The organism is Undibacterium sp. Ren11W, assembly GCF_049340485.1.
Classification (GTDB): domain Bacteria; phylum Pseudomonadota; class Gammaproteobacteria; order Burkholderiales; family Burkholderiaceae_D; genus Undibacterium.
Window position 1 is genome coordinate 57,672 of the sequence record NZ_JBMPPB010000010.1, and the last position, 115,343, is coordinate 173,014.

Annotated in this window: 109 protein-coding genes and 1 pseudogene (1 of these 110 only partly in view); 51 read left to right on the forward strand and 59 right to left on the reverse strand. The window is 48.8% G+C overall.

Annotated features, from left to right (window positions below; all coding sequences use genetic code 11):
- Window positions 1–262: 262 nt before the first annotated feature.
- Window positions 263–1,036, forward strand: a complete 774-nt coding sequence (locus tag ACO0K8_RS18955) for a choice-of-anchor L domain-containing protein (protein ID WP_422948211.1) — start codon at window positions 263–265, stop codon at window positions 1,034–1,036.
- Window positions 1,037–1,104: 68 nt separating this feature from the next.
- Here the strand turns inward: ACO0K8_RS18955 and ACO0K8_RS18960 are convergent, their stop codons facing one another.
- The 8 genes from ACO0K8_RS18960 to ACO0K8_RS18995 form a co-directional block, all read right to left on the reverse strand.
- Window positions 1,105–2,028 carry an MBL fold metallo-hydrolase gene (locus tag ACO0K8_RS18960; protein WP_422948212.1) on the reverse strand — a complete coding sequence of 308 codons (924 nt, stop codon included), beginning with the start codon at window positions 2,026–2,028 and terminating at the stop codon, window positions 1,105–1,107.
- Between the two features lie 44 nt (window positions 2,029–2,072).
- Window positions 2,073–2,297 (reverse strand): DUF1289 domain-containing protein, encoded by a 225-nt coding sequence (locus ACO0K8_RS18965; protein ID WP_422948213.1) that lies wholly within the window; start codon window positions 2,295–2,297, stop codon window positions 2,073–2,075.
- Window positions 2,294–2,812 carry a YbaK/EbsC family protein gene (locus ACO0K8_RS18970; RefSeq protein WP_422948214.1) on the reverse strand — a complete coding sequence of 173 codons (519 nt, stop codon included), beginning with the start codon at window positions 2,810–2,812 and terminating at the stop codon, window positions 2,294–2,296. Before ACO0K8_RS18970 ends, ACO0K8_RS18965 begins: the two co-directional genes overlap by 4 nt.
- 73 nt (window positions 2,813–2,885) lie before the next feature.
- Window positions 2,886–3,230, reverse strand: a complete 345-nt coding sequence (locus ACO0K8_RS18975) for a PilZ domain-containing protein (protein WP_422948215.1) — start codon at window positions 3,228–3,230, stop codon at window positions 2,886–2,888.
- An 82-nt stretch (window positions 3,231–3,312) separates the two neighbouring features.
- Complete coding sequence (locus ACO0K8_RS18980) at window positions 3,313–4,554, reverse strand: TIGR03862 family flavoprotein (protein ID WP_422948216.1); 1,242 nt, start codon at window positions 4,552–4,554, stop codon at window positions 3,313–3,315.
- Window positions 4,555–4,671: 117 nt separating this feature from the next.
- Window positions 4,672–6,081 (reverse strand): heavy metal sensor histidine kinase, encoded by a 1,410-nt coding sequence (locus ACO0K8_RS18985; RefSeq protein WP_422948217.1) that lies wholly within the window; start codon window positions 6,079–6,081, stop codon window positions 4,672–4,674.
- 52 nt (window positions 6,082–6,133) lie between these two features.
- Window positions 6,134–6,568, reverse strand: coding sequence for a YybH family protein (locus tag ACO0K8_RS18990; protein ID WP_422948218.1), 435 nt, complete (start codon window positions 6,566–6,568; stop codon window positions 6,134–6,136).
- Between the two features lie 56 nt (window positions 6,569–6,624).
- On the reverse strand, window positions 6,625–7,305 hold the full coding sequence (locus tag ACO0K8_RS18995) for a heavy metal response regulator transcription factor (RefSeq protein WP_422948219.1): 681 nt from the start codon (window positions 7,303–7,305) through the stop codon (window positions 6,625–6,627).
- Between the two features lie 146 nt (window positions 7,306–7,451).
- On the opposite strand from ACO0K8_RS18995, the gene ACO0K8_RS19000 reads away from it, so the two are divergent.
- From ACO0K8_RS19000 to ACO0K8_RS19025, 6 genes are all read left to right on the forward strand, one after another.
- Window positions 7,452–8,723 carry a TolC family protein gene (locus ACO0K8_RS19000; RefSeq protein WP_422948220.1) on the forward strand — a complete coding sequence of 424 codons (1,272 nt, stop codon included), beginning with the start codon at window positions 7,452–7,454 and terminating at the stop codon, window positions 8,721–8,723.
- Window positions 8,720–9,250, forward strand: a complete 531-nt coding sequence (locus ACO0K8_RS19005; RefSeq protein ID WP_422948221.1) for a hypothetical protein — start codon at window positions 8,720–8,722, stop codon at window positions 9,248–9,250. Before ACO0K8_RS19000 ends, ACO0K8_RS19005 begins: the two co-directional genes overlap by 4 nt.
- A 2-nt stretch (window positions 9,251–9,252) precedes the next feature.
- The gene (locus ACO0K8_RS19010; RefSeq protein WP_422948222.1) at window positions 9,253–10,416 is read left to right on the forward strand and encodes an efflux RND transporter periplasmic adaptor subunit; all 1,164 of its coding nucleotides are present in this window, start codon (window positions 9,253–9,255) and stop codon (window positions 10,414–10,416) included.
- A gap of 1 nt (window position 10,417) precedes the next feature.
- Entirely contained in the window at window positions 10,418–13,522 is a 3,105-nt protein-coding gene (locus tag ACO0K8_RS19015; RefSeq protein WP_422948223.1) for an efflux RND transporter permease subunit, read from the forward strand.
- A gap of 60 nt (window positions 13,523–13,582) precedes the next feature.
- Window positions 13,583–14,059, forward strand: coding sequence for a hypothetical protein (locus tag ACO0K8_RS19020; protein WP_422948224.1), 477 nt, complete (start codon window positions 13,583–13,585; stop codon window positions 14,057–14,059).
- 215 nt (window positions 14,060–14,274) lie between these two features.
- Window positions 14,275–14,847, forward strand: coding sequence for a hypothetical protein (locus tag ACO0K8_RS19025; RefSeq protein ID WP_422948225.1), 573 nt, complete (start codon window positions 14,275–14,277; stop codon window positions 14,845–14,847).
- Between the two features lie 106 nt (window positions 14,848–14,953).
- On the opposite strand, the gene ACO0K8_RS19030 is transcribed toward ACO0K8_RS19025, so the two are convergent.
- From ACO0K8_RS19030 to ACO0K8_RS19075, 10 genes are all read right to left on the reverse strand, one after another.
- A complete protein-coding gene (locus ACO0K8_RS19030; protein WP_422948226.1) occupies window positions 14,954–16,060 on the reverse strand; it encodes a substrate-binding domain-containing protein in 1,107 nt (368 codons plus the stop codon).
- Between the two features lie 270 nt (window positions 16,061–16,330).
- Window positions 16,331–17,128, reverse strand: coding sequence for a head GIN domain-containing protein (locus tag ACO0K8_RS19035; RefSeq protein ID WP_422948227.1), 798 nt, complete (start codon window positions 17,126–17,128; stop codon window positions 16,331–16,333).
- Between the two features lie 35 nt (window positions 17,129–17,163).
- Window positions 17,164–17,931 (reverse strand): DUF1700 domain-containing protein, encoded by a 768-nt coding sequence (locus ACO0K8_RS19040; RefSeq protein ID WP_422948228.1) that lies wholly within the window; start codon window positions 17,929–17,931, stop codon window positions 17,164–17,166.
- Window positions 17,932–18,093: 162 nt separating this feature from the next.
- Window positions 18,094–18,363: a hypothetical protein gene (locus ACO0K8_RS19045; protein ID WP_422948349.1), complete on the reverse strand. Its 270-nt coding sequence runs from the start codon at window positions 18,361–18,363 to the stop codon at window positions 18,094–18,096.
- 613 nt (window positions 18,364–18,976) lie between these two features.
- Entirely contained in the window at window positions 18,977–20,581 is a 1,605-nt protein-coding gene (locus ACO0K8_RS19050; RefSeq protein WP_422948229.1) for a tetratricopeptide repeat-containing diguanylate cyclase, read from the reverse strand.
- A 45-nt stretch (window positions 20,582–20,626) separates the two neighbouring features.
- The gene (locus ACO0K8_RS19055) at window positions 20,627–21,133 is read right to left on the reverse strand and encodes a hypothetical protein (protein WP_422948230.1); all 507 of its coding nucleotides are present in this window, start codon (window positions 21,131–21,133) and stop codon (window positions 20,627–20,629) included.
- Window positions 21,134–21,353: 220 nt separating this feature from the next.
- The gene (locus tag ACO0K8_RS19060) at window positions 21,354–21,866 is read right to left on the reverse strand and encodes a DUF1269 domain-containing protein (protein WP_422948231.1); all 513 of its coding nucleotides are present in this window, start codon (window positions 21,864–21,866) and stop codon (window positions 21,354–21,356) included.
- Between the two features lie 221 nt (window positions 21,867–22,087).
- Complete coding sequence (gene ald / locus ACO0K8_RS19065) at window positions 22,088–23,203, reverse strand: alanine dehydrogenase (RefSeq protein WP_422948232.1); 1,116 nt, start codon at window positions 23,201–23,203, stop codon at window positions 22,088–22,090.
- A gap of 165 nt (window positions 23,204–23,368) precedes the next feature.
- Window positions 23,369–23,761, reverse strand: a complete 393-nt coding sequence (locus ACO0K8_RS19070; RefSeq protein WP_422948233.1) for a VOC family protein — start codon at window positions 23,759–23,761, stop codon at window positions 23,369–23,371.
- Window positions 23,762–23,775: 14 nt separating this feature from the next.
- On the reverse strand, window positions 23,776–24,225 hold the full coding sequence (locus ACO0K8_RS19075) for a hypothetical protein (protein ID WP_422948234.1): 450 nt from the start codon (window positions 24,223–24,225) through the stop codon (window positions 23,776–23,778).
- A gap of 592 nt (window positions 24,226–24,817) precedes the next feature.
- On the opposite strand from ACO0K8_RS19075, the gene ACO0K8_RS19080 reads away from it, so the two are divergent.
- Both ACO0K8_RS19080 and ACO0K8_RS19085 read left to right on the forward strand, forming a co-directional pair.
- On the forward strand, window positions 24,818–26,485 hold the full coding sequence (locus ACO0K8_RS19080; protein ID WP_422948235.1) for a methyl-accepting chemotaxis protein: 1,668 nt from the start codon (window positions 24,818–24,820) through the stop codon (window positions 26,483–26,485).
- Between the two features lie 62 nt (window positions 26,486–26,547).
- Complete coding sequence (locus ACO0K8_RS19085; RefSeq protein WP_422948236.1) at window positions 26,548–27,402, forward strand: HDOD domain-containing protein; 855 nt, start codon at window positions 26,548–26,550, stop codon at window positions 27,400–27,402.
- Window positions 27,403–27,419: 17 nt separating this feature from the next.
- On the opposite strand, the gene ACO0K8_RS19090 is transcribed toward ACO0K8_RS19085, so the two are convergent.
- The 7 genes from ACO0K8_RS19090 to ACO0K8_RS19120 form a co-directional block, all read right to left on the reverse strand.
- A complete protein-coding gene (locus ACO0K8_RS19090) occupies window positions 27,420–27,632 on the reverse strand; it encodes a SlyX family protein (RefSeq protein ID WP_422948237.1) in 213 nt (70 codons plus the stop codon).
- A gap of 103 nt (window positions 27,633–27,735) precedes the next feature.
- Complete coding sequence (locus ACO0K8_RS19095; RefSeq protein WP_422948238.1) at window positions 27,736–28,575, reverse strand: PEP-CTERM/exosortase system-associated acyltransferase; 840 nt, start codon at window positions 28,573–28,575, stop codon at window positions 27,736–27,738.
- Window positions 28,576–28,585: 10 nt separating this feature from the next.
- Window positions 28,586–29,518, reverse strand: coding sequence for a transglycosylase SLT domain-containing protein (locus tag ACO0K8_RS19100; RefSeq protein ID WP_422948239.1), 933 nt, complete (start codon window positions 29,516–29,518; stop codon window positions 28,586–28,588).
- Between the two features lie 36 nt (window positions 29,519–29,554).
- A complete protein-coding gene (locus ACO0K8_RS19105; protein WP_422948240.1) occupies window positions 29,555–30,673 on the reverse strand; it encodes a nucleotidyltransferase domain-containing protein in 1,119 nt (372 codons plus the stop codon).
- A gap of 3 nt (window positions 30,674–30,676) precedes the next feature.
- Window positions 30,677–31,585: an HprK-related kinase A gene (locus tag ACO0K8_RS19110; protein WP_422948241.1), complete on the reverse strand. Its 909-nt coding sequence runs from the start codon at window positions 31,583–31,585 to the stop codon at window positions 30,677–30,679.
- Window positions 31,582–31,902: an HPr-rel-A system PqqD family peptide chaperone gene (locus ACO0K8_RS19115; RefSeq protein ID WP_422948242.1), complete on the reverse strand. Its 321-nt coding sequence runs from the start codon at window positions 31,900–31,902 to the stop codon at window positions 31,582–31,584. The genes ACO0K8_RS19110 and ACO0K8_RS19115 overlap by 4 nt, the downstream gene beginning before the upstream one ends.
- Before the next feature lie 3 nt (window positions 31,903–31,905).
- Window positions 31,906–32,613 carry a hypothetical protein gene (locus ACO0K8_RS19120; protein WP_422948243.1) on the reverse strand — a complete coding sequence of 236 codons (708 nt, stop codon included), beginning with the start codon at window positions 32,611–32,613 and terminating at the stop codon, window positions 31,906–31,908.
- A 436-nt stretch (window positions 32,614–33,049) separates the two neighbouring features.
- Between ACO0K8_RS19120 and ACO0K8_RS19125 the strand changes: the two genes are divergently transcribed.
- The 5 genes from ACO0K8_RS19125 (at window position 33,050) to gshA (ending at window position 38,266) form a co-directional block, all read left to right on the forward strand.
- On the forward strand, window positions 33,050–33,298 hold the full coding sequence (locus ACO0K8_RS19125; RefSeq protein ID WP_422948244.1) for an acyl carrier protein: 249 nt from the start codon (window positions 33,050–33,052) through the stop codon (window positions 33,296–33,298).
- On the forward strand, window positions 33,298–34,137 hold the full coding sequence (locus tag ACO0K8_RS19130; RefSeq protein WP_422948245.1) for a hydrolase 2, exosortase A system-associated: 840 nt from the start codon (window positions 33,298–33,300) through the stop codon (window positions 34,135–34,137). Before ACO0K8_RS19125 ends, ACO0K8_RS19130 begins: the two co-directional genes overlap by 1 nt.
- Complete coding sequence (locus tag ACO0K8_RS19135; RefSeq protein ID WP_422948246.1) at window positions 34,138–35,001, forward strand: hydrolase 1, exosortase A system-associated; 864 nt, start codon at window positions 34,138–34,140, stop codon at window positions 34,999–35,001. It begins immediately after the preceding gene.
- Window positions 35,002–35,202: 201 nt separating this feature from the next.
- Window positions 35,203–36,462, forward strand: a complete 1,260-nt coding sequence (locus tag ACO0K8_RS19140) for a tetratricopeptide repeat protein (protein WP_422948247.1) — start codon at window positions 35,203–35,205, stop codon at window positions 36,460–36,462.
- Window positions 36,463–36,661: 199 nt separating this feature from the next.
- Window positions 36,662–38,266 (forward strand): glutamate--cysteine ligase, encoded by a 1,605-nt coding sequence (gshA, locus tag ACO0K8_RS19145; protein WP_422948248.1) that lies wholly within the window; start codon window positions 36,662–36,664, stop codon window positions 38,264–38,266.
- A 67-nt stretch (window positions 38,267–38,333) separates the two neighbouring features.
- Here the strand turns inward: gshA and ACO0K8_RS19150 are convergent, their stop codons facing one another.
- Window positions 38,334–38,960: a DUF4124 domain-containing protein gene (locus tag ACO0K8_RS19150; RefSeq protein ID WP_422948249.1), complete on the reverse strand. Its 627-nt coding sequence runs from the start codon at window positions 38,958–38,960 to the stop codon at window positions 38,334–38,336.
- 337 nt (window positions 38,961–39,297) lie between these two features.
- Here ACO0K8_RS19150 and ACO0K8_RS19155 point away from each other — a divergent pair, with 337 nt between their 5' ends.
- Both ACO0K8_RS19155 and ACO0K8_RS19160 read left to right on the forward strand, forming a co-directional pair.
- Window positions 39,298–40,842 carry a serine/threonine protein kinase gene (locus ACO0K8_RS19155; RefSeq protein WP_422948250.1) on the forward strand — a complete coding sequence of 515 codons (1,545 nt, stop codon included), beginning with the start codon at window positions 39,298–39,300 and terminating at the stop codon, window positions 40,840–40,842.
- The gene (locus ACO0K8_RS19160; RefSeq protein ID WP_422948251.1) at window positions 40,826–41,227 is read left to right on the forward strand and encodes a TssQ family T6SS-associated lipoprotein; all 402 of its coding nucleotides are present in this window, start codon (window positions 40,826–40,828) and stop codon (window positions 41,225–41,227) included. Before ACO0K8_RS19155 ends, ACO0K8_RS19160 begins: the two co-directional genes overlap by 17 nt.
- Window position 41,228: 1 nt before the next feature.
- Here ACO0K8_RS19160 and ACO0K8_RS19165 read toward each other — a convergent pair whose 3' ends face one another.
- The 6 genes from ACO0K8_RS19165 to ACO0K8_RS19190 all read right to left on the reverse strand — a co-directional run bounded on the left by ACO0K8_RS19165 (window position 41,229) and on the right by ACO0K8_RS19190 (window position 48,150).
- Window positions 41,229–41,858, reverse strand: coding sequence for a class I SAM-dependent methyltransferase (locus ACO0K8_RS19165; RefSeq protein WP_422948252.1), 630 nt, complete (start codon window positions 41,856–41,858; stop codon window positions 41,229–41,231).
- A gap of 177 nt (window positions 41,859–42,035) precedes the next feature.
- On the reverse strand, window positions 42,036–43,631 hold the full coding sequence (locus ACO0K8_RS19170; protein WP_422948253.1) for an oleate hydratase: 1,596 nt from the start codon (window positions 43,629–43,631) through the stop codon (window positions 42,036–42,038).
- Between the two features lie 214 nt (window positions 43,632–43,845).
- Entirely contained in the window at window positions 43,846–44,175 is a 330-nt protein-coding gene (locus ACO0K8_RS19175) for a DMT family transporter (protein WP_422948254.1), read from the reverse strand.
- Between the two features lie 161 nt (window positions 44,176–44,336).
- Complete coding sequence (locus ACO0K8_RS19180; protein ID WP_422948255.1) at window positions 44,337–44,717, reverse strand: tautomerase family protein; 381 nt, start codon at window positions 44,715–44,717, stop codon at window positions 44,337–44,339.
- A 288-nt stretch (window positions 44,718–45,005) separates the two neighbouring features.
- On the reverse strand, window positions 45,006–46,625 hold the full coding sequence (locus tag ACO0K8_RS19185; RefSeq protein WP_422948256.1) for an NAD(P)-binding protein: 1,620 nt from the start codon (window positions 46,623–46,625) through the stop codon (window positions 45,006–45,008).
- A 13-nt stretch (window positions 46,626–46,638) separates the two neighbouring features.
- The gene (locus tag ACO0K8_RS19190) at window positions 46,639–48,150 is read right to left on the reverse strand and encodes a polyamine aminopropyltransferase (protein WP_422948257.1); all 1,512 of its coding nucleotides are present in this window, start codon (window positions 48,148–48,150) and stop codon (window positions 46,639–46,641) included.
- A gap of 88 nt (window positions 48,151–48,238) precedes the next feature.
- Between ACO0K8_RS19190 and ACO0K8_RS19195 the strand changes: the two genes are divergently transcribed.
- From ACO0K8_RS19195 to speD, 5 genes are all read left to right on the forward strand, one after another.
- Window positions 48,239–48,625 (forward strand): DUF350 domain-containing protein, encoded by a 387-nt coding sequence (locus tag ACO0K8_RS19195; protein WP_422948258.1) that lies wholly within the window; start codon window positions 48,239–48,241, stop codon window positions 48,623–48,625.
- An 81-nt stretch (window positions 48,626–48,706) separates the two neighbouring features.
- Complete coding sequence (locus tag ACO0K8_RS19200; RefSeq protein ID WP_422948259.1) at window positions 48,707–49,780, forward strand: SPFH domain-containing protein; 1,074 nt, start codon at window positions 48,707–48,709, stop codon at window positions 49,778–49,780.
- A gap of 12 nt (window positions 49,781–49,792) precedes the next feature.
- Window positions 49,793–51,280 carry a DUF4178 domain-containing protein gene (locus tag ACO0K8_RS19205; RefSeq protein WP_422948260.1) on the forward strand — a complete coding sequence of 496 codons (1,488 nt, stop codon included), beginning with the start codon at window positions 49,793–49,795 and terminating at the stop codon, window positions 51,278–51,280.
- Between the two features lie 9 nt (window positions 51,281–51,289).
- Window positions 51,290–51,469 carry a hypothetical protein gene (locus tag ACO0K8_RS19210; protein ID WP_422948261.1) on the forward strand — a complete coding sequence of 60 codons (180 nt, stop codon included), beginning with the start codon at window positions 51,290–51,292 and terminating at the stop codon, window positions 51,467–51,469.
- A complete protein-coding gene (speD, locus tag ACO0K8_RS19215; protein ID WP_422948262.1) occupies window positions 51,466–51,849 on the forward strand; it encodes an adenosylmethionine decarboxylase in 384 nt (127 codons plus the stop codon). The genes ACO0K8_RS19210 and speD overlap by 4 nt, the downstream gene beginning before the upstream one ends.
- 243 nt (window positions 51,850–52,092) lie before the next feature.
- Here the strand turns inward: speD and ACO0K8_RS19220 are convergent, their stop codons facing one another.
- On the reverse strand, window positions 52,093–53,454 hold the full coding sequence (locus ACO0K8_RS19220) for an energy transducer TonB (RefSeq protein WP_422948263.1): 1,362 nt from the start codon (window positions 53,452–53,454) through the stop codon (window positions 52,093–52,095).
- Between the two features lie 707 nt (window positions 53,455–54,161).
- Between ACO0K8_RS19220 and ACO0K8_RS19225 the strand changes: the two genes are divergently transcribed.
- Window positions 54,162–54,383: a helix-turn-helix domain-containing protein gene (locus ACO0K8_RS19225; protein WP_422948264.1), complete on the forward strand. Its 222-nt coding sequence runs from the start codon at window positions 54,162–54,164 to the stop codon at window positions 54,381–54,383.
- Window positions 54,384–56,366: a DUF2075 domain-containing protein gene (locus ACO0K8_RS19230; RefSeq protein ID WP_422948265.1), complete on the forward strand. Its 1,983-nt coding sequence runs from the start codon at window positions 54,384–54,386 to the stop codon at window positions 56,364–56,366.
- Window positions 56,367–56,459: 93 nt separating this feature from the next.
- Here ACO0K8_RS19230 and ACO0K8_RS19235 read toward each other — a convergent pair.
- The 4 genes and pseudogenes from ACO0K8_RS19235 to ACO0K8_RS19250 form a co-directional block, all read right to left on the reverse strand.
- A pseudogene (locus ACO0K8_RS19235) lies at window positions 56,460–57,152 on the reverse strand (nucleotidyl transferase AbiEii/AbiGii toxin family protein); the annotation flags it as partial.
- A gap of 12 nt (window positions 57,153–57,164) precedes the next feature.
- Window positions 57,165–57,323 (reverse strand): hypothetical protein, encoded by a 159-nt coding sequence (locus tag ACO0K8_RS19240; protein ID WP_422948266.1) that lies wholly within the window; start codon window positions 57,321–57,323, stop codon window positions 57,165–57,167.
- Complete coding sequence (locus tag ACO0K8_RS19245) at window positions 57,310–58,386, reverse strand: type IV toxin-antitoxin system AbiEi family antitoxin (protein WP_422948267.1); 1,077 nt, start codon at window positions 58,384–58,386, stop codon at window positions 57,310–57,312. The genes ACO0K8_RS19240 and ACO0K8_RS19245 overlap by 14 nt, the downstream gene beginning before the upstream one ends.
- A gap of 337 nt (window positions 58,387–58,723) precedes the next feature.
- Window positions 58,724–59,422: a DUF3334 family protein gene (locus tag ACO0K8_RS19250; protein WP_422948268.1), complete on the reverse strand. Its 699-nt coding sequence runs from the start codon at window positions 59,420–59,422 to the stop codon at window positions 58,724–58,726.
- A gap of 820 nt (window positions 59,423–60,242) precedes the next feature.
- Between ACO0K8_RS19250 and ACO0K8_RS19255 the strand changes: the two genes are divergently transcribed.
- Together ACO0K8_RS19255 and ACO0K8_RS19260 are read left to right on the forward strand one after the other, a co-directional pair.
- Window positions 60,243–60,656, forward strand: a complete 414-nt coding sequence (locus ACO0K8_RS19255) for a hypothetical protein (protein WP_422948269.1) — start codon at window positions 60,243–60,245, stop codon at window positions 60,654–60,656.
- A 432-nt stretch (window positions 60,657–61,088) separates the two neighbouring features.
- Window positions 61,089–62,141, forward strand: coding sequence for a porin (locus tag ACO0K8_RS19260; protein WP_422948270.1), 1,053 nt, complete (start codon window positions 61,089–61,091; stop codon window positions 62,139–62,141).
- A 54-nt stretch (window positions 62,142–62,195) separates the two neighbouring features.
- On the opposite strand, the gene ACO0K8_RS19265 is transcribed toward ACO0K8_RS19260, so the two are convergent.
- On the reverse strand, window positions 62,196–62,492 hold the full coding sequence (locus tag ACO0K8_RS19265; RefSeq protein ID WP_422948271.1) for a YciI family protein: 297 nt from the start codon (window positions 62,490–62,492) through the stop codon (window positions 62,196–62,198).
- 119 nt (window positions 62,493–62,611) lie between these two features.
- On the opposite strand from ACO0K8_RS19265, the gene ACO0K8_RS19270 reads away from it, so the two are divergent.
- From ACO0K8_RS19270 to ACO0K8_RS19280, 3 genes are all read left to right on the forward strand, one after another.
- Window positions 62,612–63,391 carry a class II glutamine amidotransferase gene (locus tag ACO0K8_RS19270; RefSeq protein WP_422948272.1) on the forward strand — a complete coding sequence of 260 codons (780 nt, stop codon included), beginning with the start codon at window positions 62,612–62,614 and terminating at the stop codon, window positions 63,389–63,391.
- On the forward strand, window positions 63,388–64,317 hold the full coding sequence (locus tag ACO0K8_RS19275) for a LysR family transcriptional regulator (protein WP_422948273.1): 930 nt from the start codon (window positions 63,388–63,390) through the stop codon (window positions 64,315–64,317). Before ACO0K8_RS19270 ends, ACO0K8_RS19275 begins: the two co-directional genes overlap by 4 nt.
- Before the next feature lie 377 nt (window positions 64,318–64,694).
- Window positions 64,695–66,890 carry a PAS domain-containing sensor histidine kinase gene (locus ACO0K8_RS19280; RefSeq protein WP_422948274.1) on the forward strand — a complete coding sequence of 732 codons (2,196 nt, stop codon included), beginning with the start codon at window positions 64,695–64,697 and terminating at the stop codon, window positions 66,888–66,890.
- A 59-nt stretch (window positions 66,891–66,949) separates the two neighbouring features.
- On the opposite strand, the gene ACO0K8_RS19285 is transcribed toward ACO0K8_RS19280, so the two are convergent.
- Both ACO0K8_RS19285 and putA read right to left on the reverse strand, forming a co-directional pair.
- A complete protein-coding gene (locus ACO0K8_RS19285) occupies window positions 66,950–67,630 on the reverse strand; it encodes a putative metalloprotease CJM1_0395 family protein (protein ID WP_422948275.1) in 681 nt (226 codons plus the stop codon).
- A gap of 155 nt (window positions 67,631–67,785) precedes the next feature.
- A complete protein-coding gene (putA, locus tag ACO0K8_RS19290) occupies window positions 67,786–71,433 on the reverse strand; it encodes a trifunctional transcriptional regulator/proline dehydrogenase/L-glutamate gamma-semialdehyde dehydrogenase (protein WP_422948276.1) in 3,648 nt (1,215 codons plus the stop codon).
- A 176-nt stretch (window positions 71,434–71,609) separates the two neighbouring features.
- Between putA and ACO0K8_RS19295 the strand changes: the two genes are divergently transcribed.
- Together ACO0K8_RS19295 and ACO0K8_RS19300 are read left to right on the forward strand one after the other, a co-directional pair.
- Window positions 71,610–72,068, forward strand: coding sequence for an Lrp/AsnC ligand binding domain-containing protein (locus ACO0K8_RS19295; protein ID WP_126127544.1), 459 nt, complete (start codon window positions 71,610–71,612; stop codon window positions 72,066–72,068).
- Between the two features lie 54 nt (window positions 72,069–72,122).
- Window positions 72,123–74,054, forward strand: a complete 1,932-nt coding sequence (locus tag ACO0K8_RS19300) for a GAF domain-containing protein (protein WP_422948277.1) — start codon at window positions 72,123–72,125, stop codon at window positions 74,052–74,054.
- A gap of 21 nt (window positions 74,055–74,075) precedes the next feature.
- Here the strand turns inward: ACO0K8_RS19300 and ACO0K8_RS19305 are convergent, their stop codons facing one another.
- The 3 genes from ACO0K8_RS19305 to ACO0K8_RS19315 form a co-directional block, all read right to left on the reverse strand.
- Window positions 74,076–75,590, reverse strand: coding sequence for a DUF3369 domain-containing protein (locus ACO0K8_RS19305; protein ID WP_422948278.1), 1,515 nt, complete (start codon window positions 75,588–75,590; stop codon window positions 74,076–74,078).
- Between the two features lie 102 nt (window positions 75,591–75,692).
- Complete coding sequence (locus ACO0K8_RS19310; RefSeq protein WP_422948279.1) at window positions 75,693–76,337, reverse strand: LysE family translocator; 645 nt, start codon at window positions 76,335–76,337, stop codon at window positions 75,693–75,695.
- 315 nt (window positions 76,338–76,652) lie between these two features.
- Window positions 76,653–77,225 carry an outer membrane beta-barrel protein gene (locus tag ACO0K8_RS19315; protein ID WP_422948280.1) on the reverse strand — a complete coding sequence of 191 codons (573 nt, stop codon included), beginning with the start codon at window positions 77,223–77,225 and terminating at the stop codon, window positions 76,653–76,655.
- A gap of 195 nt (window positions 77,226–77,420) precedes the next feature.
- Between ACO0K8_RS19315 and ACO0K8_RS19320 the strand changes: the two genes are divergently transcribed.
- The 4 genes from ACO0K8_RS19320 to ACO0K8_RS19335 all read left to right on the forward strand — a co-directional run bounded on the left by ACO0K8_RS19320 (window position 77,421) and on the right by ACO0K8_RS19335 (window position 81,423).
- The gene (locus ACO0K8_RS19320) at window positions 77,421–77,885 is read left to right on the forward strand and encodes a GFA family protein (protein ID WP_422948281.1); all 465 of its coding nucleotides are present in this window, start codon (window positions 77,421–77,423) and stop codon (window positions 77,883–77,885) included.
- A 5-nt stretch (window positions 77,886–77,890) separates the two neighbouring features.
- A complete protein-coding gene (gene chrA / locus ACO0K8_RS19325) occupies window positions 77,891–79,234 on the forward strand; it encodes a chromate efflux transporter (protein WP_422948282.1) in 1,344 nt (447 codons plus the stop codon).
- Window positions 79,235–79,356: 122 nt separating this feature from the next.
- A complete protein-coding gene (locus ACO0K8_RS19330) occupies window positions 79,357–79,743 on the forward strand; it encodes a carboxymuconolactone decarboxylase family protein (protein ID WP_422948283.1) in 387 nt (128 codons plus the stop codon).
- 195 nt (window positions 79,744–79,938) lie between these two features.
- Window positions 79,939–81,423, forward strand: a complete 1,485-nt coding sequence (locus tag ACO0K8_RS19335) for a M28 family peptidase (protein ID WP_422948284.1) — start codon at window positions 79,939–79,941, stop codon at window positions 81,421–81,423.
- An 89-nt stretch (window positions 81,424–81,512) separates the two neighbouring features.
- On the opposite strand, the gene ACO0K8_RS19340 is transcribed toward ACO0K8_RS19335, so the two are convergent.
- Both ACO0K8_RS19340 and ACO0K8_RS19345 read right to left on the reverse strand, forming a co-directional pair.
- Complete coding sequence (locus ACO0K8_RS19340) at window positions 81,513–82,217, reverse strand: riboflavin synthase subunit alpha (RefSeq protein ID WP_422948285.1); 705 nt, start codon at window positions 82,215–82,217, stop codon at window positions 81,513–81,515.
- Between the two features lie 73 nt (window positions 82,218–82,290).
- Window positions 82,291–83,265: a LysR family transcriptional regulator gene (locus ACO0K8_RS19345; RefSeq protein WP_422948286.1), complete on the reverse strand. Its 975-nt coding sequence runs from the start codon at window positions 83,263–83,265 to the stop codon at window positions 82,291–82,293.
- A gap of 133 nt (window positions 83,266–83,398) precedes the next feature.
- On the opposite strand from ACO0K8_RS19345, the gene ACO0K8_RS19350 reads away from it, so the two are divergent.
- Window positions 83,399–83,716, forward strand: coding sequence for a hypothetical protein (locus tag ACO0K8_RS19350; protein WP_422948287.1), 318 nt, complete (start codon window positions 83,399–83,401; stop codon window positions 83,714–83,716).
- A 27-nt stretch (window positions 83,717–83,743) separates the two neighbouring features.
- Entirely contained in the window at window positions 83,744–84,145 is a 402-nt protein-coding gene (locus ACO0K8_RS19355) for a DUF2798 domain-containing protein (protein WP_422948288.1), read from the forward strand.
- Between the two features lie 175 nt (window positions 84,146–84,320).
- Here ACO0K8_RS19355 and ACO0K8_RS19360 read toward each other — a convergent pair whose 3' ends face one another.
- The gene (locus tag ACO0K8_RS19360) at window positions 84,321–86,177 is read right to left on the reverse strand and encodes a phosphoenolpyruvate carboxykinase (GTP) (RefSeq protein ID WP_422948289.1); all 1,857 of its coding nucleotides are present in this window, start codon (window positions 86,175–86,177) and stop codon (window positions 84,321–84,323) included.
- 344 nt (window positions 86,178–86,521) lie between these two features.
- Between ACO0K8_RS19360 and ACO0K8_RS19365 the strand changes: the two genes are divergently transcribed.
- Window positions 86,522–87,499, forward strand: a complete 978-nt coding sequence (locus ACO0K8_RS19365) for a D-2-hydroxyacid dehydrogenase family protein (protein ID WP_422948290.1) — start codon at window positions 86,522–86,524, stop codon at window positions 87,497–87,499.
- Window positions 87,500–87,508: 9 nt separating this feature from the next.
- Here the strand turns inward: ACO0K8_RS19365 and ACO0K8_RS19370 are convergent, their stop codons facing one another.
- The 12 genes from ACO0K8_RS19370 to ACO0K8_RS19425 form a co-directional block, all read right to left on the reverse strand.
- Window positions 87,509–88,336, reverse strand: a complete 828-nt coding sequence (locus tag ACO0K8_RS19370; RefSeq protein WP_422948291.1) for a substrate-binding periplasmic protein — start codon at window positions 88,334–88,336, stop codon at window positions 87,509–87,511.
- Between the two features lie 85 nt (window positions 88,337–88,421).
- Window positions 88,422–88,940 carry a DUF2059 domain-containing protein gene (locus tag ACO0K8_RS19375; RefSeq protein WP_422948292.1) on the reverse strand — a complete coding sequence of 173 codons (519 nt, stop codon included), beginning with the start codon at window positions 88,938–88,940 and terminating at the stop codon, window positions 88,422–88,424.
- A 1,121-nt stretch (window positions 88,941–90,061) separates the two neighbouring features.
- Window positions 90,062–91,186 (reverse strand): hypothetical protein, encoded by a 1,125-nt coding sequence (locus tag ACO0K8_RS19380; RefSeq protein ID WP_422948293.1) that lies wholly within the window; start codon window positions 91,184–91,186, stop codon window positions 90,062–90,064.
- Complete coding sequence (locus ACO0K8_RS19385; protein WP_422948294.1) at window positions 91,183–92,415, reverse strand: DUF3419 family protein; 1,233 nt, start codon at window positions 92,413–92,415, stop codon at window positions 91,183–91,185. The genes ACO0K8_RS19380 and ACO0K8_RS19385 overlap by 4 nt, the downstream gene beginning before the upstream one ends.
- Before the next feature lie 195 nt (window positions 92,416–92,610).
- On the reverse strand, window positions 92,611–93,147 hold the full coding sequence (locus tag ACO0K8_RS19390) for a PEP-CTERM sorting domain-containing protein (protein WP_422948295.1): 537 nt from the start codon (window positions 93,145–93,147) through the stop codon (window positions 92,611–92,613).
- 179 nt (window positions 93,148–93,326) lie between these two features.
- Window positions 93,327–93,857 carry an SRPBCC family protein gene (locus ACO0K8_RS19395; RefSeq protein ID WP_422948296.1) on the reverse strand — a complete coding sequence of 177 codons (531 nt, stop codon included), beginning with the start codon at window positions 93,855–93,857 and terminating at the stop codon, window positions 93,327–93,329.
- A gap of 52 nt (window positions 93,858–93,909) precedes the next feature.
- Window positions 93,910–95,379: a glycerol kinase GlpK gene (glpK, locus tag ACO0K8_RS19400; protein ID WP_422948297.1), complete on the reverse strand. Its 1,470-nt coding sequence runs from the start codon at window positions 95,377–95,379 to the stop codon at window positions 93,910–93,912.
- 83 nt (window positions 95,380–95,462) lie between these two features.
- Complete coding sequence (locus tag ACO0K8_RS19405) at window positions 95,463–95,993, reverse strand: M48 family metallopeptidase (RefSeq protein ID WP_422948298.1); 531 nt, start codon at window positions 95,991–95,993, stop codon at window positions 95,463–95,465.
- Window positions 95,994–96,443 carry an FKBP-type peptidyl-prolyl cis-trans isomerase gene (locus tag ACO0K8_RS19410; protein ID WP_422948299.1) on the reverse strand — a complete coding sequence of 150 codons (450 nt, stop codon included), beginning with the start codon at window positions 96,441–96,443 and terminating at the stop codon, window positions 95,994–95,996.
- A gap of 78 nt (window positions 96,444–96,521) precedes the next feature.
- The gene (locus tag ACO0K8_RS19415; RefSeq protein WP_422948300.1) at window positions 96,522–96,794 is read right to left on the reverse strand and encodes a hypothetical protein; all 273 of its coding nucleotides are present in this window, start codon (window positions 96,792–96,794) and stop codon (window positions 96,522–96,524) included.
- Window positions 96,794–97,537, reverse strand: a complete 744-nt coding sequence (locus tag ACO0K8_RS19420; protein WP_422948301.1) for a substrate-binding periplasmic protein — start codon at window positions 97,535–97,537, stop codon at window positions 96,794–96,796. Before ACO0K8_RS19420 ends, ACO0K8_RS19415 begins: the two co-directional genes overlap by 1 nt.
- Window positions 97,538–97,647: 110 nt before the next feature.
- Window positions 97,648–99,189 carry a methyl-accepting chemotaxis protein gene (locus ACO0K8_RS19425; RefSeq protein WP_422948302.1) on the reverse strand — a complete coding sequence of 514 codons (1,542 nt, stop codon included), beginning with the start codon at window positions 99,187–99,189 and terminating at the stop codon, window positions 97,648–97,650.
- A 407-nt stretch (window positions 99,190–99,596) separates the two neighbouring features.
- On the opposite strand from ACO0K8_RS19425, the gene ACO0K8_RS19430 reads away from it, so the two are divergent.
- The 8 genes from ACO0K8_RS19430 (at window position 99,597) to ACO0K8_RS19465 (ending at window position 108,226) form a co-directional block, all read left to right on the forward strand.
- A complete protein-coding gene (locus tag ACO0K8_RS19430) occupies window positions 99,597–100,631 on the forward strand; it encodes an NAD(P)H-dependent flavin oxidoreductase (protein WP_422948303.1) in 1,035 nt (344 codons plus the stop codon).
- A 135-nt stretch (window positions 100,632–100,766) separates the two neighbouring features.
- Window positions 100,767–102,392 carry a GMC family oxidoreductase gene (locus ACO0K8_RS19435; RefSeq protein ID WP_422948304.1) on the forward strand — a complete coding sequence of 542 codons (1,626 nt, stop codon included), beginning with the start codon at window positions 100,767–100,769 and terminating at the stop codon, window positions 102,390–102,392.
- A gap of 282 nt (window positions 102,393–102,674) precedes the next feature.
- Window positions 102,675–103,448, forward strand: a complete 774-nt coding sequence (locus tag ACO0K8_RS19440) for an ABC transporter ATP-binding protein (protein ID WP_422948305.1) — start codon at window positions 102,675–102,677, stop codon at window positions 103,446–103,448.
- Window positions 103,445–104,161: an ABC transporter ATP-binding protein gene (locus ACO0K8_RS19445; RefSeq protein WP_422948306.1), complete on the forward strand. Its 717-nt coding sequence runs from the start codon at window positions 103,445–103,447 to the stop codon at window positions 104,159–104,161. Before ACO0K8_RS19440 ends, ACO0K8_RS19445 begins: the two co-directional genes overlap by 4 nt.
- Window positions 104,162–104,289: 128 nt before the next feature.
- Window positions 104,290–105,501 carry an ABC transporter substrate-binding protein gene (locus ACO0K8_RS19450; RefSeq protein WP_422948307.1) on the forward strand — a complete coding sequence of 404 codons (1,212 nt, stop codon included), beginning with the start codon at window positions 104,290–104,292 and terminating at the stop codon, window positions 105,499–105,501.
- A 102-nt stretch (window positions 105,502–105,603) separates the two neighbouring features.
- Window positions 105,604–106,488: a branched-chain amino acid ABC transporter permease gene (locus ACO0K8_RS19455; protein WP_422948308.1), complete on the forward strand. Its 885-nt coding sequence runs from the start codon at window positions 105,604–105,606 to the stop codon at window positions 106,486–106,488.
- A gap of 24 nt (window positions 106,489–106,512) precedes the next feature.
- On the forward strand, window positions 106,513–107,481 hold the full coding sequence (locus ACO0K8_RS19460) for a branched-chain amino acid ABC transporter permease (RefSeq protein WP_422948309.1): 969 nt from the start codon (window positions 106,513–106,515) through the stop codon (window positions 107,479–107,481).
- A 238-nt stretch (window positions 107,482–107,719) separates the two neighbouring features.
- Entirely contained in the window at window positions 107,720–108,226 is a 507-nt protein-coding gene (locus ACO0K8_RS19465) for a DinB family protein (RefSeq protein WP_422948310.1), read from the forward strand.
- Window positions 108,227–108,406: 180 nt separating this feature from the next.
- Here the strand turns inward: ACO0K8_RS19465 and ACO0K8_RS19470 are convergent, their stop codons facing one another.
- Window positions 108,407–109,564, reverse strand: a complete 1,158-nt coding sequence (locus tag ACO0K8_RS19470; RefSeq protein WP_422948311.1) for an iron-containing alcohol dehydrogenase — start codon at window positions 109,562–109,564, stop codon at window positions 108,407–108,409.
- 79 nt (window positions 109,565–109,643) lie between these two features.
- On the opposite strand from ACO0K8_RS19470, the gene ACO0K8_RS19475 reads away from it, so the two are divergent.
- The 6 genes from ACO0K8_RS19475 to ACO0K8_RS19500 all read left to right on the forward strand — a co-directional run.
- On the forward strand, window positions 109,644–110,402 hold the full coding sequence (locus ACO0K8_RS19475; protein WP_422948312.1) for a TSUP family transporter: 759 nt from the start codon (window positions 109,644–109,646) through the stop codon (window positions 110,400–110,402).
- Window positions 110,403–110,564: 162 nt separating this feature from the next.
- Window positions 110,565–112,520 (forward strand): tRNA uridine-5-carboxymethylaminomethyl(34) synthesis enzyme MnmG, encoded by a 1,956-nt coding sequence (mnmG, locus tag ACO0K8_RS19480; protein WP_422948313.1) that lies wholly within the window; start codon window positions 110,565–110,567, stop codon window positions 112,518–112,520.
- Window positions 112,517–113,161 (forward strand): 16S rRNA (guanine(527)-N(7))-methyltransferase RsmG, encoded by a 645-nt coding sequence (gene rsmG, locus ACO0K8_RS19485; protein WP_422948314.1) that lies wholly within the window; start codon window positions 112,517–112,519, stop codon window positions 113,159–113,161. The genes mnmG and rsmG overlap by 4 nt, the downstream gene beginning before the upstream one ends.
- Window positions 113,162–113,235: 74 nt before the next feature.
- A complete protein-coding gene (locus tag ACO0K8_RS19490; protein ID WP_422948315.1) occupies window positions 113,236–114,015 on the forward strand; it encodes a ParA family protein in 780 nt (259 codons plus the stop codon).
- Window positions 114,015–114,908 (forward strand): ParB/RepB/Spo0J family partition protein, encoded by an 894-nt coding sequence (locus ACO0K8_RS19495; RefSeq protein WP_422948316.1) that lies wholly within the window; start codon window positions 114,015–114,017, stop codon window positions 114,906–114,908. Before ACO0K8_RS19490 ends, ACO0K8_RS19495 begins: the two co-directional genes overlap by 1 nt.
- 11 nt (window positions 114,909–114,919) lie before the next feature.
- Window positions 114,920–115,343, forward strand: the 5' portion of a protein-coding gene (locus ACO0K8_RS19500) for an RBBP9/YdeN family alpha/beta hydrolase (protein WP_422948317.1). The gene runs 143 nt beyond the window's last position; the window shows 424 of its 567 coding nt (coding positions 1–424); the start codon lies at window positions 114,920–114,922; its stop codon lies beyond the right edge, outside the window.

Sequence of the window (115,343 nt, forward strand, 5' to 3'; positions counted from 1 at the left end):
TATCAGCACTCTCTACAATTTAAGTTAAGTGACAAAAATTCTTGCCGATTTAAAAAAATCTAACAAAAATGTAAAGGTCTAAAATACAGTAGGAACTGTCGAATTTTTTTACACTTCAAATTATTTCGACGCACAATTTTTATTAAGTAATTGATTTAAAACAAATAAATGCTTAGGCATACTTTATGCTTTATCGTGTTGAACAGCAGTGTTTTACAATTGCTTTAAAAAAATTTAATTCATCGACTAACATGGAATGAAAATGAAATTATCTACCCTTAACGCGACTTTAGCCGCCTTAGCGCTGACCTTTACAGCAAGCACTGCAAGTGCTTTACAAGTTACTAGCAACAATAATGCAAGTCAATTAGCCAGTGCATTGGCTGGCACTGGTGTTAGCATCAGTAATGCAGCATTATCAACTGCCGGCGCCACTGCAGCCGGCACATTTGCTGGTGCGGCAGGCGCTATCGGCTTTGACAAAGGTGTATTGCTGACCACAGGTACCGTCAACTGCGCACCAGGTCCAAATAATCAAACAGGTTGCTCAGACACTAGCGGTAACACAACTTCTTTGAAATTTGATTTCACCAGTGATACCGGTAACATTTTCTTCAATTATGTTTTCGCGTCAGAAGAATATAATGAATACGTTGGATCAAACTTCAATGACTTATTTGAATTACGTTTGAATGGCGTGAACATTGCGATATTGCCAGGCAATGCAGGCGTAGTGTCTATTAATAACGTCAATAAAACGAATAATTCAGCTTACTATCGTGACAACGCTGTTTTACATCTTGATACGCAATATGATGGATTGACGACTATCCTGACATCAAGCGCAACTGGTTTAAAAGGCGTAAACCACTTTGAATTTTTAATTAAAGATCAAGGCGATAACGCTTTGGATTCTGGCGTGTTTATTCAAGCCGGTACGTTTTCCAGTACGACGACAGTTCCAGAACCAGGCAGCGTCGCCCTGCTAGGCTTGGGTTTGATAGGTTTATTGACATATAGCCGTAAAAAAGCCTAATATTTAACCAATTTAGCAATAAAAAAGCGACTATATAGTCGCTTTTTTATTTTGCTACGCACTATATATCAACGTACATTTTGTAAAAATTCACCCTCTAAGCTGGCGACACCGGCGCTGACTAACTCGCCGGCTAGTTGCTGGATTAGTAGTTCAATAGGAGTCGCTAGCTGTGCCGCAGCGGCGGCCATTAATCGGCTGGCGCGTAGTTGTTGCTCTATCGCTTGCAAGGAAAAGCGTTGCCTGTCTAGCAGCAGAAAAGCGATCAAAACCTTCAAAGCATGGCGAGCATTTCTGCTGCTATCGGTCGATAAATAAGTTAGCCTGTTACGCGCCCGGTCTAAGGCCGCTGCCACCCCAGTAAAAGGCGCACCGTGCCCGGGGATGACCAGACGTAGATCTAACTCTGAAATCAATTGCAATACCGCTGCCTGCTCGGCAAAACCAGATTTGCCTTCTAGCTCAGGAAAAATCACCCCAAAACCATGCTCCCATAAGGCATCTGCGGAAATCAGTATTCCCTCTTTGGCGCAATACAGCATCATGGAATGCGGGTCATGCCCTGGCGCTGCCAGCACCTGCCATTCTAAATTTGCCAACCTGAAAGTATCGCCGGGCGAGATACTTCCATCTTGTCGAAAGCGCTCGCAACTTTGACCAGTGGCGACAAAACTCAGCTGTTGTTGATCCCAATTCTCGACTGCAGCTAGCTCAGCCACCGGGATCAGAGTGCGACAGGCATACACGCTTTGCAGTAAGGCATTGCCGCCACAATGATCCGAATGCAGGTGGGTGTTGATCAGCATCGTTAGCTCCCGTCCCTGCAGCGCGGCTTGTACCAGCGCCAGCGTTTGCTCCGCATGATTCAGGTAACCACTGTCGACCAGCGCGGCGTTGTCCTCATCGATCAACAGTATATTATTGGAAGACAGCCAACCACGCTCAAACACATGCATGCCGGCTGGTAAGCTAATCGATGGGCTAATTGTCATCGCTTATTTTTACTCATAAAGTTTGACTCAATAAGATGGACTTACTATACGACGTTGACAAACATACGTTGCTTGATTTCTCGCCATACGGCACGCTTACTGTCGGCGGTGGCGGTACTCCAGGCGCTGAGTTCGGGAATAGAACGAAAACATCCGGAACACCATTTACGCTCGTCATCCATTTTGCAAATGCCTATGCAGGGCGACGGCACCTCGGAAGTGCTGATCGCCTGCGGGCTATCAGGATCGTACTCATACAAGATACTCATACTAAGCCCTTTGTTTCTTGCTTCTGTTCCAGTTTTTCAGCGATGTCGGCCAGCGCCGCACCTGTCATAGACAGTAATTGGCTTGGACTTAGCTGAAACACCGCATGTGGATGCCCCGCCGCCGCCCACACCGTAGAATATTGCATAAGATCTCTATCGATTAGCATTACGGTTTTTTCTAGGTGGCCAATCGGACAAACCCCTCCAATGGCGTAACCAATTTTTTCTTTCACAAATTTGGCATCCGCCTTGCCGAGTGGTCCGACGATGGCGGCAACTTTTTGCTCATCGACACGATTAATCCCACTCGCTACGATCATCACGGCAGCATTGTCGGAAAGACGACGAAACACGATAGATTTGGCGATTTCAGCGACATCGCAGCCCAAACCAGCGGCGGCCTCAGCCGAGGTCTTACCTGTTTCCGGTAATAGGACAATAGGGTAGGGATGACGCATGGAGTGCAACAATGCAGCGACCCGCTGCGCACTTTCAGGAAGAGTGTGATTAGTCATAATAGCCAAGAAAAATGATAGCCATTTATAACACAGCGGCATATCCCGTGCTGAACTTGGGATTTGCGCCGACTTAAGCAGCCAGAGCGACCTTACCGCCCCAACTTTCTAATAATTCTTTATGTTGCGCTGGAACTTCAAAATACTTCATTCCTGCGCGATATTCATCACCACTTAATAAGGCATACAAGCAAGTGGCTTTACAGACGACTTGAGTGCGCAACGAAGCATCTCGTTGATCCGGAACTTCCATCATCATTTGATAAGTCTGACCATCTTTCAACAGGCGTGGAGATTGGAGTTGTATCCCGCCACCAGAAAAATTGATGATTTTTGCCGCTACGATATTGCCTTCCGAAACCAAAATTGCTGCACGCCAAGAGACATTAGAACGGGGTTTAGAACGATACTCACTCATAGCCAAAATACAATCGCAAAATTATTTAAAAAAATTCATACCATTGTATCAATTTTTCCGTACAACAATTTAATTAGATTGATTATTTTGTGTGCGCCAACCAGTTCAAGACGCCAGAACCTGCTTGCATCCCAGTGGCGAAACAGGCGTTAAGCAGGTAGCCACCAGTCGGTGCTTCCCATTCCATCATTTCGCCGGCGATAAATACACCGGGCACAGCCTTGAGCATGAGGTGTTGATCCAGGCTAGCAAAACTGACGCCGCCCGCAGTGCTGATCGCTTCAACAATCGGGCGGGTGGCGTGCACCGTGATCGGTAAGGCCTTGATCATCGCGGCCAGAGTGCCTGGATGTCCAAATTGTTCCTTAGTCAATAATTCGCGCAACAGCGCCGCCTTAACACCAGAAATACCCACGCGACCTTGTAAATGGCTAGACAGCGAGCGCGATCCCCGTGGATGACTCACTTCCGTCAAGACGCGCTCCGCATCGCGTCCTGGCGCCAGATCCAGCGTAAACGTGGCGCTACCGCGCTGATTAATGGTTTCGCGCAAGCGCTGTGAAAACGCATAGATCAAACTGCCTTCCATGCCATCTGCACTCAATAGCATTTCACCCAGACGTGTCTCGCTGCGCCCCTGTAGGTCGGTGAAGCTCAGTCCCACCGATTTAATCTGAGCTCCGGCATATCTATCCTGTAAATGCGTACTCCAAGTTGTCTCAAAGCCGCAATTTGCACTTTGCAAAGGCGCAATGCTGACAGTTTTAGCCTGCAGATAGGGCAACCAGGTAGCATCCGAACCCAACTGTGGCCAGCTTGCGCCGCCCAAGGCGAGAACCGTAGCTTGCGGATGGATCGTGATCTCGGCGTCCCGGTTCGCCAGACGCAAGCCACCATCGTCGCTCCAACCCAGCCAGCGATGACGAACATGCAGGCGCACGCCCGCACTGCGCAATCTATGTAACCAAGCGCGCAGCAAAGGCGCAGCCTTCATCTCGGTTGGAAAAACCCGTCCCGAACTACCTACAAATGTATCGATGCCCAAGCCATGCACCCAGGCACGCAGAACAGTTGGCGGCAACTGGTCAAGTGCAGCTTGTAGCTGTGCCTGATGCGCGCCATACCGGGTGCAGAATGTGTCATAGGCTTCGCTATGGGTAATATTCATACCCCCGACACCCGCTTGTAAAAATTTTCGTCCCAAGGAAGGCATGGAATCATAGAGATCGACCTGCACACCTGCACCACTGAGTACCTCGGCGGCCATAAGCCCAGCGGGACCGCCACCAATAATAGCTACTTGCGGCGTGAGGGTGACTGACATAGTAGGGAAAGTATAAATTTGGAAAGGCGCTTATTTTAAGCCCTCTGCAGTGCTTGTGCCAAACCTGCGCAGGCGCTGGCAATGCAGAAAACTCTTGTTGCCAGGCAATCTAGGTGCTTATTTCAGATGGATCTCAAAACAAACGCCATCAAGTCCTGATTCCACAAAAATTTCGCCGCCGTGCGCCAGAACTATCGACCGCGTTATCGATAAGCCAAGGCCAGCCCCTTCGCCGTTGCTATGGCGCGATGGATCTGCGCGGTAAAACCGATCAAAAATATGGGAGATATGCTCGGCTGGAATAGCTTGGCCTTGGTTCCGAATTCGAATAATGGTCTGCTCGCCTGCCGTCTCTATTGTAAACTGTATGCTACCCGCTATAGGGGAATGACGAATTGCATTTGATAAGAGATTCGCCAGAGCCCTGCGCAGCATCAGTTTGTCGCCATAATAGTGTCCTGACCCCACCAATGACAGCCGCAATTGCTGCTCGTCCGCAAGCGCATCAAAAAAATCGAATAATTTTTCTATCTCTTTTGCCAGATCGATCGACTCCCGATTGAGCACGATCAAACCATTTTCGGCCTGCGCCAAAAATAACATATCGGCGATCATTCGCGCCAGACGTTCATATTCTTCCACGTTCGAAGCCAACACTTCACGGTATTCGTCCTCGCTGCGGGTGCGCGTCAAAGCGACCTGGGTTTGCGTCATCAAATTGCTGATAGGCGTACGTAACTCGTGCGCCAGATCAGTGGAAAAATCTTTTAATCGCTGAAACGATTCTTCCAGTCGGGCCAACATATTGTTCAGACTATCTGCCAGGTCCGCTAGCTCGACTGGTATCGCTTCCATCTCCAAGCGGTAATTGAGACTATCCGCAGTCACTCCGGCCGCGCCCTGACGCATCGCCTGTAACGGGGCTAAACCGTGTTTCACCATCGCCCAGCCGAGAATACTCACCACGAAGGCGGCGATACCGACTGCAAACCAGAGCGTTTTCCTGAAGGAGGCCATGAAATGCTCGTGGTGACTGATGTCCACGGCGAGCGCTACCAGCAAGGGTGCGCTGCCGGCAATACCTGAGGGCAGCAGGGCCGATATGCCTCGCATAGGGACTCGCTGTGAGGAACCCGTTTGCTGCCAAGTTACCGGAGCGGGATTTTTTTGAATTAGTTTTCTATCCAATAAACTAGCTGGAAATTGTGCATCAGCAGTAGTAAACAGAGTCCTACCATCTGGCTGCAATAGCACCACCGATAAGCCATGGTGTCCAACCAAGGAATCGTTGAGAAGGCCGACCAATGAATCAAGATCCAATCGATCCCGAGATTTATCGAGCAGATGCGCGACCAAATCTAATTTACCACTCATCAACTCCATATCTTGCTCAATAAAATGCTCTTCTTCCGACGCGCCAACTAATAGACCGAGCATGAGCAATACGGTGGTTGAGAGGCACGCGAAGAGTATCGTCAGGCGTAAGGTAATTGAATTTTTTCGGAATTTTCGAGTATTTTTGGTCATCATCTGCTAAACGTTCGGATTTTTTCGATTTCTATAAATAATCCTAGGAAGATTATTTAGGTTTCCGCGATGACCAATGTAAATGCACAATGCGCCATTGATCGTCAATTTTTTGCAGTATGGTAGTTTCTGTACCAAAGATTTTGACATTTTTACCTTTGATTTTAGTCTTGGTCTCTGTCTCTTCCCAGATAAAGGCAAAGTTTTCGTTTTGTCTTTCAGTGTGTTGTAGCACGTTACGGCTTGATGCTTTGGCGAAGGCGATATCTTCGGGTAAATGATGAGCAGAGTATTCAGCGCGTGATCGCTCTACATAGCCAGACTCATAGATAGTGATCTCTGTAGATAATAATTCGCTAGCCCTGGCAGCATCTCCCTTAGCCATGGCACGATAAAACTCGCTAACAACTTCGCTAGGTTCACTGGCGTAGACATGCGCAGTGATGCTGTAGAACGCACATGCTAAGGCTAAACACAGCTGATTCATCATCTTGCTCTCACAATAAAAAATTTAAAATGCAGCTCATCAATTGAAGGTCAGACTCATTCATCGTTTTCATCAAAAACATAGCCCATGCCTCTGACTGTACGTATCAATTTGCGTTGAAAATCGTCATCGACCTTAGCGCGCAAGCGGCGCACCGCCACCTCTATGACGTTACTGTCGCTATCAAAATTCATGTCCCAAATCTGCGAAGCGATCAACGAGCGTGGTAAAACTTCACCACGTCGACGCAAGAGTAATTCAAGTAAGGCAAATTCTTTGGCAGTAAGATCAATGCGTTTTCCAGCCCTTGTGACGCGGCGTTTGAGTAAATCCAACTCCAGATCAGCGACCCGTATTTGTTCCAGTTCCAGTGTACGATTACCACGCCGAAGGACAGTTCTTACGCGTGCCAGCAGTTCTGAAAAAGCAAAGGGTTTAACCAGATAATCGTCCGCTCCAAGTTCTAATCCCTTTACTCTGTCCTCGACCTGATCACGAGCGGTCAGGAATAAAACGGGAGTTTCGCAAGCAGCTTCGCGCATCCCGGCCAGCACCTGCCAGCCATTTAATTTTGGCAGCATGACATCTAAAATCGCCAGCGCATAGTCGCCACTCTTCGCCAGATGAAGTCCGTCTAGCCCATCACGCGCCAGATCGACAACAAAACCTGCCTCAAGCAATCCTTGCCTAAGGTAGTCACCGGTTTTTTGTTCATCTTCAACGACCAGAATTTTCATTACACATCCAAAAAATTGATGGGACTGATTATGCACCTGACATATGCAAACAATTCAAAGATAACAAAAATGTAATCTGAGCGTCATCTTGCCGTATGTGCCGCCTCACCATAATGAACAGGTTTCGTTCCTCGAAGAAGTTTGTCATGAAATCACCTGGCTTGTTAGTATTTTTAGATCGTCACAAATATCTGTTAGCGACGCTCATCACTGGTGCGAGTGTCAGTCTGTCTGCTTTAGCTGCCGGGGAGGCGATTGTCGCGCCAGATCTGCGTATCGCCAGCGAATTTGCCTGGAAACTGCATCCAGAAGCGGCAGCATTAGATGCTCGAGAAACACAAGCGCATGCGGCGCAAGAACTTGCTGCCAATTGGACACCTGAGCCTGGTGCAATTAGCGTGAGCAGTCGCAATGATAAACACAACAACAATCTTGGCCAGCAAGAATATGAAATCGAATTAGCAACGCCATTATGGCTACCAGGACAAAGAGCCGCCCGTAGCGCGGAAGCGACGACACGTGTCGATGAGGCACTGAGCAAACGTGCTGCCTTGCGCTGGGAAATAAGCGGCAACGTACGTGAAGCCTGGTGGAGTCTGGCCGCGGCACGCAATATGCAGGCACTCGCTGCGCGCCAGCTAGATACCGCCCGCGCACTCGATAGCGACATACAACGTCGCTACAAGATCGGAGATGTATCCCGCATCGACAGCAATCTGGCACGCACTGAGGTGCATGCAGCACAGGCTGAATTAATAGAAGCTGAAACAACATTACTCCAGGCAGAACAAGCATTCATCGCACTGACCGGAGCGAACCCGCCTTCAATTCTGAATCAAGAACAACTAACGACGCGCTCGAATCAGCGTAGCTTAGCCGATGCGCCATTGTCGCATCCGCTGCTTGCCAGGGCGGCCGGCGCTGTCAGCAGCGCGCTGGCGCGCGCCAGGGTGGCAGAGCAATCGCAACGAGCCGCACCCGAATTAGCCCTAAGAATGCAGCGAGAACGAAGTACCGCTGACCAACCTTATGCCAATAGTGTCGGAATTCGTATAAAAATTCGTTTTTCTTCCTCTGCCCAGAACCGTGAACAGAACGCTGTATCACTAGCGGAAAGCATGCAAGCTGAAGCCGAAATGTTGCAACTTAAAACTAAAGTGCAGCTCAACCTGGAACAACTTTTCAGACAACAGCAATCACAACAGCGCCAACTAGCCATCGCCGAACAAAGCCATGCTTTATCTCTGGACAATCTGCAACTGGCCGACAAAGCGTTTCAATTGGGTGAAACTGACTTGAGCAGCTTACTGCGCATACGCGCCGCCGCCTACCAGGCAGAAGCGCAACTACAACGCCAGCGTCTGGCAGACGCTGCTCTAATCTCAAAATTGAATCAAGCAATGGGAGTTTTACCATGAAGCAGATGTTCGCTATTTGTTTGCTTTGCCTGTCTTTGACCGTTTACGCGCATGGAGATGAGGATCACGCTGCCAAAGTGCCAGTGCTGACGCAAAGCGTCGCAACAAGGACATTTGCTGTCACCGAGGAATTTGAAGTGGTGGCGGTACTAGAAGAGAAAAAACTGATGATTTATCTCGATCGCTATGCTAGCAACGAGCCGGTACTCAAGGCGAAACTGGAAGTCGAAGGCGCGGGAGTGAAAGCCTATGCGAGCGAAACTAGCCCAGGGACGTATGTGCTTGATATGCCGCTACTGGCAGCCGGCAAGTATCCACTGACGATCACGCTAGAGGCTGGCGATATCAGCGATTTGTTAAGCCTTAATCTCGAGATTGCAACACCAGCCAATAGTGCCAGTCACGACAGTGGCTGGCACTATTGGCGAGTAGGGGGCGTCTGGGCGGCCTGGCTCAGCACCGTCTTACTACTGGCATGGATAGGCGTATTCGTCGCCCGCCGTCGAAAAAAAATTCTGGGAAGATAAACATGCAAAAAATTCAGCCTTCATTACGCCTCTTTCTGCTTGCACTGAATGCAATGTGCGCGTTGAGCTTGGTCGCAGTCCAGGCCAGCGCGCACGGTGACGAGGATCATAGTCAGGACAGCAAAAAAACTGTGGCCGCGGTTTCTGTTTCCAATAACTCTGACGCGATTTTGACGGCACCGCAAAGGCTGGCTGACAGTAGCCTGTTTATTCCGAAACAGGTACAGCGTCAGTTAGGCTTACGTACACAGGTGATCAGCATCAGCGCACTGGCGGCAACGCAAGAGCTGAACGGCAAAGTGATTGCCGATCCCGATACCGGCGGGCGAGTGCAGGCGGTGTCTGCTGGCAGCATTATGCCAGCGCCAAAAGGTATGCCATTATTGGGTCGAAAAGTCACCAAGGGCGAGCTATTGGCATATTTGCGTCCGATAGGCAGTGCCATTGAGCGCGGCAATCAACAAGCGCAACAGGCCGAGTTGGAGGCGCAGTTGAGCATCGCCAACCGCAAGCTGGCGCGCTACGAACAGCTAACCGGGGCGGTGCCACAAAAAGAAATCGAGGCGGCTCGCATAGAACGTGATGCCTACCAAAAGCGCCGTAACTTTGTCAGTGCCAGCATCCATGGTAATGAGCCCTTGCTGGCACCGGCCAGCGGCGTGATCAGCGTCAGTAATGTGGTGGCCGGCCAGGTGGTCGACGCCAGGGAAATTTTGTTTGAGATCGTCGATAGCAGCCGCTTGGCGGTAGAGGCGCTGGCCTACGATGCCAGTATTCCGGCAAACCTTATCTCCGCCACCGGATTGGCCGGCACCACCGTGCTGGAACTGAAATTTATAGGCAGCGGCGGCCAGTTGCGTGAGCAGGCCTTGCCAATGCTGTTTCGCATCCGCAGTACGCCAGCCATGGTGGCGGTTGGCCAGCCGCTTAAGATCATTGTCGCTACCGCGCAAGGCATCAAGGGTGCAGCATTGCCGCGTGCGGCACTGGTAAAAAATGCCGCGGGTGAAAACATGGTGTGGGTACATAGCGAGGCTGAACGTTTTGTTGCACGACGGGTACGTCAGCAATCTCTAGATGCTAGCCATATCGCCGTAACCGATGGCCTGCATGAAGGCGATCGCGTGGTAATTGCCGCTGCCAGTCTGCTCTCCGAGGTGCGTTGAGATGTTTGATTTCATTATCTATAGCAGTCTCAGGCAGCGCCTATTAGTTTTGGGCGTAGCGCTGTTCCTGATCATCTATGGTGTATTCACGGTACGTCAAATGCCGGTGGATGTGTTTCCTGATCTGAATAAACCGACGGTCACACTGATGACGGAAACTGGTGGCATGGCACCCGAAGAAGTCGAACAACTGATCACGTTTCCGATAGAAACTAGCATGAACGGCATGCCAGGTGTCAGTCGCGTGCGCTCAGTCTCAGGTGTCGGCTTGTCCATCGTGTATGTGGAGTTTGAGTGGAATTCGGATATTTATCGCAACCGTCAGCAAATCGCCGAGCGCCTCAATCTAGTGCGCGAAGCTCTGCCGCCCGGTATCGTACCGCAGCTCGGGCCTATTTCGTCCATCATGGGCGAGATACTACTGATCGCCTTGCCGGCAGATCCGGACAAAGTAAGCCCGATGGCGGTACGCGAATACGCTGACTGGGTGGTGCGACCAAGACTGCTGACCATTCCCGGTGTGGCACAGGTGATCGCAATCGGTGGCGAAGTGCGACAATATCGTGTGGAACTGCGTCCTGAGCAATTGCAAAGTCTGGGAGTCGAGCGCGAGAAGTTAGAAGCGGCTTTACGCGATTTCGGCGCCAACACCAGCGGCGGTTTTCTGGAGGCGCAGGGCCGTGAATACCTGATACGCCAAATCGGTCGTAGCTCCCGCATAGAAGATTTGCAGAACCTGGTCGTAACCGTGAAACACGGCCAGCCCATACTGTTAAAGCAGGTGGCCGATGTTAAGATTGCGGCGGCGATCAAGCGTGGTGACGGCAGCTATAACGGCAAGCCGGCAGTCGTCTTGTCGGTCCAAAAACAGCCTTCCGGAGATAGCGTGAAGATCACGCGTGAGGTCGAAAAAGCAATCGCAGAGTTAGATAAGAGCCGCCCCAAGGACATGGAAAAACCGTCCTTCCTGTTCAAGCAGGCCGATTTTATTGAGCATTCGATCAACAACGTAGTGGAAGCCTTGCGTGATGGCGGCATCCTGGTCGCAGTGATTTTATTTCTATTCTTGTTAAACGTGCGCACTACTCTGATTTCCTTGATGGCGATACCCTTATCTCTGCTGGCTACAGCGCTGGTATTTCGCTATTTCGGTTTATCCATCAATACCATGACGTTGGGAGGATTGGCGATCGCGATCGGTGAACTAGTCGATGATGCGGTGGTCGGTGTAGAAAATGTCTTACGTAGATTGACACTGAATCGTCAGCAGGAGCAACCACTTCCGGTACTTGAGGTGATTGCCAAAGCAACGCTGGAAGTGCGTTCAGCCATTGTATATGCCACCATGATCATCGTTCTGGTGTTTGTGCCGCTGTTTGTCTTGCCCGGCATAGAAGGTCGCTTGTTCACTCCGCTGGGTCTTGCATACATCGTCTCGATTCTCGCTAGCATGATCGTTTCAGTAACAGTCACGCCAGTGATGGCGTATTTCCTGTTACCACAGATGAAGCAATTGCACGGCGGCGATAGTCCGTTGGTGGTCTACCTGAAACGTTGGGACACACGCTTGCTGCAATGGTCGTTTCCTCATGCCCGCCGCTTATTTACCGTAGCTGTGTTACTAGTTGTACTAGTCGCTGCCAGCGTGCCTTTCTTTCCACGAGCATTTTTACCGCCTTTTAATGAAGGCACGCTGACAATAAGCATCTTGCTCAATCCTGGCACCTCACTGACAGAATCCAACCGTATCGGCACACTGGCAGAACAACTGATAGCGCAAGTACCCGAGGTTATCCATCTAGGCCGGCGTACCGGTCGTGCCGAGCTCGATGAGCATGCCGAAGGCGTACATTCAACCGAAATGGATGTGGATCTGAAAGCCTCACAACGTAGCCGTGAAGATATCCTTAGTGACATCCGGCAGCGCCTTGCGACCTTGCCTGCGGTTTCCAATGTTGGGCAACCCATCTCACATAGACTCGATCATTTGCTGTCCGGTGTCAGAGCCCAGATAGCTCTAAAAATCTATGGCGACGACCTTGATACTCTGCGCGGTTTGTCGACAGATCTGCGCGATCGCCTGGCAAAAATACCTGGCGTGACTGACCTGCAAATTGAGAAACAAGTCTTGATACCGCAAATAAAAATTCGCCTAGACTATGAGCAGGCCGCACGGTACGGCGTAGCACCCGGCAATCTATTGCGCGGTCTGGAACAAATGATAGACGGCGAGCGCATTACTCAAATCATCGAGGGCAACCGTCGCTTTGATCTGCTGTTGCGTCTGCCAGAACAAGCGCGCAGCCCGCAAGCGTTGGCGAATTTACTGATAGAAACGCCGGGGGGATATGTACCACTTTCCAAAGTGGCCAGCATAGAAGAGAGCGAGGGGCCAAATCAGGTCAGCCGCGAAAATTCGCGCCGCCGCATCGTGCTATCGGCCAATACAGACGGTCGTGATATGTCGAAAGTGATCGCCGATATCCGTGCAGAACTGGCCGCCCAGCCTTTGCCGCAAGGCTATTTCAGTGCACTGGAAGGGCAGTTTCAGGCGCAGGAACAGTCGGCCCGCCTGATTGCCTTGCTGACGTTGATTTCGCTGACGATGATTTTTATGGTGCTGTACAGCCGTTACCGCTCGATGGCGCTAAGCTTCATTATTATGGGAAACATCCCGCTAGCGCTAGTAGGTAGCGTGATCGCGCTGTGGATTTCCGGCCAGCCGCTATCGGTAGCGGCTCTGGTAGGCTTCATTACCCTGACCGGTATTGCTACCCGTAACGGCATACTCAAGATCAGCCACTACATCAATCTGTGCGCCTTCGAAGGTGAAACTTTCGGACAAAAGATGATAGTGCGCGGTTCCTTGGAACGCCTGACGCCAGTCTTGATGACGGCACTGGTGGCGGCTTTTGCCTTGCTACCGTTATTGATGGCGGCAGATGCGCCGGGTAAGGAAGTCTTGCATCCGGTAGCTGTGGTAATTTTTGGTGGTTTGGTCAGTTCTACCTTACTTGATACTTTGCTCACACCACTGATGTTTTGGCTGTGGGGTGAAAAACCTTTGCAGCAATTGTTAGTTAACCGCAGTATCGAGAGTTTTTAAAATCTGTTTATAGTTAAAACGTTTACTCCGATAATCGAAATTTTTTCTAGAGGACGCAACATGACTTCACTCGCAAAATCGCTGACTAAAGTATTTAGTCTCTCCGCTGTCGCGCTTACACTTATCACCAACGTAACGCCGGTATTGGCGCACGACGACGCCTACCTTGATACCTTGAAATCTGCCAACGGCGGTCAACTACGTATGGCCGGCATCTATCATTTTGAATTAGTGATGGTGAAGGACAGTAAAGAAGTGAAAGACAATCAAATTTTGGTCTATGTAACCGATCATGGCGGCACAAAAATCACCACCACGGGGGCGACTGCAACTGCCACTATCCTAGCTGGTAAAGTCAAGACCACAGCAAACCTGGTAGCCGATGGCGAAAACCGCTTGAAGGGAGTGGCAAAATACGCATCCGGGGCAGACGCAAAAGTAGTGTTGTCAGTCAATATGGCCGGAAAAAGTACGGAGCAGGCGCGCTTTACACCGTTTACGTTACCGAAAGACGAACATGTGGATCACAAACATTAAAGTATCGCCTTCTTCTCACGCTGTCCTTGAGCTACCAAGAAGGTGTAGTGCGAAAATGTGCGTGCGATTTTGAATCTGGATTGTGTAAAAATTCAGCGTAGAAAATGCTACTGCACTGTTCAAAAACGTTAGCATCTTTATTCTTTGAGCTTGATTGTATTCACCGATTCTTACCCTAAAATGAAATAGGGATTTCCTTAATTTTAGAGTGCGTCATGAACACTTTCCGGTTTCAATTTTTTACTCTCTTCCTAATGGCGCTGATCTGCACGGGATGTAGCTCACTGTTGCCACGCTCTACGCAAACCAATGAGCTGCCCTGGAGTAGCTATGAACAAGCACAACAAATTTTTGACAGTATTACGCCAGAAAAAACGACCTTAGACGAATTACATCAATTAGGGATACGTCCTGAGCGCACGCCAAATGTCTCTTTGCTCAATCACACCGATGTCATGCGCCGACTCGCCATCACCGCCAATCTAGATTTACAGTTTTTACCGCCACAAGTACGAAAATGCATAGCGTCGCATCACAGTTGCCACGCTTACGAAATCGAGCAAAAGCATCTGTATCACGAGAGACATGGCAACTTCTGGATGGATTTTTTGAACTTTCGACGTCAGACCAATACCGTAGGCTGGCAATTTGACGCTTTGATTATTATGCAAGATGAGCTGGTGGTCTACAAACTTTGGAGTGGCAAACCAAATATCCTGCAGCAAGAAGAAGAACGTAGCCCTTTAGGGCCCTTACAAGGGGTGGGAACGACACAATGGAGGCGTTGAAACAGGATTTAGTCTTTATTGTTCGAAGTTTCCCTTAGTCCCTTAGAATAAAAAAAAGCGTACCGTTTTGAGCAATACGCTTTATATATTCATAGTTCAAAAGAACTTATTTCATCCAAATTTTTTGATACTGTCCGCGAAAATCATTGGTGGGATCGAAGACATTTTTAGGTCCGCCATCGTAAGCAATATTTTGGTTTGTCACCAAATGTACTGGTGTCACATAGCCGCTGGGCTGAGCTCCGGAGAGTGCACGATTCATTTCATCGACCAATTGCCAGCCATGCATAAACAGCGGCTCCGGTACTGTGCCTATCTGCAAAGAGTTGGCACGTATCCGTTTATACGCGGTATTCGAGCCATCCCCGGCGGACAAGCCTTGCACCTTATTATTGGCGATGATGGCAGCGATTTCTGGCTTTTCCATCAAATCAAAATAGATATCATTGATACCGATCGCATGCGTCCATTTAGCACCATGGCGTTTCGCTAAAGACTCAACCACTTGATGCATTTTTTTGTAAGCTTCGGCAACCGGCACGTCCTCCACGCTCAACAAACGGCAACTTTCACATTGCTTAATCACTTCTACAATCGCATTTGATTTGGCGGTTGAATAGGGATTGGATGAATCGGTAAATACCACGATACCGGCTTTGCTATTCGATTCAACCACACCATACAGCGCCGCAATTTGTGCCGCTTCTTTGGGATTACTAGTGACGTTCGTGAACAAACCATCGACTGCGCCAGACTTAATGCTAGCGTGCCAACCAATGACGGGCACTTTAGCGGCAGCGGCAGCGGCCAAACCCTTGGCTTGGCTGACAGCATCAACGCCCGCCAGGATAATGCCGTTAGGTTTCATCTCCAACGCCTGACTGACAATCGCTGCACCCTGATTGCATCTGCCACGACAATCGATAAATAAGACTTCCCATCCGGCACCGGCGGTTGCCTCCTTGACGCCATTAAAAATCCCATAAATTCCCGCATCACTCATATCGGATGCGATATACACCAATTTCTTATTTTTCAGTAATTTAGGGCCCTCAACAGGTCCCTCCCAGCGCGTCTTGACTGCCGCTGCCTTCGCCACTTTGGCATTGGCGCGACTGAGGAATTGCATAGAATTCTCTTGAGCAATCGCGCTACCGACTAAACTAGACAAAATTAACAACACTGTTATGCACTTACCTGTAATAGCAGTCATGATTCCGGTTCTTCAGAGTGAAAATTTAGCGTATTGCACAAAAATGCTGCAGATACCCCCTAAGAATATGTAACTTTTTTTACATATTCGAAAATGATTATCACCGAAAATTGCCACGTGAAAATTAAAGTTTCATCCTCCCCCGTAAATCAACAAATATAATTCGAAATTGCGAACGAACACACGACTAAAAAATAGAAATAAGAATAAAATACAATCGAATATTTTGTTTTTAGTGGCAATCTTACGACATTACCGTATTTTATTTGACTATTTCCAGCTCACCTCACCCGAACCATGACGCTCTATACTGCGCTTGGCAGGATTGCCGTAAATAGTGGTATCACCGCTACCCATTGCTTTTACTTTAATCTCCTGTTCGGCAAACACACTGACATCGGACGACCCATACGCAAAGATGCCGACCTGTTGCGCCTTCAGGCCCTTCGCATCAAGATCACCAGACCCGGACAATTTGGCATTGAAGGTATTGACCTGTCCTTGTATGCGCGCATCACCTGAGCCTTGCTGATTAAGATCCAGCGTATTTCCCTTTTTAAGCACTAATACCAGGTCACCACTGCCACTAGTACGTGCCAGTAATTGCTGGAACTCGCCATCAAAACTTAAATTTCCAGAAGCATTCGAAGATAATTCAAGGCGGTTTCCACGAAAGCCCTTGACCTGGCTATCGCCGCTACCCTGCATTTGTAGTTTCTCCAAGGCAGGTAGGTTCAACTCAACCACCAAGGGTTGGCGAATCGAAATCACGATTCCACGCGTGCCCAAATACAGGGTGTTGCCTTCAACTCTAGAGGTAATATGCGCCAGCATCGAGGCATCTCCCTTCACCATCATTTGCGGTGAAGGCGACTGGTTTAAGTCGAGGTTAATCGCTCCGCTCAAGACAACGTTGACCACTTCAGCCGATATAGGCCGATGTTCACTGCTCGCTACCACGCCGGTATTCAATTGAGCCGCGTGGGCACGCATGAACAGCGCGCTTGCTGCGATAAGGATAATCGCCAAAATCAGCATGGCGGCGCCGCAACGAATGATGTTCTTCATGTCTATCTCCTAAAAATCGAGGAATCCCATTAAGCCTAGACCGCTCTAGGCAACTGCAATAGAGAAATATTCCATCGCAAATAATTCTTAAAACCGATGAAGCTGTACTTGGTCATGAGCAGACATAACATCCATAAGCAAATGCCTCCCAAAAGCCAGCCTATACCAGGTAGTAGCTGCGCCTGATTGAGATGGTTGCCTATACCTACATGCAATATCGAGTCCTCATCACGGTTGCCCGCAGCGATGTTCAGCTTGCCTAAGTCAGTTTCAAGATTGAGGTCATCCACCACGATACCCGCCGGGGAAATATCAACTAGGACACCAGATCTGTGCTGAGTATCGCCCTCAGTTAACTCTCCGGATAGAGCGAAGTGACGAGGAGTGGCGATGTCGAAGTTTATTTGCGGGGCACCAGATAAACTCGCTGCTGTGATGGCGATACCAGCCACGTACATGACCAGCGATCCGATATACGCAGAGAACAAGAGTGAGCTATAGATAATGGCGGGCAGTAGCAACAAAAAATTGAATACCAGAACACCCAGCAAGGCCACTAACAGGCTGGCAAGATTGCTAGGTCTGACGTTTTCTTTGAGAGCTTGATAGCGTAGTGCAGAACGTTTTTGCGCAGCAATCAAATGGGGCTTGGGCAAACTAGCGACGATCTCATTCTCGTCACGACCAGCGACCATGGCATCGACGAATTTAGCTTCATAGGACCAGAGAGTGTCTTCGATTACCTCTGAAGGTAGGCCTGACAGCTCTTGTTTGAGCATATTCATGTACTCAGTTTTGTTCATTTTGTCCCCTCATTGCCTGTGGGCGATGCCAAGTTGTATCGCATGTAGACACTGTAGATTTTTATGCGCAGGGAAACCAGTGCCAAGAGACAATGCGTAATTTACTGGGAATGGATGGCAAAAACGGAGGATGAACGACAGACTGACGGAGCGACTTAATCGTTAATCACTCAATACTGAGTCGATGCTAAGCGTTGATTGAGGTAGCACCTGTGGCAATACAATATGGATACTGAATACGGGTTGCATACCGCGCTTCGCTGAGGAGATCAAACAGCCACCGAGTGCCTCAGAGACCAAGGTATTCACAATATTCATGTCTAAACCGGAAGCAAGCTGGCCCAGTTTGGTGGTAAAAAATGGATCGAAGACTAGTGCCAGGTTGGCCTCTAAAATTCCCATAGCATTGTCTTTAAAATCCAGGCGGACCATATCTCCCAATGCGCGAACGAGGCTCGGGCGCAAATAGTGCTGGCATCCAAGCACAGTCTATTGCGGTAAGCCGGACGGCTATAAGTTTGCATCTTTCGCTGACCATGATTACTTGATGTTCGCGCACTCTTAAAAATCGAGCTTAAAATGCATACTCCTACCCAGTATTTTTGTATTGCGCATTATCTATATGCGTAATTGGCTACAAATTTACTAAATAATGGGGAGTATATCTATGTATCGATATCCGTCGGGGACGCAGCGAGAAAAATTGAGCCTCACGAGGCTATGCAAACTGCTTAGCTTTTCCAGCCTTCTATGTCAGCAATTGCGACTCATAAGCAATGCTCTCAGCTTTGGGGTTTTATCAGCATGCCGCGTCAATTACGGTGACGGATATCCGAGTCAGGTATACACAGAGACCCATCGTGAGCAGGCTGAAAAAAATTCTCTTTGAGCGTTATTTCAATTTTTTGTCGTGGCCTTTAGTGTCGCCAAAGAGTTGCCAAAAATCGCCAAACGCAGACATGAGTTGCCGTCCAACGTAAATTATTTGTGCCTCGTTTTATGTCCACCGAAAAAACCTGGACAGCGCCCTTCTCTAAACCCAGGCCTAGGCTTTTTCTATACGGTTACGTCCATTTTGTTTAGCACGATATAGGGCGCCATCGGCCCTCGTCATCATGCTTTTCAGGTCGTCACTGGCATGTACATGGGTAAGTCCAAAACTGGCGGTGACATGTAAATTTGGTGCCAGCGCATTCCAGTCGTAGCTTTGGATGGCTTTGCGTAGACGTTCACACACATCGATAGAACGACTGCCGCGCGCACGATCAAGTACCAAGGCAAACTCTTCACCACCGATACGTGCGGCCATATCGCCGGAACGCAGGCAAGTGCGGAATAATTTGCCAAAATGACGCAGCACTTCATCACCGATCAAATGCGAAAACGTATCGTTGACGTGCTTGAAATAATCGATGTCGATCAGGGCAAAAGTAATGATGCCGATATGCGTTACCGCCAATATTTCTAAGTGTTCGTCCAGCGCGCGTCGATTCGGTAAGCCAGTCAGACTATCCTCTCTCACCTGTACATTTAAGCTGCGATTATAGTTTTCTAGCTGATTGACTCTGGATTTATGGGTTTCGCTCTCTCTTTGCAACTTATCTAAATCGAGTTTAGCGGCAAAAATTTGTGCACTAATTTGCGCGCGCTGATCGCGCGACTTTAAAGTAACAAGGTGAAATTCTTTATGGATAGTCAGAGCAGTGGCGAAATTGCCTGCAACTTCATGCGCGGTCGATAGCGTCCTCAAAAGATCTGCCAGATGCGGATAATTGCCCAGTTGCCGCGCCAGCTCATACGCTTTACTGAGTCGCGCTATGGCAGGATTAAATTGATTGAGCTGCAATTCCAGAGCGCCCAGACGTACCTGTATATCTAATTCTTCCTTAATAAAACCATGCCCGCCTAACTTGGACATACCAAGCTCGAGTTCCTCCAATGCTACCGCAAACATCCCGCGCACTTCCATGGCATGCGCCAGCGTCTCTATGATGAGTAATTGTAAGCGGAATAATTTGTACTCTTCCGCCAAGGCTAATGCATGGCGGCCGTAGGAAATCGCCTCATCCAAACTCGCTACATCATGGCCAAACCCATTATCTCTAGAAAATTCATAAAAAATCGTTAGTGCGTCTGACCAATTGTTCAGCGCGCGCGCCAATCCAATTTGATCGGCATTCATTCGACAAAGGGTGGCCGCTTCTGCATAAATTGTCAGACTACGTTCAAACTGTTGGGTAACGACAAAGATCAGCCCCAGGGTCATCAGCACTTGGGCGAACATGCATTTATCGTCCAGGCTACGCCCAAGCTCGATTGCCATTTCACAATATTGCAATGCTGTATTGGCGTCGCCAAAAGTAATAAAGCTGCGCGCCAGACTATGCAAGACGTTCACCTTCAGATGAAGATCACCAGACTCTTCGGCATAGGCTAAAGCCGCTTCAAAATCGCGGATGCCATTCGGATCGTGCAGAGTGCTCCTGCAATTACCCAATTTACAGTAGAGGTCCCCCAAAACAGCGGCATCGTTAATCAGCTTTGCACGTGTTATCAATACCAGCAAGCGCTCACTAGCCGCCAAAGGCTGGCTGTCGATCAAGGCATCTACCTGCGTTATGGAGTTAGTCCAGTCGATTTCGCTGCTCATAGTGAGATAGGGATTGGTAAGATTGCTCGACGTGCCTACATCGATTTATGACGCCAACAGGCGCCCCGCGTCATAGGTTCGCAACCAAGTCAGTTGCAGCACTCTGGCGTCACTGCTCGCTCTATGTCTGGCAATGCCCAACTCTTTCAAGACATTGGCTTTGGTCGCATGCCAACAGGCTTCTTGTTGTTCCGTGATAATTTCGCGCAGGTCGGCCAGTTTGAAACGTGGGACCATATCAGCGGCATCAAATAAGCGCGCCATCCAGACATAATCCTGACCCCAACCGTCGGTATACACGGTGTAGCCCTTAAGTAAAAAATTGAGTTGCTCGGCCACGTAGGCCGGAGACCTGCCACGTTCGATTAATATTTCGCGGGGAATATGATGGATTTTTGCAGCATCGAGATCCCAATGATGCCAGTCCTCTTGCGGCCGTATCAGTGCGCACCAGCCCTCACCATGGCGGCCCGAAAACCCAACCTCTATAGGATAACTCCCTTTACCAAAGCCGGAGGCTTCGAAATCAATAATGATAGGCACAGTCATCATCACAAACCCCAAGGCGTTGGATTATGGAAAAGGTATCGCGTTTCCATTGTGCCTTAATTTTCCAACATTGCAAGTTGTAATCAGCTAGCTAGGTGTGTAATGCGAATTGCTCGCCAAGAACGTAAACAGCGCGTTGTAAATTCGGGAATAGAGCACCGCAAGCGCATACTAAAAAGGGCGTCGTGTTAGGACGCCCTAAGTGATTGACGCATCAGCATCATCAAGGAAACACAGGGATGTGCGGCTCGACGCCGCCAAAATTGACTTCAGGGTGACGTCGTATGATTAATTCTTCAATCTCAGCAACACGACGCAAGGGCAAATCAACAATTAATAAGACCTGACCATTCTTGATACCATCGCGAAATGGTGCCAATCTAGAACTTGGTATGGCGGCCGCTGCCATACCCGACGCCCAAGATCCGAAAATGGCTCCACATAGTCCAGCAATCAATAAAGCCGCAACTCGTAACTCCATACCGTCGGGTGGAAACATCATTAACAGCGCGCCAGCGATCAATCCGGAAACAGCTCCAATGATAGAGCCTATCCCTACACCATGAATAATATCGGTTTGTTGTAGAAAATTTGCTTCCGGCATATCGGCCGGCAGCGTCCCTTCTTTTGCACAAAAATGCATGTACCGCTCTTCTACACGAGCCAGCAATAATTCATCTAGCATCGCCCTGGCATGTGGAATATCCGGCAGCATGAAATACAATCTTCGTCTCATGATGAGCTCCATGGTCTATCACGTACCCGAGAGGCCGTGCAATGAACCATGCTGACCGGTACGAAGTCAGAAGATAGACTACAGATATCGCTATTTGACGCTCGAAATATCGATACAGTATGCAAAGCCTAGTCTTTAAATTGTAGTGAATTTGTCGCAAAAATCAATGCTAGCGAGAACCAGCCAAGATCGATTTTTGTGAAAAAAAATAAAGAATAAAACTAGTTCAGCAGTGTACTGGGATTCACATACGCATAGCCAAGTGCCTCCGCCACCGCGGCATAGGTAAGTTTTCCTTGGCAGACATTCAGACCATTTTTGAGATGCACGTCTTCACGCATGGCACGCTGCCAACCTTTGTCTGCTAGCGCCACGGCATGCCCTATCGTGGCATTGTTGAGCGCAAAGGTCGAGGTACGCGCGACCGCCCCTGGCATATTGGCGACGCAGTAATGCACCACTCCATCGAGCACAAAAGTGGGCTCTGCGTGGGTGGTGGCATGTGAGGTTTCAAAGCAACCGCCTTGATCAATCGCTACATCAACCACCACTGCCCCAGTTTTCATCCTCGAAATCAAATCCCGGCTCACCAATTTGGGTGCGGCAGCGCCTGGCACCAGAACTCCACCAATGAGCAGATCGGCCGACAATACCGTCTCTTCTATCGATTGCACGTTCGAGTACAAAGTACTGATACGATTGCCATAAATGAGATCGAGTTGTCTTAGTCTATCGACGCTTTTATCGAGTATCGTCACGCGTGCGCCAGCACCAAGCGCCATCTGCATGGCATTACTTCCCACCACCCCGGCACCGATAATCACCACGTGACCTGGAGCGACCCCGGGCACACCGCCTAATAACAATCCCATACCACCTTTTGATTTTTCCAAATGTGCTGCACCAGCCTGAATCGCCATGCGCCCAGCGACTTCACTCATAGGTGCCAACAGGGGTAAGCCACCATTGCTGCCAGTAATGGTTTCGTATGCGATACAAATTGCACCCGACTTCACCAGAGCAGCGGTTTGCTCAGGATCCGGTGCCAGATGTAAGTAAGTATAGAGAATTTGCCCTTCCCTTAGCATGCTGCACTCAACTGGCTGCGGCTCTTTGACTTTTACGATCATTTCTGAACGTGCAAAAATTTCTTGCGCAGTATCGAGCAATACAGCACCAGCTGCGACATATTGCGCATCAGTTAAACCGATTTCGCTGCCGGCATTTTTTTGCACCAAAATTTGATGCCCATGTGCGCTTAATTCGCGTACGCTTGAAGGTGTTAATCCAACCCGGTATTCATGGTTTTTTACTTCTTTTGGCAGGCCGACTATCATTTCTATCTCCTTTTTTACCAAGCAAAAAAATACGCTCAGCTTATTATTCAAGTCAAAACAAACGCACTTTTCACTGCACTAAGCTTGAAACCTTTTCTACTAAGCCACGACTTCATCTCCAAAACGCATAAAATTATTCTAAAACTGTCACTGAGCCCGACAAAATTAGGCGTTCATAGGCGTACATAACTCGACCAGACTACCATCGGGGCAACGCAGGTAAGAGACCAGTTGGCCCCAAGGTTTTTCGGCTGGTGCAGCAAGTTCTATTGCGCCAGCAAGTATGGCCTGTGCATGCGCAATCTTGACATCGGCAGTTACAAAAGCAATCTCCATCCCAAGTGGTTTGGCTGATTCGTGGGCAGCAACGTGACCAGTAGAAAAATTCATGTCGCCCATGGCGTGCGCAGCAAATGCGAGGGTAGTCGCGCCCGTTTCTAGCTCGCCATACATACCTGACTCATGGAGAAATCGACGAGAAAAACCAAATGCTTTTTCAAAAAAGGTAAGCGAGGCGGCAACGTCCGGAACATAGATGATGGTGTACGCAAATTTCATAAGTGTTCAATTCCCTATTTCTGTATTTTTTCAATTAAAACTGTAGCCCTTACTTGATCTAAACTAATTTCCCCGTTAACCGTAGGCGAAGGTTCCAGTGATTGCAAACTAAATTGAAAGCCGCGATAGCTAGCACTGCCAGGAAACTCTTTGGGGGCAGGGGTTCCTATCAACAAAGTCTCTGACGGTACGCCTGTTTGCGTGACCTGGATCGTTACCGTTGCCTGCCCAGCCCACATGCAATGGACGCCAGGCGGACAGCGTGAATCTTTGAAATCTAGCAGACGTAAGCTCAAGGACTCTTGGGTCAGCTGTAGCGCGTGCGCTGTCTGAAGTGTCAGCACATACGAGGAAGCAACAGCACCAGGCAATGTGACAGGATTTTGAGCATGGGCATTTCCACCTCCTCCGGACTCATGGCCGATCATTGCAGCACAAAATAGAAACGACTTTATTCGGAGCATAGAGAATTCCTCTTAAAAATGTCTTTGAATCAAATGTATTTTACATATAAAAAATATACTGAATCAGTAAATACCTAAGGTCTAGAAAATCCTTTTCGTCTTTTTAGTCACAATTGCCACTCAGGACTGAGCGCTATCCACTTGCGACTGGTGCGTATACATCAGTCTCAATATGGTTGGAGAGGACAAGATGGAATCGATCAACTTCGTTGGAAAAATCTTTTTCAAGGAGTACGTAGAACTATCTCAAAAAAGTACCAGTACATAGCGCACGCGAATTCAAAGAAATACCTTAGCAATGCTAGCATAAGTGTTAAGAAATAATTATTAACCTATTTGCACAAATACCGACACGCAATGCGATTTTCTGTTCTGTTCTGTGCATATAGGCAATTTTGTCATATCATGCTTGAATATGATTCTCGTATTGGAAGATACATTTAGTCGAAAAATTTCTTCTTAATTCAGCACGAGATACCGAATTTTATCTTGTTCCGTTTCTGCTACTGTTATTGCCAAAATGCATCGCATGTTGCCATTTCCCAGCCTCTAGCCGCATGCGATTAAGATCAATTTTTGTCGGAGAATCTTTATGAACTTGCGTAATCTGCGTATAGGAACGCGCCTCGCCATAGGCTTTGGCGTCATTCTCACCATGCTCATTGTGTTACTTGCCGCCGATAGTTTTTTTAGTGCGAACAATCGCCGCCAAATGATCGCGGGACTCGAGCTCTCAAATACCAAATCAGCACTTGCAGCAAACATGAAAAGCAGCTTACTCGAGGGTGGCATTGCTTTGCGTAATATCGGATTGCAAAGCGATGTAGGTGAGATCGACAAACTCAAACTAATTTCCAAGGCTCATCGCGCCCGCTTTATCGAAGCACGTGATAAGTTGATCGCTAGCGGGGTCTCAGAACAAGAAAAAAGTTTGATCGCGACTATCAATCAGCTCGATGCAGAAACCGATGCCCCGAATAAAGAAGCCTACAAAATGATTCTGGAGTTCAATAGCGAAGAGGCAGTCAAGGTCATCGCTACAAAAATTGATCCTTTGCAACAAAAAGCCGTGTTCGAAATTAATAAACTAGTTGAACTGCAAACAAAATCGGCACAGGATTTAGCCGCAGATACTGAGCTTCGCGGCAAAAATCTAACAATGATCTTGTTTTCAATCTGTGCCGTCATGTTGCTGATAGGTGCGGCATTCTCGATCTTCATGACACGCAGCATCACCACGCCATTACGCGATGCGCTAGGTATTGCACAACGCGTGGCGGCAGGCGAACTGACATTTCACGAGGGCGCAGATGGCTCAGATGAGATCAGCGAATTGATCAATGCGCTCAAAGAGATGAATGACAATTTGCATCGCATCGTCAGCGAAGTCAGAGTTGGAACCGACGCGATTGCCACAGCCTCTGGGGAAATTTCTGTTGGCAACTCAGATTTATCATCACGCACTGAAACTCAGGCTGGCGCTCTGGAAGAGACCGCCAGCTCCATGGAAGAAATTACCGCCACTGTCAAACACAATGCGGATAATGCCAAACAAGCCAACGCATTGGTTATTTCGGCATCTGATTTTGCGGTAAAAGGCGGCCACGAGGTTGGGCAGGTAGTACATACCATGAATTCAATCAAGGATAGCTCACGTAAAATTGTCGACATCATCTCGGTGATTGATGGCATCGCTTTTCAAACGAATATCCTAGCCTTGAATGCCGCGGTTGAGGCGGCGCGTGCTGGCGAACAAGGACGTGGCTTTGCGGTAGTAGCCTCGGAAGTTCGTAATTTAGCGCAACGGAGCGCTAGTGCCGCGAAAGAGATCAAGACCTTGATTGGTGACTCGGTGGAAAAAGTGGACGCCGGTGCGAAACTGGTGGACGCTGCGGGTAAAACCATGGAAGACATCGTCAGTTCGGTCAAGCATGTCGCTAACATCATGAGTGAAATCACTGCAGCTGGACAAGAGCAAAGTGCAGGGATAGAAGAAGTCAATCGTGCCATCACGCAAATGGATGAAATGACCCAGCAAAATGCAGCATTAGTAGAGCAAGCCGCCGCCGCTGCGGAAAGTATGGAAGAACAAGCTGCGGCTTTAGCCAGAACGGTTTCTGCATTTAAACTGGAGCAAAATTCCAGCACCGCACGGCTGACGCGCCCAGCAAAGACATTAGCGGCCACCGAGATCAAAGATGACTCGTCGTTGATTGCACGAGCGGGGCGATTGATGCATACGATGAGATCGGATAACTGAGTGCAAGGGTGGTGTTGGAAAGACCCAATTAGGTTCTCAACCTATAAATAGGAGACATCAACATGAACCGCACTCAAGCTCTCAGCCGCATCGTAGAACAAGTGCGGCAAGGCGAACTCATTTTCCCGACCAACGTTAATGCCTCCATTAAAATTCAAGAGGCTTTAAATGATCCTGATTGCGGTATAGAAACCGCTGCCAATTTGGTAATCACGGAACCTTTACTAGCAGCCAGGTTAGTGGCAATCGCGAATTCTGTTGCCTATTCACGATTCGGTGGCGGAGTGACTAATGTGAAAACAGCGGTCACCATCCTAGGTTTTACTACTCTGCGCTCGATTGTTATTTCCGTTGTAATCAGACAGCTAAGCCTAGCCATTTCAGATCCGCAACTACGTATGAAAGCCAATCAATTGTGGGAACACTCGGCAAACGTAGCAGCATTGGCGCATGTTATCGCAAAAAAAATCAATCATGCGGATTATGAAACCGCCATGTTTGCGGGTATCGTTCATGAAATTGCTGGATTTTACTTATTGTCTCGCGCTCACGAATTTCCCATGTTACTCGACACCGAGAATAGTAGTTCAGGAGATGTCGACGAAATTGTAGCGTCGCCTGAAGCGATCATAGGGCAAGCCGTTCTCAAAAAGCTGATGGTGCCATCAGTCGTTATCAAAGCGGTAGAAAACCTATGGAATGGTTTGCTAGTACTACCACCAGTATCACTTGGTGATATATTGATGGTCGCGAATGACCTTGCAAGCGTGATTTCCCCATTGGAGATTAGATCCAAAAAAATCTTAGCCCAGAGCACATCTGAAATCGATTTTTTCGTTGGCGATGCTACGCTAAACGAAATAATGGCCGAATCAAATGAAGAGGTTCGGTCACTGACCGCTGCCCTCCTTATGTAATTCAGATTTCGCGCAAGCTAATAGTGCGGAGGTCGCTCATCAACTACAGCCCCCCTTTGATTAGCGGTCACAGCTAATTCACGCATGCGCGTTGCCAGCGCCAAACAAAGTGCTTCGAGCTCAGTGATTTTTTCTTGCTGTCTATAAACCAAGGTATTGAGCGTATCCAACAAATCGTCTTGCCGTGTAATTTTAATTTCCAGGTCAATCAAACGTTCTTCTGTAGTCATATTTTTTTATTCTGCCGATATCAGCCAAGATTTACTGTTATGCATTATGTACAGTAATGTGAAGCTCGGAATTTTAACCCAAGTAAGCAGATTTCAAAGGTGCTCATTTCTTATTCTTGAAACGACGACGAAATTGATCTATCCAACCTCCGATTAATATTGGAAAAGGTATACGCTCATCGTTGAACCAGGCGGCCAGCAGCTTATTTTCTATCTGTAGTCGATGATGAACTTCGTCTACGTTTACGACATAGGGAGTAACTGGACCATAGTAGTCGGTTTGTGGTCCGATAGGTAGAAACTCAAATCCAATTTTTCCCAAGGAACGCGCAACCGAATTTTCCATCGCTGCGTACCACCAACGAATGCCATTTTCTTTGCTGTATCGATACATTTCTCGATATAACCCGAGCAATAACATAGGACTATCCCCATCGCGTTTACGCCCCCCATGATGGGGCTGTATCGCAGATATTTTGCCTTTTTCACGAAACTCACTGGATACACCTTGCATGGAATCACCTTGCCTACGTCTATGACTTTTTTTTACTATCAATCGCGACACTTCCCCAGTCTCGTCTCTGGGCGGCATAAGATACGTATCAAAAACAGCACAGTGACTTTCAAACGGATAGTTTTGCGCTGGACTCGGTTGCACCAACCTTACAGTAGCAATGATAGTGCCATCTAAACTGAAACCGGCAAAATGCGTAGAGCAATCATCATACTCATCGGTTTCCTGTCCATTTTTAAAATCATCAATCGCCAGGAATTGGCACTCCAAACAATAAACCTCATAACGAAGCCGGAATATATCCTCTAACAGCGCTGAGGTGAGGTTTCCACGTAACTCCTTTTTAAACTTAAAGTATGGAGTAAGTAAGTCCCGTTTTCCTAGCAACACATTTATCCACATAAGGCCACCTGACTCAGAATGTGACAAGGCCATTTCATCAATGGTTTTTTGAACGAAAATTAGGGCGAATAATTTTTTTAACTTGAAGGAAAGATGAGGGGGCAACGATATTTCGTAGAAACGGATGAGTCGTTTTTTGATAAAGATTAATCACTTTCTGGACATAATCAATAGTTTCCTGATATGGGGGAACACCATGATATTTTTCTACCGCACGCTCTCCTGAATTATAGGCGGCAGCAACCAAAGAGACGTTACCTCTAAAAAAGGCTAACAACCAGCGCAAATATGACAAACCGCCTTTAATATTTTGTTCAGAGTTATAGGCATCTTTAACACCGAAGCGTTCAGCAGTATCAGGCATCAGTTGCATCAGACCTTGCGCATTTTTTGATGAGACTGCGCGTTCATTAAAATGTGATTCCACTGAAATTATCGCCATTACCAAACCTGGATCTACCGCATAATGCGGAGCCAGTCTATTGACCAACTCACTTACTTTCCCGTGTGGGTATTGAATTTTTGAAAGAGTACTATTGCCGCTAGAAGGCACGATCTCTTCAGGAAAAATACAGGAGGGCAGTGCATTAATGCTATTTCGCTCCATGCCGCGAATTAATTCTATTGATTGACGATGTCCTTGCTCTGCGGCAAGTTGAAATAATTGCTGTGCTGCCAGATCGTTACGAACAAGGCCCCGGGCGTTTGCATACATCCAGCCTAGCGAATATTGAGCCTCGGGCCAACCAATTTTAGCGGCCTGACAATACAAGTCAAATGCTCTTTGGTAATCCCTAGTAACACCTTCCGCATTTTCATATCGACGTGCCAGGACAGTTAAGTCTTCGGGGGAAACACGCTCATTTGGTTCTTGGTACGCCCACACCTCGAAGGAGAAAAACTGCTGAACTAAAAAAATACTTATCCACGTAGTGCGTTTTCTGTAACGAAAGGAAATTTCCATTTTCATCCCATTGCATAAGTCAGCTAATACGTCCGATCGAATTCACATTTTAAGTTCTAGCTCTGCGTTTTGTTTTTCGACTTCCTTCACTGACGCTCGCATGAAAATTTTACGTCCCAGATGATATGTCAATAGGTGAAATGGCATCCGTATCCAATGTGAACGCACATACAATCCAAATCTTGCTAACCATATCGACAAACTGAAAGTACTAGAGTGCACGGGTTCTAAGGCTCTTTGGTAGCAGCTATCCATGAATAGTAGCGCCAGAAAAGTCGGGGCACCGATTTTTGCGGCAACTTGAACCTCTATTGGGATAGGTGTTTCCAAAATCAATTCAGAATATCGTAATGCATAAAATAGCGGACGAGTTAATCCCAGCTCTATCGCACGCGGTACTAATAGCGGCCAAAAACTAGGATCGCTAGAAAATTGTCGGAGTAGACTATCCAAATCGAATAAGTCTCTCAATCCTTTTTCAAAATCGCCTTCATGAAATAAGTGCGTAGCACTATGTAGTAACATGTCCGTAGCTTGGAAAACATATAAATTTTTCTCTCCAGACAATGCGATTTCCGTTTCAAATAACGCGTCGCTCTTGATCTTCACACGCGCCGTTTCGGGCAATATTGTGTGATGCACATCAATAGTCGTGCCTCGCATAATATGCCTCATAGGTGGTAACTCGTGCATCCACTGTCGATAATAGCGCTGATCGTATTCATCATGGTGCCCGCCTTGCCAGCCATGTACCATCAACTCGCTTTCCACGTGACCTAATTTACTTTTGGGAACCAGAATATCAACATCCGAAAATGTACGGCCGCGCGCTACATTTAGCCCGGCCATGACATACGCAGCCCCCTTGAGTAATATGATTTTAGTTTCTGTTTCAATTAATGCAAGTCGAATACACTCAACCTCCCACCGCAATGCTATTTCCTGTCGGTTGGCCATCTGCAATGCCGAGGACAAATGAACACGCACTACGTCAGGAACGCATGCAAGCAAATCTTCTTGCTCCAGCTTATGCGCTAAGCGTCCCAACAAATTTGCACTTCGCCCTTGACGTATCAATAGATCCCAATCGAGCATAGTCAAATCTTGTAGTATGTGAGGATGCAACAAGGCAGAAGTAATCAGATTTCGTTGACGTTTCATTTTTTATTTTTCAAGTAAATCTGAAAACAAGCGGTCAGCATCGTCCAGATTGCTATAGGTGAATTGATAGCATTGAGATCTCTCCACTAAATCCCCAATCGCTTTAAAACCTCGTTGCCCCTGGATATCATAATTAAATGACTGCTCGGCAATTAACATAAAGGTATGTGCACGACTATAGGATGTCAGCTCTGCATTTGCACCTTCTGAGTACTTAGGCAAAATAATCCAACTCGGAATCACGGCTTCTGCCGCGCGAATTACGCTATCTAAAGGCGGACGAACTAATGCCACTGTTCCTTTAGTCGTATCAGACATGGACGTGGTTAGTACTGCATCTGGTGCGTACTTCTTGATGACGTCGATAGACCTATTTTTTAAATTGATTGGTCGTGCCATTCCATAAATTTTACCTGAGCTCATATCGTAGAGCGCCAACTCATCGGAAAGTAAACGCCAGCCACGCATTACTAGACCAGCGCATAGCGTGCTTTTTCCTGAGCCTGGTGGCGCTGGCAAAACAACAGCCCGATCACCCTTCTCAATTACTGCGGCATGGATGATCAAAAATTGATGGCTATGCGCAGCAATACACCAGTTAAGTCCCCACTCCAGCATTGCCGGTGCCTGCTCAACCGGTAGTGCAGTGAAAGAAGGACGTTCATCAAAAAAAAATCGTACTTGTGGCTTTACCCAGCGTCGAAATCCATTCTCATATTTTATTTCGACGTGAAAGTCAGCAAAGGAATCACTTGAAACCACCTCAAAATCAGTGTACATCAGGGAGATATTTTCAAGCAAACCAGGCACATTTGTTTTAATGCGAGCCACAAATGGCCCCAATGGTAGCAACAATTCGCCACGTCTTAGTAAAGCCGCCAGCTCGGGATGCGTAAAGTTGGAAACTTTCAAACGTAGGTCTCAACAATAAGTCCCACATCGCACATATCTCGCAAAATTGTAGGGATGAGATCAATAATTGATACGTGATCCTCTTGCGCGTACAAGGAGAGCAGTTTTAAACGTATGGATTCAGTGGTGCCCGGCTCATCTCTTAATAAATACAAAACTTCGCGACCAAGCGGCTCGATCAAATGCGTATCACCTGAACGAACATCGTACACTACAGCAGCATCCTCGCTCTCCCAGGTTCGAATACAAAACCGCGCGGGTGAAACAAGTGACCACAAAGGAGATAGTGTTGGATTTTTTTTTATGATATGCGACAACGACTAGCGTGCCATATAGTTATCATAAAGGAATTTTTTAATTTTTGCAGCATCCCACGTCTGACCAGAGCCAGAAGGACTATAACTACCTGTAGCCATTTGTTGCAATGCGCTAGAAGGCAGACACTTTTCCATTTGATTCGTCAGCAAAGGAGACAGTATCAAATAATTGAGCTGCGCGACTATCGTTGATTTCTGCAGATCAGTCCCGGACGTCAACACAGATTTGACAGTGGCGGACGGGCTTGCTCCAGCCACTTTTAATCCAGCTACAGCAGCCTGTAATTCGGCAATCGTGCACAGTTTGTAATCGAAAGAAGTTTTCGTCGTCTTATTACTCGGTGCGTTGTTTTTCAGCGCCGTGAATTTTGCCCTCAAGGCCACCCAAGGCTGACTTGCATTGCCTGTAGTGCTCCGTGCTGTGTTATCGCACCAATTTGAGATATACCATGTTTCATCTGGATAAGATTGATGCCCCGCATTGGTTGCTAAACTTGTTTTTGGATTCAAAATTTCTGACCCCCATGCGGAAGGACTTTTGCAATGCCAAGCGAGTGCGGGTTTACTGACCAGGGTGGCGACAATCGGCGCCGCAGTCGTGCCCAATTTAATTAGCCTTCGTCTCGAGCTTGAGGCAACAGCCATGGCAGGAGCAACGAGCGTTTTCGCTTCGCTATTGCTTGCCTCTGTTTGTTTTTCAATTTCACTCATGAACTCACCTCAAATATAAATGCAGACCAGTAAAACCAACATTAGTCCTTTATTGCAGCATTGGAGTAAACTGTATCATGAATTTCTGCCAATATTGTGCAGAGATTATTTTGATACCAGAAAAATATTCCGTCCTTGACATGTACGAACAAAAGCAATATTTATGCCTACTATTTAAGTCATTGATTTATATGTTATTTATTTATTTTCAATAAGAATAAACTGACTAGTGTAAAAAAAATCGACACACTTCGTACAAAAATGCATTTTTTCTTTGGAATCATTAAAAACCACTACTCACTTCGAGTTAGGCTCTTTATCAACTCAAGTTTATTATGTCACTAATATCAAATAGGTGGCAAAATCGGATTAAGCCAGAGACAAACATCTCATAAAAACTACCGCAATCAAAATACTTTAACATGCTGACAGCTCCATGAATTCTATCGAAACTGTAAAACAAATTATTATAGAAATACTTAAGCTAGGTAGCTCTGGGCAGACAATGAAAGCAGAATCCCACTTGCTGGGTGCCTATGCCGAGCTTGACTCAATGGCAGTAATCAGTCTCGTCAAAAAACTTGAAGATCACTTTGGTTTTGAAGTTGAGGACGATGAAATCAACGGGCAAGTGTTTGAAACGCTGGGTACACTCAGTGCTTTTGTCGATAGTAAGCTCAATTAATGGCTACAGTTTTCATAGAATCATTTTTCCTTGATAGCAATTTAGGAAAACGATTTTGTGTCTACCACAGCATTGAAAATAAAGCGAAAGTGCAACGGGCGATTCTATTGGTGCCACCGTTTGCCGAGGAAATGAATAAATCCAGACACATGCTAAGCAAGTTGGCCCGCACTTTGGCATCGCATGGATATGCTGTATTACTAATCGACTTACAAGGTTGTGGCGACAGTCAAGGAGAATTTCGGGATTGCAGCTGGGAAAATTGGCTGCATGATTTGGCCATGGCTTATATGTACCTCTGCCAACGCACGCAACTTCCAATTAGCTTATTAGGTGTGCGCTTAGGAGCATTACTCGCGCTGGATTTCTTAAAAGTCGGCAACTACCCGATTGATCAACTCATACTGTGGCAACCAGTGATTAATGGACGCCAATTCCTGAATCAATTTTTGCGCCTACGCTTAGCTGGCGATATGTTAAGTGGAAAACAGAATCCAACAAGCGGTACTCAGGCAATCCGTAACGCTCTTTTAGCGGGCGAAGTGATCGAAATAGCAGGATATGAATTACCTCCCCACCTGGCTGCTGCGATTGACTCACAAAAAATTTCCGACTATTTACCTTTAGATTATCGCCTCGATTGGATGGAGATTCAGTCCACTGCAAGCGTAGATATTTCGCCCCTAAAGAAGCAAGTCATCGATGCCTGGGCGCAGAAGGGGGTTAATAATAAAACGACGCTAATTACTGGCGTGGAATTTTGGGAAACTCAAGAAATCGAAAATAATCCGGAACTCATTGCCAGTACTCTACAAGCTTTCATGCAAGGAAATCGCTAAATGCAATACGAGGATATTGCATTAACCTTTAACTGTCAAAATGCAAGACTGACCGGCATACTCAGTAAGCCACAACAAGCAACAACGCACGGCGTTCTATTCGTTGTCGGTGGCCCGCAATATAGAATTGGTAGTCATAGGCAATTTACCTTATTAGCACGACAATTGGCAGAAAATGGCATACCTGTTTTTCGTTTTGATTATCGGGGCATGGGCGATAGCGAGGGAATGCAACGAAATTTTACTCAAATTGACGATGATATTCGCGCCGCACTCGATTGTTTTTTTCAACAAGAGCTGCAGTTGCAAAAAGTGGTGTTATGGGGCTTGTGTGATGCAGCTTCGGCCTCACTGCATTATTCCCATCAAGATCCTCGTGTTAGTGGCCTAGTCTTAGTCAACCCCTGGGTCAGGACTGAACAAGGAATGGCCAAAGCCTATCTCAAGCATTACTACTTGCAGCGCCTACTGAATTTATCTTTGTGGAAAAAAGTGGTGTCTGGCCGTTTTAATCCATTTGTCGCGCTAGGCTCCTTAGGGCAGCAAGTGGCAAAGCTAGTTTTCAATCGAGAAAATGCAAAAATCTGCTCACAAAACGGCCCAGAAACCGACATAAATCTTCCAGAGAGAATGCTTCGTGATTTGCGACAATTCAAAGGTAAGGTCTTGTGCATTCTCTGTACCAATGATCTCACCGCGCAAGAATTCTCAGATTTAAGCAGCTCGTCGCCCGAATGGAAGGAATTGATGTCGGCGGAACGGATAACTTACCTGGAATTGGAGGGAGCCAACCACACCTTCTCTCAACGTAATTGGCGTGAGCAAATTGGGGCATGGACTATCGATTGGTGCAAATCAAAGTAAGCACCAGACTATGCTTACGCATATTGTAAATTCGCAGAAGCTCAATTACGACAATCTGCAACACCGATTTTCTACGCAGGCTCGGCTATAATAACCAGCTTAAAAAAAGGGGACGAATTGTCATATAAGTATTTGATCACAAATTTGATACTCCTAACAATTTCATCCATTTCAGTAACGGTTCACTCATTTATTATTACCATGATAAAAAAAACACCTATCGCCTTAGCCGCATTACTGCTTGCTATCGGTACTGCTACGCTCGCCTTAACGCCGACCTTAGCCTTGGCTGAAACACCGCCAGTTGCGACCGCCAAACAGGAATCAGTACGCGCAGAAATGGGAAAACCATTTACTGAAATTCAAACCTTAATTACGAGTAAAGATTATCCACAAGCATTGACCAAACTCGATGCAATTGAAGCCTTTGAGAATAAGACGCCTTATGAGCTATTCGCGATTGCCCGCATGCGTGCCGTGATCGCCTCAAGCATGGGTGACAATGAGATGCTGGCAAAAGCTTTTGATAGCATGATCAAGAGTGATTTCATCACCGCTGCGGATAAAATTAAGTACACAGAAGGTATGGCGGGTACGTTTTACAACGAAAAAAAATATGACCAATCCAAACAATGGACCATACGTGCATTAGCACTGAATAAGGACAGTGTCGCGATGCGCGACCTGTTAGCGCGCACCATGTACTTACAAAATGACTACACGGGCGCAATCACAGAATTGAATAAACAATTGCAGGAAGACGCGCTGGCCAATCGCGTTCCGACCCATGAAAAATTGCACTTGCTGATCAGCTGCTATTTAAAATTGAAAGATAATGTGGGCTACGCCTCAGTACTTGAGCGCATGGTTGAGTTTTACCCGAAAAAGGAATATTGGGGCGATTTGCTGTATCGATTGCCGAACAAGCCAGGATTTTCTGACCGACTCCGCCTGGACTGGTATCGTCTAATGCTGGCGACCGATAATATGGAAGAAGCGGCGCAGTATGTAGAAATGACGGAATTAGCTTTGCTAGCAGGCTTACCGACAGAAGCAAAAAAAGTCACCGATGCTGGTTACGCAGCAAATATGTTGGGCGCCGGTAAAGATGCGGCAAAACATAAGCAATTGCGCGATAAAGTGAACAAGCAAGCTGCAGATGATGCTAAAACGTTAGATGCGGGTGAAACTGCGGCTAAGGCGGCGAAAAATGGTGTCGGCATGGTGAATATGGGTTACAACTATGTGACACTAGGGCAAGCAGAAAAAGGTATAGAGTTGATCGAACAAGGAATCGCTAAAGGAGGCCTGAAAGCCCCAGAGGAAGCCAAACTGCATTTAGGCATGGCGTATCTGCAGGCGGGGAATAAAGCTAAGGCCACGGAGGTGATGAAAAGTCTTAAAGCGACCGATGGCAGTGCCGACTTAGGCAAATTATGGTTATTTGTACGGAAAGAATAAGTCGAATTTGTTCTTTGCAATGAAGGGGCGCTAAATGCGCTCCTTTTTTCTTGATGCTAGTTCAAAATATTGCGTCGAATACCACGTTTGTCATTGACGACTTTGGCAGTTCCCGATCCGATATTCAATTTTCGGATATCCTTGTGTGAAATTGCCCACATTCTTTGTGACGTGAACAGCAAACCACTAAGGATCTCCCTTGAACAAACCAGTAAGCGACCTATTAAAGTGCCGACTCGCACTACTAGCCAGCCCAGCCCATCGTCCATTGCTATCTAAAGGTCTGCGAGGCATAGAACGCGAGACCTTGCGTGTAAATGGTGACGGAAGTTTGAATATTACGGCGCATCCACGTGCGCTCGGTTCTGCGCTAACCAATCCGTTGATCACCACGGATTACTCAGAATCTTTGCTAGAATTTATAACACCCGCCGAGCCAGATATCGCGATAGCACTGGAAAAATTGGATGCAATTCATCGATTTGCTTATACCGAATTGGGCGAGCAGATGTTGTGGAGCCAATCCATGCCATGTCGTTTGCCGTCAGAAGCGGAGATACCCATCGCCTGGTATGGCACTTCGCACATAGGCATGATCAAACATGTGTACCGACGCGGTCTGGCGCTACGTTACGGCAAGAGCATGCAATGTATCGCCGGCATCCATTACAACTACTCGTTATCCGAAGATCTGTGGAAACTGCTACAGGCAGAGGAAAAAACTCCTGGTGAGGCGCAAGATTTTCAGTCGGAAAGCTATGTTGCCCTGATTCGCAATTTTCATCGCTATAGCTGGCTATTGATGTATCTGTTTGGCGCATCGCCGGCCTTATCGACAGAGTTTCTGCGTGGTCGCGCCCATCAACTCGAAAGTATGTCTGCAGATACCCTGTACTTGCCTTATGCAACCAGTCTGCGCATGAGCGACTTGGGTTATCAGAATAATGCTCAGGACGGGTTGGTACCTCCATATAACAGCTTGCTCGAATACATGAGTAGCTTGTCACGCGCCGTGCGTCAGCCCTACCCACCGTATGAAGCACTGGGAACCCAGCGCGATGGCGAATGGATACAAATTAATACCAGCGTGCTGCAAATAGAAAACGAATTTTATGCCACGATACGGCCAAAACGCGTAATTCGCAGCGGTGAGAGGCCAGTAGAGGCTCTCTGTAGCCGAGGTGTTCAATACATAGAGGTGCGTTGCATGGATGTCGATCCTTTCGAGCCATTGGGTATTAGCCTGGAAACCTCACGTTTTCTTGATGCCTTCCTGTTGTTTTGCGCGCTGCAGGATAGTCCATTAACCAATGATGCCGAAGGCCACGAAAACAATGAAAATTTTGCGCTAACGGTAAAACAAGGACGGCGTCCGGAATTGGCCTTACGACGTGGAGGAGAGAAAGTCAGTTTGCAGGCATGGGGCTTAGAATTACTGGAAAAAATCGCCCCGGTAGCAGCCTTATTGGACGAACAACGCGGTGATACCGTACATGCGACCAGTATGCACGCACAAACTGAAAAACTGCTCCATCCTGAGCAAACACCATCCGCACATGTATTGGAAGCGATACGCGCTGAAGGAGGCTCTTTCGCAAACTTTGCACTCAAACAAAGCAAGCTGCTGGCAGACCAATTCAGAGCACGCCCACCTAGCACACAAGAGGCGGAGTATTTCCACCATTTGACACGAACTTCGCTGGCAGAACAGGACGAAATGGAAACCTCACAAATCGGTGATTTCGATCAATTCATCACCGACTATAGGTCCAGAACCTCCAGTCAAATCTGTTGCGACAAATAAAATGCTGCGATGCTTTTTGCTTTAAATGACAAGTCTCAAAAAAGATAAAAGATCCGGCAAGGATCTTTTATCTTTTTTTATTCATGATTTCTCGGTAACGTTTTAACGTTTCATCGTATTGCGCATTGATACGCACTAATTCGGCTTCATACGCGTCATTAATGCTTTTGGTTTTTTTGATCGAACGTTCCATTTCGCTGGCCCGATGTTGAAGAGCTGAAACTTCAGTTGCGGATCTTTTTGCATTATTTTGCTGCTCGGCTTGCAGTTGTGCCAAAATTTGAGTCACCATCGTCATCTGCTCTTTACCCAAACGTATGCGTTCACGCAACTCCTCCAGCGAGCGGCTACGCATTAACTCTATATCTTTTTCGCTACTGTAATGGGCTTGTAAATAACGTTCTTCTTTTTGCTTGAGATCTTCAAGACGCGCCTCGTTTTTTTGTTTTTCTTGCTCTATTTGCGCCTTGCGTTTTTCTTCTTCAGTCGGCGGAGCTGGAATTTCCCTTTGAAACTGGCCGTTATTTCTCAGCACTTTAACAGCGCGTTCGGCGCATTCCGGTATCGGTCTGTCTGAGGTAATAATGCGACCGCTTGCATCTTTGCAGCTATACAATTCTGCATACGCAAAAGAGGAGCTTAAGGCAAAAAATGTGCCGAAAACTGATGCGACGCTTGCTACTTTTAGCTTCATTTTTTTGTATACCCTCCTCATCGATAATGAACTCTGATTAATAAAGTAATGTCCGCTAATACGGTTTTTTTCAAGGAGCGGAAAGAAAACTTCCCCACGCAGAATGTTTCATATTACCTGATCGCCACCCTCAATAATAGTGCAATCAACACCAGAGAATAGCAAAGCGATCCACATATTCAATCTGAATAAGGAGGAGCTTAGTTCTTAATATATTGAACTGTAAACTCTAATTTTGTTTCAAATAGTCGCAACTTGTAATTATTCGTGCATTTTTTTCTCTTAGATTTGCTTTCCTGTTTGGAAATTTGTGTGTTTCAGGGTTATGCTAACGCCCATGAAATCTGACCTGCATCTTGCCTCATTATCCAATCCCGTGCTGATACCCAAAGGCCGTATCGGCAGGTTTGTCTATGAATCAGAAATCGGACACGGCTCGGTAGGCATTGTGTATTTATTTCGCGATCCGCTGATAGGACGCCAGGTAGCGATTAAGGTACTCAATCCTCAACTGTCGATTGATCAAAGGCAGTTATTTGAGAAACACTTTATTCAAGAAGCCAGAGCCGCGGGTCGCCTCAATCATCCAAACATTGTGACGGTGTATGACGCGGATAAAACTGACGACCTCTTGTTTATCGTCATGGAGCGTTTGGAAGGCAAAGAATTAAGCGACATGCTGAAAAGTGGACATCAATTCAGCTATCGACATATTGCTGATCTGGTTGGACGCATTGCCAATGCCCTCGATTACGCACATGAACATGGGGTGATCCATCGCGACATCAAGCCCGCGAACATTTTCATTACCGAAAAGGGCGCTCCCAAGGTACTAGATTTTGGGATCGCCAGCGCTTCACGTCAATTAGCCGATGCCGATTCCACGCTCGATTACGATGATATGCTGGAGCGTCGCCTACTAGGCACACCTAACTACATGTCACCGGAACAGGCCAAAAGCATAGAGGTGGATGCTCGCACCGATATTTTTTCGCTAGGAGTGGTGCTATACCAACTCCTATGCGGTCAATTGCCGTTCAAAGGCAAGGATATTCCAGAGCTGCTGCGTGCGATTATTAACGAACCCGCTATTCCACCGCAAGAAATCAAGCCCGACGTGCCTTTGCGACTGGCGCGCATCGCCGCCAAAGCTCTGGCAAAAAAACCGGAAGACCGCTATCAAAGCGCGGCGGAAATGGCGCGAGATCTTAATCGTTATCTGGAAAAAGAAAGAACCGAGCGCATCATTGCCCGCATACAACAATCCGATCTTGCTAAACCAGGTTCGGAACTCGGTGCGGGCAAACTAGAACGAAATGTCACCTCAGCAATCAAGCTGAGCCAGCGCCAGATAGCCTATTTAGGCGCAGCAGTTCTAATTGTAGGATCGTTGCTATGGCTTACCCTTAAAGCGCCCAAGCACGCCACTGAAATAGCCGTCAGCGCACCGCCGCCAATTGAGCAAACCGCCAGTGCGGTGAACAAAACCGAGCCTGTGCCAGAATTAGCGAAGATATCCGAGCCCGTCGTGGCGGAAGCTGCCAGTCTCCCGGTTGCGGCAGAGCCGCCCGCAAACAAACAGAGTGCCGCGCAAGTCAAAGCTGCCGCCACTTTGCTGGCCAAACAAAACAAAGCCAAGCTGGCTGCCACAGCGAGCAAGCCAGAAGCACCACAGCTCAGCACTGGTGCAGTCTCCATCGCGGTATCGCCTTGGGGTGAAGTCTATGTAGACGGACAGAGTAGAGGCGTGGCACCGCCATTGAATAAACTAAGTCTGCCGGTAGGCAAACACAAAATTGAAATAAAGAATGGAGACGATAATTATGCGGTCACTATCGACGTCAACACCGAAAAAGAGATCAAAGTTGCTCATCATTTCTAAATCTGGCACAGCCATCTTATTTGCATTTTTGGCGATATCGCTGACTGCTTGCGTCGCGCCAGAAGCACAAATCGGCCTGACCGATCTATCCGCTCGTCCGGCAGAAAAAGCACTATTAGCAGGAATCCGTTCGTATGAAGAGGCGCAATATGCTGACGCCGAAAAGTCCTTGAGCACATCCTTAAGCGCTGGCTTTACCGTCCCCAAAGACGCTGCGCTGGCACATAAATATCTGGCATTTATTTACTGTACCAGCTCTCGCATCGAAGAATGCAAACGCGCGTTTACTGCCGCGCGTGCGGTCGACCCCGGTTTTGTCTTGAGTAAAAAAGAAATCGGCCACCCGCAATGGGGCCCTGTGTATAAACAGACTCTGGGAAATTAGTTTAAGCCGGTTTGCGCCAGACACTCGCCAGCCAAGCTTGCTGTTCTAGTGGCAGGCCTGGCGGCCGGTAGTAATGCCCCAATTCGATAAAACCAGCGGTGTGCATATATTCACGCCAGGTTGCCAAATCATAATAGACGCCATAACGCTCACGATTCCAGCCTTCCTGATTATTCCCACGTGGATTGGAGCTAAATAGAACGCCTGCAGGTTTCAGGCTGGCATGCAATTGCCTTAAAATTTTTGGCAGCGATTGACTGGGAATGTGGAACAAAGAAGCATTCGCAAACATCCCGTCAAAATGATTCTCCGGCAGCTTCAGTTGTAAAAAATCCTGATGCAAGACTTCGCAACCGCTATACGAACGCGCCATCTCTGCAAAGCGCGCACTGCCTTCCAGACCAACCGCGACATGTCCCAACTCTGTGAAAGTTTTTAGATCACGCCCGGGGCCGCAACCGACATCGAGAATACGCAATGGGGCCGTAGCCTGAATCTGCGTCAACAAGGCGCTGATATTCTGACGCACATCATGTTCACGCGTCCCGACAAAAAAATCTTCGGCGTTCTGATCGTAGTGCGCCAGGGTACGGGCGCTTAATTCACGTAATTCTTGCTCGCTTAATGTCATGTTCTTATGCTGTCGTTTTCGCTGGGACAGCATAGCATAATCACGTTTGACACTCAGGAGCGTCTCTCGCTTGAATTACAAATATAAAAAAACTGTCGCCGCCAAAGGAGAGAACTTGGCAGAAAATAAAAAGCGCCCACTAAGGGGCGCAGAACTAATTTTAAAACACGCTTACTCTTATTTCAAAGCTTTGATCATCGCCTCGAACTGAGTACGCAGTGATTTATCATGCGGAATAATCGGCGGGATTTCTCTATCAATATTGAGCAATTGATACACCGCCATCTGTGCTGCGCGCACCGAGTATTCGACCGTAAACACGACATCATCGGCGATCTCAACAAACTGGCTGATGAAGGCCAGATTTTTAGATCCCTCAGGGACCGGCAACGGGCGATCACTATGCTGGCGTGGCATGAACATGCTAGTGATATACGGCATGGCGCAAGGGATACAATTTGCCCCTTCCACAATATCGAGATCGAAGCGCAGATGTCCACAAAGTTCAAGTAAAATTTCTTCACCGCTGCAATCGGCCATCGGTTTGGCGACAAAATTACCGATACGATCAGGGAACAAGGCGTAACCCCAGAACACTTGCACATCGGCCGGTTGATTTGCGAAATGCGGTTGATGTGCTAACACGATAGACATCAACCAGTTAGAATCCTTGAAGGTCACCAGCCCGCCGGTGCCAGGCTCATTACCGCTAAATTGCTGCATCTTGTCGAAGAAAGCCGGGTTCTTCAAGGTCACAGTGAACGACTCCCAATTAGATTCGGCAATGCTACTATTGAAGGCTGCAGGATTACCAAACTCAGGGCGATCCTTTGCCAGTTTTTCCCACAAGGTCCAGCCACCACTATCGACTTTGCTCAATTTTTTAGGGGCAGTTTGCATACTCCCTATGCTGGAGGCATCGGTCATAGAGCCATTTTGGAAAAATACCAAATCGTCTTGATTGACTGCAATAGTTTTAGCGACACCCTGTTGCAAGCAATGGATGGCACTCACGACAAACTTACCGTTTTCTATTTTATGATCGAGATCGGTGACCTTGGTATCCATCTGAAATTGCACTCCCTGCGCCAGCAACCACGCATGCAAAGGACGTACGAAAGAGTCGTATTGATTGAAGATAGTACGCTTCACTCCACCCAGAGTTTCTATGCGCGAAAACTCCAACATAAAACGGTGTAGATAGCGTTTGAATTCAACCGCACTATGCCAAGGTTGGAAGGCAAAGGTAGTGGCCCACATATACCAAAATTCTGTTTCAAAAAACTCAGGCGACAGGTGATCGGTAATGCAACTTGCACCCAAGCTTGCCTCATCGGCGTTGCTCAGTTTCAGTAATTCCAGCCTGTCATGCATAGAAAAACCCATAGAGCTTACCGGCACCTTAGCGCGACGTTTATCGACCAGGCGCGCCATGGAATTGGCCTTATGTTTTTCGTTAAATTCCAGGGTTTCATCAAACACTGATTTTCCATCCTGAGTCAGCGATGGAATCGACTTGAATAAATCCCAGGTACATTCATAGTTATCGGTGGTGAGCATGCGCCCGCCACGTAAGGAGTAGCCAGTATCGGGATTGCCAGCACCATCAAGGCTGCCACCCATCAATGGTGAGGCCTCCAGTATAAAAATATTTTCACCGGCCATTTGACCGTCACGCAGCATAAACGCAGCCGCTGCCATCGCGCCTATTCCACCACCTAATAAGTAGGCTTTACATTCAGCTTTTAATTCGGTTTTTGTATTCTTCGTCATGTCATTCTCTACAAGATATCTCGATTGATCCAGGCATCTCGTCGCTGCATTAGCGACGCGATGTGTTTGACTAAGCTTCTCACGCAAACCGAGAGTAGTTAAATGATCCGGATCAATTGAGCCCGCAGGAAAATCTAAAGACGGAGCAACTTTGCGTTAGCGCAAAGCCTGCAGCACAAAGCAAAAAAGGGCGAGAACTTCATGCCTGGAAAAATCAGTGCACACTCATTTTTCCAAAAAGATTAAGCACCATCACGCCGCTGACAATCAGAGCGATGCCTATCATCGAGGCCAGATCCAAAGCTTGCCCATACAGATACCAGCCTGCCAGCGAAACCAGCACCACCCCGACCCCGGACCAAATCGCGTAAGTGACACCCACAGGTATCACTTTAAGTGTCAGCGACAGGCAATAAAAGGAAATCGAATAACCTACCGCCACCAATAAGGAGGGGAATAAGCGCGTGAAACCCTCGGAAGCCTTAAGCGCCGAAGTCGCGATAACTTCGGCAACGATAGCGAGAGAAAGTATTAGCCAGTTCATACGCATCCTTTTTGTTGATCTGAGATAGATTTTAACCGTGAACAAAAAATCTAGTGCTTATTGAGCCGCCTCTATGCACGATACCAAATCCCGTAGCGGTGTTGAATCAGCTTTCATCATGTTGGCCAATTTACTGTCACGGTCGACTTTCTTAACGTGGTTCAGGTATGCAGTAGTCGGCCGCCCGCAAACGACCAGTTCTCCCACTGGGTTTCTTTGAAAACCAGCATGACATTTTCTGGCTGTATATTTTTCTTGCTAAATTCTTGCATCAAAAATGACAGAAATTCTTTTTTCACCTTGACGCTACGGCCTAGCGACCAGAGTATTTCTATCAGGACGAAATCTGTGTTGCGCGCTCCTGCGACGTCAGGATAGCCGGTGTCAAAACGAAAATCTTCTGCATCTAATTCCAACACGCGCTGGAACTTGTCAGTGGCCGGCACGCCGACATGCTGCAAAGCCACATGCACGGTATCTAAGATGAGCGATTTAAATTCGGCAGATTTTGGCTTGCAAACGGTAATGGTAACGAGTGGCATGACGAGGCTCCTGTAAGTTTGTAAAGAAAAACTAAACTGGTAGATCTACTTCTACATCAAAAAATCGTCCCTGGGAACTTCTAAAAACCCCATACTCGCGCGCATCGCGGCGTTGCAAATCCTCGCAATACCGACGTATTACTCCGGTTTGCGCCTTGCGCTGCATCCCGATTAAAGGGTTTTTATAAGTCCCCCCTGCCAGCGCGCATATTCCATGCGCTTCTTCGGGCATACTGGCTGGAAACCCGCATAGCTATTGCGCCTCCGGCCTGTGCTCATAATTTTCTATTATGCCGCCAATTTGGCAGCGCGATAACCCCACCAGGCCGCTTCTTCAAAGACCGAAAAACCGGACAGGTCGGCGTGCGCGAACAGTATAGGGCCGTCTAATTCCCGTAAAGCTTTGAGACCTGGATTGCTGCGAAACCCAGGGCGCGGCGCTGCCATGGCGTGACCACGTAAAGTGATGTCGACGCGCTCTACGTTAGCGGCAAAGCGCCAGCCGTAGGCAGTCTTCAGGTCGGCGCTGGCCAGAGCTAGTAATTCTTTGGGGCTGGCCGTCTCCATCCATTTGCGCGCCTGCTCAGGGCTGCGGTCGGACAGCGCAACGTAGGCGCTGAACACGGTTTTGTCTGGCGGGGTTTGCCGTATGTCCTGATGGGTAGAGACCACGTAACCGAGTCCCGGTTCCTGATACACCACGTTATCCCAAGACAGCGGCGCTTCCGGCAATTCCTTAGGGAAGGCTTTCATGAGGAAGTTTGCCACCATCCACGGCGCATAGACCGGCGTATGCAGGGCAGGATCAAAGCCATACTGTTGGATGTTGTCGACCACGCGTGCCGCCACATACAGCGGCATGGCGCAGATGGCTTTGCGGGCGCGCACCGTGTAGGTCGTGGCGACGCCATTGATCAGTTCAAAGCACAGCGCCTCCACCCCAAGTGGCGTGGTTTTTAGCGAAATGGCGGTGCCGTTTTTACGACCGCCCCCGGCCGCTTTATCCATTGCTTCTGCTACTGGTTGCATGCCACCTGGCCATGTCAGCCAGGCGCCGTTGCCGGCGTTCTCAGCCTGACCCCAGCGGCTGCAGTGGTAGTGCAAGCCGGCCCAGGCCGAGACCTGGTCGTATCGCGTACCATAATCGTCACGACAGCAATAATTCAGATACCAGTGCAGGCTGGGTGCGTGATAGCCGTTTTGCTCTAGCCAGATTTTCAGCGTGATCTGATCCAGCGCCTGCCACTCGGGGTCGCTAGACGAGTGCATAGTCGGGAACACAAACACGCGTTTGCCATCGCTGCCATGCAAATTGCGCAGCCGCTCGACTTCGGTAAAGAAGCGCTTATGCTCGACCAGATCTTGCGGCGGCACGCCTGCTGTGGGGATAAAGCCATCCTGCCATTTACCATGGATCAGCAAACGCTCTTCTGGCCCGTGCAACAGGTAGCGCTCATCGTAGTAAGGTTTTTCGCTCAGGGGATTGCGCAGGATAATGCCCAGATCACTCAAAATTTCGCGCACGTGCACAGACTCGGGTGAAGGCAGCGGCAGATAATGGCCGCCAGTCGGGTAGGCCAGATCGCCAAAATGGCCACCGGCCGCATTCCCATACGGTTGCGGCCCCTTGATCATCAAAAAATCTTGCTGCCCAAGTTTGTTCAGCTTCCATGCTGCGGTCAGCCCGGCGATGCCTGAGCCCAAGATCAACACATCGGTATTGATGATTTCTGAAGGGGGCGGCAGGGCGCGGTGATCGCGTAGGCTATTACGTAAAAAATGCCCTTGCTCGCGGCCGGGGAAGTTCACGCTGCTGTCTATCTCTTGCCAGCGGCTAAATCCGGCAGCGCTGCCTAGCGCAGCCGCACCACTGGCAGCGCTCCAGACCAGAAAAGAACGGCGCTTCATCTGAACCTCGTCATCAGCGTATCACCTGACGCCAATCCTGCTCAAACTCATGAACCAATGACTGGGTATTGAGGCGATTGGCCGGCATCTCCTGACGCGGCATATCCGGCGGGAAGCTAAACATTTCGCGCGTGGTTGCGGCGTTCAGATAGCGCATAGGCAGACGGTATTCGGTCGGCGGGGTATACGCCTGTTGCGGCGAGGCCAGCACAAAACCCCATTCGCCAAACGAGGGAACATAGGCGTGATACGGATAAGTGCGCATACCGACTTCGCGCAAGGTAGCATCGATAGTCCAAAAGGCGTGCGGCGCAAAAAAAGGTGAGGTCGCCTGCACCACCATCAAGCCGCTGGCAGCCAGGTGTTTTTTTAAAATGCCGTAAAACGGTACCGAATACAACTTACCTAAAGCGAAGCTAGAGGGATCGGGGAAATCCACAATGGCGGCATCAAACATGTCCTGGGTATTTTGCAGCCAGATCGCGGCATCGGCATTCACCACTGTCACCCTAGGGTCACTGAATGAAGCATGATTGAGTTTTACCAGTTCCGGACGTTGGGTAAATGCGGTCGTCATGGCAGGATCAAGATCGACCAGCGTCACCTGTTTGACGTTCGGATAGCGCAGCACTTCACGCAAGGCCAGACCGTCGCCACCGCCGAGTATCAGGACAGAGCGCGCCCACGGCAGGGTCTGCATGACCGGATGCACCAGAGCCTCGTGATAACGATATTCGTCGCGTGAAGAAAACTGCAGATTGCCATTGATATACAGACGCAGATCGTCCTTCCAATGGGTGATCACCAGCCGCTGATACGGTGTGCTGGTGGTAAATACAATCTCGTCGCCAAACAAGCCGTGTTCACCCCAAGCCACCAGCCTATCCGACATGATAAAACCAAACACCAGAAAACACATGACGCTGACAGCGCGCAAAAAGCGGCCGGTGATGTTTTTCAGTTCGGCCTTAAATACGTGAATAGTCCACAGTGCCACCGCCACATTAAGCATGCCAAATAAAAAGCCGGTGCGCGCCAAACCCAGATATGGCGCCAGCACCAGAGGAAACAACAGCGATACCGCCAGCGCCCCCAGATAATCAAAGGTAAGTACGCGGCTGACCAGCTCATTAAACGCCGTATCGCGCGCGTTCAGGGCACGCATCACTAAAGGCACTTCCATCCCGACCAGCGCACCGATTAAGAACACCAGCACGTAAAGCAAAATGCGAAACGGTGCGGCCATCCAGGTGAAGGTCATAAACAATAAAGCGGCGGAAACGCCGCCGATCAAACCTACCGCCAGCTCGATATCGACAAAGCGCGACAACACGTCTTGGTCTTTGACATATTTAGAAAAATGCGCGCCCACCCCCATGGCAAACAGATAGCAGCCTATGATGGTAGAAAATTGTAAGATAGAATCGCCCAGCAGATAGCTCGATAAGGCACCGGCGATTAGCTCATACGCTAAACCGCAGGAGGCGACCACGAAGACGGAAAGAATCAATATTTTTTTGTTCATAGGCTCACTTTTGGACTAGTATACTTTCTTCATGCCACATTGGTAATTTTCTTTCCGCAGTTTTCTGAATTTTTATAGCGAGAGCGCCGTGCCTGCCATCCTCAATTACCTACTCCATCTAGCCTTAGCCAGTGGCCTGATCGCACTGTTTTTGTGGGTGTACACCGCCATCACGCCTTTTGACGAGTTTCTGTTAATACGTCAGGGAAATAACGCCGCCTCGCTATCGCTGGCGGGCAGCCTGATTGGCTTCTCCTTAACCATCGCCTCTAGCCTGATCCACACTGCCGATTACCAGCAGTTTGCGGCCTGGGCCTTTGGCGCGCTGTTGGTACAAGTGCTGGCGTATGGCGTCACCACCATGATCTTGCGCAATTCTAAAGAACATATCGAATCCGGCAATACTGCCTATGGCGGTTTATTGGGCGCGGTCTCTTTATCCATAGGTGCGGTCAACGCCGCCTGTATTTCCTAAGAAGATATTTACAGCTATTTTTAGCGTATTTATTCAGCATTTTTTTTACCAAACATCACCCCACTTTCTCCGGAGACCATCATGAGTATCGGTTCATTTATCAAGAAGCAGTTTGTCGACGTACTGCAATGGAATGAAGACACAGAAGGCGTACTGGCATGGCGTTTTCCTATGCAAGATTTTGAGATACAAAACGGCGGCATGTTGACCGTGCGCGAATCGCAAGTGGCGATTTTCGTCAACGAAGGTGTCGTAGCCGATGTTTTTGGGCCAGGTAATCATAAACTCACCACCAACAATCTGCCGGTGCTGACCAATCTTAAAAATTGGGACAAGCTGTTTGATTCCCCGTTTAAATCGGATGTGTATTTTTTCAGTACCCGCATCCAGACCGGGCGTAAATGGGGCACCGTGCAGCCGGTCACTATCCGCGATAAAGATTTCGACATGATCAGAGTGCGCGCCTTCGGCATGTATTCGTATCGCGTCAACGACCCTAAAAAATTCTTTACCGAAATCAGCGGCACCCGCGATACTTACACACGCGATGAAGTCGAAGATCAGTTGCGCGGTATCACGCTCGCCACCATGGCCAATTCTCTCGGTGGCGCGAATGTCTCCTTCCTCGATATGGCGGCCAATCAAACTTTGATGGCGCAGCAAATTAAAGGTGAACTGGCGACTGCCTTTGGCAAATACGGTCTGGGTCTAGATGAATTTAATGTCGCCAGCGTCAGCTTGCCGGAAGAATTGCAAGCAGCCTTAGATGAGCGTATCTCGGCGGGTATGAAGGGTGGCTTGGGTGCCGACAAGATGGCTGGCTTTACCAAGTTTCAGGTGGCAAGCTCAATTCCTCTAGCGGCGCAGAACGAAGGTGGCCTGGCCGGTCTCGGTGCAGGTTTATCCGCTGGGGTAGGTTTTGGTCAGGTCATGACGCAAGGCTTGAGCGAGGCCATGCATGCTCAGCCTGCAGCAGTGGCACCCTTGGCTACCGCTGCGGTAGTGGCTACAGCAGCAAGTGCAGCTGCCCCCTCAGCCGAACTAGACATAGAAGCGCGCCTGGCTAAGCTCAAAGGCTTGCTCGATAAAGGCCTCATTAGCGCTGCCGACTACGATAGTGCCAAAGCCGAAATGCTCAAAAAATTGATAGGCTAGATCGCACCATCCATGCAAACTGTTTCTTGTCCCGGCTGTGGTGCAGCAGTCGTTTTCCGTTCGCACGCCTCCGTCATGGCGGTCTGCGAATACTGCAAAACCACGGTCTTAAAAGATGCCGACAGCGTCAAGGATTTCGGCAAGATGTCGGCTGTGCTGGAAGACTATTCGCCGCTGCAGATAGGCAGTTCCGGCGTATTCGGCGGGCGTGCCTTTGATGTCATAGGCCGCATCCAGCTGCGCTATGCGGCCGGCATGTGGAACGAATGGTATCTGCTGTTTGAAGATGGCAGCGCCGCCTGGCTAGGTGATTCATCTGGCCAGTACACACTCACCACAGAAAAAACCGCTAGCAACAAGCTGCCGGCCTTTGCCGACATCGTGGTGGCGCAAACTTACGAGATCGCCGGCTTATCCTATCTGGCAGCAGAAGTGCGGATCGCCGATTGCATAGGTGGCCAGGGCGAGCTGCCGTTTAAAGTCGGGCCGGGCTGGCAAGCCAAGCTGGCAGACTTTCGCCATGGCAGCAATTTTTTGACGCTAGATTATTCCGATGTAGTCCAAGCTAGCGATGACAGTAAGGTGGATCAGCCGGCGCTGTATATCGGCAAAGCAGTCACGCTAAGCGAACTAAAATTCCAGTTATTGCGCGATGAGGATGTGATTAAGGCGTCTGCCGGAAAATTTCGCGGCAAGATTACTAGCCTCAATTGCCCCGCCTGCGGCAGCAATATGGACTATCTACCCGGCCTCACCGCCAATGTGATTTGTTCACGCTGCCACTCGCAGCTAGACTCCAGCGGCACTGTGGCGCAAGTGCTGGCCAGCGCCGACCGCATGAGCAAACTCAACACCACGCTAGAACTCGGTGCCAAGGCGACGATTAGCGCCAACAGCTACCAGATCATAGGCCTGATGAAGCGCAAAGACGATGAGAATACCGTCTGGACCGAATACCTGTTGTACAGTGCCCGCGCTGGCTTCTTGTGGCTGATAGAAACCAATCAAGGCTGGGCTAAATCCCAGGTACTGGCCGACTGGCCGCTCTGGTATCACGGCGAGAGCGCCACACTAGCGAATAAGAGCTATGGAAAACTCTATGAATACCAGGCCAAAGTGATCTACGCCGCCGGAGCCTTCAATTGGCGGGTAGTGGTGGGCGACAGCCTCAAGGCGATAGAGTTTGGAAATGGAATAAGAAAGCTGGCCGCCGAAATCAGCGCAGATGAAATCACCTGGTCATTATCCACCCCGGTGGCGGCCGACCAGATCCGCGCCTGGTTTGGCGACAACATCAAGGCCGACAAAGCCGGAAAATTCGCAAACGCCGAGGAAACTATTGCTACCCTCTCGCCGCAGTTTATTTTTTGGCTATTGCTGTTCAATGCAATCCCCTTGCTAAGCGATTTTGAGAGTAACTGGTGGGTGGTTGGGCTAGGAGTAGCGGCGATTTATTACCCGGCAAAATTTTTAGGGCCAGCCGGCAAGGGCGACGAATGAAGAATACCTATGAAAACTAAATTTTTTATCTACGCGATGCTAGTGACGCTACTCACTTCTGGCGTGAGCTGGAGTAGATTCCTGTTCTCTAGCCGCAACGCCGGCAGTGGCAGTAGCTGGAGCTCCAGTTCAGGTAGTAGCGGCGGCTCCTGGGGTAGTGGCAGCGGTGGCGGTGGTGGCCACAAGTGATCTCTGCACCCGTGACTGAGGCTAGCTATCGTCCTAGCGGCCAACATTTAATTGCTGATTTATATGGCATCGCGCCTGACAAATTGCGCGACGGCCTTAAGCTAGAGGCCTTGCTACGCGCCGCTGCCTTAGCAGCCGGTGCCCACATCCTGTTTAGCCACTTCCATAGCTTCGATGCCGGGCAAGGCATCACCGGCGTGGTCTTGCTGGCCGAATCGCATATCACTATCCACACCTGGCCAGAACACGGCTATGCCGCGCTGGATATTTTCATCTGCGGTCAGGCGCAAGCCGAACACGCACTACAACACATCAAACAGACTCTGCAAGCGAGCCACTGCGAACTAAACCGCATCCAACGCGGCCAAAGCAAAGTTTAAAGGCACTAGCCCAGCGCGCATATTCCATGCGCCTTCCCAGCCTATATTGGCCTGCAAGCCGCATGGAATATGCGTGTCTGACATGCCGTTTTGAAATAAGTTTGGAAAAACCCTAGCTAGCAAAAGCGCGCTGCCTTTCAATAAATAAAGCCCTAACCAGAAGGCGCTACGCTTTTTCTAGCAAGCTTACAGATAAGACGTGTTTTCTTCCGCTTCGATTTTTAATCCTTAGCGTAGGCGCTGTTACTTATTTCGATTTGCAGAAAATTTTATGGAAAACGGAAAAATCATTGCACAAGGTGTGCCTTCACATTTGCCCGGTTTGTACTTCTCGTTCATCACGATAATCGACGCTACCTTGGTCATCTCCGGACTAGGAGAGCCAAAAATTGTCACGGACTCAGCATTGCCATCACTACCGACGTAAACGTGCAAAGTCAGACGGCCATCGATATGAAGTTTATCCTCAGCATTTGTGAGCCACTTATAGATATTTTGCGTTCCATTCAACGGGTAGGGCGGCTCGTCGCCTTCGTCCATCAATGGATATTTTGACTTGACCGTGCCCCTCTCGTCCGCCGTAAGCTGCTCATAAGATTTATCAAACGGAACGTCGCTACCAACGACTCTGTCAAACTCCAGCCGGCCCGTATTTATATCACGCACATTCATACTATACTGTTTGTCGGCCCGTACTTTCTCAATTGGCAATCCCAGTGGTGCACCATTTTTGAACTCGCCTTCGACACGTCGTCCTCCAGGATAAACGACGATCCCTTTCCCATCGTACTTGCCCGCTTTCCATTGGCCATCATAACGTCCTCCCTGCGCATAAATGATGCTTCCCACGCCGTCGTAATAACCCGCTTTCCATTCACCTTCATAGCGCGTGCCAACCGTATCTACGAAAATGCCACGTCCTTCCTTTAAGTCCAGCTTAAATTCACCCTCGTATTGCGCCCCAGTGTATTTGGCGCCGTCTGAATATTTCAAGAGTCCAAGGCCACTGCGCTGACCATTTTTAAAGCTACCAACATAGCGCGCACCATCGTTATAGGTCATTTCCCCTTGGCCGTTACGTTTGCCGTCTTTAAAATCACCTATGTAGGAAGCACCATCATTGTAGATAAGTTTCCCTTTACCTTCGAATTGACGATTACTATTAATTTCACCGGAATATGAGGCCCCATTTTTAAACCTAATATCGAAAACACCAACAGGAATTTCGTTTTCGAATAAACCGGAAATCGTGTCACCGTTCGGGTTAGTCATAATTCCTTGACCCTTCTTTTTCCCCGCGAAAAATCCACCTTCGTAACGTGAATTATTCTCGTAAATGTAGGTGCCAACACCATGCGGACGCCCATGTTCTAACCGACCTTCAAAACGCGAGCTGGCAACGTCGCCAATGTACCACTGCAGGACACCGTTACCATCGGCATAGCCATCCTTGCATGCCCCACTCCATGTAATCCGCTCATTTTGACGTGGGCTAGAATTCATGACACGACAATCAGATTCTCCAATAGAAAATGAATTCTGTTCATCAGCTTTTGCGGACGTCAGTCTTAGTAGCGTTAGAATCAGAAGAAGCAAATATTTCATAAAATACTCAGGAGAGATCAAGGTTTCGCATTGTATCTTCAAGCATATTGTTATTGCGAATATATGACACTAGTGAGCGGAAAATTAGAAAAATTTTCTTAAGTTTTCTAAGCTTTATTTTTGTGCTTCGTCACTTTTAATGGCGGACTGAATTTATTATTTAATAGCCTCTAAACTAACCCGCACTTGTCAGCCATGGCTAGGCCATCAGGGCCATGCTTATTTTCAAGTAAAGTAAGTTTGATGTAGCCATATTGAATTGAACATTTGACTTCCTGTGTTCCGTAGATGACTGTCATCACTCATCAAAAATTTATGTGCAGGAAATTGACATCAATACTTAGAACTAGCGAGATGACCTGCTGGTCGTCAGAATTATAAGGGCAATTTTTTAAGATAGGGACACGCGCCAAAATCGTCTAAACATGAAGCATCGCATGATCTGGCCCGCGCAGATAGCCGCTATTTCGCATACCGAAGCGGCGATGTTTTTTAAAAGCACCTAGCCGCTCACGCATATCCCATGCGGCTTTGCAGCCATATGCCTTGAGAAGACGCATGAAATATGCGCGGGGGCGGAGCGGTGTTTATAATTTTTTTCTCCTACCACAAATCGTTAAATAAAAATTAAGTTGTGACTGATAGTCCGTAGACCTATAAGTCACATCGACGCATGCTTTGCCCAACAAAAATACTTGGGCGGGCACATGATTAATCCACAATTGCAAGAGTTTGGACTTCATCTCAAAAAGCTACGTCTAGAACGTGGACTGAGTCAGGAACAACTGGGCTTGATTGCAGAATTAGATCGCACCTACATCAGTGGTATAGAACGCGGTGTGCGCAATGTCAGCCTGACCAATATCTTGCGCATTGCTCAAGCGCTTGGTGTGCCGCCCGCAGAGTTGTTCACTGCTGGTGATCAATAAATGTCAAAGCGCGCCTACTACGCAGCCACCATCGCTGACTTTCTCACTGCATCGCCCGACGCCATCATTGGCCAAATTACTCAGCATCACTCCCAAAACTTAGAACACTTGCAAACCGGTGCGTGGGCCAGCCAGATCGATATTCTGCAGAGCGCATTAAAAACGCTTAATGCTGGTCACATTTTGTTTGAAGTGCAAATTCCACGTATGGGTAGACGCGCCGATGTGGTCTTGATTGTTCACGACATTATTTTTGTGATCGAATTTAAAGTCGGAGCCAAACACGCCACGCCGCAAGATCTTCGGCAAGCGCATGGCTACGCCATCGACCTACATCACTTTCATGAAGGTAGCCACGACAAAACCATCGTGCCACTTCTGCTCGCGACTGAAGCTGCTGCCAAAGTATTCTGTCTGCCAGCGCAGCTTGAGCATGTGTATGCGCCACTGTGCGCCAATGCCGGTAACTTGTTGGCGCTAATTACTTACTGCGTGAGTCACATCCCAGCACCGCAGGCGATCAACTATCAAGCTTGGCAGCAATCTGCCTACAAACCTACGCCAACCATCATAGAAGCAGCGCAGGCCTTATATTCAAATCATAACGTGGCCGACATCGCCCGCAGCGACGCGGGTGCGCAAAACCTGCATCTGACATCGCAAGCGATACAAGACATCGTGCACGCCGCTCGTATCAATCGGCGCAAGACTATCTGCTTTGTTACGGGGGTACCCGGTGCCGGTAAAACTTTGGTCGGCTTAAATATTGCCACCTCTAGCACCCATCTGGATGATGACGAACACGCGGTATTCTTGTCTGGCAATGGTCCCTTGGTAGAAGTACTAACCGAAGCGCTGGCGCGCGATAGCGTACAGCGAGACCCCGGCAGCACCAAAGCGCATCAGCTAAGAAGCGCCGAAGCCAAAATACAAAACATTCATAAATTCAGAGATGAATCATTAAAGGATCTAAACAAAGCGCCGCCAGAACGTGTCGTCATTTTTGATGAGGCGCAACGCGCTTGGGATCTAGAGAATACCGCTAAATTTATGAACCAAAAGCGCGGGCAAAAAGGCTTTAATCAATCCGAACCCGAATTCCTAATCAGCGTGATGGATAGGCATACCGACTGGTGCGTGATCGTCGCGCTGATCGGCGGCGGGCAAGAGATCAACACCGGCGAGGCCGGTCTGCAAGGCTGGGTCGATGCGCTGGCAACGCAGTTTGCCGGTTGGGATGTGCATTACTCAGACAAACTTACGCAGATTGAATACGCTGGTCGCAATGTCAATTTCGGCGCCATCGCACACGCAAAGCAACTAGCTAGCCTGCATCTGGCCACAGCGATGCGATCATTCAGAGCAGAAAAACTCTCGCACATGGTGCACTACCTGATTCACAATCAACCGATAAAAGCGCGGGCGTGCTACCAAGAATTCAAACATAAATTCCCGATCAAGATCACGCGCAATCTAGCCACCGCCAAAGCATGGATCAAGCAGCAAGCACGCGCCAATGAAACCAAGGGCATGATCGCCTCATCCGGCGCAATACGTCTGAAACCTGAAGGCATCTTCGTAAAAAATAGATTATCCGCCGCCGACTGGTTTCTCAATCCGCAGGACGACATACGCTCTTGCCATTTTTTAGAGGACGTCGCCACTGAATTTGATATTCAAGGCCTAGAACTAGATTGGTGCCTGTTAGGCTGGGACGCCGACTACCGTTACCACAAAACGGATGGCACGCAAGACGGCCAATTCGAACACTGGAAATTCACTGGCACCAGCTGGAAACGCAGACAGCAAGAAGAACAACAGCGCTACCTAGAAAACGCCTACCGCGTGCTGCTGACTAGAGCTCGCCAAGGCATGGTGATCTTTGTACCGCAAGGTGATGCAGAAGATGCGTCGCGCTTGCCGGAATACTTGGATGGGACTTTTGAGTATTTGTTGAGTTGTGGGCTTGAGGTTCTGGGATAAAGAAATTAAAGACGCAATCGCCATGCGGTGCTTGGCAGGATATTGGCTTGTAGGTCTCAATCGGTTATATCTATTGCCCCTATTTATGACGCCTTACGGCAGCGCCATGCCTATCCTGAAATTTGTCAGGGTTTGCCTGATTTTTTGCAAATCAAGGGCTTGGTCGGTAGAGATGCCTAGCATATTGATTTCTAATTGCTCGGTAAGAGTGGCATCGTTCAAGATGTTGCGCAGTTTTGTCATGGTCTCTGGTTTTGCGAGTCGTGCCACGTCGTAGCCCAACAGGCGGACTCCGGCAATGTCGGGGTCATACCCGACAGCGGCTAGCAGATCCATGCCCTCATCATACAATCGGTCAATATGTCCGGCTTGCGCATAGTTAAGCATGATCTGATAGATGTCTTTGGCATCTTTAGCGTTCTCGCGACCTCTATCCATCCACGCAAATATTTTCAAGATGATTAAGCCCGCTAAGCTGGCCACGTGTACGGTCTGGCCTGTTGCGACTTCGACTTCTTCACTGGCTGCAAAGACTTCTTGATAGCCAGTTACATTCATCATCACTGCCATATCTAGCGGCCATGCAATGGTTTGGTCTGCTTGCGCTACTCCGCCGAAAGGCAGCAGATCAAAGGGGTAGCCATTTTCGTGTTCGTTCGATTTTTTTCCGTAATGTAGCCGATGTTGCTGTTTCTCAGATAGGTAAAAACCATCGATACTCGCGAGTGTGGCCTTAAGATAATCGAACTGCGCCCAGTCTTTCAATGCGATGGCAAAATCAACATCCCTGGTAGCGCGTTAGACGGGCAAACCATAAACATGCGTCAGCAGAATATCGCGCGCAATAGCGCCCACGATCATCGTGGCAATGTTAGTTTCTTGCGTCGCACGCTTGACTGCTTGCAGTATCGTCAGGGCGATGGGATCTAGCGGTCGTGCCGGATTAATTTTGAGCATGATTGAGATATTTTTCCTTAATCATCTTCGCTACTTCTGCATTGCGTGGGTCGCGTGATGCGAGCAGATCGGCATACACTAACAGTGGTGGTGCGATACCGGGCGGCGTTTCTGAGGTCGCTAAAGGTGCAAATTGCCAGAATTTTTCCAGTATCTGTATCGGCCCTTCCGGGTCTGGTCTGAGTCTATGCTGCTTGACCAGATCGTGCACACCTGCTGCCATCTGTTCTTTCGCGAGATACAGGGTTTGGGTGGCAGGCTTAAGGTCATTTATCAGTTTTTGCGCCGCCACTTCTCCACCCCACGCCATATCGACGCCATCTGGCTTCAGCGCCTTCCACCAATCTGGATCTGGTGCACGAAACTGTCTCGCCTTTAGTTTTGGCCGCAGGATAATTGGATAGTTAATTACCCATTCACTGCGTAACTGCGAGGGCTCTAGCAGCCGGCGCGCACTTTTTTGTCCGGCATAGATTAAAAATCCACGTTTGCTCAGATCAAGAAAGTTCGTGCCGACCGTGCCAAGGGCTATGCCAGCTTGCGCTGCGATCTCTCGATACGAGGCGGTGACAGCCTCCGGTTGGCAAAGTAAGGTGAAGATCATACGCATTGCCGTTGGATTATTCGACCCGCGCTCAGCGCGTGTGTTGAATTGTGCATTGCTACCAGTTTGGCCCTTGACGAAGACATGTAGGCCAGGGCGACTCAAATAGGCGTTGCCAACGGTATCGATAAATTCCAGAGCGATGCTGCGGCAATGTTCAGCCATTTCTGCGCTGAGATAAGAGCTAATCAACAAGCCTGGCGAGGCAATCGCTTCAAGCTGTGCTTTGATGTGAGCGAGCGTTGATTTTCTATCCACCACCGATTTACATTTCACCTGATAGTCAAAACTCTGCCCTGCGGTTTGTAGAGTGATGGCGGCATCGATGCGGTGACTGGAATTATTCGTCTCTTCAAGGGCAGCCGCTTGCGCTGTCACTCCAGTATTTTTTTTCAGGGCAGAAAGTGCCGTAGCAATTAGTTCGGCTTGTAGTGTGTGAAAAGTTTGATCGTCAGACATAGCGCACCTAGTGTTCGGATAATTTTTATGTTCACGTAACGTGAACATCTGAATATTACGAACAATTTCGGTTTTGTTCAAGCTAAATCATGTTCACGGTACATGAATTTTAGAACACCATGCCGCCAGCGCGCATATTCCATGCGGCTTAGCGGCCAGTCTGGCCTGCGGGTCGCATGGGATATGCGCGCTGGGCTTGCTGCTTTTTTATTTTCTATGGGGTGGCATGGGCTAACTGCCGCGAGCGCTCTTACCAGCAATTAAAAAGGCAGCATCGATTTAATGTTCATCGATGCTGCCCCCGTCTATTCGCCTAGCCACCTAAGCACGCTGGCGATTACATGCCCAGAGAGCGCAATAGTTCGTCGCTGTCGTTGTCGGCGGCAGGTGCCGGGCTTGCGGGTTTGGCTGCATTGCCTTGATTTGCTTGTTGCATGTCCATAAAGGCATCGGGATCGATGATTTCGCTGGAATCAAAATCGTGCAGTTTGATGAACTCGGTACGGTCTATCGCCAGTTCCAGATAAAAAATATTATTCGCCTCCGTGAAGAAGGAGACGCGCCGCATTTCCGGGCGATCGAGCGGGGTATCGACGCTGAGCATGACTTGCTTGGTCAGTACCAGCATTTTTGGTTGGTTCTGGGTGATATTGGTTTGCAGCTCGCGCCGCACCTTACCGGTAAAATCGCCGACGATCTGGTTCATCAGTTCGCCCAAGATATTCGAGACTTCATCCGAGGTGAAGGTGGTAGCCAGTTCAGACTTAGGCATGCCCATGCTGAGCATGTATTTTTCATAGATTTCTAGCGCTGCGTCGCCGGCAAAATTGAGCACCACCAAACCAGAAAAGCCGCCATCAAACAAGACGAAGCAGCCGATATCTGGCTTTAAGCCAGTCTTGGTAATACGTTGCACCATGCCTGAATAATGGATTTTGGTTTGGGTCGCCACGTTCAAGACCCGCGTGACTGAATTGCATAAACTGGTCAAGACATCTTCTGTTCCGTACACGACACCGTTTTCTTTATTGCTCATGACCAACTCCTGAAAATATTTCTTGAAAAATCATTGGGATCTAGGTATCTAAAGTTCTTATAGGGGCAGTGCACACTAGCTTAGCCCTGTGCAGGTGGATCGTCCAGCGCCACGCGTATTAGCATGATTTTGCTGCACAGCTTGGGCACCTGGAACTGTACCAACAAACTTTGTTTCAGCGCGTCGCTCGCTGCGGGTAAGGCTTTGCTAGCTATGGCGTTCTCCTGTGCTTGGCAATTTACCGGGGACGGGAAGCGGAACCGCCCTTAGCGTGCCCGGATGCCTGTCCATGGGAATAGTGAAAGAATATGCAATGGGACGCGTGGCGTCCAGCAGTTTCACGTTTTCCGCACAATTTGTGGGCACTAAGCCCGCACCGCCAGGTGTGATGTTGTTTAAACCGAGATTTTTCATTGGGCGCACCCATCCAGCATTGTGGATGCGGGCGATAACTGCGTGGCGTCATTGCTTGCAATTTTAATCTCCAAAATCCAAGGCTATACAAAAACAGACAGGCCCAGCACGCATATCCGATGCGGGCTGCAGACCAGGCAAGCCGGGGAGCCGCATGGGATATGCGCGCTGGCACTGCCACGATTGAATTTTCCGGCAGCGCTAGGTATTTGTTACTCAAGTTACAATTGCCGTATTGATATCCCAATTTTATTGCGATAAAATAAACTTTACTCGGATTAATTTCTTTGTAAATTGCATGCTTGTGAAGTAACTCTAGACAAATAGATGCGCTTCACCTGCTAGCCAAGAGCTAGCCAGAGCGTGGCTAAAAATCAAAAAAGCTTATTTTTTAAGGGAAAATGGAATGAAAAAAGCATTGGTTTTATTACCTATTTGTTTCTTGTTTGGATGCGCAGTCCGAGACAGCGTGAATGATCTCCGCACCTCGGTGAGAAACGGTTTTCAAGAAATGAAAATTGAGGTCAGCCCGGAAGTGGCTAAAGAAGCGACCCTGGAAGAGTTAAAGTTGCAAGCAAGTCTGGACGACAGATTCGACTTAAACGGTTATGTGACCTATAAAAAATCCTGTAACTTATTTCTGACTATGGACGTGCGCTACTACAGCGCAAACGGCTCCTCACTAGGCAACAGTACCGCGATGGCAAAAGCCTATAAAGCGGGAGATAGAGCTAAATTTAAATCTTCATTCAAACAAATCGCACGCGACAAAAATGAGCTGATCAGTAAAGCCGTGATCGAAAATCTGAAGTGCATGTAGTTTTAAGCTGAGTTCGCGTCTCGTCCAGCTTTTTTTCGATCAGGCCTATTTGCCAAGAAAAAAACTGAAAGCGGCCGGTCTAGCACCGGCCGCTCATCTCGCAGCAATCCCCCCCAAAAAAAAGCACTCAGCCACAACGCATATCCGGTGCGGCTTGCAGCCCTGCCTGCCCGAAGAAGCGCATGGAATATGCGCAGTGGCGCTGCCTTGTGTTGCGCATCGCCTACACAGGCCTGGGCAAAACCCGTAACGACAGCTAACTGAAAGCTAGTTTTGCCTACCATAGCGGCAGATTGGTAGGGGGTGCACGCTTGATCATAGCGAGCCCTACGCTTTGCCACATTTTTTTGTATCTCAAAAAGGTGAGCTCAAGGCGTCTCGCCTGGCCAATTAGCACAGCACTATCTTTACTACTTTTGGAGACTCAAAAAAATGAAAAAAAGCCTGATCTGCGCTGCGGCGCTGAGCATGATTGCCAGCCTGGCGCATGCGCAATCGAATGTGACTATTTATGGTTTGATCGATGCCAATCTGACCTACAACAACAACGCGAATGCGGCCAAAGATGGCCAATTCAAACTCAATAGCGGCGGCATGAATACCTCACGTCTAGGCTTCCGTGGCACGGAAGATCTGGGCAATGGCCTGAAGGCAGTAATGCAACTGGAAAGCGGTATCTTGCTCGATACCGGCGCTTCTGACGGCGATATGTTTGGCCGTCAAGCCAATGTCGGTCTGCAAGGCGAGTTCGGTAAGTTGATCGCTGGTCGTTCGTATAGCACGACGTATGATTTCATTTTGCCTTTCGACCCTATGGGTTATGCGCCTCAGTATTCGTGGGCGACTTCGGCCGGCGCTACAGGTTCACGTAAAGACGGCATGCTGACTGGCACTTCAAATATGTTGAAATACCAGTTCGACAGCACCAGCTTTAAACTCGGTGCTACCTATGGCCTGGGTGAAGTGGCAGGCGATAGCTCGTCTAGCGCGAAGCTGGCTTTGGCTGCGGCGTTTATGGCTGGCCCGTTTGCCGCGACACTGGCGTTTGATCAGGTCAACGGTGTGGCGACTGCAACCGGTGCCATGGATAAAGCCAAGACTATTCACGCCGCGGCCAACTATCAACTCGACAGCGTTAAATTGTATGCAGCGTATCGCAATTACAAAAAGACTCTGGCTAGCGGTGCAGCTGATTTGCGCAGTGATTTATTCTGGGGCGGCGTCGACTTTAAACTCAGCCCGGTGTGGACACTGACTGGCGCTTACTACTACCAGGATATCAAGAACCTGGCAGCGGCAGCAGATGCCGATCCTAGTATGTTCGTCGCGCGCGCCAAATACGCTTTATCCAAGCGTACCGACATCTATGTTGCCGGCGCTTATGCCAAGGGTCGCAATGACAAGATCGTTGGCGTGTCACGCGATGATGCGGCTTTTGGCACTAGCCAAAACTCCTTCACGGTGGGTATGCAACACCGCTTCTAAGCTACGTTTTTGAAAAAAGGCCAGCCCACTGCAAATCGCAGGGACTGGCCTTTTTTAGACTTGTGCGATCACCTCGGGCAAGGCTTTCGACCAATGGTAAATCTCCACACTCTGGCGCAATCCTTGCTGCCAGAACGGATCACTTTGGAATGCCGCCTCGACTGCGGTTTTGCTGTCAGCCTCAACGATCCACAGCGCGCCGACCGGAGTTTCGCCCAACTCATGGCGTAAAGACCCAGCTACCTTGATCTGCGCTTGCCGTTCGGCTAGCCAATCTATGTGCTGCTGCAAAAATTCGGCTCTGATTGCGCCCTGTCCTGGCAGGTCGGTGAAACGTACGACGAACAGCATGACTATCCTCTACATAATTAAATTAAGTGTTCAAAAAAATGCTTAGATAGGATAGCGCAAGCCTGAGCGCTTGTCTGTCTGTGCTAAGCTAATGCATCCTCTTTTTTCCTGCTCCTGACATGTGCCAGTTACTCGCAATGAATTGCAATACTCCGACCGACATCATGTTCAGCTTTACCGGCTTTGCGCTGCGTGGCGGCAATACCGACGAGCATAAAGATGGTTGGGGCATTGCGTTTTTTGAGGGCAAGGGTGTGCGCCATTTTGTCGATCATCAGGCCGCGGTCGATTCGCCGATTGCGGGGCTGATCAAGAGTTATCCGATTAAATCGAAAAATGTGATTGCGCATATCCGTAAGGCGACTCAGGGCGTGGTCAGCCTGGAAAACTGCCATCCTTTTGTGCGCGAATGCTGGGGTGTTTACTGGGTATTTGCCCACAATGGCGACCTGAAAAATTTCGCGCCTGTGCTAGATGGTGCATTCCATACGGTAGGCAGCACTGACAGCGAATGGGCCTTTTGTTATGTGATGCAAGAGATGCGCAAACACTTTGGCGATCTGATGCCACCAATGGCCGAGATTAGCCGCTTCCTGCGCCAGATTTGTAGCGAGATTGCCGCCTACGGCACCTTCAATATGACGCTCTCGAACGGCGAGGCGCTGTTTGTCCATTGCTCGACCAATTTGCACTATATCGTGCGCCAGTATCCATTTTGCGAAGCCACTTTATCCGATGAAGATATCGCGATCGATTTTGCGGCGGTCACCACGCCGCAAGATAAAGTGGCGCTGATCGCGACCGCGCCACTGACCTGCAATGAACATTGGACGCCATTTGGGTCCGGCGAATTTAAGGTCTTTGTCGATGGCGATGTGCTGGCCGCGGAGGCCGCATGACTAAGCTCAAACAAGATCAGCTCGACACCCATCTGCTACGTGTTCTGCTGACCTTGCTGAACGAGCGCAGCGTAACGCGCGCCGCCATCAAACTTGGGCAATCGCAACCGGCCGTCAGCAACACCCTCAAACGCCTGCGCGAGATTACCGGAGATGCGATCTTGGTGCGCGGTAAAAACGGCATGACCGTGACGCTGCGCGGCGAAGAATTATTAGTGCTGGCGAAGCAGGGTTTGCAGATTATCGATAGCATCGCCAATCCGCCACCGCTGTTTGTGCCCGCCAGCACGCAAAGGGTGTTTAATCTGGGTGCGCCGGATTATCTGAGCGTCTTGCTGATTCCCTCGATCATAGAAAAAATTCGCACTCAGGCGCCGCATGCCAGCCTGGTGATCCATGCCTTGAATGCCGGTTTTGATTATGTGGCAGCACTAGAAAACGGTACGCTCGATTGCGTGATCGGCAACTGGCCGGATCTACCTGCACATCTACATCTGACCCAATTATTTGAGGATGAAGTAGTCTGCATGATTCATCAAAATCATCCGGTGGTGAAGCATGGTTTGTCGCTGAAACACTACGTAGAGATGGAACATCTGGCACCGTCCCCGTATACCTTGGGACATCGCAACATCATCGACAATGCGCTTACGGCACTCGGTTTAAAACGCAAGATACACATGACCATCCCGTATTTTGGCATGGTGCCGCAGATCCTTGCCAAGACCGATCTGATCTTTACCACTAGCCGCAGCTTTGCCCTGCAATGCGCCAAAGACTGGCCGATCGCAGTACTGCCGGTACCGCTGGCGATACCGAAGATGCAGTTCTTCATGCTCTGGCATGAGCGGGTCCATGCCGCAGCCGAAGTGCAGTGGTTACGCCGCATCGTGGCAGAAGCGGCCAGCGCGGTGGTCGCGGTTTAATCTAGCGAGCTTAAAAAGTAAGCAGGCCCAGCGCGCATATTCCATGCGGCTCGCAGGCCATGCAGGCTGGGAACCCGCATGGAATATGCGCACTGGCGGGGGTACTTAAAAAAACCTAGCCATCAGGACTTGGGCAAAACGCTTCCGGCCTGGCACAGCGCCACTGACAATTTTTTTTACGAGAAGGCGCGTACCACAACGCTGGGGCGGTTTGCGTTAGTGTCAGGTATAAAATGACTAGCTCGCTACCGAGCTTAGTGCTAAGGTTTGCGAAGAGAAGGCGTAGCTATCAAATAACAAAATTAAAATTTCTCCCTGGCCGCCTAGTCCGTTGCCAGGTCTGTGAGTTTTTTGTTCCCCTGTCTGAGATCTTTGCGATGAATCTTGATCCACGCACCCTCATCCTGATTACCATCATCGGCACTTTTCTCATGAGTGGCGGTCTGTTCGCGGTAACGCGCGGCTATTTAGGGGCGATCCCTGAGCTCAATCGCTGGGCCTGGGCAACGCTACTACAAGCCCTGGGCTGGACTATCTTTGGTGCCTTGCACGGGGTGCTTCCCGAGCTGGTTTCTATACTCGTCGGCAATTGCTCGGTGATGTTGTCACTGGCCTTGTATCTGCGCATTATCGGCAGTTTCACGGGCCGCCCGGTAGGGTCGATTTGGCCCTATCTGATCGTGCTGATGCAAGCACTCTTATTACTCTATTTCAGCCTGTACCAGGCCAGCTTGGGCGCGCGCATCGCGGTCAACTCGCTGGGAGCTGCGATCTTGATGCTCACTAGCGCTTATCTATTACTGACGTCGGGCGACCGCAACTACACGGCACCTGCCGCCAGCCATCGTTTTACTGCGGGTATTTTTACTTTCTGCGGTGCGTTTCTGGCGCTACGCACTATGTATTACCTATTCTGGTTTCAAGATGTACAGCAGCAACAGCTTGGGCTAAGCCTGATTAATGATGTCTCGTATTTGTGTTTTTATGTGACCGCGGTACTGATCACTTTTGGCTTCGTGCTGATGTGTACAGAACGCTATATCCGGCAGCAAAAACAGGCCGAGCAAGCTTTGCAGAGCAATCATGCCTTGATTACCAAGATGGCGGCACAGGTGCCTGGCACTATCTATCAATTTCAAATGTTTGCCGATGGCCGGGCCGCTTTCCCTTTCGCCACTCTGGGCATACAAGATATCTACGAGGTGAGCCCGGAGCAAGTACGCGAAAACGCAGAGATAGTCTTTAGCCGCATACATCCGGACGACAAGGAGGCAGTCCGTGCCGCGATCGACGCGTCGGCCAGCAGCATGCAAGCCTGGGTGCAAGAATACCGCGTGATTTTGCCGCGCCAGGGCCTGCGTTGGCGTTTAGGTCAGGCGCAACCAGAACGGCTGGCCGACGGCAGCATACTCTGGCATGGCTTTATTTCCGACATCACTGAACAGGCCATGGCGCGGGCCAAGCAGCATGAACTAGAACAACAAGTCAGACTGGCTTACGACGCCTTATTACTCAATGAAGCGAGATTGCGCAAATTAATGAATTCGAGCTTGATCGGCATCGTTCAAGGCGATGCCTCGGGCCAATTACAAGAAGCCAATCAAGTCTTACTAGAAATGTTGGGCTATCCGCGTGAGGCGCTCACGCAAGGCAAACTCAACTGGTTCGATTTAATATCGATCGCCGGTGCGCTCAGCTTTAAAAAATCGCGCGAAGAGTTGGCACAACACAGCACCAGCGCACCGTTTGAAACCCAAATGATTGCGCAAGACGGCAGCCCGATACCGGTCACATTGGGCTTGGCGCAACTAGAAGGTGCACCACATCTATGGGTAGCTTTCGTGGTCGATCTGCGCAAGCAAAAACAGATAGATCAGATTCAATCCGAATTTATCTCTATGGTCAGCCACGAGCTGCGCACCCCGTTGACTTCAATACGCGGGTCGCTAGGTTTGCTAGAAGCCGGGATAGGCGGCGTACTGCCACCCAAAGCGCTGCAATTGGTAGAAATTGCGCATAAAAACAGCCTGCGCCTGGCGAGCCTGGTCAACGATATTCTGGATATGGAAAAACTGGCGTCTGAAAAATTAGCCATGAATCTACAAAGCCTAGATCTGGTAGCGCTGGCAAAGTCGGCGCTGGAGGCCAATGCCAGTTATGCACAAGCGCTACAGGTTGAATATGTTTTAACGCAGCATCCTGAATACGCTTATGTGATGGCAGACAGCGACAGGCTGATGCAGGTGTTTGCCAATTTATTGTCAAATGCGGCAAAATTTTCGCATGCTCAGGGTAGGGTAGAGCTACGCATTAACGTCGTAGATCAGCAGATTAGGGTAGAAGTGGAAGATCACGGACGCGGAATACCTGAGAGTTTCCGTCAACGTATTTTTGGTAAATTTGCGCAAGCCGATGGCACCGACACCCGGCAACTGGAGGGCACAGGACTGGGGCTGCACATTACTAAAATTTTGATAGAAAAAATGGGCGGAGAAATCAATTTCGAATCGGAAGAAAATTTGAAGACGGTATTTTGGTTTTCACTACCATCGAAGCAAGAGACAGAGGCGTAAGTTTACCGATTAGGTCGGATTTTCAAGCAAAAGTTTGACCGGAAAAACTACGCCAGACCTTAGGCATAGCTATTAATGTGCGAGGCGTCACCATTGCCACTATCAGAGACCGCGGCGTAGGCAGCTGCGGCTTTAGCCGGCGTATGTTGCGACTGAGTGGCCGCCTGCCCTTGCGGCTGCGCTGCCAGTGCACTGCGGGCTTTTTGTTCCATCTGGCTGGCCTGTGCGGCGACCGCACGATCCGGGCCGGAGGGATCGACCGGAGCCAGGGCGGCGGCGCGGATGGTGATGGCACGAGCGATAGTTTCTTGAGGGGTGCGACCAGGCGAGACATCGATACTCACTTCGCCACCGACCGCGTAACGCGCCCCGTCCGGACCTTTTTGATAGGTGTATGAAGCACCGGTAGTGGCCAAGCCGCCACTGGCCGCCAGATGCGCCTGCTCATGCGCACGTACCTGCCGGTCGCGCGCCTGTAAGCGCTGCACGGTGGCCTTGGCTTCGTCACTCAGTTGCACCGTAGAACTGGCACTCTTGGCGGGCGCGGTTGAAGCGTTTGGCGGGTCTGGTGTTTTTGAACTGCTAGCCGGCAGCGCGCTGCTGTCAGCTTTAGCGGTTTTATTGCCTGTGGTATCGACCGATGGTTTCCCTAAGGCATTAATCAGGGCAAGCCCAGTCTGCCTGGCATCCATCACACCAGTACTAGACCCGATACCTGCACCAGAAACAATACTGCTCATCAGACACACCACAACTAGATAGAGATAATTTCATAGTAGTCGTTAATTGGTCTGAAATAAAGTGCTAATTATTTAAGCACATTGAACAAATAAAAATAAAAAAAGCCGGGCACTCTTGCCCGGCCTTTTCCATATTTGCCTATCCTAAGCTGAACTTAACTTTGCAAAGTCATCAAACTGGCGTTGCCACCGGCTGCCGTGGTGTTAATGCATAAAGCGCGTTCTGCCACCAGACGCCACAGTGGTGCTTCGTTGCTTTCTTGCATTTCTATGACGCAGACGATCGCCTCGTTTTGGGCTGCGAACAAGGTTTTGTAGTCGGCTAGCAGGCTGCCTTCGACTAAGGCAAACTGGGCTTGCGCCTGATCTGCTTCAGCCTGCAAGATACGATCACGCACTAACAGCGGCAAACCGCTAGGTAATAAGGCGATACTTTGCGCCGGTAGCACTGGGGTATTGCCGGTTGCCAGCAAAGCAGCGATTTGGTTCAGCAAGCAATTGACCGTGCTGGCAGCACAAAATACGCGACCGCGCGGCGCAAATGACAAGGTATTGCGCTCGCCGGTAGGACCAGGCAAGACCATCGTCATTTTGTAAGGGCTACGATGCGCGTATTGATCCGCCAGTTCGGCAATTTTTTCATGGCCATGGGTTTTAGCCCAAACCAGCAAGGCATCCAATGCACCCGGCGCCTGACGCTCGTACACGCTATGTCCGGCAATCGTGGCGACTGGATTTCTTTGCAGACGTTTCAGATACAGGGGGCCGCCAGCTTTCGGGCCAGTACCGGATTTGCCTTCGCCACCAAAAGGTTGCACCCCGACTACGGCACCGACGATATTGCGGTTCACGTAAATATTCCCTACATGCGCGCGTTGCGTAATGAAATCGATGGTTTCATCGATGCGTGAATGCACGCCCAAAGTCAAACCAAAGCCGCTGGCATTGATAGACTTTAACAATTTAGGCAGATCATCGCGCTTGTAACGCAGGACATGCAAGACCGGACCAAACACTTCTTTTGTCAGCTCCGACAAAGATGAGATCTCCATCACAGTCGGCGCGACGAAAGTGCCGTTCTCGCAAGAGACTGGCAGATCGAGCGCATAAAAATTCTTGGCTTGCCCGCGCATTTTATCGATATGCGCTTGCAACGCTTGCTGCGCTTCGCGATCAATCACTGGCCCGATATCGACAGCCAACTGATTTGGCTTACCGACGCGCAACTCTTGCATCGCGCCTTTCAGCATTTCCAGCGTCTTGTCGGCGATATCGACTTGCAGGCAAAGCACGCGCAAAGCAGAGCAACGCTGACCGGCGCTATCAAAGGCGGAAGAAATGACATCGTTCACGACTTGTTCCGGCAAGGCACTGCTGTCAACGATCATGACGTTTTGCCCGCCAGTTTCGGCGATCAAAGGGATATCGATATGCTCGGCCACTGAACGCTTGGCCAGAGTGCGATTGATTAGATGCGCCACTTCGGTAGAGCCGGTAAAAATCACGCCTTTGACACGCTTATCGGCCACTAATTGGGCACCGACCACCTCACCAGTACCCGGTAAAAATTGCAATGCTCCACGTGGAACACCGGCGTCGTGCAGCAACTGTATGGCCTTAAAAGCGATCAAGGGCGTTTGTTCGGCTGGTTTTGCCAGCACCACATTGCCGGCCGCCAGCGCCGCGCTGACCTCGCCGATAAAGATCGCCAGTGGGAAATTCCAGGGGCTGATGCAGACTACCGGTCCCAGCGCCTGGGTATTTGGCAAAAACTCGACTTGTGCCGCGTAATAACGTAAAAAATCCACCGCTTCCCGCACTTCGGCCAAAGCATTCGGCAGGGATTTACCGGCTTCGCGGATCGCCAAGGCCATAAAATCGAGGGTCTGAGTCTCGAGTAAGTCTGCCGCTTTTTTCAGCACAGCAGCACGATCAGAAGGCGTCACCGTTTGCCAGTCTATCGCATAATTTTCGGCAGCCAGCAAGGCCATTTGTACATCCTGCGCGTCGGCCTGTATCACATGACCCACTACATCTTGATGATCGGCTGGATTGATGACAGGCTGTGAGCTGGTAGCGGAGACTTGCCCATACAAGAGTGGCAATGCGGTGATGACTTGGGCGCTGCAGTTTGCGAAATGCGCAGCGATTTTTTGTAGTTCCAACTCATTGCTGAAATCCAGGCCGGCCGAATTTTTACGCTCTATCCCAAATAAATCTGCCGGTAAAGAAATCCCGCTATGTGGCTTACCGCCCAATTCGGCTGCAATACTGAGCGGATCGGCGATCAGCGAATCGATAGAAATCGCCTCATCGACAATTTGATTCACGAAAGAAGAATTAGCACCATTTTCGAGTAAACGACGTACCAGATAGGCCAACAAAGTTTGATGCGAACCGACAGGTGCGTAGATACGGCAAGGCTTGTTCAACTTGTCTTTGCCGACCACCTGATCGTACAGGGTTTCGCCCATACCATGCAGGCACTGGAATTCATAATCGGTAATATTTGCTTGCTGCGCCCAAGTGTAAATGGTTGCCAGAGTCAGTGCATTATGGGTGGCGAACTGTGGATAAATAACAGCCGTGGCGGCTAACAATTTTTGCGCACACAATAGGTAAGAGACGTCGGTGTACACCTTGCGGGTATATACCGGGAAGCCACTCATGCCATCGACTTGCGAACGCTTGATCTCGGAATCCCAATACGCGCCCTTGACCAGACGCACCATAAATTTGGTGCCGCTGCGCTGCGCCAGATCGATCAGATAATCGATCACATATGGACAGCGTTTTTGGTAGGCCTGCACCACAAAACCTATACCCTCAAAGCCCTTCAAATCGGCGTCGAAGGCCAAGGCCTCCATCAAATCTAAGGACAGTTCCAGTCTCTCGGTTTCTTCGGCATCGATATTGAGACCGATGTTGTAGTGTTTCGCTAGCAGCAGCAATTTTTTCAGTAGCGGCAACAACTCGTTCATGCTGCGCGCTCTTTGCGCACGCGAGTAACGCGGATGCAGGGCCGAGAGTTTGACCGAAATCCCCGGGCCGTCCTTAATACCGCGCCCGTTCGAGGCCTTGCCTATGGCGTGAATCGCGGTTTCGTAGGCGCTAAAATAAAAGGCAGCGTCATGCGCAGTCAAAGCCGCTTCACCCAGCATGTCGTAAGAATAGCGATAGCCGCGCTTCTCGTTGTCCTCGCCGTTTTTTAGCGCTTCGGCTATAGTCTGACCAGTGACAAACTGATTCCCCAGCATGCGCATCGCCAGATCTACGCCTTTGCGGATTAAAGGTTCGCCGCCTTTAGTAATCAGGCGACTTAAGGCCGAACCGAGACCCTGATCGCTATTGGTGCTGACCAGTTTGCCGGTGACCAGCAAACCCCAGGTGGCGGCATTCACAAACAAAGAGGGCGATTCGCCCAGATGTTTGCGCCAGTCACCTTTACTGATTTTGTCGGCGATCAGACGATCTGCAGTGGCATGATCGGGTATCCGCAACAAGGCTTCGGCCATACACATTAAAGCCACGCCTTCTTCCGAAGATAAAGAAAATTCGTGCATCAGCGCATCGACACCCGATGCGCGGGTGCGCTGCTGACGCACAGCACTAACTAATTGATGCGCCAGAACTTTGATATTCGCTTGTGCACCAGAATGGGGATTTATGTTGGATAATAACCACTGTACCGAAGTTTGTTCGTCGCGCCGATAAACCTGTGTAATGGCATCGCGAAGAGGTGTAGCATGTGGCAACAGTTCGGCTTGCAAAGCTTGGAAGGGCGTAGGCGTAGGTCTCAGCATTATTATCTTTATAGTTTAAATCAAGGTGCGCTTTGAATGGTTTACCTCAAAGCAAATTTGATTTAATTGTATAGGTGAACGCCTATGATTAATTCTGGAAATATCGTCTTATGGCGGAATTTTATATTTCATGAGACAATTACACCGAATATTATTAACCACATCTCTGACTTCTTATGCTAGACAAAATCAGTAAAAGAATATTGGCCGAATTACAAAATGATGGCCGTATCAGCAACGTAGAATTAGCCACCCGCGTCAACCTTTCGCCTGCTGCTTGTCTCGAGCGTGTGCGTAAATTGCAAGAATCGGGTTATATCTTAGGCTATACCGCACAACTCAATCCGCACCTGCTCGATGTCGCGCTTTTGGTGTTTATCGAAGTAGTTTTGGATCGCACTACCGCCGATGTATTTGAAGCCTTTAAACGGGGCGTACAGGCTATCCCAGAAGTATTGGAATGCCATATGGTCGCAGGCGGTTTCGATTATCTGGTCAAAGCCCGCGTCAAGGATATGAATGCCTACCGTGACTTTTTAGGAAAATCCTTATTGCAGCTCAATGGGGTGCGCGAGACGCATACTTATGCCGTGATGGAAGAGGTAAAAAACACCACTAGCTTGCCTATCAAATAGTCACTGCTGGCGCCCAGGCAGAAAATATCTTTGTTTGAATAAATAAGGACATTTATGGAAAATCGTCTGCATCGCCTGGAAGCGGTACAGGCGATATTGTTGGAAATCGGTCAAAAAGCGACTGCGTGCCGCGATATCACTGAATTTCTGAGAACCGTCCATCTGGCACTAGGCCGCATCATGTATGCGGCTAATTTTTATGCGGCCCTCACTGACGGTCACAACAAAAGCGTACGTTTTACCTATTTTGTCGATGAAGCGGACCAGACACCTGATCCCGACGAATTATTTGCCCTACCGCCGACCAATGAATCGGCTACTTCCTGGGTAATACAGAATCGCCAGCGGCTAATACTGACGGCCGCAGAATTCTCAACCATGATCACCACGGCCTGGAATGGCACTCCCGCCGAACACTGGATGGGTTGCCCCTTACTCGATCAACAAGGGCAAATTTTGGGCGCCATGGTGATCCAGAGTTACCATGCGGAGAACATGTACGGTGAAGAAGATCAGGCCTTATTTACCCTGATCGCCAGCCACGTCTCGATCGCCTTGCAGAGTCTGCAAAGCATGAGTAGCTTAGAGCTTGCTGTCAAAGAAAGAACCGCGCTACTCGAACATGAAATCGCTGAGCGCCGGCATGCCGAAGCACTGCAACGTGCACTGTTTGAGATCGCCGAATTGTCCAGCTCGGTAGAACATGTTAACGCCCTGTACGCCAGCATCCATAACAGCATCGCTAAATTGCTGTTCGCGCGCAATTTTGTGATCTTGCGGTTTCATGCAGAAAGCAATGAAATCAGCATAGAGTATTTTGTCGACGAGACCGAAGCGATGCCCGCCGTGAACAGATTCCCTTTGGGGGTGGGTTTAAGTTCTTACGTGATACGCAGCAAGCAAGCGCAACTGATCGATCATGCGCGCTTTGAGAAATTGATAGCCAGCGCAGAAATTCGTCATGGACTTGGCAATTTGCAGATGTCGAGCTGGATGGGTGCGCCTATGCTGGTGCATGAACAAATCATCGGCGTCATCATCTTACAAAGCTACGACCAAAAAATTCTGTATTCAGAACAGGATCTGAATTTACTCGCCTTTGTCGCCAATCATGTCGCTAGTGCGCTATCGCGCTTTGATGCAGAACTAGCATTACGCATCACCAAGAACGACCTTGAACAGCAAAACAGCGCACTCAGCCAGGCTTTGCAAGCGCTGCAAGAAGCCCAGAGTGAATTAGTCAGACAAGAAAAGATGGTGGCGTTAGGTGGCTTGGTAGCGGGCATCGCACACGAGATCAATACCCCTTTGGGAATATGCGTGACCGCCACCAGTCATCTGGCCGAAGAGCTGAAACTAACACGCCAGGAACTAGCCGAAAACAGGCTTACCGAACAAGGGCTGCAACAATTTTTCGAGGTACTCGATCAGGCTCTGCGCATCCTCGAAAGCAATACGCACCGCGCCGCGACTTTGGTACGCAGCTTTAAGCAAGTAGCGGTCGATCAATCCTCGGATCAATTGCGCGAATTTGATTTACACGACTATCTGGAAGAAATCCTGCACTCGCTGCAACCCAAATTTAAGGGCAAGAAGATCGCCATCACACTCAACTGCGCCAGCGGCATACTGGTGACGAGCTTTCCCGGGGCTTTATCGCAATTGCTGACGAATATGCTGATGAATTCGCTCACGCATGGTTTCAATACTAACGCCGAGGGTCAAATTTATATCGCGGCATACTTAGACGCGGATCAGGTTTGCCTGGAATACAGTGATAATGGAAATGGCATGGATGCACAAGCACTGACAAAATTATTTGACCCTTTTTACACCACCAAACGCGGGCAGGGCGGTAGTGGTCTGGGCGCACATATTATCTTTAATCTCATCACTAGCGTACTCAAAGGGACGATACAGGCGAGCAGCGAAATCGGCCATGGTCTGCGCTATAGCCTGCGTTTTCCGCGCCTGCTGCAAGAATAAAGCAAGGCGTTCAGCGCCAGCTTAGAAATCCGGAAAGCGTGCATTGATCGCCAGCGCGGCATCAATATTGGCGATCAATAAATCGACATACTGCGCATCCAGATGAGTGCCACTCACATTTTGTAAATGGCGTATCACATCGTCCAGGGCCCAGGCCGGCTTATAGCAACGGGCATGCATCAGCGCATCAAAAACATCGGCCACGGCCACGATACGCGCGTAAGGATGGATGAGATTTCCGACCAAGCCCTGTGGATAACCAGAGCCGTCAAATTTCTCATGATGTTGATGCGCGATAATCGCGGCCGCTTGAAGTATCGGTCTGTGCGAACCATCCAGTATCGACAGGCCTATGCCGGGATGCTGCTGCATGACCGCCCACTCTTGGGGATCGAGCTTACCTGGTTTTAGCAGCACCGCATCGGGGGTCGCGACTTTACCGATATCGTGCATAGGTGCAGCTTGCTTGAGAATGGCTGCTTCATCGGCCGGCATATTCGAAGCAAGTGCTAATAAATAGCAAACTTCGGCCATGCGCCGCACGTGATTACCAGCCTCATGCGAGCGTGATTCGACCACATCACCGAGGCGCAAAATCAATTCACTCTGGGTTTCGGTGATTTCATTATTGAGCAAAATATTGTCAAATGCGATTGCCACGCCAGAAGAAAAAACCTCAAGTAATTTGGCATCGATCTCACCCACATCGGCAACGCCTTTTAAGACCAGCAAAGAGGCCTTGCCACTACTATTAGGGAAGTAACCGACGTAAGTATCGCCATGCAGGCGCGAGACCCGCGTAGTGCGCGCCTCATCGAGTTGCGCTAGCAGTTCAGGTGAGAAAATATGGCTATCATCTTCTACCTCGCCGACGCGTGCCAACACCTCATATTTTTGTTCGCCCGAAATCCCGATAGCGCCACGCAGGCGCACCAGCATACTTTGTTCTAGGCGTAATAAGGCGATCACCTGTTGCAGCAAACCATTGGCGAAATCGATCAGATTGCGTTGCTGAAAAATCTGTGCCGAGGCTTCGATGACACGCTCCAGACCTTCGCGATAACTCATCTGAAAACGACGTGCCTGCTCCACTTCCATAATGTCGCGATAGGCGCGCAAAGCGGCAAAGGTGGTGGTAAACAATTTCTTGCGGTCGAGCTCGGTTTTTTCTTTGTAATCATTGATGTCGTAATCAACGATCACTCTTTCTTCCGGTGCTTGGCCGGGCTGACCGGTCCGCAAAACGATCCGTGAAAATTTATTCCCCAGATCCTGGCGCATCCAGCGCGCTACCTCCAGACCACTGTCCTCAGCCTCCATCACCACATCTAAAAATACCAGTGCGATATCGGGCTCAAGGGACAAAATTTCTTTCGCTTCGCGGCCACTGTAGGCATCTAAAAATACCAAACCACGACCGTCTAAAAGAAAACGGTTGAGTGTCATTTTGGTGATGGTGTGGACATCGGGTTCATCGTCCACCAACAGAATTTTCCACGGAAGAAGTTTGCTTGCACTAGTAGCTAGGAAGGACATAGGATGAATTCCGTATCAAGAAGATTTCTATCGGAAATAAACTGCCAAACCCATTGTAGCCCTAGCCGCTACACATAACAATCAAGAATCCAATTTACTGTTTTAGCTCCTGTTCGCCAGCGCCAGCTTAATCCCAAATGAGACAAACATCAGACCTATCAGGCGATTCAGTAGCGATGTCAAGCCTCGGTTCACGCGCAGTTTCTGGCTGGCGTAAGCGCTAGTGAGTGCTAAAAAATGGCACCACAGCATGCCGTTAAAATTAAAAATACAGCTCAAAAAAATAAATGCCAGCGCTTTATCCGGTGCACTGGCCGCGATAAATTGCGGAACAAAGGCGAGGAAAAATACCGCGACCTTGGGATTCAAGAGATTGGTCAGAAAACCTTGCAAAAATATTTTACGATAACTCAGGCGCGTCGCGAGCGTGGCGTCCAGTTCAGTATCCTTAGCTGATTTTTGCTGGCTCAGCAATAACCCCAATCCTACGTACAACAAATACGCGGCGCCGATTAATTTTACGATCAGAAAGGCGGTTGCCGAAGTCGCCAGCACAGCCGACAAACCCAGCGCGGCGGCGAAAATATGCACAAAAGTACCACTGCCTATACCTAGCGCTGCCGCCGAACCGGCGCGCCAGCCCTGACTGGCGGCACGTGTCATGATCAACAGAGAGTCGGGGCCGGGAGCCAGATTCAATAACAGGCCGGAGATAACAAATAAGGTCAGATCTTGGGTACCAAACATGCTGAAAAGCTCCAAAGTAAATGGAAATAGTGTGTGCGAACGACACTGGTCACCGGTGTTATTTGAGACTAATTTTTACTGCAGGTTGAGAAGATAGCTGTATGCAAAAAAGCTATTTCTAAAAACCAGTACGCATACCACATGCGGCTTGCAAGCCAAAATGCCGCCAGCAGGCGCATGGAATATGCGCCTTGCGTTTTCCAAATTCGCCCTATGCTTAATTTGGCCGAAAAAAAACGCTGCGTGCAGACTTAGCTGTACCCAGCGCTGTTTAGCTCCTGACGAAGATCGAAACCTCCGTCAAGTTAGCATTAATTAAAACGTCGATTGCGCGCCAAGTGTAATCGTAGAAACATTACCGGTCGCGTTCGAAGTATTGGCTACTTTTACCTTGCGATAGGTATAGTCGGCGCGCACATTGACGTCGGCGTTAACTTGATACATGACGCCAAACCCTAACACCGGTTGTACCGAATATTTAGAGCCGGAACCAATCAGGCTACCGACGCTGCCAACCACTTCACCTTTGACATATGCCAGGCCCATCTTGGCAAGGCCAACAAAGCCCTTCATCGCCGGCGTTTTGACGACACCGGCCACATCAACGCCGCTAGATTTAAACGCACCTGCGACACCGGCACTGCTGGCGGAAGTTTCGCCTAGTGAAAAAAAACTGCCTTCTATTGCCCAAGTTGGCGAGAAATTGTAGCCAGTCAAAATTTGATAACTGGTGTCAGTTTTATCGCAAGCGGTCGCGCCTGTGCAATCAATATTCCATTTGGCGGTACCGATAGCCGCGCCTAAATAGCGTTGTTGGGCCGAAGCATGTGCGCTTAAGGCGAGACCGGCGATCAGCAAACTCATTGCTAACAGTGATTTTTTAGACATGGTAGTGTAAGCCCGTGATAAAAGTGTTATAGAATTTTTTAACAATCAATACTGGAGCAGGTATTGATGTCGGATGCTTCGCATTTTACCGTTTGCACGTGAGCCTTGTCATAACAAGTTTCCCAGTACAAGTTGCTTTTGACGCTAATTGAAACAAACCAAACTACCTGATTGCCTTATGCAAGGACAGAATTCATGCTTGAAAGCTTAGAAGGGCAATGCCAATGCGGCAAAGTACATTATCGCGTGCAAGGTGTCTCGGCGGCCCTGTTCGTCTGCCATTGCCTGGAGTGTCAGCGCCAATCAGCCAGCGCCTTCGGCATGGCATTATGGATTAATGATGCCAAGTTGCAGCTACTTAGCGGCGAACTGAATCAATGGGTACGCGCTACCCCATCCGGCCAGCAGATGCTGTGTCGTTTTTGCCACACTTGTGGCACCCGTCTATTTCATCAGATCAAGGGACAAAATCAACTCAGTATTAAACCGGGCACCTTGAATGAGCCGCGCCAGCTTCAACCAATCGCGCATATCTGGACCAAGAGCAAACAAGACTGGATCAGTATTCCCCCGAATATGCTGCAGTATCCAGAAAACCCGCCCGCTTTCGATACCCTGTTTGCGGCTTGGGAAGCACAACATAAAGACCAAAATACTTAAGCCAAATGCAAGCCCCATCCTCGCACTCATCCATCTCTGAAATCACGTTTTGGCAAGCTCTGAAATTTTGGTTCAAATTAGGCTTCATCAGTTTTGGAGGTCCGGCCGGACAAATCTCCTTGATGCACCAAGAACTGGTAGAGCGACGCCGCTGGATTTCTGAGCGACGTTTTTTACACGCTCTCAATTACTGCATGCTCTTGCCTGGGCCAGAGGCGCAGCAGCTCGCCACTTATCTAGGCTGGCTGATGCATAAAACTCGTGGCGGGGTCGCCGCTGGCGTCTTGTTTGTACTGCCGTCGCTGCTGATATTGATCATACTGTCGTGGCTGTATATCGCCTTCGGTCATCTGTCCTTGGTCGCTAGCCTGTTTTATGGGATCAAACCAGCAGTGACGGCGATCGTGCTACAGGCGGCACATAGGATTGCCGGACGTGCGTTGAAAAATCGCACTTTATGGTGCATCGCAGCAGCCTCCTTTGTAGCGATCTTCGCCTTGAATCTGCCCTTCCCGCTGATCGTATTGAGCGCCGCTTTGTTAGGGTATTTCGGTGGGCGCTATTGGCCGCAAAAATTTTCTAGTCAGGCCGGGCATAGCACCAGCCAAAAGTCTTTTGGACCCGCTCTCATCGATGACGATACCCCGACCCCACCTCACGCACGCTTTAGCTGGTGGAAGCTAAATTGCGTCTTACTCATAGGCGCAGCCTTGTGGGCATTGCCGATGGCGGCCCTAAACTACGTCTATGGATGGGATCACACCCTGACTCAGATGGCCTGGTTTTTCACCAAGGCCGCCTTACTTACTTTTGGCGGTGCCTATGCGGTACTGCCCTACGTGTATCAGGGCGCAGTCGGCTATTACGGCTGGCTCACACCTACACAAATGATAGACGGTCTGGCCTTGGGTGAAACCACACCCGGTCCCTTGATCATGGTGGTGGCCTTTGTCGGCTTTGTCGGTGCCTATGTGAAAGCGGTATTTGGTCCTGAGCAGCAATTTTTGGCTGGCACGCTGGCGGCAATTATCGTCAGTTGGTTTACTTTTTTACCCTCGTTTATCTTTATTTTAGCCGGTGGGCCAGTAGTCGAAGCGACGCATAAAAACCTCAGCTTTACGGCCCCCTTGACGGCGATTACTGCCGCAGTGGTGGGCGTAATACTGAATCTGGCGCTGTTCTTCGGCTACCACGTATTGTGGCCACAGGGCTGGAGTGGCCAGATAGACTTAATTGCAGCGTTAATTGCGGTGCTCGCCTGTGTCGCCCTCTTTCGTTATAAGCGCAGTGTGATGCAGGTGATCGCGGCCTGCGCGATTGCTGGCTTACTGCTGACGCTGTTGAAATAATTGGGTAAGCCGTAAGCACGACTGGCTAGGCGAAAATGGCATAATTTTTAGCATATGTCAGCTTGACCTGAACAACCGGTCGGTCGACTAGCACTTTTTTAAACAAGCTCTAAGGTAAAAAAATGGACAGTCAATTTGAAGATGGCTTGCGCATACGCAAGCAGGTGATGGGCGAGGCTTTTGTCGAAAAAGCTTTCAGCAATGTCGATGCGTTTACCGCGCCGCTGCAAGAATACATCACCCGCAATGCCTGGGGCACGACCTGGTGCCGCGATGGCCTTGATCTAAAAACCCGCAGCTTGATTACGCTCTCTATGCTCACTGCGCTCGGCCGCGCGCACGAGATCCGCGGCCATGTGCGCGGTGCGGTCAACAACGGTGCCAGCATGAAAGAAATCCAGGAAGTCTTATTACACGCCAGCGTCTATTGCGGCATGCCTTTGGCGGTCGATGCCTTCCGCTCCGCGCATGAGGTATTGGCGGAGATGGGCCAGATCACTCAAAGCTAATACGCAATAGCCATGCGCCTTACAGCCCGATAATGGCTGGTAAGGCGCATGCTTATTGCGTGATCGATTTTGGGTAACCTCTACATTTGATTTAAATCAAAATCTGAATTTGAGCCTGAAACTAAGCCATACAACACCGACGATACAGCCGGTGTATTCGCTTACACTGCTAACTCACCTTCCTTAAAGACCATCATGCTTATTCTTCGTCAATGCTGTTTGCTGGGCGCTATTGCGTTAAATGTGTGTGTTGCAATACCGGCCCAGGCTGTGGATAAAGTTGTTGATAATACGAGGGATAAGCAGAGGGATAAGCTGGTTGATAAGCCTAGTGATAAGTATGGTGGTAAGTCTGTACATAAGGATGTTGATAATTCTATAGACGGGAATTTACCTGAACTCATCAAGAGCAAAAAACCTGAAATAAAACAAATAGTTAAAGAAATTTCTGCCAGCCGTATTGATGCCTACATACGCAAGCTAGTGAGTTTTCAGACCCGCCATACGATGTCAGATACGCTCTCCGAGACCACAGGTATAGGAGCAGCGCGGCGTTGGATCAAGGCCGAGCTGGAGCGTTGCGGCGGCGGTCAGCTCGATGTGAGTTTTGACAGCTATCTGGAACCGGCAGGACGCCGCCTGAGCCGCGCTACCGAGATCGTCAATGTCGTCGCCAAGCTCAAGGGTATCAGCGCCCCTGATCGTTACTACGTGGTCAGCGGCCATTATGACTCGCGTGCCAGCGACGTCATGGACGCCACCTCCTTTGCCCCTGGCGCGAACGATGACGCTTCTGGCACCGCCGCCGTGATGGAGATGGCCTGCGTGATGGCGGCGCATCGGTTTGACGCGAGTATTATTTTTATGGCGGTGGCGGCCGAAGAACAAGGTCTGTACGGTGCCAACCACTGGGCGCAGCAAGCACGCGAACAAAATCTGAATATCGAGGGCATGTTTACCAACGACATCATAGGCAGCTCGCGCTCTGAATATGGCGAAATCGATAATCGGCAAGTACGGCTATTTGCCGAAGGCATCCCTGCGCTAAAAGAGATGCCGGAGGCGCTGCGTACCCTGATTGCCACCGGCGGCGAAAACGACAGCCCCTCGCGCCAGCTAGCGCGCCATGTAAAGCAAATCGGCGAACTGTATGTGGCGGATTTTACGGTGAATGTGGTGCACAGACGCGACCGTTATTTACGCGGTGGCGACCATATTCCCTTTTTAGAACGCGGCTATGCGGCCTTGCGCTTTACCGAACCGAACGAAGATTTTCGCCATCAACATCAGGACGTACGGAGCGAACAGGGTGTGCATCTAGGCGATCTGCCCGAGTTTGTCGATCCAAAATACACCGCCCAAGTCACGCGGGTCAACGCGGCGGCATTGGCGAGCTTGGCGCTGGCACCAGCGGCGCCTGCCAGGCTGCAACTAAAAACAACACAGTTGGAAAACGATACCCGTTTAATCTGGGACGCCAACCAGGAAGCCGATCTGGCAAGCTATCGCGTGGTCTGGCGCGAGACTGGCAGTAATCTCTGGCAGGGCAGCGCGCTGGTCGGCAAAGTCACTGAATTTACGGTCAAGGGAAAATCTAAGGATAACTATTTTTTCGGCGTACAGGCTGTGGATAAGTTTGGCAACGTCAGCGTAGCAAGTTATCCTTTGCCACAAAAATAGACAGCGCAATATCCATGCGGCTTACAGGCCAATATCAGGCTGTAAGCCGCATGCATACTGCGTGAGGTATTTTGAATTTTTTGTAATATCTATTTGGGCAAAACACCCGGCTTGACCAACTCATCGACGCTCTTGCCCTGCTGCTGCAATAACGCTTCCAGAGCAGGTAGCAAAGGGCCTAGGGTTTCTTGCAGCATGTTGCGCACGGTGTCGACGATCACCTGGGTGCTGCGCTCGATTTCTATGTTCAGACTGGCTCCGGCCTTTTTTTCAGAAAACACCGTCATGCGCAGGGTTTCCGGTATCAGCCAGACTTCAAACCAGCCTTCCTGACGGTTCACTTCTGCCACCGTCAAGCTAGCGCCATTGATGGCAATATAACCTTTGGCAAAAATATAGCGCAGCCATTCTGGCGGCACGGCGATCCGTATCACATAGTTGTTTTCTAACTCGCGTATCGCCGCGATCTGCGCGGTGAAATCGACATGCCCGGACAAAGGGTGACCGCCGATCTCGGCCCCGTCACGTGCCGCTCGCTCTACATTGATGCGACCATGCTGGGCATAACCCCCCAGGGTGGTGATCGCCAGACTTTGCTGCATCACGTCAAACTCTGCCATGTCGGCATCATGCAAGCTGGTCACCGTCAGGCAAACACCATCTACGGCGACACTGGCACCGATCTCCAGATCTTGACAAAAACCCCGAGGAAAACTGAGCGTAAATGTACGTAAGCCTGGCTTGTCGGTGATGGAATTGATACTGGCGATGCCCTGGACGATACCTGTAAACATGGGTGTTTCCGCTAAAAAGTGAAGTGCCGAGATTGTAAATGTGTTTTAGATTTTGGTGCAGCCTGCAGTCTGACTAGGTGTCTAACTGCTTATCGTGCCCAAGTTGGGCGTCCAAGGTATCGTTGGTCATCTTGACCAAATTATCTCTCAACCATTTATGCGCTGGATTACGCGCATCACGCTCATGCCAGAGCATGTCGATATGCACCTCGGGCATGGCAAACGGTAATTCTTTCCAGATCAAGGCATCGGTCATCCCGGTAGAAGCAATCAGATGATGTGGTAAGACCGTAATCAAATCAGAATTGGCCACCACTTTGCCACCGGTAAAAAATTGATTCACGGTGAGTAAAATACGCCGTTCACGCCCCATCTGCAGCAAGGCTTCATCCACCAAACCATGCGCACGTCCCGAAAAACTGACTAAAAGATGGCTTGCATTGCAATATGCATCGAGCGTCAGCTCTGTTTTTGCCAGTGGGTGATCCTTACTCATCACGCACACATAATGGCCTGAATACAGGCGTTCATGCCGTATCGGGCTACGCGCCGCGCCTTGTCCGCCTATCATTTGCGCCACTACACCAGGGAAAAATCCGACTGCGATATCGATATCACCCCGTATCAGCAAAGGGCGAGGTTCACGCGTAGTCAGCGGCACCATACGGGCATTGATGCCAGGTGCATCACGTTCTATCGCCCTGACCAGGGCAGGCATCCACAGCGCGGCAGTGGCATCGGCCATCGCCATCCTAAACGTGGTTTGCGCCTTGGCCATATCAAAACTGGTCGGCGCAATTGCCGCCTCTAGGGTCGAAAGCGCCTGGCGTATCGCTGGCCACAGGGTTTCGGCACGCGGAGTAGGCTTGACCCCATGTGCCGTACGTATCAGGAGCTCATCGCTAAACGAAAAACGCAGGCGTTTGAGCGCATTCGAGACCGCCGGTTGGGTCATCGCCAGTTTATCGGCAGCACGGGTCAAATTTTGTTCGACCATGACGGCGTCAAATACCCTGAGCAAATTTAAATCTAGGGTGAGGAAGTTCATACGATGATCTCCTGATGTTTTAGTCAATTATTCACAAATACCATATTAGATATGATAAATCAAAATTAGATTTATATATTGCACTGCAATATAGTGATGCTACACAAATTAAAATTGAAAGATAGAGGAAATCATGAGCTTTCTCAATATCGCCTTCCCAGCTGCCAGCGCATTGCCAGTAGCCCAAGTTGCCGTTACTAGCATTATCGCCGCAGCCCGCCCATTATTAGGCTTGGGTATTCTGGCAACCGTATTGATCGTATTTAAACCTTTGATCATGGGTATGTTGCGCGCTGCCTTGTTGGTATTGCATCCAAAAATGACTCGCGATCAAAAAACTGCAAGCCGTAATCTGCTCAATATGTTGACAATTCGTCGTATCGCTAATGATCTCGACTATAGTTCGCCAAATATGGCTGCCGAATTGCGCGCTCTGGCAGCACGCGGCTAAACACCAAGTAAAACTTAGGGGCTCATCATGCAAACATCTGCGTTTACCCAAGCTAGCCACGCAACTTATCGTGACCCGCAGGCTGCGCTCGCTGGCTCCAAGAGTTTGGCATCGATGTTGCCTACTATTCTAACCACCGGCGTGATTACGCTCGTGGTTACGGGTGTTTTACGCTTGCTTTGGGCAGGAATGAGCAATGATTTTTTCTCCGCCTGGATGGAGGCTTGGTTCACTACCTGGCCTATCGCTTTTCCTATCGCCTATTTGAGTAAGCCAGTAATACGAAAAATCAGCCAGAGCCTAACCAGCAGGCCGTTAGCGGAAAATACCAGCTTAAGTCTGGTCAACATAGAGTCCGCATCGGACGACGCGACGAAATCGAATCGCCTAAAGGTACAGCGCAGTAGCTATCTTCATAAATATTACTAAGCCAGACTTAAAAAAAACCGCAAACACTTGTTTAGCGGTTTTTTTTTGCCTGTCTTGTTAAGACTAAAGCGTATATTCCACAAATCATGTATCGCCTCTTGGTTAATTTAACCGAGATTTTAGAATAAAAAAAACGCAGCTGACGCTGCGTTTTTTTTGACTCTGACTTAAGAGCTTAAGAAGCCAGACGTTTTCCTAATGCGACACGAGTCGCTTCCAACTCAGCTGGCAAATGATATTCCAACTTTTCAAACAGTTCTGCATGTAATTTCAATTCCGCTTCCCATGCTGTTTTGTCGATAGAAGTGATGGTATCGAATTGCTGCTGACTAAACTCCAAGCCATCCCAAGTCAGGTCGCCAAATTCTGGTGTCACGCCGAAAATATTTTCTACGCCTTTACCTGTACCTTCAATACGCTCTAGCATCCACTTCAGTACGCGCATGTTGTCGCCAAAACCAGGCCAGACAAACTTGCCGTTTTCATCCGTGCGGAACCAGTTCACGCAATAAATACTAGGTTGCGTGGCGCCTGACGCTACAATTTTTTCACCCATATCCAGCCAGTGTTGGAAGTAATCGCTGACGTTGTAACCAGTGAAAGGCAACATCGCAAACGGATCACGGCGCACGATACCTTGCTGGCCGACAGCCGCAGCAGTGGTTTCTGAACCCATGGTGGCAGCCATGTAAACGCCTTCTACCCAGTTACGCGCTTCAGTTACCAATGGCACCGTGGTAGAGCGACGGCCACCGAAAATGAAAGCAGAAATAGGTACGCCAGCCGGATCGTCCCAAGCGGCATCGAGTACCGGATTTTGAGTTGCAGCGACTGTAAAGCGTGAGTTAGGATGGGCTGCTTTGCGACCAGTTTCTTTAGCGATTTCTGGTGTCCAATCCTTACCTTGCCAGTCGATCAGGTGACTAGGGATTTCTTTGGTCATGCCTTCCCACCAAACATCACCGTCATCTGTCAAAGCAACGTTAGTGAAAATAGAATCACTACGTACTGATGCCATGCAATTGAAGTTGGTATTTTTATTGGTACCAGGTGCTACGCCGAAATAACCCGCTTCTGGGTTAATCGCGTACAAACGGCCATCTTTACCAGGTTTGATCCAGGCAATATCATCACCAATGGTGGTAACTTTCCAACCGCCAAAGCTAGCGGGTGGTATCAACATGGAGAAATTAGTTTTACCGCAAGCCGATGGGAAAGCGGCTGCGATGTAATGCTTTTTACCTTCTGGCGATTCAACACCCAAGATCAGCATGTGTTCTGCCAACCAGCCCTGATCACGACCCATGGTAGAAGCAATACGCAATGCGAAACACTTTTTGCCCAGTAAGGCATTACCACCGTAACCAGAACCATACGACCAGATTTCACGAGTCTCAGGGTAATGCACGATGTATTTAGTCGCGTTACATGGCCAAGCTACGTCTTTTTGACCAGCAGCGAGCGGTGCACCGACCGTATGCATACAAGGAACAAAATCACCATCAGTACCAAGCACGTCATACACCGCTTTGCCCATGCGGGTCATGGTGCGCATATTGACGGCGACATAAGGAGAATCAGACAGCTCAACCCCGATATGGGCGATAGGCGAACCTAATGGCCCCATAGAGAACGGCACCACGTACATGGTGCGGCCCTGCATACAGCCATCGAATAATGGATGCATGGTGGCACGCATTTCCGTAGGTGCCATCCAATTATTGGTTGGGCCCGCGTCTTCTTTCTTTTCCGAACAGATATAGGTGCGGTCTTCTACGCGTGCGACGTCAGTAGGATCTGAACATGCCAGATAACTATTTGGACGTTTTGTCTCGTTGAGTTTTTTCATGGTGCCGGCAGCGACCATCTCGGCGCACAGACGATCATATTCTTCGACCGTACCATCACACCAATAAACGCTGTCCGGTTTAGTCAGCGCCGCCATATCGGCGACCCAATTGATCAATTTTTGTTGCTTAACGTATGCGGGAGCATTCACTGCCGCTACGCCCTTCATGATAGGTTGATTCACGATACTATCTCCAATGCCATTTCAATAAAAAAATCGGTGTAGCGGCACGGCAGTATCATCGTTAGGCTTATTTGCGATGCGAGCCTAACATCGGCTCAAGCAAGAGTAGATAATTTGCACAGCAAGCACATTAACGATGGTTCTGTCGGATAATAGGAAGACAAGGATGTCTGCTTCCTAACTTAAGCCCGGCGTTATAAGGCGGGACATAAGAATCAAAAAGCTACGTAGCCGGATATTCTACACCTGCAAATCCATATAGGCTAATTTCACTTCAAATTCATTATCACAGTGGTACGGTTTATGAAAGTGAAAATTAGCCTATTTACTCAAGAAAATTATTCATGAAAATTGCGATACTCGATGATTATCAGGATGCCGTGCGCCAACTTCCTTGTTTTGACTTATTACAAGGACATGAAGTTAAAGTTTTTAATAGCGGCGCGGTAGGTATAGGCCAGTTGGCGATACGTTTAGCGCCGTTTGATGTTTTAGTTTTAATCCGTGAACGCACTGTCTTATCTGCAGCCTTACTCAAAAAATTACCTAATTTAAAATTAATTTCTCAAACGGGTAAAGTTGCCGGGCATATAGCTTTAGCTACAGCTGCCGAATGCGGGATCAGCATCGCAGAAGGAATAGGCGATCCAAGCGCACCGGCAGAATTGACCTGGGCCTTGATTATGGCCGCGACGCGCAAGATTATTCCTTACTCAAACAATTTAGAAGACGGTTTATGGCAAATGAGTTCCATCCACCCAGAGAATAATCGCTTGGGCCGAGTATTAAAAGGACGAAATTTGGGAATTTGGGGTTACGGAAAAATTGGAAAAATTATTGCTGGCTACGCTAAGGTATTTGGCATGCAAGTTACCATCTGGGGAAGTGAAACGAGTCGGCTTCAAGCAATACAGGATGGTTATCAGGCAGCACTGACGAAAGAAGAATTTTTTAGTTTGAATGACGTCATTTCTATGCATCTCCGTTTAAATGATGTCACTCGTGCCATTGTTACCAAAGCCGATTTGGCATTAATGAAAACTGATGCCTTATTTGTCAATTCAAGTCGCGCGGAATTAGTCGAGAGTGGCGCGCTAGAGATTGCGTTAAAGAGTGGCAGGCCAGGCTTTGCAGCGATAGATGTATTTGAAAATGAGCCTATATCGCTTAAAAATCCTTTATTGATTATGGAAAATGTATTAACGACGCCGCATTTAGGATATGTAGAACAGGATAGTTATGAAATATACTTTCGTGCAGCATTTCAAAACATTGTTGATTTTGCCAATGGAAATCCCAAAAATATCGTAAATTTGAAATAATCAAGAGAGCTAATGTGTTGGCTGTGAGCTTGGATTTAGCAATAAAACTTCCATAGGTGCAGGCTCATTTGCTAGCCATTTTTGATGTATTTTTTGAAAACTACCATCTTTCTTAATTGCCTTTAAAGCCTCTTCCCACGCTCTGATTATCGTAGGTGAACTTGCTTTAGAAAATGCCAGATACAATTCTAAGTTATCTAAGACCATCACTCTTTCTACTTCATCCGGAGCATGACCAGTCTCTTTGACGATGGATGGAACTGCCAGGCTACCTTCTACCCAAAGTTCAAAACGCTTAGCAAATAACATATTCGCGGTAATTTTTGGCGCTGCTGCTAAATCTAATTTGGTGAAACCTTTTTTCTTCGCAGTATCAGCAAAAATACTCCCACGATAAGCACCGACTGGTAATTCGTAGATTTTATCGCCCATTGCCAACAAACGTGCAGCATTGCCTCTCTGGGTGTAAAGCGCGGTGCTCGAAATAGCAATTGGGCCCAATAAAGTCATGAGCTTTTCACGCTCCACAGAACGGCCTACGCTAAAAAGCATGACATTTGCTTCTTCCAATAAAGACTTGTAGCCCCTCGCCCATGGAACCATAGTGATAACTTCCGTAGTTCCAATTTTTGCCTGTAATGCCTGAACAATTTCTACTCCCATTCCCTCCATTTTAGAGTTAGCTTGATAACTAATAGGAGGCCAATCTTCGGTATAGATCGTCAGCGTCTGGGAGTAAACAAGATCTGGGAGTAATAAGAGAATAAATAAAAAAGCAGACATATACAGTATTAATGTCTGCTTTAAGTAGTTTATACACTGCTTTAGTGTTTTCATTACTGGTGCCCTCTGTATTCTAAAATAGTCCAAGAGCACAGCAATCACAAGAATATTTAATTGTCGATCTTAAATTTTTTAATTTTTAATTTTTAATTTTCTTCAGATCATCCAACATTTCTTGGTTTGCTTGTTTGAGTTTTTCTAACATTGGTGGCATTAATTTCTGAACTGTTCCCATTGTTTCTTGCATAATTAATGGCATTTTATTCACAAATGATTGACCCGCTGTCGATTGATAAAAATTAATGATGCCGGTAATGTCATCCTGGCTCAGAGTTTTCGCATAAATTTCGACAAAAAGTGGTTCTAATTTCTCCCAAGACATATTTTCTTTGTTTAAAACAGCTACTTTCTCACGAAAATTATCCAGAACTTTTTGCTCTTCCGGACTAATCGTTTCGCCTTTTAAGGCTTGCTGCATCATATTTTTGGTAAGCATCTCCATCTGGCCTTCCAGACTTTTCAACATTTCACTAGTTTTGGTTAACTCAAAAACTTTTTTTATTGATTCATCGCTAGGTCTAGTTGTCGCAGTTTCAGCAAATGTTGGCGTATTCACTAAAAGAAGTGACAAAGATAAATAAGTAAGAAAATTTTTCATTTTAGAAGTTGCTGCAGAGACGCTTTTTTAGAAGTTGTTGCATTCTAGAGTAAGAATTTGAATTTGCGGAAATTTCTTTTTTTGTATTTTTTTTGTTCTGTAAAACAATAATAAGAAGTTTATATATATAAATAGTAGTAATAGTTAAGCTCAAGAGGTTTCTGTGGATAACTAGGTTTACTCTTTTAAATACAATCGATTAGAAAAAATATAAAGCATAGAAGAAGTTTTGTATGAAGGAGTAATAGATTTTGGATAAAATTTTCTATCTTTCGGAAAACTGAAATTCTTCACATTTAGACCTGTGGATATCCCAAAGCTTATCCACAGAAGAAAATATAAAATAATTCGCTTTTTGTCGTTTTGCGACCTTCTTAGATGGAATTAATCTTTGTTTAGTTAATTTTAAATAAAGCTACGCATCATTAATTATTTGATCTATTCAATTATGCTTAGGCAATAGATAATTTTTTTCGTTTCCAGGTATTTCTAGTCTTATTTGATTGGTTTTCTTTCGCAGGCATAAACGTATAAATTTTTTTGACAGACACCATAGCTTTCACTTCTAGCTATTACGGTCTTCTTTTTTATAGTTCTATTTTTAACAATCAACCATCATGAATTTATAAAGTTCAGGCGCAATACGTCTGCATATATATTTTTTTACATTGGAAGTAGTCGTCAATTCAGAGATAGATCTTTGATGATCTGTCTTAACTTAGTTTAGTTTGAGTAAATTTCTACTTGAATTAATTCAATTGCTTTAATCAAACTCATTTTTTATGGTTTTTGATTTAAGTTTGAATTTTTTATAAAAGCCTAAGAGCTTTTTGTATTTTCTAATATTTTTTGAAAAGGAAAGAAGGGTTTGTTGTATACAATAACTTTATATATATATAGTAATAGTAGTTAACGGCGACGTTTTTTGTGGATAACTGATTTATCTGTATATAAATCAAGCTCTTGCAGTAATCATAAATAGACTGACATTGCTTGTACAGAAAAAGGACAGATTCTGGACAATAAAACGGTGTAATGGAAAAAATACGTTTCTTCACAGTTCATCCTGTGGATATCCATAATCTTATACACAGGCGTTTTTCTTGTAGATATTTTCTTTTTTAGTATTGTTCTGCTTTTTTTAGTATTTTTGGAGCAAGATATTGCAGTGTTTTTGCAAATAGTTGATTGAACAATTTTTTTCTAGTATTCAGATGTTGGCTATAAATTGCTGTGTATTCAAGGCAGGCTTGCCCAGCACGTGCTTGTTTGAACTTACTTGCTCCAGAGCTGTAATGTAAACGCTTGTTTTTTTGTTTTGCTATTTGTAAAAGTAAGGCCATCAGACGACGGTAAAGCCCTAGTTCTTGTGCCATTGTGGTGTCGTAACCTATCAAGGGAGTCGTTAGCCAGTCGCTGCCCTGATATTCATATATTCCCAAAACACCGACGATCTCACCCTTGTCGCGTAGCCCGTAGAGTTCTAAGAATCCGCTTTCCAGGCAAAACTCAAAGAATTCATCTGTGAAATCTGGATTCAGTGATGAGTGTTTATCCATGAAAACTTGACGAAAAAGATGACGCATTCTTGGTAAATCGCTAGGTTTTATTTGCTCTGGTGGAACTACTTGTATGTCATCGCTATGCAATAAGCGTGCGTCCTTTTTTACATGGTTGTGCTTCCATACGGCGGGGTTTTGCGGGTCACAAAGATAAATCATGCGCGCTGGTACCAAAGTCCAACCACATTTTTGTAAATAGTTGCAAAAATGTGGATTTACTTCTGTGCATATATTTCTAAAAATATAGGGATAATCGGGATATTCAGAAACTAATTCTTCAGTCAGATTTTGTAGTTCTTGAAAGTTCCAATCCGGATATAGATTGGTGGAAATAAGTCTATTACCTACGCTTACTGCACTATCTAAGCCGGATCCGCGAAGTAACATAGAGAGAGGAAAAAAGAGGCAATCGGCGCCTATTTTGGCCAACCATTTAAGTTTTACTGGAACATGCCGGATGGCTTCGTCTTTAGCATAAGTTATCCATGCTGAACGTGGACTCAGGACATAGCTTTGATTGCAGCTAGGTAGTATTTGTACGCTAATTGGTTGTGTTTGTTCTGCGATCGTTATAGATTGAAATTCGCAATTGGCGTTTGTCAGCCAATGTTTTCCACCCCTAGTGCGGGCGCTTAACATCCATAAAGTATGCGCCAGGGTCGGGGATGCCGCCGCGTACTTCAAAGTACGTCGTTTTTTGAGTAAAGATGCATACCGCCGTAGATCGCAGATCGATCAGTCGCATACAGTCTGCGGTTATGTGCAGTATCTGTGTGCCATGCCGACAATAGCTGTGGTGGTAGCATATTTTCTAATGGAGATTCACTACCGCCAGTGCGAAATACCACTTTTGCTTGCGGTGCCGCTGTACGCGTTACCTGCTCCCAAAGTTCAGTTAACTGTCGTTTATCCATCCAGTCTTGCGCATCTAAAAATAGATAGGCATCCATCGAGGCTCGGGGTTGCTGACGCAGGAAATCGGTGAGGTTGGTGTGGTGTGGATAAATTCTATCGATGTTATTTCGTAGCGATGAAAAATAGCGTTTTTGTAGATACATCGGTAAAGCTGTTTGGGTACTAGTGTCGTAGCAGCGGGCAAAGGCTTGATGAGCGAAGCAGTTTTGGTCTAAAGGAAAATCGCACGCCAAATGGCGCATGCGTTCTTTAAACAAATTCGGCAGACCCTGTTTTGCATCGTCTTTTAAGGCGGCGAATTGAGAGGGAGGGATGCCTAGGCTATACAAAGCGATAGGTTGCCTGGCCAGAAATTGAAACAGCTTGTTTTCAAATACAGGTTCCAGATATGTTTCAAATAAAGAGGCTTGCTCTTCCATACTGCGGGCTGTTGCTAGTTTTTTTAAATCGCCGCCCATGAGTTTTACCAGACCGTGCGCGAAGCCAATAAAATCTCCTAACAAACCATGTTGATAGGCGTTTTTGCTGAAATAGTGGAAGCGAGGTTTACCAAATTTTCCAAAAATTGAACGGCTTTCCCAAAAGTCGCTGGCGTCTTGCGATAAATGTGGGCGTATATGACGTTGATAGCGTTTGATATTATCGGCCTGGCTGGCGTTGCCAAGAAAATGCAAGACAGAGTCATAGTCAGGCAGATGTTTAATTGCTTGTTTTTTCATCTCCAGCATGGCTAAATGCGCGCCATTCAGGTCTACCGCGTGCACTGCCGCCGGATCTGTGGATAAGTAGGCCAGGGCATTACAACCACCCGAAGAAATAGTTAGTATGTTAGCGCCAGGTTTGAGTTGCAGCGCGTCAATATCGGATTGTGGATCTTCCCATATTTGGGCATACACCAAGCGGCTGAACCAATGGGTAAATAGACGATCAGCAAAGCCCTTACTACCTAAGGTGCTAGAGCTAAATACTGCATCGTCGATTAAGGTTTTGCTAGTCATCATGCTCTCCATGTAGGTCACTACTTCTTGGCTTTGCTAGAAGTAGAGTAGGGGATACAAGTGACAAGCTTGTGACAGTTGAATGAAGCTTTGATGAAATGACCACAGCGATTGCGGATAGAACCAGCGCGACTTTGAAGCAGATGTAAAAAAAAGGGAGCCTAAGCTCCCTGACGTTCTTGCTACTATTTTGGTTTAACCTTGTTGCTTACGCTTACTAGCGACGCTAGCAATCAGACCTAATCCTACCAATAGCATTGCGTAAGTTTCTGGTTCTGGTACCGCAGGTGTGAAGTTGACGATAGATAATTTGGCACCGTCGCTAAAACCATCGGCGTTAAATATCACTAAATTGACTGCGCTTGGATTGATCGCGATATCCTTGTAGTGGTTGTATCCATCAGGAACCACTTGAGTGAAATCCAATGTTTGTTTAAAAACCTGTACGCCGTTAAAGTAACCGGTAGCGTAAGCATAGTTGTAACCCTCCCATGTTTTCCACAGATTAAAACTAAGTGTGCCTAGATTGAATGCAGCGCCATCAGTTGACGCTAATAATGTATCTGCATGGTAAAAATCTGTACCATTTCTGACTGCGTCGAAATGGCCAGTCGCCTGAATATAATGACCCCCTACGCTTGTTTCAAGTTTGATTTCTGCCATAGCAGGGAAAGAAGCGCTGATAGCGGACAGTGCTAGCAATGCGCTTGTAAAAAGGGATTTTAGTTTCATTGTTTATCTTAAGAAAATTAAATAGCATAAATTATTACAGTGTTAAATAAATAATTAAATATAATTATTGTAAGTTTTTGTAATAACTTGAATTTTCTTATTGCTCGATCGATTGCGGCTGAGTGTTTATTAATTGTAAATTGAGCTTGCTACTAAGTTGTGCAAAATTAAATTATTTTCTAGGACTGTTCTACAATTTTTTTAAGTCTAAGCAGCCCAGCCTCAAAATCTGGCCCCAGCATTTTGTCCATAAATGGCGCGAACAGTTTCATCATTAGATTGCCTTCTGAGCTGCCTTGCATAGACCACGTTACTTTGGTAACGGCACCTTGATTTTCTAATACGAAATTTCCTACTGATGGTTTTCCCATGCCTTCGAAATGGAGTTGGTAACTAATCTTTTTAGGCGGATTGACATCGTTAAACTTCATACCACCGTTGCCCTGGCTCTTGCTTTGCCATTCCCAAGCTGCGCCATTTCCATTTTCTGGTCCTGAATAGCTCATCTGCATAGCCGGATCGCGTTGATTCCAGACGGACCAATTTTTCCATTCTTTGGGTGCTGCGATCAATGGGTAGATTTTTTCAGCGGGCGCATTAATCACGACGCTGCGTTCTACTGCATACTCATTCGGTAATAGCAGAGCGATCGCGATGATCAGGCAGGCCAGAGCGAGCAGCGTACCAATTAGCCATTTTAGGATTTTCATCATGTACTTTCAGAAAAAAGGGTGAGGTAAACAAATTTAGATTTATTATTCCTTAACGTACCCGGCCAATGGCAATTTCCCATTCTTGCATCAAGTTTAGTGCTTGATCGCGGCTCATGGTAGGTAGAAAGCGCCGCTCCTCCTGCCATTGTTGGGCACATTCTTCTAGGTTTTGATACACGCCTACCGCTAATCCGGCCAGATAGGCCGCGCCTAAAGCCGTGGTCTCGGTGACTTTTGGGCGTAGTACTGGGATACCTAATAGATTTGCCTGAAATTGAAGCAGTAGATTATTCGCGGAGGCACCGCCATCTACTCTTAACTCGGTAATCGGGGTGGCGGCGTCGCGGTTCATCGCTAGTAATAATGCGGTGCTCTGGAAGGCGATCGATTCTAATGCTGCGCGCGCAATGTGTGCCACCGTGCTGCCGCGTGTCAAACCAAGTATTGCACCCTTGGCCGATGGCACCCAGTAGGGTGCTCCCAGACCCGTAAATGAAGGAACAAAAATGACACCGCCAGAATCTGGCACGCTGGCGGCCATATCTTCGACATCGGTGGAGTTTTGGATCGCTTTTAAGCCATCACGCAGCCATTGCACCACCGCGCCACCAATAAAGACACTACCCTCTAGTGCATATTGGGCTTGATGGTCAATCTGGCAGGCGGCTGTGCTGATCAAACCATTGTTAGAGCTGGCACACTGGCTGCCTGTATGCAGGAGCATGAAGCAACCCGTACCATAGGTATTTTTTGCCATTCCCGGTTTAAAGCAGGCTTGTCCAAACAACGCTGCTTGCTGGTCGCCGGCGATACCAGCCAAAGGAATCGCTGCACCGAATAAAGTGGTGTCGCCAAAGCGGTGACTGGAGGGATGAACCTCAGGCAGGATAGCGGCAGGAATTTGAAATAATGCTAGTAATTTTTCATCCCAGCATCCTAGATGAATATTCCATAGCATGGTGCGCGAAGCATTGCTGACATCGCTGACATGCAGGCGACCCTCACTGAGTTGCCATGCCAGCCAAGTGTCTACCGTGCCAAAAGCTAGTTCGCCGCGGTCGGCTTGTGCGCGCGCATTTGGTACATGGTCGAGTATCCATTTTAGTTTGGTGGCCGAAAAATATGGATCGAGTATTAAGCCTGTCTTTTGCTCTATGCTGCTTGCATGCCCTAGGGCATGCAATTGCTCACAGTAGTCCGCGGTGCGTCGATCTTGCCAGACGATGGCATTATTAATTGGTATGCCGGTTTTTCGGTTCCAAACAACGGTAGTTTCACGCTGATTGGTAATGCCTATGGCGGCGATTTCGCTTGCGCCTATCGCCGATTTAGCCAGCACCGCGGTGCTGGTGGCTAACTGGCTTTGCCAGATTTCCATCGCATCGTGCTCTACCCAACCTGGTTGCGGAAAAATTTGTCGAAATTCTTGTTGTGCCGAGGCGACTATATTTCCACTCAGGTCAAAAATGATGCTGCGGGAACTGGATGTACCCTGATCGAGGGCCATTAAATAGGACATGATGCATAGCTATTGAACGTAAAAGCTCAGTGTAACTCAGTGCATACGATGCAGATTAAGTGAGGTAAAAAAGAACAAAAAAACTACATATTTTTTTGTTCTAGCGTCCAGAGTGCACCGCCAAAAAGCTCGATCTGGGTTAAATACAGACGCAGATCAAGTTCGTATTGATGGTAGTTGGGCTCCATATAGCTGCACAGTTTATAAAAGGCCTTGTCATGTTCTTTCTCTTTTAGATGCGCCAGTTCGTGCACGACTATCATCTTGAGAAATTCTTCTGGTACTTGTTTAAACAGGCTGGCAATCCGGATTTCATGTTTGGATTTGAGCTTATTGCCCTGAATCCGAGAAACATAGGTGTGGGTGCCTAGGGCATTGCGGATCACGTGCAGTTTATTGTCGTAGACGATTTTGCTGATTTGTTCGCCGTTGCGCAGATAGCTATTTTTGATCTCTTGCACATACTGATACAGGGCTTTATCGGTGCGTATTTCATGCGGTTTTGCATATTTTTTTAGCAAAACCTGACCCAGCTTTTGTGTCTCTATGAGTTGCTTAACCTGGGCCTGCAAAGGCTCAGGATAAGCTTTGAGATAAGTTAATTCGATGGACAATTACTTGACGTCCAATAATTCGACATCGAAGATCAACTTGGCGTTTGGTGGTATCACGCCACCGGCACCACGTGCGCCATAGCCTAATTCAGCCGGAATAATCAGAGTGCGTTTGCCGCCGACTTTCATACCGGCGACGCCTTGATCCCATCCTTTGATGACTTTACCTGCGCCTAAAGGAAATTCAAAAGGACCGCGTCCTACCGAACTATCAAAGGCTTTGCCATGTTGATTCACTGCTTTTTCATCAAACAACCAGCCGCTGTAATGAACAGCGACGGTAGCGCCGGCAAGTGCCTCTTTACCACTACCCACTTTGCTGTCTATCTTTTGCAAAGCGGATGGCGCCCCGATGATGGCAACTCCGTTAGCGGTGTCATCCGCCAAGCTGTAGGTAACAGGAAATGCCAAGCTTAAGCCCAGGGCAACAGAAAACAAAGTTGATTTCATTCAAAACTTTCTAAAAGGAGCAGACGGGTGAAAAAAATGATAAAAACTGCATCATAGCGCATCGCATGACTAAGGATCTTATTCTGGCTTTTTGCCTGAACGTTGTAATTTTTCTTCGAAGGCCAGATCAAACTTGCTGGCTTTTTTCGGAGCTTGCTTACTCACGCTGTTAACAAAGCTAACGAAGGCATCGATCTCTAGCGGCTCATTGAGTTTGACTACACTTTCTTCGCCATTGGCCAATACCAGATAAAAATGGCCGTCTGAGGTGCTGACCATAGAATAGGCGGCTTGTGCGCTACGTTGATTCAGCCTTAGTACAGCATTACTGGCTTTGGTTGAGCGTGCCATCAACGGGCTCCGTACTTGTGTGAAATTTTATCCATAGTGCCGTCACTGTCTAACTCTTTGTTATAGCGGTTAAATTGAGCAATGCGATTTTTTTCCATCGCTGGATGGCACAACATATACAACTCTATGGTTTTGTATTTGACCGCTCTCTGCAGGTCTTTCCAATAGCCTTGCTGTTGCGCCATATACATGCCATGCAGTTCCGATACTACCCAAAAGTCGATACGACTATTGACCAATAAACGTGGATTTTCATCGTCTTCGTTGGCAAATTCTATCTTGTAGCCTTGCTCTGTGAGCTGCAAGCCGGTGGCCGCGTTTTTATATGAACCTATACGGTAAGGCTTGGCATCTTCAAAATTTTTGAGTTTAACCGTACTGTCTTTTTTACTGTAAAGCACCCAGTCATCAAAAATTAAAGGGCCTACCCATTTAAAAGAAGACTCGCGTTCCGGAGTGCGGCGCAGCCCTATCATGCAGGTATTTTCTTCGTTTTGAGTCGTTTGTAAAGCGCGCGCCAGCGAGGTACTTTTGATGCTGGTGCTTGCTCCGGCACGTTTCATGATTTCTTGAATTTTGTCACTTAAGACACCCTCAATCTGAGCCGTTTTTGGATTGGTGTACGTGAAGGGGGTGAATTCCTGTATCAGCAATTTGATATTTTCGGCATGGACTGAGGCAGGAATGCTGCTGAGCATGCAGATTACACCGGGCAATACAGTGGTAAGTTTGGTCGTGAACATGCGAGGTAAAGCTTTTCGATTAAACAAATAGCAGTGTACCTCGATTTCAGTGCTAGAAAGAATTTACCGTTGTGTGGCGCTAGTCCATAAATAGCAGCGATTTTTGAACATTAAGCTAATTTGAAGATGCTCACAGTCTGGGCCAAATTAGCTGCCTGATTTTGCATGCTGGCGGCGGCGGCGGCGGCTTGCTCAACTAGCGCGGCATTTTGTTGCGTTGTTTCATCCATCTGTATTACCGCTAGATTCACTTGCTCGATGCCGTCGCTTTGTTCATGACTGGCGGCGGCGATTTCACTCATGATGTCGGCTACTTGTTTAACGGACGTGACAATTTGCGCCATGGTGACGCCAGCGCTATCGACCAGACTGCTACCGGCATCGACTTTGCTCACCGAATCATCGATTAAGCTCTTGATCTCTTTGGCGGCACCGGCTGAGCGTTGTGCCAGATTGCGCACTTCGCTGGCGACGACGGCAAAACCGCGTCCTTGTTCACCAGCGCGGGCGGCTTCTACGGCCGCGTTTAAGGCCAGAATATTGGTCTGGAACGCGATGCCATCGATGACGCCGATGATATCGACAATCTTGCGTGAGCTGTCCTTGATCGAACCCATAGTCTGTACTACTTCACCCACCACCGCTTGACCTTTGACAGCATAGTCGTTGGCTGCCACCACTAACTGGTTTGCCTGCCCGGCATTATCGGCATTTTGTTTGACGGTGGAGGTGAGCTCCTCCATCGCGGAGGCGGTTTCTTCAAGGCTGGAAGCCTGTTGTTCTGTGCGTGAAGACAGATCAAGATTACCGGCCGCAATCTGGCTGGAGGCGGTGGCAATGGTGTCGGTGCCTATCCTGACTTCACTGACGGTTTGTATTAAATGTAGGTTCATATTGTCGAGCGCTTGCAATAGTTTGCCAGTCTCGTCGCTACTTGTGACTTTAATCTGTTGGGTTAAATCACCATTTGCGATATGTTCGGCGATCGACACCGCATAATCGAGTGGCCTGGTGATGCTGCGTATTAACCAATAGCCTATCAAGCTGCCTGACACCAAGGCGAGCAGGATAATGCTGATCGAAAATATCTTGAATTTGTCGAAAAAATTTTGCGACTGATCGTACTCCGACTTACCGACATCAAGTTGTAACTGGATCAGTGAATTGAGTAGCTCACGTACTTTCTCGAAGCGTTCCGTCATTTTTCCGCTGAGAATCTCACTTGCCAGTTTGATGTCCTGGGCGCGCGCCGCTGCCATCGCTGGTTTTAGACCTTCCTCAAGAAATTCTTTGCGGGCCTGGGAAAATTGATCCGCGAGTTTTTTTTCTTCAGGGGTCAGGTAGGTTGCCATGTATTCTGCCCACACCTTACTCGCGGCCAGGATATTTTTATCTACCGTATCCATTTCTTGATTAATTTTTGCCGGGTCTCCCGCGAGCGACCTGGCAACTGTCAGTTGATTGAGCATAATATATCTGATCACCTGGTCGAGTTGGCCGACTGCGACCAAGCGGTCGTCATAGACCGTTTTAAGAGAGTTATTGATACTGCCGAGGCCAAAAATTCCGACTCCGCCTATGAGGATGGTCATCAGGGTCAGTAAGCTGATCATGAAAATCAGACGGACTTTGATCGTTAGGTCTTTTAACATGATATTTTCCTCGCAAGGATTGCAAGCGTAAGCAGAATTGTTGAGTGCTTCTTTTGACCATTTAAGTATAGCGTCAAATATTTTAGAGTTTTATGCTATTTTTCCTGAGTGAAAATAAAACCACATATTGAAAGAAAAACTGCTGTGGCTAGCGGCATTTTGCGTATGTTCAGTCTGGCGTAAGGGAAGTTCGGCAAGATGAAGCATGGGAGATCTTGCTCAAGAAAAATGCAGAATAATTAGTAAATTTTTCACCTGATAAACCCGCCGATGTTATTGGCAAGCACTACATTTATTTACACTTTTAATGAAAAATAAGGGAGTATCTGTAGCGATGCACCAAATGCGCATACAGTTATTGCGCGATTCACATTTTAAACCTCATACTCACCCCTAGTATATAAAATATGAAGATTCTTTCCCTGTGCCAATACCCGATTATTCAAGCACCAATGGCTGGTGGTATCACGACGCCAGAGTTGGTGGCCGCGGTCTCGAATGCGGGTGGCCTCGGTAGTCTGGCTGCACCCTTGTTAGCGCCATTGGCGATCATAGAGCAGGCCGAACATATCCGCCGCCTCACGGATAAGCCGTTTGCTATCAATCTTTTTGTGCAGAGCAAGCCACACATCGATTATGCCGAAGTGGCGGCCGCCAAGCTGCTGTTGCAACCGGTGCTGGCTGAATTGAATATCGATGACTTGGCGACGCCGACTCGCTGGTGCCAGGATTTTGAAGAGCAACTCGATGCCCTGATCATTGCCCGTCCTGCGGTCGCCAGTTTTACCTTTGATGTCTTGCACGCTAGCCAGATCCAGCGTCTGCATGAGGCTGGCATTCTGGTCGTCGGCACTGCTACTAATTTGCCTGAGGCGATCGTCTGGCAAGCCATGGGCGCTGATGCTGTGTGCCTGCAAGGGGTAGAGGCGGGTGGCCATCGTGGTACCTTCATCGGAGCCCAAGAAGCATCCACTTTGGGCGCGCTGGCACTATTGGCGCAGTGTCGGCCACAACTCCAGGTACCGCTGATACTGGCCGGTGGCATCATGGACGGTGGACAGATCGCGGCGGCACTGGCAGCGGGTGCGCAAGCGGTGCAAATGGGTACGGCATTTTTGACCGTGAAAGAATCTGGCATAGCGGCGGCGTATAAACAGCGCTTGTTGCAGGCCAACACCGATAGCACACGCCAGACCCGTGCGATTTCCGGACGTCTGGCGCGCGGTTTGGATAACAAATTCATGGCCTTGATGGCCGCAGTGGAAGCGCAAGTACCGGCTTATCCTATCCAAAACGCCTTAACCAGTAGCATCCGCGCGCAAGCCGGAAAATTAAATAATACCGAGCTGATGTCACTCTGGGCTGGCCAGGGTGTGGCCAAAGTGCGCGATCTGAGCGTGCGCGACTTGATGGCAGCTTTAGTTGCAGAATGGCATAGCTAGAACTTACGAAAAACTGTTCCAGCTAGGCGTACCGCCGAAGACAGCACTTCAGTACTTAAATACAACGGGCGGATACAACGATGCTGGGGCGGTTTTGCGTAAGTCCTAAGAGTCGCTTAATTAAAAAGGTTTTACATGGAATCAGCAGGTCAGTTCGATTACATCATCATCGGTGCCGGTACAGCGGGCTGTGTGCTCGCTAACCGGCTCTCTAAAGATCCAAATAATAAGGTTCTACTGCTCGAGGCAGGCGGCAAAGATGATTACATCTGGATCCATATTCCGGTTGGCTATCTGTATTGCATCAATAATCCGCGTACCGATTGGATGTATCGCACCGAAGCCGAAGCCGGTTTAAATGGTCGCAGCCTGATTTATCCGCGTGGCAAAGTGATGGGCGGTAGCTCCTCGATTAACGGCATGATTTATATGCGCGGTCAGGCCCAGGATTACGATCAGTGGGCGGCGCATAGCGGCGACGATAGCTGGTCTTGGGATCAGGTATTACCTCTGTTTAAACAGAGCGAAAATCATCATGCTGGCGCCAGTGAATTTCATGGTGTCAAGGGTGAATGGCGGGTAGAAAAACAAAGATTGTCGTGGGAGATACTCAGCGCATTTCGGGAGGCTGCCAAACAGACAGGAATTCCGAATACCGATGATTTTAATCGTGGAGATAACGAGGGTTGCGGCTATTTTGACGTGAACCAAAAACGTGGAGTACGCTGGAATGCTTCCAAGGCTTTTTTGCAGCCAGCGGCAGGGCGCGGTAATTTGACCATCATGACCGGTTGCCAGGTGCAAGCTCTGAGAATTGAAATTATCGATGGTGTGAAACGCTGTCGTGGCGTCGAGTTTATTGGCGGCGGTAAACAGTGGATGGCAGAATCGCACAAGGAAACAGTGTTGGCTGCCGGTGCGATCGGTTCGCCGAGTATTTTGCAGCATTCGGGTATCGGGAATGGCGCGCATTTACAGGCCGCTGGCGTGCCCTTGCTGCATCAATTGAGCGGGGTAGGCGAGAATCTGCAAGACCATTTGCAGATACGTTCAGCATTTAAAATTAGCGGCGCAAAAAGTCTCAATACCATGGCCGATAGCTGGCTAGGTAAGGCCAGGATAGGCCTGCATTATGCGTGGTCGCGCAGCGGACCGCTGTCTATGGCACCCTCGCAACTGGGGGCCTTTACCAAATCGGATGCCAGCCAGAAAACCGCGAATCTTGAGTATCACGTACAGCCTTTGTCGTTGGAAAAATTCGGCGATGCTCTGCATTCTTTCCCGGCCTTTACCGCTAGCGTCTGCAATCTGCGCCCGACTTCCCGTGGCCACGTGCGTATCGCCGGTAAGGATCCTATGGCGGCACCGAAGATCACCCCGAATTATCTGAGTACTGCGGAGGATTGCAAGGTCGCCGCCGATTCACTGCGCCTGACGCGTCAAATCGTAGCGGCACCTGCGCTAAAAAAATACGCACCGCAAGAATTAAAACCAGGCGCACAATTTCAAAGCGAAGAAGAATTGATGCAGGCAGCGGCCGAGATCGGCACCACGATATTTCATCCTGTTGGCACTTGCAAAATGGGACGTAGTGACGACAGCGGTGCGGTGGTCGATAGCCAGTTACGGGTGTTGGGGATTAGCGGTTTGCGGGTGGCAGATGCCTCTATTATGCCTAGTATTACTTCCGGCAATACCAATTCACCCACCTTGATGATCGCCGAGAAAGCGGCACTAGCGATTTTGGCTAGCCATAGATAAAATCGTTTAAATATCAATACGGTATTCGCAATTACCGTAGTTATACCGTATTGTTGAAATGTACTGGCAATGAGTACTATACAAAAATTAGATCTTTTAGAAACATTTTTTTGTGTTTCTAAATTAGGGTTTACGCCAAATTGTTCCAGCTAGGCGTGCCGCCGACGACAGTACACTAGTACGGCAAGGCGGATACAACGACGCTGGGGCGATTTGGCCTAAGTCCTAAAATAAGACAAAGAACAGACTAGCAATTATCCCTAGTAGTCCACAGGAGATTCGATGAGCAATGTCATTCTGGAGACGAAGCACTTGAGCAAAGAGTTCAAGGGCTTTACCGCCGTCAGCGATGTTAACCTACAGGTGCAGCGCGGCCATATCCATGCCTTGATCGGTCCTAACGGCGCCGGAAAAACCACCTGTTTTAATTTACTCACCAAGTTTTTGGTGCCCACTACCGGCCAGATTTTATTCAATGGGCGCGATATTACCGCCTCCCAACCGGCCCAGATTGCGCGTCAGGGCATCATCCGCTCGTTCCAGATTTCTGCCGTGTTCCCTCATCTTAGCGTGATGGAAAACGTACGCATAGGTTTGCAGCACAAGCTGGGAACCTCCTATCATTTTTGGAAAAGCGCGCGCAGTCTGAATCGTTTGAACGAGCAAGCCATGGCATTGCTGGAGCAAGTTGATCTACGCGAGTTTGCCGCCAGCATGACGGTCGATTTACCGTATGGTCGTAAGCGTGCGTTGGAGATCGCTACCACGCTGGCGATGGAGCCAGAATTAATGCTGCTCGATGAGCCGACTCAGGGCATGGGGCACGAAGACGTCCATCGCGTCACTGAGCTGATCAAAAAGGTGTCGGCCGGGCGCACCATTTTGATGGTGGAACACAATATGAGTGTAGTGGCGGGCATCTGCGACAAGATTTCGGTGCTGCAGCGCGGTGCCATGCTGGCTGAGGGAAATTACGATGAAGTGTCGAAGAATCCGAAAGTGATGGAGGCGTATATGGGGACCACCGCCGGCGAACTGGAAGGGGCGCACGCATGAGTGGCCAACATCCGGCATTAGAAATCAGTGGTCTGCATGCATGGTACGGCGAATCGCACATTTTGCATGATGTGAATCTGGTGGTGCAAGCGGGCGAAGTGGTGACTTTGCTGGGCCGCAATGGTGCCGGACGCAGCACCACGCTACGCGCCATCATGGGACTGACAGGTACGCGTAAAGGTTCGATCAGGATCAATGGGGTCGAGGCGATTAATTTACCCACTTACAAAGTGGCGCATCTGGGCGTGGGGTATTGTCCGGAAGAGCGCGGCATCTTTGCTTCCCTCTCTACCGAAGAAAATCTACTCTTGCCGCCGCTGGTCTCTTGCACCCATGCGGGCATGTCGGTCGAAGAAATTTACGCAATGTTCCCCAATCTGGCCGAGCGCAAAAACAGCCAGGGTACGCGCCTCTCAGGTGGCGAGCAACAAATGCTGGCGGTGGCACGTATCCTGCGCACTGGCGCACGCCTGCTGCTGCTTGATGAGATTTCCGAAGGCCTGGCACCGGTCATCGTGCAGGCTTTGGCGCGCATGATACTGACCCTGAAAGCCAAGGGCTATACCATCGTCATGGTGGAACAAAACTTCCGCTTTGCCGCGCCACTGGCGGATCGTTTTTACGTGATGGAACACGGTCAGATCGTCGAGAATTTTGCAGCGTCTGAATTGACGGAAAAGATGCCGGTTTTAAATGAATTGCTAGGTGTATAAGTCGTTGAAGTGGCAGCGGACGTAGCAGTAGATGTAGAAACAGAAGCAGCGACCGAACAGAGAGGCGGCGCGTTTTTGGCAATGATAGTTCCCTTAGTTTTTTCAATAATATAAATTGGAGTAGACACATGAAGACAACATTAAAAGCCGGTGTTTTTGCAGTTGCTGCTGCCCTGACGGGGTTTTCTGCCAATGCCAGCGCCCAGGTTTCTGGCGATAGCGTAAAAATAGGTTTTATCTCGGATTTGTCCGGTTTGTATTCGGACATCGATGGCCCTGGTGGCGCCGAAGCGATCAAGATGGCGATTGCCGATTTTGGCGGTACGGTCTTGGGTAAAAAGATAGAACTGGTCAGCGCTGATCATCAAAATAAGGCCGACATCGCGGCCAGCCGCGCGCGTGAATGGTTTGACCGCGATGGCGTTGATATGTTGATCGGTGGCACCAATTCGGGTACTAATCTGGCAATGTCCAAAGTGGCGCTCGAAAAGAAAAAAGCCTTCATCTCTATCGGTGCCGGCACCGCCAGATTAACCAATGAAGAATGTACCCCTTACACCATTCACTATGCTTACGATACCGTGGCGTTGGCCAAAGGTACCGGTTCTGCGGTGGTCAAGCAGGGCGGCAAGAGCTGGTACTTTCTGACTGCCGATTATGCCTTCGGTGCTTCACTGGAAAACGACACCACCACGGTAGTCAAAGCAGCGGGTGGCACGGTAGCCGGTTCGGTCAAACATCCTTTGTCGGCCTCGGATTTTTCGTCTTTCTTGCTGCAAGCTCAGGCTTCCAAAGCGCAGATCTTGGGCCTGGCCAATGCCGGTGGCGACACCATCAATGCGATCAAGGCCGCCAATGAATTTGGCGTGACCAAGACCATGAAGCTGGCGGGCTTGCTGATGTTCATCAACGATGTGCATTCTCTGACGCTAAACCTGACGCGCGGCATGTATCTGACCGATAGCTGGTATTGGGATCAGAACGAAGAAACTCGTACTTGGGCGCGGCGTTATTTTGGCAAAATGAAAAAAATGCCTTCAAGCTTACAAGCTGCCGATTATTCGGCCACCCTGCAATACTTAAACGCGGTGAAAGCGGCTGGCTCTGATGATAGCGATAAAGTCATGGCGAAATTACGCGGCATGAAGATCAATGACATGTATGCCAAAAACGGCGCTATCCGTGCCGATGGCAGCATGATCCACGATATGTATCTGATGCAAGTGAAAGAGCCGGCCGAAGCCAAATATCCTTGGGATTACTACAAGATAGTGCAGACTATCCCGGGTGATACGGCATTTACTACCAAGGCCGAAAGCAAATGCGCGCTCTGGAAATAAGACCTTAGCTATCCAGGTCTATCTAGCTTAGATGCGCGGCCGTGACGGCGCGCATCTCTTCATTGAACCTCTGCCCACTTCGGGCATTTATGCACAAGCGCCATGGAAATATTCGGTATTCCGCTACAAGCGATGCTCAGTCAGCTACTGCTGGGCCTAGTCAACGGCTCTTTTTACGCGATCTTGTCGCTAGGTCTGGCGGTCATCTTTGGCTTGCTCAACGTGATCAATTTTGCGCACGGTGCGCTGTACATGATGGGTGCTTTTCTGGCCTGGATGGGGATGAATTATTTTGGCATCAACTACTGGCTGATGTTGCTGATCGCCCCGCTGCTGGTCGGCCTATTCGGCATCGTCGTCGAAAAGACCATGTTGCGCTGGCTGTATAAGTTAGATCATCTGTACGGTCTATTACTGACCTTCGGCATTACCTTATTGCTGGAAGGCGTGTTCCGCTCGTTTTACGGCGTTTCCGGCCAAGCCTATTCGGTACCGGATGCCCTGATGGGCGCGACCGATCTGGGGTTTATGATCTTGCCCAATTATCGTGCCTGGGTAGTGGTGGCATCGCTCACCGTGTGTTTCGCGACCTGGTTTGTGATCGAGAAAACCAAATTAGGTGCGTATTTGCGGGCCGGCACCGAGAACCCTAAGCTGGTCGAGGCCTTCGGTGTTAACGTACCCCTGATGGTTACCCTTACTTATGGCTTTGGCGTGGCGCTGGCGGCCTTTGCCGGCGTGCTGGCGGCACCGGTAATACAGGTCTCACCCCTGATGGGTTCTAACCTGATCATCACGGTGTTTGCGGTGGTGGTGATCGGCGGCATGGGCTCGATCTTAGGTTCGATACTGACCGGTCTCGGACTGGGCATCATCGAGGGACTGACCCGTGTGTTTTATCCCGAACTATCTGCCACCGTGGTGTTTATCGTGATGGCGATTGTATTGATGATACGTCCGGCCGGTTTGTTCGGCAAAGAGAAATAGGCCATGCGGATTACGGAGATGGGTATGAATAAAAAACTTGGAATAGGGCTGGCGCTGGGCGCCTTACTGCTAGCACCTTTGATCGTGTATCCGGTATTTTTGATGAAGCTTTTATGCTTTGCCTTGTTTGCCTGCGCCTTCAATTTACTGATCGGTTTTACCGGCTTACTCTCGTTCGGGCATGCGGCATTTTTTGGCGGTGCCAGTTATGTGACTGGCTGGGCCTTGAAGCAGGCCGGCTTACCAATGGAGCTCGGCTTATTGCTGGGGATGGTGGCAGCGGGTGGAATTGGTTTGCTGATGGGGAGTTTGGCGATCCGCCGGCAAGGGATTTACTTCACCATGATCACGCTGGCGTTGGCGCAAATGCTGTATTTCGTGTTTTTACAGGCTAAATTTACCGGCGGCGAAGATGGCTTGCAAGGAGTGCCTCGCGGCAAATTGCTGGGCATGCTAGACCTTAGTTCTGACCTGAGTTTGTATTACGTGGTGCTGGCGATTGCCGTGGCTGGTTTTGCCCTGATCGTACGCACCATCCATTCGCCGTTTGGGCAGGTGTTAAAGGCGATCAAGGAAAACGAGCCACGCGCGATTTCTCTCGGTTATGACGTAGACCGTTATAAGTTGCTCGCCTTCGTGCTGTCAGCCTCACTGGCAGGCTTGGCTGGTGCCACCAAGACTCTGGTGCTGGGCTTTGCGACACTGACCGATGTGCACTGGACTATGTCGGGTTTGGTGGTCTTGATGACCCTGGTCGGCGGCTTAGGCACCATCGTCGGCCCGGTGGTCGGCGCCGTGATCATCATCCTGCTGGAAAACAAGCTAGGCGATATGGGTAATTGGTTGGCCGATATCAGCCAGGTCGAGTGGTTTAGAAGCTTAGGGGAGTCGGTGACGATGGTGACAGGCCTGATCTTTATTATCTGTGTGCTGGCGTTTAGACGCGGCATCGTCGGCGAATTGGGAGCGCGCTGGGCGCTGCTAAAAAAATAGGCTGTGCGGTAAGTGGCAAGTGCAATCAAAATACCCCTGAATAAAATCCGGGGTATTTTTTTGCACATCAAAATTTTTAGACCCTTGCCAGCGCGCATATTCCATGCGCTTCTCCAAGCAATATCGGGCTGCAAGGCCCATGGGATATGCGTGGTGGCAGGGCGCCTGAATCATCAAGCTATTTCGGTTAAGATGGCAAGATCACATCTAATTTGTGCATGTCAAACCGAGAGTTCAAATGAAGCCAGCCAATTTAATGACGTCGTTATTTAAGTATAAACAGTGGGCCAATCAGGAGTTGTTCGCTAGCATGCGAGAGCTGGATGTCACTCAGCATCAAACTGAGCGACACAGTGCGATCCGAATTTTGAATCACGTCTATGTGGTTGACAGCATATTTTGGGCGAATTTGCATGGGCTTCCACATCACTATGTGGCGACCAATACGGAGCAGACGCCGGCGCTCGATCAGCTGTATGCGGCGGTCTGCAAAACCGATGCTGCGTATCTCGCTTACCTTGAGATGCTAGATAGTGCCGGTTTTGATGAGACCATGCATTTTGTCTTTACCGATGGCGGCCACGGGCAAATGAGCAGGGCAGAGATATTGATGCATGTGATTACCCATGGCGGATATCATCGTGGTGCAGTGGGAAGAATTTTGAGCCAGTTGTCGATAGCGGCGCCGCGCGATATCTACACCAAATTTTTGCATGAGTCTGAACCTGGCCGACGGGCAGGCTAACTCTGCTAGATGTCGCGTAGTTAGTCGCTTAGCCTATTTGGGACTACTGTTGAAAAAATTATTCAAGGACCCTGCCAGCGCGCATATTCCATGCGCCTTTCCGAGCATATAGGCCTGCAGCCCGCACGGGATATGCGCGGCAGGGTAGACCTTATTTATTCCTCCCATCCTTTATTGCATTTACAGCGCCGCTTTATAGATAGCTCTGGCGTCGGCCAGAGTCAGCTCGCGCGGGTTATTCGCGAGCAAGCGGGTTTGTTGCATGGCCGCTTGCGCTAAATTGTCCAGATCGTGTTCGGCTATGCCAACTTGACTCAGGCGGGTGGCGATACCGACGCGCTGCGCTGAGGCGGCTAAGGCATCGATCATGGCATGGCTACGCGCTTGCTCACTGCCGCTGGCCTGCGGGACGATGATGCTGGCGAGCTCGGCATACTCGGTTGCTGCGAACGGTAGATTGAAACGTAGCACGTGCGGTAAGACTAGCGAGTTGGAAAGCCCATGCGGCACATGAAAGATGCCGCCTATCGGGTAGGCCAGCGCGTGTACTGCGGCTACCGGCGCGTTGGCGAAGGCCTGTCCGGCTAGCATCGCGCCGACCAGCATGGCTTGGCGCGCTTCTTTATCTTGTCCGTTGTCGCATACTTTCTCCAGATTTTCCCAGAGTAATTGCAGTGCCTGGCGCGCCAGCATATCCGAGATGGCATTCTTTTTGTGCTTGCTGGTGTAGGCCTCGATGGCATGCACCATGGCGTCAATGCCAGTGGCGGCGCTGATGCTGGCGGGTAATCCCAGCGTCAGTGCGGCATCGAGTATCGCGATATCGGCATATAGCTGCGGCGCGACTACGCCCATCTTGCTGCTGGCACCGGTGGTGACGATGGCGATAGGCGTGACCTCTGACCCGGTACCGGCAGTGGTGGGTATCTGGATTAAGGGCAGGCGCTTGCCCTTAATCTGGTCTATCCCATACATTTGGGATAGGGGCTGATTGGTGTTGAGCAAGATGGCGATCAGTTTCGCAACATCGAGTGAGCTGCCGCCACCCATGCCTATGACTAACTCTGCTTGCTGCTGGCGCACCGAGGCGACGGCTTCTAGTATCAATTGCTCTGGGGGATCGGCTTGTACCTGGGCATAGATGGTGACGCTCAGTCCTAGGTTTTCTAAACTCCGAATAGAGGGTTGGACTAGGCCAGTTGCGAGAAATCCAGGATCAGTGACGAGTACACAACGGCGTACGGCGGGGTAATGCTGCTGAATAATTTCACCCAGTTGCGCGCTTGCTCCATATCGGTTGATGAGGGTGGGGACGGTGCGAAACTCAAAATTGTTCATGGTATCTTTACTCCAGGTTGTGCTGATTGTAGCAAGACTTGTTATCCTGTCAGCTTGAATAAATTTCACTAAGAAAAGTATGGATTTTTTTATTTTGGCAGTTGCTGCTTTCTTTGCTGGTCTGGTCGATGCGGTGGTGGGCGGCGGGGGTCTGATTCAAGTGCCAGCCTTGTTTTCGTTTATGCCGGGCACGGCACCTGCCACTTTACTTGGCACCAATAAATTCGCCAGTATCTGGGGCACTTCGGTGGCAGCGGTAAATTATCTTCGGGTAGTCAGCCTGCGTTGGTCCATGGTGTTACCTGCAGCGGCGATGGCTTTCCTGTTTTCGTTTGGTGGTGCGATCCTGGTGACGCATATCCCCCCGACTTATCTGCGTAAAGCCTTGCCATTAATCTTGCTGGCGATTGCTATCTACACTTTCAAAAAAAAGGAGTTAGGCGTAAGTCATACACCCCTATTCCAAGGTGACAAAGAAGTCGCAATGGCGATGTTGGCCGGTGGACTAATAGGATTCTATGATGGATTTTTTGGACCTGGCACTGGTAGTTTTTTCGTTTTTATTTTTGTGCGCTTGTTCGGTTTTGATTTTTTGCGCGCATCGGCAGTAGCCAAGGTATTGAATGTGGCTTGCAATGGTGCCGCCTTGTTGTGGTTTGGCTTTAGTGGTCATGTGATTTGGCAACTTGGCTTGGCGATGGCGGTGTGTGGCGTGCTCGGTTCTGTTACCGGCAGCCGTCTTGCGATCAAGCATGGCAGTGGGTTTGTGCGCAAGATGTTCTTGCTTGTTGTTGCTTGCCTGATAATTAAAACAAGCTTTGATGCCTTTTTTAAATAGGCATTGTTTCACGTGAAACAGGAAATTTTATCCTTGCTAAATCGGAAAAATCTGCTGTTCCACGTGAAACAAACGTTCTAAACTATTTTCTTGTCGGGGATTGGTCCTGAAAAACCTTTATAATCTCCACCTTCCAGAGCAATCCTTGAGTAAAAGTAATCCATGTTTTATCCAAAAGAATTTGATGTAATCGTTGTTGGTGGTGGTCATGCAGGTACCGAGGCTGCCTTGGCTGCCGCGCGCATGGGTCAAAAAACCCTCTTGCTTACCCATAATATCGAGACCCTGGGGCAGATGTCTTGTAACCCCTCGATAGGTGGAATTGGTAAAGGCCATCTGGTCAAAGAGGTTGATGCCATGGGTGGTGCGATGGCGATTGCCACCGATGAGGCCGGTATTCAATTCCGCATTTTGAATTCCTCAAAAGGCCCAGCTGTACGCGCCACACGCGCACAAGCCGACCGGATTTTATATAAACAGGCGATTCGTAGTCGTTTGGAAAATCAAGAAAATCTGTGGATATTTCAGCAGGCAGTAGATGATTTGATGGTGGAGGGTGATAGAGTTGTTGGTGCTGTCACTCAGGTTGGGGTGCGTTTCCGCGCCAGATCTGTGGTGCTTACAGCCGGAACTTTCCTTGATGGGAAAATTCATGTTGGTTTGAATAGCTATGCGGCTGGCCGTGCCGGCGATCCGCCTGCGATCTCCTTGTCGTCCAGACTCAAAGAGCTCGCCTTGCCGCAAGGTCGCTTGAAGACAGGTACACCACCGCGTATCGATGGTCGTAGCATTGATTTTTCTGTCATGCAGGAGCAGGCGGGGGATCTTAATCCTATCCCTGTGTTTTCTGTAATGGGCAATGTAGGTATGCATCCGCGCCAATTGCCATGCTGGATTACGCATACCAATGAACGCACGCATGACATCATTCGTGCCGGTCTTGATCGCAGTCCTATGTACACGGGCGTGATCGAAGGGGTGGGGCCACGTTACTGCCCGTCTATCGAGGATAAAATCCATCGCTTCTCCGGTAAGGATTCGCACCAGATATTTTTGGAGCCAGAAGGCCTGACTACCAATGAATACTATCCGAATGGTATCTCGACCAGCTTGCCTTTCGATGTGCAGTTGGATTTAGTCCGCTCTATGCGCGGCATGGAAAATGCGTATATCTTGCGTCCTGGCTATGCAATTGAGTATGACTACTTTGATCCGCGTGGTTTAAAGACGTCGTTGGAAACACGTCAAATCAAGGGTCTATTTTTCGCTGGGCAAATTAATGGCACTACCGGGTACGAAGAGGCTGCTGCACAAGGGATGCTGGCAGGTCTAAATGCCGCCTTGCAAACGCAGGAGCGGGATGCTTGGGTGCCGCGCCGCGATGAGGCTTATCTTGGTGTGTTAGTTGATGACCTTACGAGTAAAGGCGTGCAAGAGCCGTATCGCATGTTTACCAGTCGAGCCGAATATAGACTCAGCCTGCGTGAAGATAATGCCGATATGCGCCTGACCGAAATTGGCCGTCAACTCGGTTGCGTCAGCGATGCGCAGTGGGCCATGTTTGAAATCAAGCGTGAAGCTGTTTCACGTGAAATGGAAAGACTCAAGTCAACGTGGGTCAGTCCGCGTCTGGTCGAAGATGCCGAAGCCGAGCGGGTAGTTGGCAAGGCTTTGGAGCGCGAATATTCCCTGGCGGATTTACTGAGGCGTCCGCAAGTCACTTACGATAGCTTGATGAGTTTGTCCGGTAAAGAAGGCCAGACTCTGGCAGGCCCCGGTGTCGCAGAAGATGCAGTGAAAGAGCAGGTCGAGATACAAGTTAAATATTCTGGCTATATAGAACGTCAGGCCAAAGAGGTTGAGCGCCAACTGTATTTCGAAAACCTGAAAATGCCGGAGGATTTTGATTACCTTGAGGTAAATAGCCTATCGGTGGAGGTTAAACAAAAATTGAATAAGTTTAGGCCTGAAACCTTGGGGCAGTGCGGCCGGGTTTCTGGCGTAACGCCAGCGGCGATTTCCCTTTTACTGGTGCATCTGAAAAAACGCGGTTTTCAGCAGTTTGCCAAAGTTGAGATAATTCCAGCGGTTATAGAAAATGAAGGTGACTTAGCATGAGTGTATTTAATACTGCTGAATTGAGCACGATGTTACACGACGGTGTTAAATTACTCCCGCTTGCTTTGAGTGATGAACAAATGGCAAAAATGATTGCCTATTTAGCATTGTTGCACAAATGGAATTCTGTTTATAATTTAACATCTGTGCGCGATCCTAAGGAAATGGTCAAGCAACATCTGCTCGATTCACTTTCTGCCGCACATGCTTTTAAGCACGCGGAGAATATTTTGGATGTGGGGTCAGGTGGTGGTTTGCCAGGTATGATCTTGGCAATTTGCTATCCAGGCAAACGCATTTCCATGATCGATACCGTGAATAAAAAGACCGCCTTCCTGAATCAAGCCAAAGCTGAGTTGGGATTGAAGAATGTCACGGTGTACACGGGCCGGGTAGAAGCCTTGCAAGTAGTAGAAAAATTTGATGTGATTACTTCGCGTGCCTTTTCTGAACTGTGTAATTTCATTAACTGGTCGGGCCATCTGTTAGCAGATGGCGGTCAATTTTTCGCGATGAAGGGCGTCAATCCGAATGAAGAAATTGAGCGCATGCCAAACGGCTGGGAAGTCAGTTCGATAGAAGTACTGACAGTACCGGGTTTGGCCGTAGAGCGGCATATGATCTACATCAAAAAGGCTTAAGTGAAATCCCGTTTAATGTTGAACACCAAACAAGCAAAAACACCAACCAACACGCACCATTTACTTAGAGCAAAATGACAAAAATATTTTGTGTTGCAAATCAAAAAGGTGGCGTCGGCAAAACCACGACCACGGTCAATCTGGCAGCGGGTCTGGCCAAGCTCGACCAAAGGGTGCTGTTAGTTGATCTCGATCCGCAAGGCAATGCCACCATGGGTGCGGGAATTAATAAGGCTAAACTGACCAGTTCTATATACGAGGTCTTGCTGGGGATGGCGGACGTGAAAACCGCAAGGCAGCGCTCAGAAGTGGGTAAGTTTGACGTCTTGCCCGCCAATCGCGAACTCGCCGGTGCCGAGGTAGAGATGGTCGCCTTAGAAAACAGAGACAAGCGTCTGCGCGACGCCTTAAAAGAAGTGAGCGCAGACTATGACTTTATTTTGATCGATTGTCCACCAGCCTTATCGATGCTGACCCTGAACGGCCTGTGTGCTGCGCATGGTGTGATTATTCCTATGCAGTGTGAATATTACGCGCTCGAGGGTCTGTCGGATCTTTCAAATACCATCAAAAAAGTAGCGGTCAATCTGAATCCGGATCTGAAAATCGTTGGCTTATTGCGTGTTATGTTTGATCCGCGCATGACACTGTCGCAACAGGTCTCTGATCAATTAGAGCAACATTTCGGCGACAAGGTGTTCGCCACGGTAATACCGCGCAATGTGCGTTTAGCCGAAGCGCCTTCGTATGGCATGCCGGGTGTGGTGTTTGATCCCTCCTCGAAAGGCGCGCAAGCCTATATTGCCTTTGGTGCCGAGATGCTCGAAAGAATTAAACTATTGGATGCAAAATAATGGCAACAAAAAAACAAAAAGGCTTAGGCCGTGGGTTGGAAGCGCTATTTGATGGTGCCGGTGATTTCGCCGAGGCGGTAGCAACCGTGGCGGGAGCACCGACCAGTCTGCACGTCAGTTTGATGCAGGCCGGCAAGTATCAGCCTCGTACCCGCATGGATGAAGGCGCGCTGACTGAGTTAGCCGCATCTATCAAGGCACAGGGCTTGATGCAACCTATCCTGGTGCGGCCTATTGGGCAAACCAATGGTGTTACCCGTTACGAGATCATCGCAGGTGAGAGGCGCTACCGGGCCTCGCAGATGGCTGGCCTTGAAGACGTGCCTGTACTGGTGAAAGATGTAGACGATCAAGCGGCAGCGGCCATGGCCTTGATCGAAAACATACAACGTGAAGACCTGAATCCTTTAGAAGAGGCGCAAGGCATACATCGCTTGATTTCTGATTTTGCATTTACCCATGAGCAAGCGGCGAATGCCGTTGGTAGATCGCGCAGTGCTGTGTCTAACTTACTGCGCTTATTGAATCTGGCAAAACCGGTACAAACCATGCTGATGGCAGGTGATATAGACATGGGGCATGCGCGTGCCTTATTGGCTACTGATGCTGCGACGCAAATTCAATTGGCGAATGAAGTTGTGGCCAAGCGCATGTCAGTACGCGAGGCCGAAAAATTGGTCCAACGTACCACCGCAGAATTGAATACCCCCGCCAAGACCCGCGATAAACCGGAAAAATCCCGAGATATTACGCGTCTGGAGGAGGAGTTGTCGGATATGCTGGCGACCCAGGTCACACTCAAAATGGGCACTAAGGGACGCGGACAAATGCTAATTGACTTCGCTGACTTAGATTCACTCGATGGGGTTATTTTAAAAATCCGCGGGCACTAAGCAAGGGCAATATGAAGATACTGCTATTACCGGGCTTATATAACTCGGGTCCGGCGCATTGGCAGAGTCTTTGGGAGTCCTCACTGCCCAATGTAAGTCGCGTGCAGCAAGAAAATTGGGATCAGCCAAACTGCCAGGATTGGTTAGCCAGTCTTGAGCAGCAGCTTTGTGATACTGATGAGCCCGTGATCATCGTCGCGCATAGTCTGGGATGTGCCTTGCTGGCGCATTGGGCGCAGAGCAGTTTGTTGATAAGTGCAGACCAGGACAAAGTTAGAGGGGCTTTACTAGTTGCACCACCCGATGTCGCAAGAGCAGAATTTCCCGCTCCAAGTTTTTCGCCTATGCCAACTACACGCATGCCGTTTCCTAGCAAGGTAATTGCTTCCGACAACGATCCGTGGTGTGAACTAGGCTTGGCTCAGCTCTGGGCGC

Bases quoted from the DNA above. Each gene is read 5' to 3' on its own strand.
- ACO0K8_RS18955 (WP_422948211.1), top strand. From the start codon at position 263: ATGAAATTATCTACCCTTAACGCGACTTTAGCCGCCTTAGCGCTGACC.
- ACO0K8_RS18960 (WP_422948212.1), bottom strand. From the start codon at position 2,028: ATGACAATTAGCCCATCGATTAGCTTACCAGCCGGCATGCATGTGTTT.
- ACO0K8_RS18965 (WP_422948213.1), bottom strand. From the start codon at position 2,297: ATGAGTATCTTGTATGAGTACGATCCTGATAGCCCGCAGGCGATCAGC.
- ACO0K8_RS18970 (WP_422948214.1), bottom strand. From the start codon at position 2,812: ATGACTAATCACACTCTTCCTGAAAGTGCGCAGCGGGTCGCTGCATTG.
- ACO0K8_RS18975 (WP_422948215.1), bottom strand. From the start codon at position 3,230: ATGAGTGAGTATCGTTCTAAACCCCGTTCTAATGTCTCTTGGCGTGCA.
- ACO0K8_RS18980 (WP_422948216.1), bottom strand. From the start codon at position 4,554: ATGTCAGTCACCCTCACGCCGCAAGTAGCTATTATTGGTGGCGGTCCC.
- ACO0K8_RS18985 (WP_422948217.1), bottom strand. From the start codon at position 6,081: ATGACCAAAAATACTCGAAAATTCCGAAAAAATTCAATTACCTTACGC.
- ACO0K8_RS18990 (WP_422948218.1), bottom strand. From the start codon at position 6,568: ATGAATCAGCTGTGTTTAGCCTTAGCATGTGCGTTCTACAGCATCACT.
- ACO0K8_RS18995 (WP_422948219.1), bottom strand. From the start codon at position 7,305: ATGAAAATTCTGGTCGTTGAAGATGAACAAAAAACCGGTGACTACCTT.
- ACO0K8_RS19000 (WP_422948220.1), top strand. From the start codon at position 7,452: ATGAAATCACCTGGCTTGTTAGTATTTTTAGATCGTCACAAATATCTG.
- ACO0K8_RS19005 (WP_422948221.1), top strand. From the start codon at position 8,720: ATGAAGCAGATGTTCGCTATTTGTTTGCTTTGCCTGTCTTTGACCGTT.
- ACO0K8_RS19010 (WP_422948222.1), top strand. From the start codon at position 9,253: ATGCAAAAAATTCAGCCTTCATTACGCCTCTTTCTGCTTGCACTGAAT.
- ACO0K8_RS19015 (WP_422948223.1), top strand. From the start codon at position 10,418: ATGTTTGATTTCATTATCTATAGCAGTCTCAGGCAGCGCCTATTAGTT.
- ACO0K8_RS19020 (WP_422948224.1), top strand. From the start codon at position 13,583: ATGACTTCACTCGCAAAATCGCTGACTAAAGTATTTAGTCTCTCCGCT.
- ACO0K8_RS19025 (WP_422948225.1), top strand. From the start codon at position 14,275: ATGAACACTTTCCGGTTTCAATTTTTTACTCTCTTCCTAATGGCGCTG.
- ACO0K8_RS19030 (WP_422948226.1), bottom strand. From the start codon at position 16,060: ATGACTGCTATTACAGGTAAGTGCATAACAGTGTTGTTAATTTTGTCT.
- ACO0K8_RS19035 (WP_422948227.1), bottom strand. From the start codon at position 17,128: ATGAAGAACATCATTCGTTGCGGCGCCGCCATGCTGATTTTGGCGATT.
- ACO0K8_RS19040 (WP_422948228.1), bottom strand. From the start codon at position 17,931: ATGAACAAAACTGAGTACATGAATATGCTCAAACAAGAGCTGTCAGGC.
- ACO0K8_RS19045 (WP_422948349.1), bottom strand. From the start codon at position 18,363: ATGGTCCGCCTGGATTTTAAAGACAATGCTATGGGAATTTTAGAGGCC.
- ACO0K8_RS19050 (WP_422948229.1), bottom strand. From the start codon at position 20,581: ATGAGCAGCGAAATCGACTGGACTAACTCCATAACGCAGGTAGATGCC.
- ACO0K8_RS19055 (WP_422948230.1), bottom strand. From the start codon at position 21,133: ATGATGACTGTGCCTATCATTATTGATTTCGAAGCCTCCGGCTTTGGT.
- ACO0K8_RS19060 (WP_422948231.1), bottom strand. From the start codon at position 21,866: ATGAGACGAAGATTGTATTTCATGCTGCCGGATATTCCACATGCCAGG.
- ald (WP_422948232.1), bottom strand. From the start codon at position 23,203: ATGATAGTCGGCCTGCCAAAAGAAGTAAAAAACCATGAATACCGGGTT.
- ACO0K8_RS19070 (WP_422948233.1), bottom strand. From the start codon at position 23,761: ATGAAATTTGCGTACACCATCATCTATGTTCCGGACGTTGCCGCCTCG.
- ACO0K8_RS19075 (WP_422948234.1), bottom strand. From the start codon at position 24,225: ATGCTCCGAATAAAGTCGTTTCTATTTTGTGCTGCAATGATCGGCCAT.
- ACO0K8_RS19080 (WP_422948235.1), top strand. From the start codon at position 24,818: ATGAACTTGCGTAATCTGCGTATAGGAACGCGCCTCGCCATAGGCTTT.
- ACO0K8_RS19085 (WP_422948236.1), top strand. From the start codon at position 26,548: ATGAACCGCACTCAAGCTCTCAGCCGCATCGTAGAACAAGTGCGGCAA.
- ACO0K8_RS19090 (WP_422948237.1), bottom strand. From the start codon at position 27,632: ATGACTACAGAAGAACGTTTGATTGACCTGGAAATTAAAATTACACGG.
- ACO0K8_RS19100 (WP_422948239.1), bottom strand. From the start codon at position 29,518: ATGAAAATGGAAATTTCCTTTCGTTACAGAAAACGCACTACGTGGATA.
- ACO0K8_RS19105 (WP_422948240.1), bottom strand. From the start codon at position 30,673: ATGAAACGTCAACGAAATCTGATTACTTCTGCCTTGTTGCATCCTCAC.
- ACO0K8_RS19120 (WP_422948243.1), bottom strand. From the start codon at position 32,613: ATGAGTGAAATTGAAAAACAAACAGAGGCAAGCAATAGCGAAGCGAAA.
- ACO0K8_RS19125 (WP_422948244.1), top strand. From the start codon at position 33,050: ATGAATTCTATCGAAACTGTAAAACAAATTATTATAGAAATACTTAAG.
- ACO0K8_RS19130 (WP_422948245.1), top strand. From the start codon at position 33,298: ATGGCTACAGTTTTCATAGAATCATTTTTCCTTGATAGCAATTTAGGA.
- ACO0K8_RS19135 (WP_422948246.1), top strand. From the start codon at position 34,138: ATGCAATACGAGGATATTGCATTAACCTTTAACTGTCAAAATGCAAGA.
- ACO0K8_RS19140 (WP_422948247.1), top strand. From the start codon at position 35,203: ATGATAAAAAAAACACCTATCGCCTTAGCCGCATTACTGCTTGCTATC.
- ACO0K8_RS19150 (WP_422948249.1), bottom strand. From the start codon at position 38,960: ATGAAGCTAAAAGTAGCAAGCGTCGCATCAGTTTTCGGCACATTTTTT.
- ACO0K8_RS19155 (WP_422948250.1), top strand. From the start codon at position 39,298: ATGAAATCTGACCTGCATCTTGCCTCATTATCCAATCCCGTGCTGATA.
- ACO0K8_RS19165 (WP_422948252.1), bottom strand. From the start codon at position 41,858: ATGACATTAAGCGAGCAAGAATTACGTGAATTAAGCGCCCGTACCCTG.
- ACO0K8_RS19170 (WP_422948253.1), bottom strand. From the start codon at position 43,631: ATGACGAAGAATACAAAAACCGAATTAAAAGCTGAATGTAAAGCCTAC.
- ACO0K8_RS19175 (WP_422948254.1), bottom strand. From the start codon at position 44,175: ATGAACTGGCTAATACTTTCTCTCGCTATCGTTGCCGAAGTTATCGCG.
- ACO0K8_RS19180 (WP_422948255.1), bottom strand. From the start codon at position 44,717: ATGCCACTCGTTACCATTACCGTTTGCAAGCCAAAATCTGCCGAATTT.
- ACO0K8_RS19185 (WP_422948256.1), bottom strand. From the start codon at position 46,625: ATGAAGCGCCGTTCTTTTCTGGTCTGGAGCGCTGCCAGTGGTGCGGCT.
- ACO0K8_RS19190 (WP_422948257.1), bottom strand. From the start codon at position 48,150: ATGAACAAAAAAATATTGATTCTTTCCGTCTTCGTGGTCGCCTCCTGC.
- ACO0K8_RS19200 (WP_422948259.1), top strand. From the start codon at position 48,707: ATGAGTATCGGTTCATTTATCAAGAAGCAGTTTGTCGACGTACTGCAA.
- ACO0K8_RS19205 (WP_422948260.1), top strand. From the start codon at position 49,793: ATGCAAACTGTTTCTTGTCCCGGCTGTGGTGCAGCAGTCGTTTTCCGT.
- ACO0K8_RS19210 (WP_422948261.1), top strand. From the start codon at position 51,290: ATGAAAACTAAATTTTTTATCTACGCGATGCTAGTGACGCTACTCACT.
- ACO0K8_RS19220 (WP_422948263.1), bottom strand. From the start codon at position 53,454: ATGAAATATTTGCTTCTTCTGATTCTAACGCTACTAAGACTGACGTCC.
- ACO0K8_RS19225 (WP_422948264.1), top strand. From the start codon at position 54,162: ATGATTAATCCACAATTGCAAGAGTTTGGACTTCATCTCAAAAAGCTA.
- ACO0K8_RS19230 (WP_422948265.1), top strand. From the start codon at position 54,384: ATGTCAAAGCGCGCCTACTACGCAGCCACCATCGCTGACTTTCTCACT.
- ACO0K8_RS19240 (WP_422948266.1), bottom strand. From the start codon at position 57,323: ATGCTCAAAATTAATCCGGCACGACCGCTAGATCCCATCGCCCTGACG.
- ACO0K8_RS19245 (WP_422948267.1), bottom strand. From the start codon at position 58,386: ATGTCTGACGATCAAACTTTTCACACACTACAAGCCGAACTAATTGCT.
- ACO0K8_RS19250 (WP_422948268.1), bottom strand. From the start codon at position 59,422: ATGAGCAATAAAGAAAACGGTGTCGTGTACGGAACAGAAGATGTCTTG.
- ACO0K8_RS19255 (WP_422948269.1), top strand. From the start codon at position 60,243: ATGAAAAAAGCATTGGTTTTATTACCTATTTGTTTCTTGTTTGGATGC.
- ACO0K8_RS19260 (WP_422948270.1), top strand. From the start codon at position 61,089: ATGAAAAAAAGCCTGATCTGCGCTGCGGCGCTGAGCATGATTGCCAGC.
- ACO0K8_RS19265 (WP_422948271.1), bottom strand. From the start codon at position 62,492: ATGCTGTTCGTCGTACGTTTCACCGACCTGCCAGGACAGGGCGCAATC.
- ACO0K8_RS19270 (WP_422948272.1), top strand. From the start codon at position 62,612: ATGTGCCAGTTACTCGCAATGAATTGCAATACTCCGACCGACATCATG.
- ACO0K8_RS19275 (WP_422948273.1), top strand. From the start codon at position 63,388: ATGACTAAGCTCAAACAAGATCAGCTCGACACCCATCTGCTACGTGTT.
- ACO0K8_RS19280 (WP_422948274.1), top strand. From the start codon at position 64,695: ATGAATCTTGATCCACGCACCCTCATCCTGATTACCATCATCGGCACT.
- ACO0K8_RS19285 (WP_422948275.1), bottom strand. From the start codon at position 67,630: ATGAGCAGTATTGTTTCTGGTGCAGGTATCGGGTCTAGTACTGGTGTG.
- putA (WP_422948276.1), bottom strand. From the start codon at position 71,433: ATGCTGAGACCTACGCCTACGCCCTTCCAAGCTTTGCAAGCCGAACTG.
- ACO0K8_RS19295 (WP_126127544.1), top strand. From the start codon at position 71,610: ATGCTAGACAAAATCAGTAAAAGAATATTGGCCGAATTACAAAATGAT.
- ACO0K8_RS19300 (WP_422948277.1), top strand. From the start codon at position 72,123: ATGGAAAATCGTCTGCATCGCCTGGAAGCGGTACAGGCGATATTGTTG.
- ACO0K8_RS19305 (WP_422948278.1), bottom strand. From the start codon at position 75,590: ATGTCCTTCCTAGCTACTAGTGCAAGCAAACTTCTTCCGTGGAAAATT.
- ACO0K8_RS19310 (WP_422948279.1), bottom strand. From the start codon at position 76,337: ATGTTTGGTACCCAAGATCTGACCTTATTTGTTATCTCCGGCCTGTTA.
- ACO0K8_RS19315 (WP_422948280.1), bottom strand. From the start codon at position 77,225: ATGTCTAAAAAATCACTGTTAGCAATGAGTTTGCTGATCGCCGGTCTC.
- ACO0K8_RS19320 (WP_422948281.1), top strand. From the start codon at position 77,421: ATGCTTGAAAGCTTAGAAGGGCAATGCCAATGCGGCAAAGTACATTAT.
- chrA (WP_422948282.1), top strand. From the start codon at position 77,891: ATGCAAGCCCCATCCTCGCACTCATCCATCTCTGAAATCACGTTTTGG.
- ACO0K8_RS19330 (WP_422948283.1), top strand. From the start codon at position 79,357: ATGGACAGTCAATTTGAAGATGGCTTGCGCATACGCAAGCAGGTGATG.
- ACO0K8_RS19335 (WP_422948284.1), top strand. From the start codon at position 79,939: ATGCTTATTCTTCGTCAATGCTGTTTGCTGGGCGCTATTGCGTTAAAT.
- ACO0K8_RS19340 (WP_422948285.1), bottom strand. From the start codon at position 82,217: ATGTTTACAGGTATCGTCCAGGGCATCGCCAGTATCAATTCCATCACC.
- ACO0K8_RS19345 (WP_422948286.1), bottom strand. From the start codon at position 83,265: ATGAACTTCCTCACCCTAGATTTAAATTTGCTCAGGGTATTTGACGCC.
- ACO0K8_RS19350 (WP_422948287.1), top strand. From the start codon at position 83,399: ATGAGCTTTCTCAATATCGCCTTCCCAGCTGCCAGCGCATTGCCAGTA.
- ACO0K8_RS19355 (WP_422948288.1), top strand. From the start codon at position 83,744: ATGCAAACATCTGCGTTTACCCAAGCTAGCCACGCAACTTATCGTGAC.
- ACO0K8_RS19365 (WP_422948290.1), top strand. From the start codon at position 86,522: ATGAAAATTGCGATACTCGATGATTATCAGGATGCCGTGCGCCAACTT.
- ACO0K8_RS19370 (WP_422948291.1), bottom strand. From the start codon at position 88,336: ATGAAAACACTAAAGCAGTGTATAAACTACTTAAAGCAGACATTAATA.
- ACO0K8_RS19375 (WP_422948292.1), bottom strand. From the start codon at position 88,940: ATGAAAAATTTTCTTACTTATTTATCTTTGTCACTTCTTTTAGTGAAT.
- ACO0K8_RS19385 (WP_422948294.1), bottom strand. From the start codon at position 92,415: ATGACTAGCAAAACCTTAATCGACGATGCAGTATTTAGCTCTAGCACC.
- ACO0K8_RS19390 (WP_422948295.1), bottom strand. From the start codon at position 93,147: ATGAAACTAAAATCCCTTTTTACAAGCGCATTGCTAGCACTGTCCGCT.
- ACO0K8_RS19395 (WP_422948296.1), bottom strand. From the start codon at position 93,857: ATGAAAATCCTAAAATGGCTAATTGGTACGCTGCTCGCTCTGGCCTGC.
- glpK (WP_422948297.1), bottom strand. From the start codon at position 95,379: ATGTCCTATTTAATGGCCCTCGATCAGGGTACATCCAGTTCCCGCAGC.
- ACO0K8_RS19410 (WP_422948299.1), bottom strand. From the start codon at position 96,443: ATGAAATCAACTTTGTTTTCTGTTGCCCTGGGCTTAAGCTTGGCATTT.
- ACO0K8_RS19415 (WP_422948300.1), bottom strand. From the start codon at position 96,794: ATGGCACGCTCAACCAAAGCCAGTAATGCTGTACTAAGGCTGAATCAA.
- ACO0K8_RS19420 (WP_422948301.1), bottom strand. From the start codon at position 97,537: ATGTTCACGACCAAACTTACCACTGTATTGCCCGGTGTAATCTGCATG.
- ACO0K8_RS19425 (WP_422948302.1), bottom strand. From the start codon at position 99,189: ATGTTAAAAGACCTAACGATCAAAGTCCGTCTGATTTTCATGATCAGC.
- ACO0K8_RS19430 (WP_422948303.1), top strand. From the start codon at position 99,597: ATGAAGATTCTTTCCCTGTGCCAATACCCGATTATTCAAGCACCAATG.
- ACO0K8_RS19435 (WP_422948304.1), top strand. From the start codon at position 100,767: ATGGAATCAGCAGGTCAGTTCGATTACATCATCATCGGTGCCGGTACA.
- ACO0K8_RS19440 (WP_422948305.1), top strand. From the start codon at position 102,675: ATGAGCAATGTCATTCTGGAGACGAAGCACTTGAGCAAAGAGTTCAAG.
- ACO0K8_RS19445 (WP_422948306.1), top strand. From the start codon at position 103,445: ATGAGTGGCCAACATCCGGCATTAGAAATCAGTGGTCTGCATGCATGG.
- ACO0K8_RS19450 (WP_422948307.1), top strand. From the start codon at position 104,290: ATGAAGACAACATTAAAAGCCGGTGTTTTTGCAGTTGCTGCTGCCCTG.
- ACO0K8_RS19455 (WP_422948308.1), top strand. From the start codon at position 105,604: ATGGAAATATTCGGTATTCCGCTACAAGCGATGCTCAGTCAGCTACTG.
- ACO0K8_RS19460 (WP_422948309.1), top strand. From the start codon at position 106,513: ATGAATAAAAAACTTGGAATAGGGCTGGCGCTGGGCGCCTTACTGCTA.
- ACO0K8_RS19465 (WP_422948310.1), top strand. From the start codon at position 107,720: ATGAAGCCAGCCAATTTAATGACGTCGTTATTTAAGTATAAACAGTGG.
- ACO0K8_RS19470 (WP_422948311.1), bottom strand. From the start codon at position 109,564: ATGAACAATTTTGAGTTTCGCACCGTCCCCACCCTCATCAACCGATAT.
- ACO0K8_RS19475 (WP_422948312.1), top strand. From the start codon at position 109,644: ATGGATTTTTTTATTTTGGCAGTTGCTGCTTTCTTTGCTGGTCTGGTC.
- mnmG (WP_422948313.1), top strand. From the start codon at position 110,565: ATGTTTTATCCAAAAGAATTTGATGTAATCGTTGTTGGTGGTGGTCAT.
- rsmG (WP_422948314.1), top strand. From the start codon at position 112,517: ATGAGTGTATTTAATACTGCTGAATTGAGCACGATGTTACACGACGGT.
- ACO0K8_RS19490 (WP_422948315.1), top strand. From the start codon at position 113,236: ATGACAAAAATATTTTGTGTTGCAAATCAAAAAGGTGGCGTCGGCAAA.
- ACO0K8_RS19495 (WP_422948316.1), top strand. From the start codon at position 114,015: ATGGCAACAAAAAAACAAAAAGGCTTAGGCCGTGGGTTGGAAGCGCTA.